The organism is Alphaproteobacteria bacterium, from assembly GCA_015231795.1.
Classification (GTDB): domain Bacteria; phylum Pseudomonadota; class Alphaproteobacteria; order Rhodospirillales; family WMHbin7; genus WMHbin7.
On record JADGAX010000001.1, the window covers coordinates 230,686 to 342,750 of the forward strand.

114 protein-coding genes and 3 tRNA genes (2 of these 117 cut by a window edge) are annotated in these 112,065 nt (G+C 59.8%); 45 read left to right on the plus strand and 72 right to left on the minus strand.

All coding sequences use genetic code 11. The annotated features are described in order from the left end of the window. The 6 genes from HQL44_01015 to HQL44_01040 all read left to right on the plus strand — a co-directional run. Positions 1–169, plus strand: partial view of an ABC transporter ATP-binding protein gene (locus tag HQL44_01015; GenBank protein ID MBF0267148.1) — the final stretch only. Its footprint begins 893 nt before the window's first position; only the last 169 of its 1,062 coding nucleotides appear in the window; its start codon lies off the left edge, out of view; it ends in the stop codon at positions 167–169. 104 nt (positions 170–273) lie between these two features. Next, a complete protein-coding gene (locus tag HQL44_01020; protein MBF0267149.1) occupies positions 274–1,302 on the plus strand; it encodes a Fe(3+) ABC transporter substrate-binding protein in 1,029 nt (342 codons plus the stop codon). Positions 1,303–1,342: 40 nt separating this feature from the next. Next, complete coding sequence (gene mazG, locus HQL44_01025; protein ID MBF0267150.1) at positions 1,343–2,110, plus strand: nucleoside triphosphate pyrophosphohydrolase; 768 nt, start codon at positions 1,343–1,345, stop codon at positions 2,108–2,110. 5 nt (positions 2,111–2,115) lie between these two features. Beyond that, positions 2,116–3,303: an MFS transporter gene (locus HQL44_01030; protein ID MBF0267151.1), complete on the plus strand. Its 1,188-nt coding sequence runs from the start codon at positions 2,116–2,118 to the stop codon at positions 3,301–3,303. Positions 3,304–3,329: 26 nt separating this feature from the next. After that, complete coding sequence (locus HQL44_01035) at positions 3,330–3,935, plus strand: hypothetical protein (GenBank protein ID MBF0267152.1); 606 nt, start codon at positions 3,330–3,332, stop codon at positions 3,933–3,935. A gap of 11 nt (positions 3,936–3,946) precedes the next feature. Beyond that, on the plus strand, positions 3,947–4,711 hold the full coding sequence (locus HQL44_01040) for an SDR family oxidoreductase (GenBank protein ID MBF0267153.1): 765 nt from the start codon (positions 3,947–3,949) through the stop codon (positions 4,709–4,711). Here HQL44_01040 and HQL44_01045 read toward each other — a convergent pair whose 3' ends face one another. The 14 genes from HQL44_01045 to ccsA all read right to left on the minus strand — a co-directional run bounded on the left by HQL44_01045 (position 4,712) and on the right by ccsA (position 19,303). Then, positions 4,712–5,122, minus strand: coding sequence for a cupin domain-containing protein (locus HQL44_01045; protein MBF0267154.1), 411 nt, complete (start codon positions 5,120–5,122; stop codon positions 4,712–4,714). It lies immediately after the preceding gene. Further along, positions 5,119–5,913 (minus strand): inositol monophosphatase, encoded by a 795-nt coding sequence (locus HQL44_01050; protein MBF0267155.1) that lies wholly within the window; start codon positions 5,911–5,913, stop codon positions 5,119–5,121. The genes HQL44_01045 and HQL44_01050 overlap by 4 nt, the downstream gene beginning before the upstream one ends. Continuing rightward, positions 5,906–7,153: a GTPase HflX gene (hflX, locus tag HQL44_01055; protein MBF0267156.1), complete on the minus strand. Its 1,248-nt coding sequence runs from the start codon at positions 7,151–7,153 to the stop codon at positions 5,906–5,908. The genes HQL44_01050 and hflX overlap by 8 nt, the downstream gene beginning before the upstream one ends. Before the next feature lie 79 nt (positions 7,154–7,232). After that, positions 7,233–7,487, minus strand: a complete 255-nt coding sequence (gene hfq / locus HQL44_01060; protein MBF0267157.1) for an RNA chaperone Hfq — start codon at positions 7,485–7,487, stop codon at positions 7,233–7,235. Positions 7,488–7,613: 126 nt separating this feature from the next. After that, positions 7,614–8,270: an HAD family hydrolase gene (locus tag HQL44_01065; protein MBF0267158.1), complete on the minus strand. Its 657-nt coding sequence runs from the start codon at positions 8,268–8,270 to the stop codon at positions 7,614–7,616. After that, entirely contained in the window at positions 8,267–8,815 is a 549-nt protein-coding gene (locus tag HQL44_01070) for an alpha/beta hydrolase (GenBank protein ID MBF0267159.1), read from the minus strand. The genes HQL44_01065 and HQL44_01070 overlap by 4 nt, the downstream gene beginning before the upstream one ends. A gap of 3 nt (positions 8,816–8,818) precedes the next feature. After that, complete coding sequence (locus tag HQL44_01075; GenBank protein ID MBF0267160.1) at positions 8,819–9,676, minus strand: D-amino-acid transaminase; 858 nt, start codon at positions 9,674–9,676, stop codon at positions 8,819–8,821. 1 nt (position 9,677) lies between these two features. Further along, on the minus strand, positions 9,678–11,054 hold the full coding sequence (trkA, locus tag HQL44_01080) for a Trk system potassium transporter TrkA (GenBank protein MBF0267161.1): 1,377 nt from the start codon (positions 11,052–11,054) through the stop codon (positions 9,678–9,680). 19 nt (positions 11,055–11,073) lie between these two features. Beyond that, positions 11,074–12,459 carry a sigma-54-dependent Fis family transcriptional regulator gene (locus HQL44_01085; GenBank protein MBF0267162.1) on the minus strand — a complete coding sequence of 462 codons (1,386 nt, stop codon included), beginning with the start codon at positions 12,457–12,459 and terminating at the stop codon, positions 11,074–11,076. Next, on the minus strand, positions 12,449–14,689 hold the full coding sequence (locus HQL44_01090) for a PAS domain-containing sensor histidine kinase (GenBank protein MBF0267163.1): 2,241 nt from the start codon (positions 14,687–14,689) through the stop codon (positions 12,449–12,451). The genes HQL44_01085 and HQL44_01090 overlap by 11 nt, the downstream gene beginning before the upstream one ends. A 160-nt stretch (positions 14,690–14,849) precedes the next feature. Continuing rightward, positions 14,850–16,295 (minus strand): nitrogen regulation protein NR(I), encoded by a 1,446-nt coding sequence (gene ntrC, locus HQL44_01095; GenBank protein MBF0267164.1) that lies wholly within the window; start codon positions 16,293–16,295, stop codon positions 14,850–14,852. Beyond that, entirely contained in the window at positions 16,295–17,419 is a 1,125-nt protein-coding gene (locus HQL44_01100) for a PAS domain-containing protein (GenBank protein ID MBF0267165.1), read from the minus strand. The genes ntrC and HQL44_01100 overlap by 1 nt, the downstream gene beginning before the upstream one ends. After that, the gene (gene dusB / locus HQL44_01105; GenBank protein ID MBF0267166.1) at positions 17,419–18,405 is read right to left on the minus strand and encodes a tRNA dihydrouridine synthase DusB; all 987 of its coding nucleotides are present in this window, start codon (positions 18,403–18,405) and stop codon (positions 17,419–17,421) included. Before dusB ends, HQL44_01100 begins: the two co-directional genes overlap by 1 nt. A gap of 85 nt (positions 18,406–18,490) precedes the next feature. Beyond that, positions 18,491–19,303 (minus strand): cytochrome c biogenesis protein CcsA, encoded by an 813-nt coding sequence (gene ccsA / locus HQL44_01110; protein MBF0267167.1) that lies wholly within the window; start codon positions 19,301–19,303, stop codon positions 18,491–18,493. Between the two features lie 71 nt (positions 19,304–19,374). On the opposite strand from ccsA, the gene HQL44_01115 reads away from it, so the two are divergent. Beyond that, positions 19,375–20,529: a bifunctional 2-C-methyl-D-erythritol 4-phosphate cytidylyltransferase/2-C-methyl-D-erythritol 2,4-cyclodiphosphate synthase gene (locus HQL44_01115; protein MBF0267168.1), complete on the plus strand. Its 1,155-nt coding sequence runs from the start codon at positions 19,375–19,377 to the stop codon at positions 20,527–20,529. A 6-nt stretch (positions 20,530–20,535) separates the two neighbouring features. Here HQL44_01115 and HQL44_01120 read toward each other — a convergent pair whose 3' ends face one another. After that, positions 20,536–20,856: a divalent-cation tolerance protein CutA gene (locus tag HQL44_01120; protein ID MBF0267169.1), complete on the minus strand. Its 321-nt coding sequence runs from the start codon at positions 20,854–20,856 to the stop codon at positions 20,536–20,538. A gap of 59 nt (positions 20,857–20,915) precedes the next feature. Here HQL44_01120 and HQL44_01125 point away from each other — a divergent pair, with 59 nt between their 5' ends. Continuing rightward, positions 20,916–21,155, plus strand: coding sequence for a hypothetical protein (locus HQL44_01125; GenBank protein MBF0267170.1), 240 nt, complete (start codon positions 20,916–20,918; stop codon positions 21,153–21,155). A gap of 102 nt (positions 21,156–21,257) precedes the next feature. Here HQL44_01125 and HQL44_01130 read toward each other — a convergent pair whose 3' ends face one another. Both HQL44_01130 and HQL44_01135 read right to left on the minus strand, forming a co-directional pair. After that, a complete protein-coding gene (locus HQL44_01130; GenBank protein MBF0267171.1) occupies positions 21,258–22,307 on the minus strand; it encodes a hypothetical protein in 1,050 nt (349 codons plus the stop codon). Positions 22,308–22,357: 50 nt separating this feature from the next. Next, positions 22,358–23,029 (minus strand): hypothetical protein, encoded by a 672-nt coding sequence (locus HQL44_01135; GenBank protein ID MBF0267172.1) that lies wholly within the window; start codon positions 23,027–23,029, stop codon positions 22,358–22,360. A gap of 62 nt (positions 23,030–23,091) precedes the next feature. Here HQL44_01135 and HQL44_01140 point away from each other — a divergent pair, with 62 nt between their 5' ends. Next, positions 23,092–23,862 carry an acetoacetate decarboxylase family protein gene (locus HQL44_01140; protein MBF0267173.1) on the plus strand — a complete coding sequence of 257 codons (771 nt, stop codon included), beginning with the start codon at positions 23,092–23,094 and terminating at the stop codon, positions 23,860–23,862. A gap of 83 nt (positions 23,863–23,945) precedes the next feature. Further along, positions 23,946–24,521: a pentapeptide repeat-containing protein gene (locus HQL44_01145; GenBank protein MBF0267174.1), complete on the plus strand. Its 576-nt coding sequence runs from the start codon at positions 23,946–23,948 to the stop codon at positions 24,519–24,521. 30 nt (positions 24,522–24,551) lie between these two features. Here HQL44_01145 and HQL44_01150 read toward each other — a convergent pair. The 8 genes from HQL44_01150 to HQL44_01185 all read right to left on the minus strand — a co-directional run bounded on the left by HQL44_01150 (position 24,552) and on the right by HQL44_01185 (position 29,074). Next, a tRNA-Pro gene (locus HQL44_01150) sits at positions 24,552–24,628 on the minus strand. A gap of 86 nt (positions 24,629–24,714) precedes the next feature. Next, positions 24,715–25,206 (minus strand): MerR family transcriptional regulator, encoded by a 492-nt coding sequence (locus tag HQL44_01155; GenBank protein ID MBF0267175.1) that lies wholly within the window; start codon positions 25,204–25,206, stop codon positions 24,715–24,717. Positions 25,207–25,218: 12 nt separating this feature from the next. Beyond that, positions 25,219–25,530 carry an integration host factor subunit alpha gene (locus tag HQL44_01160; protein MBF0267176.1) on the minus strand — a complete coding sequence of 104 codons (312 nt, stop codon included), beginning with the start codon at positions 25,528–25,530 and terminating at the stop codon, positions 25,219–25,221. 104 nt (positions 25,531–25,634) lie between these two features. Next, a complete protein-coding gene (locus HQL44_01165) occupies positions 25,635–26,609 on the minus strand; it encodes a ketoacyl-ACP synthase III (protein MBF0267177.1) in 975 nt (324 codons plus the stop codon). Next, positions 26,609–27,655 (minus strand): phosphate acyltransferase PlsX, encoded by a 1,047-nt coding sequence (plsX, locus tag HQL44_01170; GenBank protein ID MBF0267178.1) that lies wholly within the window; start codon positions 27,653–27,655, stop codon positions 26,609–26,611. Before plsX ends, HQL44_01165 begins: the two co-directional genes overlap by 1 nt. A 24-nt stretch (positions 27,656–27,679) precedes the next feature. Next, a complete protein-coding gene (gene rpmF, locus HQL44_01175) occupies positions 27,680–27,868 on the minus strand; it encodes a 50S ribosomal protein L32 (GenBank protein MBF0267179.1) in 189 nt (62 codons plus the stop codon). Between the two features lie 112 nt (positions 27,869–27,980). Further along, on the minus strand, positions 27,981–28,547 hold the full coding sequence (locus tag HQL44_01180) for a DUF177 domain-containing protein (GenBank protein MBF0267180.1): 567 nt from the start codon (positions 28,545–28,547) through the stop codon (positions 27,981–27,983). After that, positions 28,544–29,074 (minus strand): hypothetical protein, encoded by a 531-nt coding sequence (locus tag HQL44_01185; GenBank protein MBF0267181.1) that lies wholly within the window; start codon positions 29,072–29,074, stop codon positions 28,544–28,546. The genes HQL44_01180 and HQL44_01185 overlap by 4 nt, the downstream gene beginning before the upstream one ends. Positions 29,075–29,169: 95 nt before the next feature. On the opposite strand from HQL44_01185, the gene HQL44_01190 reads away from it, so the two are divergent. Further along, on the plus strand, positions 29,170–29,631 hold the full coding sequence (locus HQL44_01190; GenBank protein ID MBF0267182.1) for an outer membrane protein assembly factor BamE: 462 nt from the start codon (positions 29,170–29,172) through the stop codon (positions 29,629–29,631). Here the strand turns inward: HQL44_01190 and HQL44_01195 are convergent. The 12 genes from HQL44_01195 to rpiB form a co-directional block, all read right to left on the minus strand. Continuing rightward, entirely contained in the window at positions 29,628–31,388 is a 1,761-nt protein-coding gene (locus tag HQL44_01195) for a tetratricopeptide repeat protein (GenBank protein ID MBF0267183.1), read from the minus strand. The two genes, HQL44_01190 and HQL44_01195, sit on opposite strands and share 4 nt — an antisense overlap. A gap of 71 nt (positions 31,389–31,459) precedes the next feature. After that, complete coding sequence (locus tag HQL44_01200) at positions 31,460–33,538, minus strand: sodium-translocating pyrophosphatase (GenBank protein MBF0267184.1); 2,079 nt, start codon at positions 33,536–33,538, stop codon at positions 31,460–31,462. Positions 33,539–33,788: 250 nt separating this feature from the next. Continuing rightward, on the minus strand, positions 33,789–34,229 hold the full coding sequence (locus HQL44_01205) for a hypothetical protein (GenBank protein ID MBF0267185.1): 441 nt from the start codon (positions 34,227–34,229) through the stop codon (positions 33,789–33,791). Positions 34,230–34,255: 26 nt separating this feature from the next. Further along, entirely contained in the window at positions 34,256–35,242 is a 987-nt protein-coding gene (gene thiL / locus HQL44_01210) for a thiamine-phosphate kinase (GenBank protein ID MBF0267186.1), read from the minus strand. After that, positions 35,226–35,711 carry a transcription antitermination factor NusB gene (gene nusB, locus HQL44_01215; protein ID MBF0267187.1) on the minus strand — a complete coding sequence of 162 codons (486 nt, stop codon included), beginning with the start codon at positions 35,709–35,711 and terminating at the stop codon, positions 35,226–35,228. The genes thiL and nusB overlap by 17 nt, the downstream gene beginning before the upstream one ends. Beyond that, positions 35,708–36,169 (minus strand): 6,7-dimethyl-8-ribityllumazine synthase, encoded by a 462-nt coding sequence (gene ribH / locus HQL44_01220; GenBank protein ID MBF0267188.1) that lies wholly within the window; start codon positions 36,167–36,169, stop codon positions 35,708–35,710. The genes nusB and ribH overlap by 4 nt, the downstream gene beginning before the upstream one ends. Before the next feature lie 12 nt (positions 36,170–36,181). Continuing rightward, on the minus strand, positions 36,182–37,297 hold the full coding sequence (gene ribB / locus HQL44_01225) for a 3,4-dihydroxy-2-butanone-4-phosphate synthase (protein ID MBF0267189.1): 1,116 nt from the start codon (positions 37,295–37,297) through the stop codon (positions 36,182–36,184). A gap of 5 nt (positions 37,298–37,302) precedes the next feature. Then, positions 37,303–37,896, minus strand: a complete 594-nt coding sequence (locus HQL44_01230; protein MBF0267190.1) for a riboflavin synthase — start codon at positions 37,894–37,896, stop codon at positions 37,303–37,305. After that, positions 37,896–38,981 carry a bifunctional diaminohydroxyphosphoribosylaminopyrimidine deaminase/5-amino-6-(5-phosphoribosylamino)uracil reductase RibD gene (gene ribD, locus HQL44_01235; protein ID MBF0267191.1) on the minus strand — a complete coding sequence of 362 codons (1,086 nt, stop codon included), beginning with the start codon at positions 38,979–38,981 and terminating at the stop codon, positions 37,896–37,898. The genes HQL44_01230 and ribD overlap by 1 nt, the downstream gene beginning before the upstream one ends. A gap of 278 nt (positions 38,982–39,259) precedes the next feature. Continuing rightward, a complete protein-coding gene (gene nrdR, locus HQL44_01240; protein ID MBF0267192.1) occupies positions 39,260–39,745 on the minus strand; it encodes a transcriptional repressor NrdR in 486 nt (161 codons plus the stop codon). Positions 39,746–39,757: 12 nt separating this feature from the next. Beyond that, complete coding sequence (locus tag HQL44_01245; GenBank protein MBF0267193.1) at positions 39,758–41,032, minus strand: serine hydroxymethyltransferase; 1,275 nt, start codon at positions 41,030–41,032, stop codon at positions 39,758–39,760. Between the two features lie 32 nt (positions 41,033–41,064). Continuing rightward, positions 41,065–41,511: a ribose 5-phosphate isomerase B gene (gene rpiB / locus HQL44_01250; protein MBF0267194.1), complete on the minus strand. Its 447-nt coding sequence runs from the start codon at positions 41,509–41,511 to the stop codon at positions 41,065–41,067. Between the two features lie 346 nt (positions 41,512–41,857). Between rpiB and HQL44_01255 the strand changes: the two genes are divergently transcribed. After that, positions 41,858–42,295 (plus strand): MucR family transcriptional regulator, encoded by a 438-nt coding sequence (locus HQL44_01255; protein MBF0267195.1) that lies wholly within the window; start codon positions 41,858–41,860, stop codon positions 42,293–42,295. Positions 42,296–42,357: 62 nt separating this feature from the next. Here the strand turns inward: HQL44_01255 and HQL44_01260 are convergent, their stop codons facing one another. Then, positions 42,358–45,603 (minus strand): methylmalonyl-CoA mutase family protein, encoded by a 3,246-nt coding sequence (locus HQL44_01260; protein MBF0267196.1) that lies wholly within the window; start codon positions 45,601–45,603, stop codon positions 42,358–42,360. Between the two features lie 251 nt (positions 45,604–45,854). On the opposite strand from HQL44_01260, the gene HQL44_01265 reads away from it, so the two are divergent. From HQL44_01265 to HQL44_01275, 3 genes are all read left to right on the plus strand, one after another. After that, a complete protein-coding gene (locus tag HQL44_01265) occupies positions 45,855–47,147 on the plus strand; it encodes a PLP-dependent transferase (GenBank protein ID MBF0267197.1) in 1,293 nt (430 codons plus the stop codon). Between the two features lie 77 nt (positions 47,148–47,224). Further along, positions 47,225–48,223 carry a porphobilinogen synthase gene (hemB, locus tag HQL44_01270; protein MBF0267198.1) on the plus strand — a complete coding sequence of 333 codons (999 nt, stop codon included), beginning with the start codon at positions 47,225–47,227 and terminating at the stop codon, positions 48,221–48,223. 5 nt (positions 48,224–48,228) lie between these two features. Beyond that, positions 48,229–48,423 (plus strand): DUF2283 domain-containing protein, encoded by a 195-nt coding sequence (locus tag HQL44_01275; GenBank protein MBF0267199.1) that lies wholly within the window; start codon positions 48,229–48,231, stop codon positions 48,421–48,423. Here the strand turns inward: HQL44_01275 and HQL44_01280 are convergent. Then, positions 48,410–49,009: a hypothetical protein gene (locus HQL44_01280; protein ID MBF0267200.1), complete on the minus strand. Its 600-nt coding sequence runs from the start codon at positions 49,007–49,009 to the stop codon at positions 48,410–48,412. The genes HQL44_01275 and HQL44_01280 overlap by 14 nt on opposite strands. A 173-nt stretch (positions 49,010–49,182) precedes the next feature. On the opposite strand from HQL44_01280, the gene HQL44_01285 reads away from it, so the two are divergent. Both HQL44_01285 and HQL44_01290 read left to right on the plus strand, forming a co-directional pair. Continuing rightward, entirely contained in the window at positions 49,183–49,422 is a 240-nt protein-coding gene (locus HQL44_01285; protein MBF0267201.1) for an Arc family DNA-binding protein, read from the plus strand. After that, positions 49,419–49,835 carry a type II toxin-antitoxin system VapC family toxin gene (locus HQL44_01290; protein ID MBF0267202.1) on the plus strand — a complete coding sequence of 139 codons (417 nt, stop codon included), beginning with the start codon at positions 49,419–49,421 and terminating at the stop codon, positions 49,833–49,835. The genes HQL44_01285 and HQL44_01290 overlap by 4 nt, the downstream gene beginning before the upstream one ends. Here the strand turns inward: HQL44_01290 and HQL44_01295 are convergent. From HQL44_01295 to HQL44_01305, 3 genes are read right to left on the minus strand one after another with little or no spacing between them, the layout of a single operon-like run. Then, positions 49,832–50,299: a peptidylprolyl isomerase gene (locus tag HQL44_01295; protein ID MBF0267203.1), complete on the minus strand. Its 468-nt coding sequence runs from the start codon at positions 50,297–50,299 to the stop codon at positions 49,832–49,834. The two genes, HQL44_01290 and HQL44_01295, sit on opposite strands and share 4 nt — an antisense overlap. 24 nt (positions 50,300–50,323) lie before the next feature. Next, on the minus strand, positions 50,324–53,773 hold the full coding sequence (gene mfd / locus HQL44_01300; GenBank protein ID MBF0267204.1) for a transcription-repair coupling factor: 3,450 nt from the start codon (positions 53,771–53,773) through the stop codon (positions 50,324–50,326). Next, entirely contained in the window at positions 53,766–54,029 is a 264-nt protein-coding gene (locus tag HQL44_01305; GenBank protein MBF0267205.1) for a succinate dehydrogenase assembly factor 2, read from the minus strand. Before HQL44_01305 ends, mfd begins: the two co-directional genes overlap by 8 nt. A 61-nt stretch (positions 54,030–54,090) precedes the next feature. Here HQL44_01305 and recG point away from each other — a divergent pair, with 61 nt between their 5' ends. Then, a complete protein-coding gene (recG, locus tag HQL44_01310; protein MBF0267206.1) occupies positions 54,091–56,184 on the plus strand; it encodes an ATP-dependent DNA helicase RecG in 2,094 nt (697 codons plus the stop codon). Continuing rightward, the gene (locus HQL44_01315; protein ID MBF0267207.1) at positions 56,181–57,845 is read left to right on the plus strand and encodes a tetratricopeptide repeat protein; all 1,665 of its coding nucleotides are present in this window, start codon (positions 56,181–56,183) and stop codon (positions 57,843–57,845) included. Before recG ends, HQL44_01315 begins: the two co-directional genes overlap by 4 nt. A 6-nt stretch (positions 57,846–57,851) precedes the next feature. On the opposite strand, the gene HQL44_01320 is transcribed toward HQL44_01315, so the two are convergent. Continuing rightward, a complete protein-coding gene (locus HQL44_01320; GenBank protein MBF0267208.1) occupies positions 57,852–58,466 on the minus strand; it encodes a DUF502 domain-containing protein in 615 nt (204 codons plus the stop codon). Between the two features lie 25 nt (positions 58,467–58,491). Further along, positions 58,492–58,863 carry a cyclic nucleotide-binding domain-containing protein gene (locus HQL44_01325; GenBank protein MBF0267209.1) on the minus strand — a complete coding sequence of 124 codons (372 nt, stop codon included), beginning with the start codon at positions 58,861–58,863 and terminating at the stop codon, positions 58,492–58,494. 111 nt (positions 58,864–58,974) lie between these two features. Between HQL44_01325 and HQL44_01330 the strand changes: the two genes are divergently transcribed. The 10 genes from HQL44_01330 to HQL44_01375 all read left to right on the plus strand — a co-directional run bounded on the left by HQL44_01330 (position 58,975) and on the right by HQL44_01375 (position 67,273). Further along, a complete protein-coding gene (locus HQL44_01330) occupies positions 58,975–59,373 on the plus strand; it encodes an NUDIX hydrolase (protein MBF0267210.1) in 399 nt (132 codons plus the stop codon). Next, entirely contained in the window at positions 59,370–60,413 is a 1,044-nt protein-coding gene (gene queA / locus HQL44_01335) for a tRNA preQ1(34) S-adenosylmethionine ribosyltransferase-isomerase QueA (protein ID MBF0267211.1), read from the plus strand. The genes HQL44_01330 and queA overlap by 4 nt, the downstream gene beginning before the upstream one ends. Next, complete coding sequence (tgt, locus tag HQL44_01340; protein MBF0267212.1) at positions 60,410–61,540, plus strand: tRNA guanosine(34) transglycosylase Tgt; 1,131 nt, start codon at positions 60,410–60,412, stop codon at positions 61,538–61,540. The genes queA and tgt overlap by 4 nt, the downstream gene beginning before the upstream one ends. Beyond that, positions 61,537–61,995 (plus strand): NADPH-dependent 7-cyano-7-deazaguanine reductase QueF, encoded by a 459-nt coding sequence (queF, locus tag HQL44_01345; GenBank protein ID MBF0267213.1) that lies wholly within the window; start codon positions 61,537–61,539, stop codon positions 61,993–61,995. Before tgt ends, queF begins: the two co-directional genes overlap by 4 nt. Then, positions 61,992–62,933: a tRNA epoxyqueuosine(34) reductase QueG gene (gene queG, locus HQL44_01350; GenBank protein MBF0267214.1), complete on the plus strand. Its 942-nt coding sequence runs from the start codon at positions 61,992–61,994 to the stop codon at positions 62,931–62,933. Before queF ends, queG begins: the two co-directional genes overlap by 4 nt. A 7-nt stretch (positions 62,934–62,940) precedes the next feature. Further along, the gene (locus HQL44_01355) at positions 62,941–63,390 is read left to right on the plus strand and encodes a cytochrome c (GenBank protein MBF0267215.1); all 450 of its coding nucleotides are present in this window, start codon (positions 62,941–62,943) and stop codon (positions 63,388–63,390) included. Between the two features lie 75 nt (positions 63,391–63,465). Then, the gene (locus HQL44_01360; protein ID MBF0267216.1) at positions 63,466–64,071 is read left to right on the plus strand and encodes an NYN domain-containing protein; all 606 of its coding nucleotides are present in this window, start codon (positions 63,466–63,468) and stop codon (positions 64,069–64,071) included. Then, a complete protein-coding gene (locus HQL44_01365) occupies positions 64,052–64,708 on the plus strand; it encodes a uracil-DNA glycosylase (GenBank protein ID MBF0267217.1) in 657 nt (218 codons plus the stop codon). Before HQL44_01360 ends, HQL44_01365 begins: the two co-directional genes overlap by 20 nt. 13 nt (positions 64,709–64,721) lie before the next feature. Beyond that, complete coding sequence (locus HQL44_01370; GenBank protein MBF0267218.1) at positions 64,722–65,696, plus strand: TIM44-like domain-containing protein; 975 nt, start codon at positions 64,722–64,724, stop codon at positions 65,694–65,696. 53 nt (positions 65,697–65,749) lie between these two features. After that, a complete protein-coding gene (locus tag HQL44_01375) occupies positions 65,750–67,273 on the plus strand; it encodes a hypothetical protein (GenBank protein ID MBF0267219.1) in 1,524 nt (507 codons plus the stop codon). Between the two features lie 12 nt (positions 67,274–67,285). On the opposite strand, the gene HQL44_01380 is transcribed toward HQL44_01375, so the two are convergent. From HQL44_01380 to HQL44_01390, 3 genes are all read right to left on the minus strand, one after another. Next, on the minus strand, positions 67,286–67,936 hold the full coding sequence (locus HQL44_01380; protein ID MBF0267220.1) for a sulfite oxidase-like oxidoreductase: 651 nt from the start codon (positions 67,934–67,936) through the stop codon (positions 67,286–67,288). Positions 67,937–68,029: 93 nt separating this feature from the next. Beyond that, entirely contained in the window at positions 68,030–68,503 is a 474-nt protein-coding gene (smpB, locus tag HQL44_01385) for an SsrA-binding protein SmpB (protein MBF0267221.1), read from the minus strand. A 9-nt stretch (positions 68,504–68,512) separates the two neighbouring features. Further along, the gene (locus HQL44_01390) at positions 68,513–69,388 is read right to left on the minus strand and encodes a 4-hydroxy-tetrahydrodipicolinate synthase (protein MBF0267222.1); all 876 of its coding nucleotides are present in this window, start codon (positions 69,386–69,388) and stop codon (positions 68,513–68,515) included. A gap of 132 nt (positions 69,389–69,520) precedes the next feature. Between HQL44_01390 and HQL44_01395 the strand changes: the two genes are divergently transcribed. Together HQL44_01395 and HQL44_01400 are read left to right on the plus strand one after the other, a co-directional pair. Further along, on the plus strand, positions 69,521–71,572 hold the full coding sequence (locus HQL44_01395; GenBank protein MBF0267223.1) for a lytic transglycosylase domain-containing protein: 2,052 nt from the start codon (positions 69,521–69,523) through the stop codon (positions 71,570–71,572). A 3-nt stretch (positions 71,573–71,575) separates the two neighbouring features. Then, positions 71,576–72,247, plus strand: a complete 672-nt coding sequence (locus HQL44_01400) for a haloacid dehalogenase type II (protein ID MBF0267224.1) — start codon at positions 71,576–71,578, stop codon at positions 72,245–72,247. A 2-nt stretch (positions 72,248–72,249) separates the two neighbouring features. On the opposite strand, the gene HQL44_01405 is transcribed toward HQL44_01400, so the two are convergent. Together HQL44_01405 and HQL44_01410 are read right to left on the minus strand one after the other, a co-directional pair. Further along, positions 72,250–72,753, minus strand: coding sequence for a polymer-forming cytoskeletal protein (locus HQL44_01405; protein MBF0267225.1), 504 nt, complete (start codon positions 72,751–72,753; stop codon positions 72,250–72,252). Further along, entirely contained in the window at positions 72,731–74,071 is a 1,341-nt protein-coding gene (locus HQL44_01410) for a peptidoglycan DD-metalloendopeptidase family protein (protein MBF0267226.1), read from the minus strand. The genes HQL44_01405 and HQL44_01410 overlap by 23 nt, the downstream gene beginning before the upstream one ends. A gap of 354 nt (positions 74,072–74,425) precedes the next feature. On the opposite strand from HQL44_01410, the gene HQL44_01415 reads away from it, so the two are divergent. Genes HQL44_01415 through HQL44_01435 form a run of 5 tightly spaced genes read left to right on the plus strand, consistent with a single transcriptional unit; the run spans position 74,426 to position 77,902 of the window. Next, on the plus strand, positions 74,426–74,899 hold the full coding sequence (locus HQL44_01415) for a phosphatidylglycerophosphatase A (GenBank protein ID MBF0267227.1): 474 nt from the start codon (positions 74,426–74,428) through the stop codon (positions 74,897–74,899). Then, entirely contained in the window at positions 74,881–75,381 is a 501-nt protein-coding gene (locus HQL44_01420; protein ID MBF0267228.1) for a CinA family protein, read from the plus strand. Before HQL44_01415 ends, HQL44_01420 begins: the two co-directional genes overlap by 19 nt. After that, on the plus strand, positions 75,378–76,163 hold the full coding sequence (locus HQL44_01425) for a glycosyltransferase family 2 protein (protein MBF0267229.1): 786 nt from the start codon (positions 75,378–75,380) through the stop codon (positions 76,161–76,163). Before HQL44_01420 ends, HQL44_01425 begins: the two co-directional genes overlap by 4 nt. Beyond that, the gene (locus HQL44_01430; protein MBF0267230.1) at positions 76,160–76,789 is read left to right on the plus strand and encodes a YkgJ family cysteine cluster protein; all 630 of its coding nucleotides are present in this window, start codon (positions 76,160–76,162) and stop codon (positions 76,787–76,789) included. Before HQL44_01425 ends, HQL44_01430 begins: the two co-directional genes overlap by 4 nt. Positions 76,790–76,801: 12 nt before the next feature. Continuing rightward, positions 76,802–77,902: an alpha/beta hydrolase gene (locus HQL44_01435; protein MBF0267231.1), complete on the plus strand. Its 1,101-nt coding sequence runs from the start codon at positions 76,802–76,804 to the stop codon at positions 77,900–77,902. A gap of 316 nt (positions 77,903–78,218) precedes the next feature. Here the strand turns inward: HQL44_01435 and HQL44_01440 are convergent, their stop codons facing one another. From HQL44_01440 to HQL44_01500, 13 genes are all read right to left on the minus strand, one after another. Then, positions 78,219–78,650, minus strand: coding sequence for a type II toxin-antitoxin system RatA family toxin (locus HQL44_01440; protein ID MBF0267232.1), 432 nt, complete (start codon positions 78,648–78,650; stop codon positions 78,219–78,221). Then, positions 78,650–79,570, minus strand: coding sequence for a lipoyl synthase (gene lipA, locus HQL44_01445; GenBank protein MBF0267233.1), 921 nt, complete (start codon positions 79,568–79,570; stop codon positions 78,650–78,652). The genes HQL44_01440 and lipA overlap by 1 nt, the downstream gene beginning before the upstream one ends. 118 nt (positions 79,571–79,688) lie before the next feature. Further along, positions 79,689–81,074 carry a dihydrolipoyl dehydrogenase gene (lpdA, locus tag HQL44_01450; GenBank protein MBF0267234.1) on the minus strand — a complete coding sequence of 462 codons (1,386 nt, stop codon included), beginning with the start codon at positions 81,072–81,074 and terminating at the stop codon, positions 79,689–79,691. After that, positions 81,071–81,919 carry a 2-oxo acid dehydrogenase subunit E2 gene (locus HQL44_01455; GenBank protein ID MBF0267235.1) on the minus strand — a complete coding sequence of 283 codons (849 nt, stop codon included), beginning with the start codon at positions 81,917–81,919 and terminating at the stop codon, positions 81,071–81,073. Before HQL44_01455 ends, lpdA begins: the two co-directional genes overlap by 4 nt. Then, positions 81,916–83,295 carry a pyruvate dehydrogenase complex E1 component subunit beta gene (locus HQL44_01460; GenBank protein MBF0267236.1) on the minus strand — a complete coding sequence of 460 codons (1,380 nt, stop codon included), beginning with the start codon at positions 83,293–83,295 and terminating at the stop codon, positions 81,916–81,918. Before HQL44_01460 ends, HQL44_01455 begins: the two co-directional genes overlap by 4 nt. Before the next feature lie 2 nt (positions 83,296–83,297). Next, positions 83,298–84,302, minus strand: coding sequence for a pyruvate dehydrogenase (acetyl-transferring) E1 component subunit alpha (gene pdhA / locus HQL44_01465; GenBank protein MBF0267237.1), 1,005 nt, complete (start codon positions 84,300–84,302; stop codon positions 83,298–83,300). Positions 84,303–84,426: 124 nt separating this feature from the next. Further along, on the minus strand, positions 84,427–85,107 hold the full coding sequence (locus HQL44_01470) for a DUF2461 domain-containing protein (protein MBF0267238.1): 681 nt from the start codon (positions 85,105–85,107) through the stop codon (positions 84,427–84,429). 7 nt (positions 85,108–85,114) lie between these two features. Continuing rightward, entirely contained in the window at positions 85,115–85,912 is a 798-nt protein-coding gene (locus HQL44_01475; protein ID MBF0267239.1) for a hypothetical protein, read from the minus strand. A gap of 36 nt (positions 85,913–85,948) precedes the next feature. After that, positions 85,949–88,600 (minus strand): valine--tRNA ligase, encoded by a 2,652-nt coding sequence (locus HQL44_01480; protein MBF0267240.1) that lies wholly within the window; start codon positions 88,598–88,600, stop codon positions 85,949–85,951. 75 nt (positions 88,601–88,675) lie between these two features. Beyond that, complete coding sequence (locus HQL44_01485) at positions 88,676–88,924, minus strand: hypothetical protein (protein ID MBF0267241.1); 249 nt, start codon at positions 88,922–88,924, stop codon at positions 88,676–88,678. Positions 88,925–88,977: 53 nt separating this feature from the next. Then, positions 88,978–89,697: a DUF2497 domain-containing protein gene (locus tag HQL44_01490; protein MBF0267242.1), complete on the minus strand. Its 720-nt coding sequence runs from the start codon at positions 89,695–89,697 to the stop codon at positions 88,978–88,980. Positions 89,698–89,872: 175 nt separating this feature from the next. Further along, on the minus strand, positions 89,873–91,270 hold the full coding sequence (locus HQL44_01495) for a TolC family outer membrane protein (GenBank protein MBF0267243.1): 1,398 nt from the start codon (positions 91,268–91,270) through the stop codon (positions 89,873–89,875). Positions 91,271–91,367: 97 nt separating this feature from the next. After that, positions 91,368–92,027, minus strand: coding sequence for a protein-L-isoaspartate O-methyltransferase (locus tag HQL44_01500; GenBank protein MBF0267244.1), 660 nt, complete (start codon positions 92,025–92,027; stop codon positions 91,368–91,370). 162 nt (positions 92,028–92,189) lie between these two features. Here HQL44_01500 and HQL44_01505 point away from each other — a divergent pair. Both HQL44_01505 and HQL44_01510 read left to right on the plus strand, forming a co-directional pair. Continuing rightward, positions 92,190–92,263: transfer RNA gene (locus HQL44_01505), tRNA-Cys, on the plus strand. A 17-nt stretch (positions 92,264–92,280) separates the two neighbouring features. Continuing rightward, a tRNA-Asn gene (locus HQL44_01510) sits at positions 92,281–92,355 on the plus strand. A 167-nt stretch (positions 92,356–92,522) separates the two neighbouring features. On the opposite strand, the gene HQL44_01515 is transcribed toward HQL44_01510, so the two are convergent. The 3 genes from HQL44_01515 to HQL44_01525 form a co-directional block, all read right to left on the minus strand. Further along, positions 92,523–93,032 carry a GNAT family N-acetyltransferase gene (locus HQL44_01515; GenBank protein MBF0267245.1) on the minus strand — a complete coding sequence of 170 codons (510 nt, stop codon included), beginning with the start codon at positions 93,030–93,032 and terminating at the stop codon, positions 92,523–92,525. A gap of 134 nt (positions 93,033–93,166) precedes the next feature. Then, positions 93,167–94,291: a radical SAM protein gene (locus HQL44_01520; GenBank protein MBF0267246.1), complete on the minus strand. Its 1,125-nt coding sequence runs from the start codon at positions 94,289–94,291 to the stop codon at positions 93,167–93,169. A 45-nt stretch (positions 94,292–94,336) separates the two neighbouring features. Beyond that, entirely contained in the window at positions 94,337–94,693 is a 357-nt protein-coding gene (locus HQL44_01525; protein ID MBF0267247.1) for a peptidoglycan-binding protein, read from the minus strand. Between the two features lie 657 nt (positions 94,694–95,350). Between HQL44_01525 and HQL44_01530 the strand changes: the two genes are divergently transcribed. Then, positions 95,351–97,537 (plus strand): radical SAM protein, encoded by a 2,187-nt coding sequence (locus HQL44_01530; GenBank protein ID MBF0267248.1) that lies wholly within the window; start codon positions 95,351–95,353, stop codon positions 97,535–97,537. Positions 97,538–97,644: 107 nt separating this feature from the next. On the opposite strand, the gene HQL44_01535 is transcribed toward HQL44_01530, so the two are convergent. Both HQL44_01535 and HQL44_01540 read right to left on the minus strand, forming a co-directional pair. Continuing rightward, complete coding sequence (locus HQL44_01535) at positions 97,645–99,027, minus strand: DUF2330 domain-containing protein (GenBank protein MBF0267249.1); 1,383 nt, start codon at positions 99,025–99,027, stop codon at positions 97,645–97,647. Further along, positions 99,021–99,851, minus strand: coding sequence for an RnfABCDGE type electron transport complex subunit D (locus tag HQL44_01540; protein ID MBF0267250.1), 831 nt, complete (start codon positions 99,849–99,851; stop codon positions 99,021–99,023). Before HQL44_01540 ends, HQL44_01535 begins: the two co-directional genes overlap by 7 nt. A 250-nt stretch (positions 99,852–100,101) precedes the next feature. Between HQL44_01540 and HQL44_01545 the strand changes: the two genes are divergently transcribed. From HQL44_01545 to HQL44_01555, 3 genes are read left to right on the plus strand one after another with little or no spacing between them, the layout of a single operon-like run. Next, positions 100,102–100,572 (plus strand): DsrE/DsrF/DrsH-like family protein, encoded by a 471-nt coding sequence (locus HQL44_01545; protein ID MBF0267251.1) that lies wholly within the window; start codon positions 100,102–100,104, stop codon positions 100,570–100,572. A 44-nt stretch (positions 100,573–100,616) separates the two neighbouring features. Then, positions 100,617–101,201, plus strand: coding sequence for a DUF3365 domain-containing protein (locus tag HQL44_01550; protein ID MBF0267252.1), 585 nt, complete (start codon positions 100,617–100,619; stop codon positions 101,199–101,201). Between the two features lie 46 nt (positions 101,202–101,247). Next, entirely contained in the window at positions 101,248–101,577 is a 330-nt protein-coding gene (locus HQL44_01555; GenBank protein MBF0267253.1) for a ribbon-helix-helix domain-containing protein, read from the plus strand. Between the two features lie 5 nt (positions 101,578–101,582). Here HQL44_01555 and HQL44_01560 read toward each other — a convergent pair whose 3' ends face one another. Genes HQL44_01560 through HQL44_01570 form a run of 3 tightly spaced genes read right to left on the minus strand, consistent with a single transcriptional unit; the run spans position 101,583 to position 104,271 of the window. Then, entirely contained in the window at positions 101,583–102,059 is a 477-nt protein-coding gene (locus HQL44_01560) for a hypothetical protein (protein ID MBF0267254.1), read from the minus strand. Continuing rightward, positions 102,056–103,078 (minus strand): glycosyltransferase family 1 protein, encoded by a 1,023-nt coding sequence (locus HQL44_01565; protein MBF0267255.1) that lies wholly within the window; start codon positions 103,076–103,078, stop codon positions 102,056–102,058. The genes HQL44_01560 and HQL44_01565 overlap by 4 nt, the downstream gene beginning before the upstream one ends. An 11-nt stretch (positions 103,079–103,089) precedes the next feature. Further along, the gene (locus HQL44_01570) at positions 103,090–104,271 is read right to left on the minus strand and encodes an alanine--glyoxylate aminotransferase family protein (GenBank protein MBF0267256.1); all 1,182 of its coding nucleotides are present in this window, start codon (positions 104,269–104,271) and stop codon (positions 103,090–103,092) included. Between the two features lie 136 nt (positions 104,272–104,407). On the opposite strand from HQL44_01570, the gene HQL44_01575 reads away from it, so the two are divergent. Together HQL44_01575 and HQL44_01580 are read left to right on the plus strand one after the other, a co-directional pair. After that, entirely contained in the window at positions 104,408–104,842 is a 435-nt protein-coding gene (locus HQL44_01575) for a response regulator (GenBank protein MBF0267257.1), read from the plus strand. A gap of 213 nt (positions 104,843–105,055) precedes the next feature. Next, on the plus strand, positions 105,056–107,755 hold the full coding sequence (locus HQL44_01580) for a bifunctional acetate--CoA ligase family protein/GNAT family N-acetyltransferase (protein ID MBF0267258.1): 2,700 nt from the start codon (positions 105,056–105,058) through the stop codon (positions 107,753–107,755). Here HQL44_01580 and HQL44_01585 read toward each other — a convergent pair whose 3' ends face one another. Both HQL44_01585 and HQL44_01590 read right to left on the minus strand, forming a co-directional pair. Continuing rightward, positions 107,756–109,267 (minus strand): Ppx/GppA family phosphatase, encoded by a 1,512-nt coding sequence (locus HQL44_01585; protein ID MBF0267259.1) that lies wholly within the window; start codon positions 109,265–109,267, stop codon positions 107,756–107,758. Continuing rightward, positions 109,264–111,435, minus strand: a complete 2,172-nt coding sequence (locus HQL44_01590; protein ID MBF0267260.1) for an RNA degradosome polyphosphate kinase — start codon at positions 111,433–111,435, stop codon at positions 109,264–109,266. Before HQL44_01590 ends, HQL44_01585 begins: the two co-directional genes overlap by 4 nt. A 112-nt stretch (positions 111,436–111,547) precedes the next feature. Between HQL44_01590 and HQL44_01595 the strand changes: the two genes are divergently transcribed. Continuing rightward, positions 111,548–112,065: the 5' portion of a histidine phosphatase family protein gene (locus HQL44_01595; GenBank protein ID MBF0267261.1), read on the plus strand. 37 nt of this gene lie beyond the right edge of the window; 518 of the gene's 555 nt are visible here — the first part of the coding sequence; its start codon is at positions 111,548–111,550; its stop codon lies beyond the right edge, outside the window.

Sequence of the window (112,065 nt, forward strand, 5' to 3'; positions counted from 1 at the left end):
GTTGCTTGGCCGTACCAGTTTGATTCATTTGAAGGTTGAACGGCCAGACTGCCAGCCCGTTCATCTTCATGCACGCCTTGCCAGCCGTGCCCTCCCCCCCGAGGGGCTTCGGGTCGCCTTGGAAATCGATAGAACCCAGGTGTTCGTTTTCCCCATTTCCGGCGATTAGCCCCCCCTGCTCCTGCTTTGTGAGATTGGCCCTTGACAGATTTTGATGATGCGAATAACTCTCAATATCAATTCCAACCCTCCCTCGACTAGGATGCTTCGCCGATGTCTCTTTCGCTTAAAAAGCCACTACTGACCTTCGCCGCCCTCGCTCTCCTGTTCGGCACTGCTCAAGCCAGCGCCGCCGAGGTCAATCTTTACTCGGCCCGCAAGGATCATCTGCTGAAGCCCGTGCTGGACGAGTTCACTAAGAAGACCGGGGTTAAGGTCAATTTGCTGTCGGCTGCCGAGGATCAGTTGCTTGAGCGCTTGAAGAGCGAGGGGGCCAACAGCCCGGCCGATCTGTTCATCACCACCGATGTTGCCCATCTACACAAGGCCAGGGTGGCGGGCGTCTTGCAGCCCACGAAATCGGCGGTGCTGGACAAGAACATCCCCGCCCAATACCGCGATCCACAAGGCTATTGGTATGGTCTGTCGGCCCGCGCCCGCGTGATCTTCTATGCCAAGGACCGGGTAAAGCAGGAAGAGCTGTCCACCTACGAGGACTTGGCCGATCCGAAATGGAAAGGACGGATTTGCGTGCGCAGTTCGTCTTCAGCCTATAACCAGTCGTTGCTGGGCGGTTTGATAGCCGTTTTGGGGCCGGACAAGGCCGAAAGCTGGGCCAAGGGCGTGGTCGCCAACATGGCGCGCAAGCCCCAGGGCGGTGATCGCGACCAAATTGCCGCCGTGGCCGCCGGTCAATGCGATCTGGCCATCGCCAACACCTATTATTTCGGCGGCATGCAGATTTCGCCCAAGGCCGACGAGCGAGAAACGGCGTCGAAGGTCGGTTTGTTCTTTCCCAACCAGAAGGATCGCGGCGTCCACATGAATGTGGCGGGCGGCGGCGTCACGGCTTCAGCCAAGAACAAGACGCAAGCCGTGCAGCTTCTTGAATTCCTGTCCGGCACCGAGGCGCAGAAAACCTTCGCCGAAGCCAACAACGAATTCCCGGTGCTGGCCTCGGCCAAGCTGGCGCCCAATGTGGCGGCCTGGGGCAGCTTCAAGGGCGAGACCCTTAACGTTGCCATGCTGGGCGAGAATTCGGCCCTGGCGGTGCGCATCTTCGACCGCGCCGGATGGCGCTGATTTAGCTTGTGCGACGGATGAGGGTGGGTATGCTGCCGCCATGAGCAGCCAGCCCCCCTCTTCCGACACGCCTCTTTCCCGCCTTTTGGCCGTCATGGCCCAATTACGCCATCCCAGCGAGGGCTGTCCCTGGGACCTTGAGCAAAGTTTCGCCACCATCGTTCCGCACACCATCGAGGAAGCCTATGAGGTGGCCGAAGCCATTGAAACGGCGGACTGGGATGCGCTGAAGGACGAATTGGGCGATCTTTTGTTTCAGGTTGTCTTCTACGCCCAGTTGGGCCGCGAACAGGGCCTGTTCGATTTCGACGCCATCGCCGACGCCATCGCGCAAAAGATGGTGCGCAGGCACCCCAATGTCTTCGCTGACGCCAAGGAAGCCGATGCCGAGGCCCAGACCAGGGCCTGGGAAGGCCATAAGGAAAAGGAAAAGCCCAGGACCAGCGCGCTGGATGGCGTGGCCGTCACCCTGCCCGCCTTGTCGCGCGCTGCCAAGCTGCAAAAGCGGGCCGCCCGCAAAGGATTCGACTGGGCCGACCCCGCTCCCGTCATCGACAAAATGCGCGAGGAACTGGCCGAGTTGGAAGCCGAGATGGACAAAGGCGGGCAAGGCCGCCGCTTCGAGGAAATGGGCGATTTGCTGTTCACCTGTGTCAATCTGGCCCGCAAACTTCAGATCGATCCCGAATCGGCCCTTCGCTCGGCCAACCGCAAATTCGAGCGGCGCTTCAAATCGGTCGAGGCCAGCGGCGCAAAAACGCCCGAAGCCATGGAAGCCGCCTGGGAAGCCGCGAAGTCGGCTGAATAGCCATCATGCCCAACGCCAACTTGCGTCCCACCCAATGGCTTGCCGTTCTGACCGTGCTGCTGGCTGGCGTCAGCATGGCCATGCATGTCGGCAAAGTGCCGCCCGCCGCCGCCCAGGTTTCCGCCGATCTCGAGATGAGTTTGGTGGCCGTGGGCTGGCTTCTGTCCTTGTTCGCCCTTCTGGGCGCCGCTACTGGGTCCTTCGTCGGACGCTTGGTTGATCGGCTGGGGCAGAAGCGTACCTTGCTGTTCGGCCTAAGCTGCACGGTTCTGGGCAGTCTGGCGGGGGCTTTCGCGCAGGCCACGCCCTTGTTGCTGGCCACCCGCGCCCTTGAAGGGATCGGCTTCGTCTCGGTGGTGGTGGCGGCCCCGGCCCTGATCTTTCGCGAATGCCAAGCCAAGGATCATCGGCTGGCCTTCGGCCTGTGGAGCACCTGGATGCCGGTGGGGGCGGCCTTCATGATGGCGCTTTCGCCGACCTTGCTGATGCTGTTCGGCTGGCGGGCCAATTGGCTGGTCGCCTCGGCCCTGACCTTGGCCGCCTTGCTTTTGTCCTTCCTGCTGATCAGCCCCGACGCCGCCTTGCAGGCGCAACGCCCCAGGGGGCGCTTGCGCGATCTGGTGAAGCTGCCGACGCCTTGGATTCTGGCGGCCTGTTTTTGCTTTTACAGCATGTCCTTCCAGACGGTGTTCGGTTTTCTGCCGTCCTATCTGGTGCAGGAACAAGCGCTCGATCCCGCCCTGGCCGCCCGCCTGACCGCCCTGGCCCTGCTGCTCAACGTGGTCGGCAATCTGTCGGCGGGTCCGCTGATCCGCCTTGGATTGGCCCGCTGGCAGGTGATCTTCATGGCGGCCCTGGCCATGGGCCTGTGCGCCTGGGGCATCTTCGCCGACGAACTGCCGCTGGCGGCGCGCTACGGCCTATGTCTGCTGTTCTCGGCCATGGGCGGCCTGATCCCAGCCGCCATCTTCATCGCCGCCCCCGCTTTCGCCCCCACGCCCGCTCATGTCGGAACCATCGGCGGCATGATCGTGCAGGGCTTAAGCATCGGCCAATTGGCAGGCCCACCCACTCTGGCCTTTCTGGTCCACCGGGTGGGATCGTGGGGGGCCGCCCCCTATTTCATCTCGACGCTGGCCCTGATCTGCCTGCTGCTGGCCCTGGCCCTCAAACGTCAGGAAAGGCTGCGCTGAACGGCAGGCTGTGCTAGTCTTCGCCCATGCGCGCTTCCATCCTTCGCTTTCTCATCCTGGCCCTTCTCGTCCCACTGCTGGGGTCTTGCTGGCTGCCCAGCCAGTTCGAGGCGATCATCCAGATCATGAAGGACGGGTCGTTCGCCGTGCAATACAAAGGCACGATGGATTACGCCCCCCTGGTCTACGACATCAAGACCAAGAATCTGCCCATCGAGGAACAGACCAAAAAGACGGCCATTCTGGAACGCGACCTGCGGCGCGACAGCGGCTTTCAGGAAGTGGCGACCATGGGCAACGGCCGCTTTCGCGTGCGCTACCGCCATGACGACAAGATCAGCGGCACCTTCATCTACACGTTCGTGCGCCGGAACGCCGCCATCATGAAGGTGCTGGTGGGCAAGGATGGCCGCGCCTCGATCTGGTTCGACACGCTAAGCCCCGAAGACGCCAAGCGCGCCACCGGCCTTGGCATGAGCATCAATGGCACGGTCAAGATGATCAGCGATCTGCCCATGCTGGAAAGCAACGCGCAAAAGACCGAGCAGCAGGGAACGGCCAAGGTCTATATCTGGCAGATCACGCGCTATGACCAATCGCCCGCCCCTAAAATGATTTTCAAGATGTTTTGACGAGGTGCGAGATGATCGATTGTTCCAGCGAAACCGTGGTCGTAACGGGGGCTTCGTCGGGTTTTGGCGAAGCGATCGCCAGGCGCTACGCCAAGCATGGCGCCAAGCTGGTTCTGGCTGCAAGGCGCATGGACCGGCTTGAAAAGCTGAAAGGCGAGTTGGGCGTGCCAACACATCTGGTCGAACTGGATGTCAGAAACCGCGACGCCGTGCTGAACGCCTTCGCCAATCTGCCAGCAGACTTCGCCAACGTGACCATCCTGATCAACAATGCCGGACTGGCCCTGGGGCTTGAACCCGCCCACAAGGTCAATCTGGACGATTGGGAAACCATGATCGACACCAATGTCAAAGGGCTGGTCACGGTCACGCGCGCGCTGTTGCCCGGCATGGTCGAACGCGACAAGGGCCATATCGTCAATATCGGTTCGGTGGCGGGCAACTATCCATATCCGGGCGGCAACGTCTATGGCGGCACCAAAGCCTTCGTGAAGCAATTCTCGCTGGCCCTGCGCTCGGATTTGTTGGGGGCCAATGTGCGCGTCACCAATATCGAACCCGGCATGGCCGACACCGAATTCTCGCTGACGCGCTTCAAGGGCAATCGGGCCGAGGCCGACAAGGTTTATCAGGGCGTCGAAGCGCTGACCGCCGACGATATTGCCGAGACCGTTTTCTGGTCCACCGCCCTGCCCGCGCATGTCAACATCAACCGCATCGAAGTGATGCCGACCCAGCAGGCCTTTGCCGGTTTCAAGGTGGAACGGCGTAGCTGACTAACGCTTGACGGACAGCGGTTGCCCGGCGGTGCTTGCGTAGAAAACCACGATTTCGGCTGGCTGTTTGCCTTCGTTCTGGCCCGAATGCCATTGTTCGACCACCTCGATGATGGCCTCGCCCGCCTTCAGCCGCAGGACCTCGCCCTTCTCGGTCTTTACCGTCAACTCGCCGCTTATCATGACGCCTGCATTGATCACCGGATGCAGGTGCATCGGCAGCGTCGCGCCGGGCGCAATGCGAATGCGCAGGATGCTGATTTCGGGCTGGCCTGACGCATAGGGCGGCAACATCGTTCCGTTCCAACTAGCGCTGGATTTGGCCAATGTTTCGACCGTGACATCGCCATCGGCACGCGCATGGCCCGCGATCAGCAAGGCGAATGCGAGAAGAATGAAACGTATTCTCATATCGTTCCCCCTGTCGATGAATCCACCAAATCCTTGACCGCCGTCCAGCTTGCCTCGTCGCTGGCGGCGATGAGCACGCCCTCCATCGGCAAGGGCACATAGACGCGACCGTCGGTCAGCATGGAAAAGCCTCCCGCTTCGGCATGGATCAGCACGCCCGGCGCATGGTCCCAGGGCATCAGGCGCGTGAACAGCACGAAATGGCTAAGGCCGGTCAGTGTGCCCAGATAATCGAAGGCGGCGCAGCTCGTGCAGCGGCGTTTCTTGACGGCCTCGGCCAAGCGGTTCAACGTGCGTTTGGAATAAATGGCGCCGGTCATCTCGTGAACGGGACATGGGGCGAGCACCGTCAATCTCTGCCCCTCCAGCCAAGCCCCCTTGCCCTTCATGGCCATGGCGGTGCGCTGTCCCAACGGATCGTGAATCCAACCCGCCAGCGTCTCGCCGCCCTTGACCAGGGCGACCATCACGCCGAAAGCGGGATTTCCATCGGTGAAATTGGCAGTGCCGTCCACCGGATCGACGATCCAAACCGGATCGTCGCCCCGCAGGCGCTCAAGCACGCTTTTGTCAGCGGCAACACCTTCTTCTCCCACCACGCAAGAACCCGGCAGCAGGGCGGTCAATTCCGCCGTCAGCCGCTTTTCGGCTTCTTCGTCGGCGATGGTCACGAAATCGCGGGCCGAGCTTTTGGTACGCACCTCGCCCGCCTTCAGATTGCGAAAACGCGGAAGAATGACGTCTTGCGCCACATCGCGGATCAGCCGGTCCACATGCGCCAGATCAATCATCAAAGGTCACACCTAGCCTTGATTTCAGGCGCGACAGATTGGCTTCGTCAAGGCGCAGTTTTAAAATGGCCTTATCATCGCCATCCTGGCGCTCCAGCACTTCGCCATGTTCGTAGACCCAGGCCATCGAGGCCCCGTCGGACAGCGGGATCGTAACCGATATTTGGTTCATCGCCATGGAAATCATCGAATCGATGCGTTCCAAAAGCAGCCCGCAGCCATCGCCGGTCAGGGCGGAAACGGCAGCCTTCATGCCAGGGCGCTCCGATGCCGCCAGCGCCCCTTCCCGCTCGCTGTCTTCCAGAAGATCGATCTTGTTGAGCGCCTCGATCATGCGTTGCTCGTAGGCGTCGCCGAGTTCCAGTTCCTTCAAGACCTTCTCGACATCAGACTTCTGGGATTCTGATTCCGGATGTGCCACATCGCGCACATGGATGATCAGATCGGCTTCACGCACTTCTTCCAGCGTGGCGCGAAAGGCGGCCACCAATTCGTGCGGCAGGTCGGAAACGAACCCCACGGTGTCGGACAAGATGACCTTGCGCCCCGAAGGCAGTTGCAGGCCGCGCATGGTGGGGTCCAGGGTGGCGAACAACAGGTCTTGCGCAAAGACGTCCGACTTGGTCAGGCGGTTGAACAGGGTCGATTTGCCGGCATTGGTGTAACCCACAAGAGCTACGATGGGATAAGGTACTCGCTTGCGCGCCTTTCTGTGCAGGTCGCGGGTGCGCTTGACCTCTTCCAATTCCTTTTTCAATCTGGCGATGCGCTCGCCGATCAGGCGCCGGTCGGTTTCGATCTGCGTTTCGCCAGGCCCGCCCAGGAAGCCGAAGCCGCCGCGCTGGCGCTCAAGATGGGTCCATGACCGCACCAAACGGCTTTTCTGATAGGAAAGGGCCGCCAATTCCACCTGAAGCGAGCCTTCCCGCGTTCTGGCCCTGGCCCCGAAAATGTCCAGGATCAGGCCGGTGCGGTCGATCACCTTACAGTCCCAGGCCTTTTCCAGATTGCGCTGCTGGATGGGCGACAAAGTTGCGTCGATGATGGCCAGGACGATCTCGTCCTCTTCGATGACGCCTTTCAGGCGCTCGACGGTTCCCTGCCCCAGCAGCGTCGATGGGCGGTATTTCGACAAGGGCACATATTCGGCGGCAACGACCTCTAGCGCGATGGCCTGGGCCAGGCCCACGGCCTCGTCCAAGCGGGCCTCGGGGTCTCGGCTGTCCGGCGTCCCCTTCATGAAGGGGTGGACGACCAGGACGCGCGTTCCCGCAGCGCCGTCGCCAGCGCCCTTGGCGGGATGATCGTTCAAAAAGAACTCACTCGCCGCCGTCTTCCTTGATGGGCGGCTCGAAGAGCGAAATGGGCGTGCCCGGCATCACGGTAGAAATGGCATGCTTGTACACAAGCTGCGTATGGCCGTCGCGGCGCAGCAAAACAGAGAAATTGTCGAACCAAGTGACAATGCCCTGCAGCTTCACGCCATTGACCAGAAAGACCGTGACGGGCGTTTTATTCTTGCGGATGTAATTGAGAAAGACGTCCTGGACGTTTTGTGATTTTTCGGAAGACATTTTCTGTTCCTTTGTTTTGGGTGGACGCTCTTGTTGTGACGAACCGGATGCCCACCGGCATCGGCCCTTAAAAACAGGATTATCACCATTTTCTTTGGAAGGAAACCCCCTACCCGGAAGGCGCGATTAACTAAGGCTTTCCAAGTAAATAAGAAGGTCTTCCGGCTTTTTGAAGGCGGCTTCGGGGGGATGGGTCGAAAATTCGCCAGCTTTGGGCGGGAAAGAGCGAAGCAGGATGGGAACGCATCCCGTCACGCGTGCGCATTCCATATCGACGGGCGCATCGCCAATGAACCAGACATTGCGCCCCGCCTCGATGCCCGATCCGTCAAGCGCCAGATGCACCGGATCGGGGGCCGGTTTGTCTCTCGCGGCATCGGTGGCGCCGACCAGACGGTGGAAATAGCCGCTCCACCCCAGATGATCGGCTTCCTCGCGCAGATAGGCGCCGGTCTTGTTGCTGACCACGCCCATCAACAAGCCGCGCCCATTCAATTCGGACAGCATCTCCTCGACGCCATCCAGGGGCTTCAGATGCAACAGGTGCACTTGCTTGAAGGCGGCGTAGAAAACCTCACTTGCCTCTTCCCAGCGATCTCCAAAAAGAATGGGGAAATGATCGCGCAGCGACAGGGCGATGCGCGTGCGCACTTCGTCCATCGACCATGGCGCTTGGCCCATGGCGTCTAGCGTGATGTTGATCGCTTCATGCAGGCAGGCCCAACTGTCGATGAGCGTGTTGTCCCAGTCGAAAATCAGAAAGCTGGGGCGCGACTGGCTCATGACCTGGGCAAGATGCTGGACAGCAAGTCGCGGCCCTGGGGCCAGTCGCCAAGGTTGGATTCCGCGTTGACGTGGCCCAGCTCGCCGACATCCAAGAATCCGCCATACCAGCAGGCCGCGAAATAGTGCGCCCTCTCAGGTGCCACATAGGGATCGTTCAGGCTGGCCAGGACCAGGGTCTTGAAAGGCAGAAGTTCCAGCGGCATGGGGGCGAAACAACGGGCCTCGCTGGGTGAATGTTCCGTTGAATCCACGTCTGCCGGGGCGACCAGCAGCGCGCCATGCACTTTGTCGGTATGTGCCGATTGTCCAGCCCAGTGGGCGACCAGGGCGCAGGCCAGACTATGGGCAATCAAGACAAGCGGGGCTTGGCTGTCGGCGACGCATTTGTCCAGGTTGGCAATCCAGGCGTCCTTGTCGGGCCGGTCCCAGTCTTCCTGCTGCACGCGTCTGGCGTTGGGCAACTGGGCTTCCCATTTCGTTTGCCAATGATCTGGACCGGAACCGCCCAGACCCGGAATGATCAGATAGCTGGTGGCGGCCATCGGCTACAGCCCCTTCTCCAACGCCTGGGCGTAAAGCTGGCGTAGGCGAAGCGTGATGGGGCCGGGTTTGCCGTCGCCCACCGGCTTGCCGTCGATCTTGGTGATCGGCAGCGCCCAGCTGGTGGTGCTGGTCAAAAAGGCTTCCTTGGCTTTCAACGCCTCGGCGGGTTTGAAAGCGCGTTCCACCAGTTTCAGCTTGGCGTCCTTGGCGAGGGCCAGAATGGCGCGGCGCGTAACGCCCGCCAGAATGGGTGTGCCCAAGGGCCGCGTGACGATTTCGCCCTTGGCGGTGACGATCCAAGCATTGGTGGACGAACCTTCGGTGACGAAACCCTTGTCGTCCAGCAACCATGCCTCATAGGCGCCTTTTTCCTTGGCGGCCTGCTTGGCCAGGATGTTGGGCAACAAAGCCACCGACTTGATGTCGCAACGCTTCCAGCGCAAATCGGGCATGGTGACGACGGATACGCCCTTGTCCAGCACCTCTTGCGAGGTGGGTTTCAATGTCTTGGCGGTCACCACCAGCGCTGGCGCTACGTCTGCTTTAGGAAAAGCGTGATCGCGTCTGGAGACGCCCCTTGTGACCTGCAAATACAGCATGCCGTTCTTCAACAAATTGATGGCGATCACGCGCCGCATGATGTGTTTGAGAGCGCGCTTCGTTACCGGCCAAGCTAGGCCAATTTCCTTGAGCGAGCGGTCCAGGCGGGCAAGATGCGCCTCCTCGTCGGCCAGACGGCCTTGATGCACGGCGATCACCTCGTAGATGCCGTCGGCGAACTGATAGCCCCGGTCCTCGACATGCACGCCAGCCACGCTTAAGGGAAGATACTGGCCGTTCACATAGGCGTAACGAGACATGTCAGAAGAACTCCAGGCGTACCGAGAACATTTTTTCGATCTTCTTCACGGCGCTGGCGGCGGCGAACAAGATGATGCGGTCCTTGGCCTGCATGACCGTTGATCCCCTGGGGCTGATCACGCTGCCTGCCCGCACCACGGCGCCGATCAACACTCCAGGCGGAAGTTTTATGTCTTTCAATGGCTTGCCGACCAAAGGCGATGTCTCCAAGGCGTCGGCCTCGATCAATTCGCCAAAACCTTCATGCAGCGAATGCACCGCATGGATGCGCCCCTTGCGCACATGCTGCAGCACGTTGGAAACCGTGATGGCCCGGGGGCTGACCACGACGTCGATCCCCAAAGGCCCCACCAGCGGGTTGTAGGAGGTCTTGTTGATCAGCGCCATGGTGCGCTTGGCCCCATAACGCTTGGCCAACAACGTTGCCAGGATGTTGGTTTCGTCGTCGTTGGTGACCGCGACCACGGTTTCGGCCATTTCGACATTGGCTTCCTTCAGCATGTCGGGGTCCAGCGCGTCGCCATGCAGCACCACGGCGCGGTTCAACTGCTTGGCGACATATTCCGCCCGCTCGCGATTGCTTTCGATCAGGCGCACCCACATGCCCGCATGCTGTTCCTCGATCTGCTGGGCCAGGAACAAGCCGATATTGCCGCCGCCCAGGATGCAGATGCGTCTGGCTTCCGTTTCCTCATGGCCGAAAGCGACCATGCCGCGTTCGACATGCTGCTTGTCGATCACGAAATAGACTTCGTCGCCGGGCAGCATCTGGTCTTCCGGCGTGGGAACGATGGCCTTGTCCTGGCGTACGATGCCCACGATGACCAGATTGAGATCGGGAAACAGCTTAGTCAGTTGGCGCAAGGGCGTGTGGACCAGCGGCGTGTTTTCGGTGCAGCGCACGCCGATCAGGCGCACTTTGTCGCCCGCCAGCGGAATGACGTCCATGGCGCCCGGCACCTGCAGGCGGCGAATGACGGCCCTGGCCACCTCGATCTCGGGCGAGATGATGACGTCGATGGGGAGATGCTCGCTGGAAAAAAGGTTCGACCACATCGGATGCAGATAGCCCTGATGGCGCACGCGGGCGATCTTGGTCGGCACGTTGAACAGCGAATGCGCCACCTGGCAGGCGATCATGTTCACCTCGTCGGCGGCGGTGACGGCGATGATCATTTCGGCGTCGCTGGCCCCGGCCTGATCCAGAACGTCGGGATGCGAGGCGTGTCCCAGAATGGCCTGCACGTCGAGCGAGTCGGAGATCTTGCGCACCAAGTCGGCCCGCTGGTCGATGACCGTGATTTCGTTGCCTTCGCTGGCCAGATAGCGGGCGATGTTGAACCCAACCTGTCCGGCGCCGCAGATGATGACTTTCATGACGATGGGTCTTTCATGCCTAGTCTTCGCTCGAGCCGATGCCCAGGGACTTCAGCTTGCGGTGCAATGCTGAACGTTCCATCCCCACGAAGGCGGAGGTGCGCGAAATATTGCCGTTGAAACGCGCTACCTGGGTGGCCAGATATTCGCGTTCGAACAGTTCGCGCGCCTCGCGAAGCGGCAGGCTCATCAGTTCGCTCGACTTGTCCCATTTGAGAACGGCGGGCGTCGCCGACGACAGATCGGGCGGCAGCATGGGGGCCGAGATCGGCTCGCGCGCATCGCCGGGACTCATGATCAACAGCCATTCCATCACATTGCGCAACTGGCGGGCGTTTCCCGGCCAGTCGTAGGTTTTAAGGACGACCTGGGCATCCTCGCCAAGCTGGCGGGCGATCACGCCCGCCGTGCGCGCGGCGCGGTCCATGAAATGCTGGGCGATTTGGGGAATGTCTTCCCGGCAATCCTTCAAGCTGGGCACTTTGACCGGCACGACGTTCAGGCGATAGAACAAGTCCTCGCGAAAACGGCCGGCGGCGATCTGTTCTTGAAGTTCGCGGTTGCTTGAGGCGATCACCCGCACATCCACCTCGACCCGGGTGCCGCCGCCCACCCTCTCGAATGTCTGGTCTTGCAGCACGCGCACGATCTTGCCCTGGGTTTCCAGGGGCATGTCGGCCACTTCGTCCAGCATCAAAGTGCCGGTATGCGCTTGTTCCAACAGGCCGATCTTGCGCCCCGACCCTTCCGACATGCCCTGTTCGGTGCCGAACAGTTCGATTTCCATGCGCTCGGGATTGAGGGCGGCGCAATTCAACACCACGAAGGGGCCTTCGGCGCGCTTCGATTTGGCGTGCAGCAATCTGGCGACCACTTCCTTGCCCGAGCCGGGAGGGCCTGAAATCAGCACGCGCGATCCGGTGGGGGCTACCTTCTCGACCGACTGGCGTAGCTGATTCATGGCGCTGGTGTTGCCCACCAGTTCCATGGCGCCGCCAGAGCGGTTCTTAAGGTCGAACAGTTCGCGCTTGAGCCTGGCCTGTTCGATGGCGCGTTCCACCACCAGCAGCATGCGGTCGGTCTGGAAGGGCTTTTCGATGAAGTCGTAAGCGCCTTCCTTGATAGCAGCCACCGCTGTTTCGATGGTACCGTGACCGCTCATCATGACGACGGGAACGTCGGGATGGTCCTGCTTGATCAGGGCCAGAATGCCAAGCCCATCCAGCTTGCTGCCCTGAAGCCAGATGTCTTGCAAGACAAGGCTGGGACGTCTGGCGGCGATGGCGGCAAGCGCCGCCTGATCCGTTCCCGCCTCCCGGCAGGAATAGCCTTCGTCTTCAAGGATACCGACGACCAGAGACCGGATATCGGCCTCGTCATCGACGATCAGAATGTCATGCGCCATGGCGTTCGTTCGTGACGGTTGCGGCGACTTCGCGGCGGGGGAAGATCAACAAGGTGCGCGCACCCGGCCCATCCCGGTCCTCCAGCCTCAATTCGCCTCCATGGTCTTCCATGATTTTCTTGACGATGGCAAGCCCTAACCCGGTTCCCTTGGCGCGGGTTGTAACATATGGCTCGGTCAGGCGATGGCGTTCTTCCTTGGGCAAGCCCTTGCCATTGTCCTCAATCCTGATGGAAAGCCCGCCGTTCGGCTCGTTCCTGGACACTTGAAGCTCGATCCAGCCGGGTTCCAGTTCATCGCCTTCGCGCCCTTCGATCGATTCGGCGGCATTCTTCAACAGATTGATCAGGGCGCGGTTGATCTGGCGGCCATCGCAGGCGAACAGGCAGCGCGTTTCCTCGCCAGGGGGCATTTTCATCTCGTACTTGATGGCCGTATGGGCTTGGCGTTGCAGGAACATGGCCTGTCCCACCACTTCCGCCAAATTCTCGTTGCGCACGACGGGTGCCGGCATGCGGGCGAAATCCGAGAATTCGTCAACCATGCGCCCGATATCGCCCACCTGACGCACGATGGTTTCGACGCAGGTCGAAAAGATTTCGGGTTCGGTCTGAATTTCCTTCAGGTACTTGCGCTTCAAGCGTTCGGCCGACAATTGGATGGGCGTCAGCGGATTCTTGATTTCATGCGCGATGCGTCTGGCAACGTCGGCCCAGGCGGCCATGCGTTGGGCCGACAGCAATTCGGTGATGTCGTCGAAGGTCACGACATAGCCCTCGATCCGATCAACCAGCCGTTCCACGGCAACCCGGACCAGCAAGGTTCGGGCATTGCCCTTGCGCTCAAGACGGATTTCGCCCTGGGTGATCCGTTCCGGCCTGCGCTGGCTTTGGGCCAGCAGATCGGCCATTTCAGGAACGACGTCAGCCAGGGGTTGGCCCAGGGCCGATTCCAATTCGCACCCCAGCAAATCGCTGGCCGGGCGGTTGGGCAAGTTGATTCTGGACTGAGAATCCAGGCCGATGACGCCAGCCGACACGCCCGACAAAATGGTCTCGGTGAAACGGCGCCGCTCATCCAGGGCTTGATTCGTTTCGATCAGTTCCTTGCGCTGGCCGTCAAGCTGACTGGTCATGCGGTTGAAGGCGCGCGCCAAGGACCCCAATTCGCGCCCGGCCAGGGTTTCGTCGACCTTGGCCTCCAGATTGCCTTCGCGCACGCGATCAGCGGCTTCGATCAGGGCGGCGATGGGGCGCACCAGCTGATTGGCCAGCGCCAATCCCACCCAGATGGCCGACAGGAACAACAACAGCGTCACCACGGCGAAAATGGCCGAGAAGCTAATTTCTATCCCAGAACGCCTGCCCTCGGCCTTTTCATATTCGGCAGCGGCCTCGTTGGTGCGCAGCATATGATTGATGACCTTGGGATCGACAAAGCGTCCGATATACAAAAAACCATCGGGAATGGCGGACAGAGAGACCATGGCGCGCACCCGATCCTCGGAATCGCCCGTCAGCATGACCACTTCGCCGCGTCTGGCCCGTTCCATCGCCACCAGGGGAATCTGGCTGAACTGCATGGAATAGGAGAATCCACCACGCGCCACCAACCGACCATTGCCTTGAAAGATCACCAGTTCGGAGAACCCTTTCTGCGTGCTTTGCGTTCGAAGAATTTGCACCAAGATATCCGGGCTGACGGCCAGTTTCGGCCCTTCGCTGTTGATCTGTTCGGCCAGGCCCACGATGTCGCTGGCCAGAAGGGCGTGGTGCTCCTTCAGGTAGGCGCTGGCCACCGCCCTCGATTCCAGGATCGCCGTCTTGACGCGGGGGTTGAACCAGCTTTCCAGGGCGATACTGAAATAGAGCACCGAAAAAACGGCCATCAGGGCGGCGGGAATCAAAGCCACCAGACCGAACAGCATGACCAGACGGAAATGCAGGCGCGATCCGGCGCCGCCTCGCCTGCCCTCGCCCCACACCTGGATCAGCCTGCGCGTGACCACGATGGCCAGGGCCATCACCAAGATCAGATCGACGGCCAGCAGAACCGCCACCGTCATCGGATCGGGGGTGATCGACGAGGCGCCGTTCAGAACCGCGATGGTGGCAGCACTCGAGGCCAGCGCCGCAATGGTCAGGGCGATCGCCAGTTTGCGTCCCAAATCGACGCGCCTTGCCCATATCAAAAGCGCGATCCAAGTCGGGTGCCGGAAGATTCTGGGCATTATGCGGCAGTCGCTCTCTCACCCTTCGAGACGGCCGCCGGGGCGGCCTCCTCAGGGTGAGATGAAATATCTGCCCTCATCCTGAGGAGCGCAGCGTCTCGAAGGATGAGGGGGGAAACAGAATTGGACATCTTTTGTCCCGTCTTGAGGAAGGCCGCGCCTACTTTAATCCACGCAGCACCTGAATGTCCAACTCGCGTATTTTCTTGCGCAAGGTGTTGCGGTTCAACCCCAGAAGCTGGGCCGCCTTGATCTGATTGCCCCTGGTGGCTTCCAAGGTGATGCCGATCAGGGGGCGTTCGACTTCCTGCAGAATCCGGTCATAGATGCCGGTCGGCGGCAGCGCGTCGCCATGGGCCGAGAAATAGTCGCGCAGATGGCGGTCAACGGTTTCCGACAGGCTTTCCCGGTTTTCGCCATGCGAGGGTTTCATGCCCTGGCTGGTGTCGGTCAGTTCCGACTCGATCACATCCAGTCCGATGACTTCCTGCGAATAGAGAGCCGCCAGCCTGCGCATCAGATTTTCAAGCTCGCGGATATTGCCCGCCCAACGATGGCGTCTTAGGCGCTCCAACGCATCCGGCGAGATGGTTTTGGGGGCCAATCCTTCATTGGCCGCCTGACCCAGAAAATGGCGGGCCAGTTCGGGGATGTCCTCGGTGCGCTCGCGAAGCGGCGGCAGGCGGATGGGCACCACGTTCAGCCGGTAGAACAAATCCTCGCGGAACAGTCCTTGGCGGATCAGTTGAGTCAGGTCGCGGTGAGTGGCCGCGATGATGCGCACATTGGCCCGGATGGGCACGCGCCCGCCGACCGATGTGTATTCGCCCTCTTGAAGCACCCGCAGCAGGCGGGTTTGCGCCTCGGGCGGCATGTCGCCGATTTCGTCCAGGAACAAGGTACCGCCCTCGGCCTGTTCGAAACGACCGACCAACCGGTTGGTGGCGCCGGTGAACGACCCCTTTTCATGGCCGAACAATTCGCTTTCGATCAGTTCGCGCGGGATGGCCGCCATATTGATGGCGACGAAGGGGCCATTCCTGCGCTTGCCATAATCGTGCAGGGCGCGGGCAACCAGCTCCTTGCCGGTGCCGGATTCACCGGTAATCATCACCGTCAGATCGGTCGTCATCAGGCGAGCCAGAACACGATAGATTTCCTGCATGGCCGCCGAGCGGCCGATCAGGGGCAGGGATTCCTCGCCGTCGGGGCTGGAATCGAAGGAGGGATCGGCCTTGGGCGCCGCCAGCGCCCGGCCCACGATATTGACCACTTCTTTCAGGTCGAAGGGCTTGGGCAGATATTCGAAGGCGCCGCGTTGCGTGGCCTTGACCGCCGTCAGCAAGGTGCTTTGCGCGCTCATGACGACGATGCGCAGATCAGGCCTGATCTTCTTGATGCGTGGAATCAGGTCCAGCCCGTTTTCGTCGGGCATCACCACGTCGGTAATCACCAGATCGCCTTCGCCGTCGGCGACCCAACGCCACAGCGTGGCGGCGTTGCCGGTGGTGCGCACCTCGTATCCTGCCCGGTTCAGGGCCTGTGTCAGAACGGTGCGGATGCTCCTGTCGTCATCGGCGATCAGAATGGTAGCGGGAAGACTCATCAGATATCGGCTCCGGACTCGTTCGAGACCATGGGGAGATAGACGCGAAAGACCGTGCGTCTGGGCTGGCTGTCGAATTCGACGATGCCGCCGTGGTCGTCAATGATCTTGGCGACCATGGCCAGCCCCAATCCACTGCCCTTGGGTTTGGTGGTGACGAAAGGATCGAACAGATGCGGCCCCAGATCCTCGGGGATACCGTTGCCGTTGTCCTGCACGGAAACGACCAGCGGCAGATGCACGCGGCTGTCGCTGCCCGGCACGGCCAAGCGCACGCCATGCTGATAAGCGGTGGACAGCGCCACCTCGCCGCCTTCGGGGGGGCAGGCTTCAGCGGCATTCTTGACCAGATTGAGAAAGACCTGGATCAGTTGGTCGCGGTTGCCCAGCACCATGGGCAGCGACGGATCATAGGCCTCTATGAAGCGCACTTTCTGCCCGAAACCGTTCTCGGCCAGCCTGCGCACATGTTCAAGCACGCGGTGGATGTTCACCGGCTCGCGCTCCAGGGGACGCTTGTCCGAGAACACTTCCATGCGGTCGACAAGTTGACAGATGCGATCCGTTTCGTCGCAGATCAGATGCGTCAGCACCCGGTCGTCCTCGCTGGCGTTCTGCTCCAGCAACTGGGCGGCGCCGCGGATGCCCGACAAGGGATTCTTCACTTCATGGGCCAGCATGGCCGACATGGCGGTGACCGAACGGGCCGCGTTGCGGTGAATCATCTGGCGGCCGATCTTCATGGCGATGGAATGTTCGTGCAAGGCGATGGCGATCGAACCCGGCTCTTCGGCGACCGGGGCGACCTGGATGGTCACCGTCCGTGGACCCGTGCGCAGCGTATCGAGATTGACGCCGTATTCCGACACCGGACAATCATCTGTACGTGCTTGATGAATAAGGGAAAATAGGGGGCTATCCTCGGGGATCAGCTCGGTCAGCGGCATGCCTTCCAGGTGCCCCAGCGAGGATTCGAACAATTGCTCGGCCGCCGCGTTCAAATGCCGGATGGCGCCCTGGCCATCGACCACCATGATGGCCATCGACAGCGCGTTCAGAACAGCCTGGGCATCCAGGGGCGTTTGCGCGGGCAAGGCGCGCTTGCGGGCCTGGTTGAATTTCATCAGGCGGCCAGCCGGTCACTGGCTTGGCGCCAGAAATCAAGCAAACGTTCCCGCACCTGCTTGGCTTCGCCAAGTCGCATCAACTGGCTGCGGAATTCCGCCGAACCGGGAAGGCCCTTCGAATACCAAGCGATATGTTTTCTGGCGATGGGAACGCCGGTACTTTCCCCATAATGGTCAAGCATGTCGTTGACATGGTCCAACAGAACGGCCAAGCGTCCGGCGGCATCGGGTTCGTCTTTTTTCTCGCCGGTCGCCAGGAAATGCGCCGCCAGACCAGGAAACCAAGGCCGACCATAGGCCCCTCGCCCAATCATCACACCATCTGCTCCCGAACGGTCAAGGATTTCGCGGGCCTTGTCCAGGCTGGTCACGTCGCCATTGGCGATTACCGGAATGGTCACGGCGCGCTTGACCTCGCCGATGCGTTCATAATCTGCCTGCCCGCCGTAAAATTGGGCGCGGGTGCGGCCATGCACCGTCACCATCGCCACGCCGCTTTCTTCGGCGATCTTGGCCAGACGGGCGGCGTTGACGCTGCCCTCATCCCAGCCCAGGCGCATCTTGACGGTAACGGGAACGTCAACCGCCCTGACCACCGCCTCCATGATGCGGCCAGCCAAAAGCTCGTCCTTCATCAGGGCCGCCCCCGCTTCGCCGCGAATAATCTTCTTGGCCGGACAGCCCATGTTGATGTCGATGATCGAAGCGCCGCGATCGGCGTTCATGCGCGCCGCATCCGCCATCACATCCGCCTCGCAGCCAACGATCTGAACGGCTTGCGGGCCTTCCTGATCCAGGGGGCTGGACATGCGCAAGGTTTTGGCGTGGGCGCGCACCATCGCCTTGCTGGCGATCATCTCGGAAACGGTTAAGCCCGCGCCAAAGCGCCTGGCCAAACGCCGGAACGGCGCATCGCTCACCCCGGCCATGGGGGCCAGGACGACAGAATTGTCCAGACGGATTGAACCAATCGTTAATGTCATATTTAGGTAAGACTCCAGGCCTGCATCAATATTATGCAGGGTGCCTGTTTGGCAAGCTCCGAATGGGCTTGAATAAGTCTAAACTTTAGGCAGGACTGGAAATGAGCACATCGGTGACGAATTTAACGCCCGGATAGGCCAGGGTCAGAAGCAAATAAGCCACCAAAACCAAGCGGGTAGCGTGTCGTCCGCGAATGCCGATGCGGTGATGGGCGGCCAGAAGCGCTGCGATCACCAAAAAAGCCAGCAGCGACAAAAGAGTCTTGTGATCCATATGGAGCCACTGGCCGCGCTCGAGCAGATTGAGCAGAAAACCGGAAATCACTCCAACCCCCAGCACGGCCTCGGCCCCCAACAGCAGAGAGAATGTCAGCCCTTCGCTTTCGGCCATGGCGGGCAAGGCCCTGGTCAAGACGGTGGGCTGCTTGCGCTTCAAGGAGCGTTCCTGCAAGAAGGCGCCCAACGCCGCCACGGCGGCCAGGGTCGCCAGCGCATAGGTGGCGACGGAAACCAGAATATGCAAAGCGATCCAGCCAGAAGGCGCGGTGCCGATCAGGGGGCGCTCGGGCGCTTGGCTCCAAATGGCGGCGATCAGACCCAGCAAGGACAGATAGGGCATCAGCAACGGCATCAGCCGCCAGGTCTGGCGCGACCAAAAGCTAAGGCCCATGAAAACACCCAGCGTAACCGTAATGCTGGCCCAGATGGCGGCGGACAGGCCGGTATGCCAGCCTTCCAGAATGTTGAAGGCAGTGGCCGAAGCCGGGCCGAAGATAGCCAGCGAGATGGCGGCCCAGAAAGCGCCGTCGCGTTTGGCTGGACGTATCCAGCCCAGCAGAAGGGCGGGCATCAGACAGGCCAGCGCGGCCAAAGAGTCGAAAGACGATAAATTCAGCATGGGCGCACTATAGCGATGCCGTGCTGGCTGGTCTATGGTATGCGCCTGGAAAATTGAGGGGATTGTCATCCATGGCTTCTTGTGTGGCCCTAATCGTGGCGGCTGGGCGCGGGCACCGTTTCGGCGCCGAATTGCCCAAGCAATATCTGGAACTGGGGGGGCGCATGGTGCTGTCCCATTCACTGGCCGCCTTTGCCACCCATCCCGAGATTACGGGCGTGCGCGCCGTCATTCACCCCGATGACAGGCTGCTTTACGACTTGGCCGCCAGGGGGTTGCGTCTGCTTGACCCCGTTCCCGGCGGCGCGGCCCGCCAAGATTCGGTGCGCCTGGGGCTGGAAAGCCTGCAAGACAATCCGCCCGATTATGTTCTGATCCATGACGGGGCCAGACCTTTCGTCGAGGCAGGCGTGATCTCCAGGGCCATCGCCGCCCTGAAGGATCATGCCGGGGCGATTCCCGCCATTCCGGTCGCCGACACATTGAAGCGCGCCGAGGCGGGCATGATCGCGGGCACCCAGGACCGGGCCAATCTGTGGCGCGCCCAAACTCCGCAAGCCTTTCGCTACAAAGACATTCTGGCCGCCCATCGGGCGATGGCTGGTCAGGAACTGACCGACGATGCCGCTGTGCTGGAAGCCCACGGCTTGGCGGTGGCGTTGACCGAAGGCTGCGTGAACAATGTCAAGATCACCACCAAGCGCGACTTGGAACTGGCGTCCAAGGCCTTCGAGCGTCCAATGATGGCCCGCACTGGCAACGGTTTCGACGTGCATCGCTTCAAGGAAGGCGGCGATCATGTCTGGCTGAACGGCGTGAAGGTGCCCCATTCCCACGGGCTTGAAGGCCATTCCGACGCCGATGTGGCCCTGCATGCGCTGACCGATGCCCTGTTGGGCGCCATCGGGGCCGGAGACATTGGCCACCATTTCCCCCCCTCGGACCCGCAATGGAAGGGGGCGGCATCGGACAAATTCCTGGCCCATGCCGCCAGTTTGGCGGCGGCCAAGGGCGGGCGGATCGTGAATGTGGACGTCACCATCATCTGCGAGCGCCCCAAGGTGGGGCCGCACCGCCCGGCCATGATCGCCCGGCTGGCCGAGATTTTAGGGATCGATCAGGGACGAGTGAGCGTGAAAGCCACCACCACGGAAGGCCTTGGCTTCACCGGCAGGCAGGAAGGCATCGCCGCAATGGCCACCGCTACCGTGGCGATGAGAGAATGATGGCGGTTAGGGGGAATTCGTCTCCTCGCCGATCCACTTCAGGAAATCCGGATTTCCGCCGTCGATAGGCAGGCTGACCACACAGGGCACGCTGTAGGAATGATTGGATTTCACCCAGGCGGTGGCGACATCGACTAGGTCCACCCTGGTCTTGGCGATCAGCGCCACTTCGCCCCCCTCCTCCATCTTGCCCTGCCACCAGTAGAAACTTTTGATTGACCCCAGAATGTTGGCGCAGGCGCACAGGCGGGCCTCGACCAGCCCTTTGCCCAGCCTTTCCGCCTCGTCCATATCGGCGGCCGTGATGTAAAGCAGGCGATAGTCCATCTTTTTGCTTGCCTCCCGAGTCGCGGCTTATATTCTAGGGGCAGGACGGGGGCAAATCCATGGGTTCATCCAAAGAACGGGCGACAGACTTTCAGATCAGCTGGCTGAAACGCGGGCTGTCGCAGCCCGGCGGCAAACTGCCTTTGTTCGATGAGGAAGGTCAGCGCTATAATGAGCGCACGATCAAATCCTGTCTTGATCGCGGCTGGGCGCAACCTTGGTTCTCGAATCCCTTGAAGCCAGACTGGCTGGTCTGCAAGCTGACCGATGAAGGCCGACGTCTGGTCGAACGCCAATAATTGCCAGATCGAAATAAACCAACAAACCTATAACTTCATCCGCAGATTCATTGTTTCGGTCTGGAAACTGTGGATATTCCGGTTGGAAAACAGATGGCGGGTCTATAACCGCTCTTGCAGTTTTCTTATTTCTTTCAAGATGATATCAGAAGCCTGGGCAATTCCAGTGGGTTGGGGACATTGAGGCGCCTTCAGCCCGGTCAGATATTCAATCTGGTCTTGTATATCCCCGGCCAGAATTGACGTTTCTGGCAGGCTGACATAGCGGGCATTCGCCTTCATCCATGCATCGAAATAAGGGGTTTCCGGCCAGTCCGGCCGGTCCTGGGCCAGGACGGCGACGCCGTTGCAGGCGGCTTCCGTGTAGGTGCCGTAACCCGGCTTGGTCACGATCAGATCGGCTGAAGCCAACAGATCGGGAAAGGCCATGCCCGATGTCTCGAAGGAGCGAAAATCCGCCCGGCGTTGATTCCAGCCTTCGGGAATCAGCCAGGTCCACCCCTCGATTACCGGCCAGTCCTCGATCGGCAAGCGGGTGGCGATGCCCCCATAGGCCACCACCCCCACCTTATGGCCGATGGGAATTTCCAGGCCCTTGCGCAGGCCAGCGGGATCTTTGACGCCGATCCTGGCCGAAGGTCCAAGTTCGACCAATTCGCTCACATCTGCCAAGGCAGTCATGGGCAGGCAGGGCGTCAGTTTGAGGAACATTGGAGCGGCGGCGTGCGAGGCCAAGATACGTTCCAGAATGCCCGGCGCTTCGGGTCGCCCGCCCAGATAGGCCTGATACAGATCGTACCAATTCAGGCTAGATAGGGCGATTGCGGGCACGGCCAAATGCTTGGCGGCGGCCAAAGTCAGATAGGGAATATTGGCGATCACCAGATCGGGGCGGATGGATTTTAGCCGTGCCGCCTCGTCTTCCTGTCGTTGACGCCATTCCAGATGTCGTAGGTTATATGCCTGTGCAGTTGCATCGCAATCGACCGACGTGGCCGAATTCATGACAAGTCCAAAATCATCAATGCCATCAAGATATTCGAAATCAAAGTCGAGTCGCGACTTGAGGAGCCGCTTAGGCAGGTTCGAGTAAAGTATCAGTTCGATGTCGGGCTGCTTAGACTTGATATCGTTCAAGATTGGCAATGTCATGGCGGCATGGCCAAAACCATGGGGCGACAAAGCAACACATAATCGAAAAGTCACGCCTGTACCCCAACCCCTTGAAATGCGTCAGCCACCACGGCGGCAGACCGATAGGCCTTGGAAACTTGGTTATACGGCCCTTTGGGTAGGAGCCTGGAGTCATTCTCGATTGCCCCAGCCGCCGTTGTCAAGCCAGCCCCGGCCTCCCCATCCTCGCCTTGCAACTTCTCTTGCCGTTGGTCGTTGCGCTGCGATTCCGCCTGAGCCTTGATGGCTTCGGCCTGCATGGCGACCGCCCGATCCTGGCTTGAAGGATCGCCAGGGGCCAGGGCTGCCCGCTTGATCTGCTCCATCTTGCGGATGGTTTCCTCGGGCGTGTCCTCGGCGGATATGTCGATGCTGACTTCGCCGCCGGTAATATAGCGCCGCCCATCCGGGCCTTGGGTCGTGGTGTAGTTGGGGGAACCGGCATAGGCACCGCCCGCCGCTTTATGAGCCTGTTCATGGGCCAGGACTTCGGCTTCGCGCTGCTTGAGCTTGGCGACAATGCGCTTCTCTTCCTCGCTCAATTGGGAGGAGTTGGCAAGATTGGATGTGGTTGATTCTGGCCTGGATTCTGGGGCGTTGGCATCAACCGCCCCCTCCACTCCCCGGCGGCTTGGCGGCCTGGAAACGGGCGAAACGCCTAAGGCGGCATAGCCACCAAGACCTGACAGCGCGCCGATCATGCTCTACACTCTACGCCTAAATCCCATTGATTCATATTGTTCCTACGTGACAGGAGTTCAATGTGCTGAACGGCTTCACCCCACCCTTCACCCCATCGGGCCATTCGGCCTTGCTGCCTGCCCCGCCCTGGCATTATGCAGGCAATGTGCTGTCCTTGGCTTTCAAGGTGGATCAACGAGCGGCGCAAAGCCTGCTGCCCAATGGGTTTGGCGCGGCCACTGGCCAGGCCTATGGCCATTTCTGTGATTGGCAGGCGACGTCGGACGGATGGGAACTTCTGGACCCGGCCTATGCCCAATATAAGGAATTCTTCGTTCTGATCGAGGCAGAGCGGGCGGGAAGCCTTGCCCTATATTGCCCCTTCATCTATGTCGATCAGGATATCTCGCTGGTGCGCGGCTTGTTGCAAGGCTGGCCCAAGAAGCTGGGCAGCGTGTGGATGACACGCTCTTACGGGCTGGATCATCCCGCCGCCGCCCCTTTGCGGGCCGGGACGAAAATGGGCGGCAGCCTGGCCGTCAAGGACCGCCGCCTAGCCGAGGCCGAGATTTCCTTAACCGGCCAGCCCGGCGAGCGACTGGGTTTTCTGTCCATCCCCACTTTCGCCCTGATCGCGGCGCCTAGCTTGCTAGGGTCCCCGACGCCCGGCTCCAAAACCTTGGCCAGGGCGGTGATTGAAGGGGCAGTTGCCGGATTATTCCATGCTGGAACGGGTTCAATGCGCTTTCTGAACAGCCCAAGAGATGAATTGTCGCTTTTAAACCCGATAAGCGAGGCTAAGGCCAGCTTCGGCAATTTCGCCATGACCATCACGGGAGCGGTTGAAGCCTGAGACTCTGCTGAAAATTTCGTATATATTGGGTGCGAATTCGAAAGTGACGGGGATTAGAAAGATCCCGCTTTGAACATCTCGGGATGACAGAGATGGTGAGCGAGGTCAGGACCAGCGGTTTCGGCTATGAAAGCGCCGTTTTTCAGGCGCGGCGTGCTGATTCGCAGCCTCGCAAGGAAGACAATTCTCAACGCCTTGCCGACAAATTCCTAAGTGACGAAAAGTCCCGATTCGCCGTTCAAACGCGCGAAAGCGATGATGCCAGCCGCAAATCGCAACCGGCCTTCGACGTCCAGACGCAAAGCAACGCCTTCCTGCGCAAAGCCCTCTCCACCCCCTATAGCCGGGGGGCCGACCTATATGGCGTCGAGGCGGCAGAACGGAATTTACAAGGGGCCAACTATGCCAGGGCGGATCTCAGAAGCGGCGATCTGGCGGGAGCCAATCTGGCCGGGGCCGATCTGCGGGGGGCAGACCTTTCCAATGCCGACCTAGCGGGCGCCGACCTGACCGGGGCCAATTTAACGGGCGCCAATTTCACCGGCGCCAATATCGCGGGGGCCAATCTGTCGGGCGCCATCGGAACAAAATACGACGCTTCGGGCCGCTTGACCGTCGATCGCTCGATCTCGCTGCCGCGGGTCGATATCTTGGCGTAAAAATGCGGGAATGTATTTTGGGGGAGGAAATGGTCGGAGCGACAGGATTTGAACCTGCGACCCCTTGACCCCCAGTCAAGTGCGCTACCAGGCTGCGCTACGCTCCGACCGAGCCTTTGACAAGGCAGGCGCGGACTATACTGAGGCGTTCGGGCAAAGAAAAGGGAAAAGAGAAGCGGCTGGCAGGTTCTTTTCAGCCAGCCTTGGCGCCGCCAACCTTGGCTCCAGCCGTCAGGATTTCCCGAAGCTCGACCAGTTCCTTCAACACCTCGCCCAGCAGGTTTTTCGACGGTTTCTCTGGCTTGGTTTCGCTAGGTTCAATTGGCGCAGGCAGGAGCGAAAGCTGCGCCGCCGCATTGGCCGGGGTCGTTTTCGATTTCGGAGCTTCAAGCGCTGGCGCAGAACCGGACGACGGAGCGGGCAACGACTTCAACCCTTCCGTGCCCGACTTGTCGCGCAGCAGCTTCTGCACGCCCTTGATCGTATAGCCTTGGGCATAGAGCAGGTCACGGATGCGCTTTAACAGCTCGACATCCTCAGGCCGGTAATAGCGCCGCCCGCCTGCCCGCTTCAACGGCTTGATCTGATTGAAGCGGCCTTCCCAAAAGCGCAGCACATGCTGGGGAATATCCAAATCCCCGGCAACCTCACTGATGGTTCTGAAGGCCGTTTCTGATTTGCCCATGGAAAAAGGGACTTACACTTTCTTGGCGGTCATGCCCTTGTTGATGCGCGACTTCAACAATTGTGATGGACGGAACACCAACACACGGCGGGGAAGGATGGGAACTTCGGTGCCGGTTTTGGGATTGCGGCCAACCCGCTGTCCCTTGGACCGTACAGAAAAGCTGCCGAAGGAAGAGATCTTTACCGTGTCGCCCTTGGCCAAGGCCAGCGACATTTCTTCCAGCACAGTCTCGAGAAGGGCCGCCGATTCATTGCGGGAAAGGCCGACTTCTTCGTAAATAGCTTCGCTTAGTTGCGCACGGGTGATGGTTTTCTCGGTCATCGATTCGGCCCCCCAGGCTCGTTAGTTACCTAACGGTAGCGCTTCAAGGAAAATCAGTCAATCCCGTCAAAGGGATGTAAGCCGGGATTCGAGCAAAAAAAGAGTTAAAATCTGACCAGGCAGGCGCCCCAGGTGAATCCGCCCCCCATGGCCTCCAGCAAAAGCAGCTGTCCACGCTTGATCCGACCGTCATGGACGGCCTCGGCCAAGGCCAGCGGAATCGATGCCGCCGAGGTGTTGGCGTGCCTGTCCACCGTCACCACCATGCGCTCCTTGGGAATGGCCAGCTTCCTGGCCGTACCTTCCAGAATGCGGATATTGGCCTGATGCGGCACCACCCAATCGATATCCGTCGAGGTGAGATTATTGGCCGCCAGAGCCTCGCCCACCACTTCGGCCATATTGACCACGGCGTGGCGGAAAACTTCGTTGCCCTTCATGCGGACGTGACCGGTGGTTTTGGTCGAAGACGGCCCGCCATCGACATAAAGCAGGTCGTAATGGCGACCGTCGGAATGAAGATGGGTCGATAGAATGCCCTGATCTTCGACCGTCCCCTGCCCCTCTGCCGACTTCAGAACCACCGCGCCGGCACCGTCGCCGAACAGAACGCAGGTGCCGCGGTCATTCCAGTCCAGAATGCGCGAGAAAGTTTCGGCGCCGATGACCAGGGCGGCCTTGGCCTGGCCCGCCTTGATGAAATTGTCGGCGGTCGCCATGGCGAAAACGAAGCCCGAGCAGACGGCCTGAAGATCAAAGGCAACGCCCCTGGTCATGCCCAAACGGGCCTGAACTTTGGCCGCCGTGGCCGGAAAAGTGTGATCAGGCGTCGCCGTACCTACGATGATCAGGTCGATGTCGTCGGCGGTCATGCCCGCATTGGCCAGCGCCGCCTTGGCTGCTTCGAAGGCCAGATCGGAGGTCGTCTCGCCCTCGGCGGCGATTTGGCGCTGACGAATGCCCGAACGTTCGACGATCCAAGCGTCGGTGGTGTCGACGCTGCGCTCAAGTTCCTGATTGGTGACGATGCGGGCAGGCAAATACGAGCCGACACCAGCGATCTGCGAGCGAATGACCATCAGAGCGACGCCACTTGGGGAGCCACGGGTTCTTCGGCCAGATGGGCCAGCTCTTCCTTGATCTTGTCGTTGAAATTCTGGCAGACCAGATCGATGGCGACGCCCACGGCGTTGGCGAAACCCAGGGCGTCGGTGCCGCCATGGCTTTTAACCGTAATGCCGTTAAGGCCAAGGAACATGGCCCCGTTATAGCGGCGTGGGTCGGCCCGGTGCTTCAGGCGTTCAAGGGCTGGGCGCGACAACAGATATCCGATCTTGGCGAGCAGGGAATGGCTGAAGGATTCCTTCAAGAAACGCGAGAACATCTTGGCCGTGCCTTCGACGGTCTTCAAGGCGACGTTGCCGGTAAAGCCATCGGTGACGATCACGTCCACGGTACCGGCCCCGATGTCGGTCCCCTCAACAAAACCATGGAAACTCAGCTGCATGTGGTGCGATTTTAAGATCGAATGTGCGGTCTTGACGGCGCTGTTGCCCTTCAGATCTTCCGATCCGACATTCAAGATGCCGACGCTGGGCCGCTCGATGCCCAACACGATGCGGCAGAACACCTCACCCATGATGGCGAATTCGACCAGATTGTTGGCGTTGCAATCGACATTGGCGCCCAGGTCCAGCATGACGGTCTCGCCGCGCTGCGAGGGAAACAGACCCGCGATGGCAGGCCGGTCGATGCCGGGAACGGTGCGCAGAACGAACTTCGACACCGCCATCAAGGCACCGGTATTGCCCGCCGACACCACGCCCTGGGCTTCGCCCTTGGCGACGGCGTCGATAGCCATCCACATGCTGGATTTGCGCCCCGTACGCAGGACCTGCGAGGGCTTGGCGTCGCCGGATACGGCGTCGGGCGCATGACGGATGGTCGAAACTTCGGCGGCATCCGGATGCTTGGCCAGCAATTCCTTCAGTCGGGTTTCGTCGCCGAACAGAAGGAAGCGCGCCTTCGGGAATCGCTGTCTTACGATCGCAACCCCTTCGATCACCATATCGGGGGCGGAATCGCCCCCCATGGCGTCGAGAGCCAGCACGACCTCGTCTGACACGCTATCCCCTCCCTATACGGGATTTCAGGCTGCGGAAGCGGAATCGCCCGCCACCTGACGGCCATCGTAATGGCCGCAAGAGGGGCACATGTGATGCGGACGCTTCATTTCGCCGCAATTGGGGCACTCGGCCACGGCCTGCGGCTTCAGGGCGTGATGGGACCGGCGCATATTGCGGCGCGATTTCGAGGTTTTCTTTTTAGGTACGGCCATGGGTCATCTCTCGAGCAAAAGGGAACGCTCCGAAGCCGTCGAGCATCCGGAGCGGAGCCAGTCTTCTTATATGAAAACCCCGCACAGGGCAAGGGCGCGTTAACCCATTGTATTACACTTTTTTGTCCAACTTGTCGCGCAGCTTCGAAAGCGCAGCGAAGGGGTTGGGTTTTCCTTCGGCGCCATCCGACCCGGCATAGGGCGTGTTTTCAAGGCTGGCTCCGGGTTTTCTGGGAAAGGGGTCGAGGGAAAGCGCCAATTCCTCGGCCACCGCCTCGCCCACATCGATAACGCCATTTTCGATGGCGTCGGGTTCATCCTCCGCCTCAAAATCAAGGTCGATCTCGCTTTCCAGGGATTCAAGCGCCGCCTGCAAGGCATCGCCCTCTCCGTAGGTTCTTGATATTCCCACGTTAATTGTGTTCTTGACCGGCTCGAGCGTGACCACGCAGGTTTGCGTGACCTCGGACTGGAGCCGCCCCTCCAGACAATAAAGGCCATTCGTGGACTGGGTCAGGCGCAACTGCGCCTTTAGCCCGTCCAGTCCCACAAGACCGAAGCGCAGGCGCAACTTTTCGCACTCGTCGGGTCTTGCCTCGATGGACAGGTCAAGCCCGTGGGCCTGAATGTCGCCGATGGACACAAGGCGCGAAAATTCAGGAAGTTGTTCGGTAGTCATGGCGAAACCTGCGTTTGGGCGAAAGGTGGGGGCGGAAATTGGGCCTGGGCGGTTTCGGGGCGCGTCCAGGCAAGAAGCACATAATCGGCCAGAAGGGCCAAATGCCCCGGGTCGGCCTTGGCGGCGGCAAACAAATTACGATCCAAGGCGGCGATCAGGGCGGCGGCGTCATTGGCCTCTAAAGCCTGGCGATAGGCCTGGCTGCGCCCGAAAAATCCCTGGGCCAGTTTCTTGACCCGGGCGCCGATTCGAATGTCGCTCGCCCCCAATTCGCGCAGATTGACCTCCATATCGTCGAACATCAAGTCGAACAGTTCCTGCGCCTCTTCGGGATGGGTCCGGCTTAACGCCTCCATGACCAAAAAGGCGTGCAGAGTCAGGAGATCGAAGCGTCCCTCGGGCGAATCCGGCACCATGAATTGCGCGTAAAAGCCGGGTTCCCGCGCCCTGGCTACGATGCGTCCATAGCGCTCCACCGTTGCAGGTTGGGGGGTGTTTCCGCCAAAGAGCTTCTTTATCAAAGACATAGCTTTACCGTTTGCGGGGAAGATTGACAGGCAGGGTCCCAAGACCTAGCTTCTTCGGCAACGCACTATCGGCTTTCAAGGCTTTGCTCGTCAACATGCGCTCTGTATCCGCCCTTCTTCTCGTCGCCAGTCTGACTTGGGTCGCCGCCTGCCAACCCATCGTGGACGTGCGCGGCAACCTGCCCAACGAAGAGCAATTGTCCCTGATCAAGCCCGGCGACATCGGCAAGGATGATGTGCTGGCCATGCTGGGCACGCCGTCATCGGTGGCCGCTTTTGACGACGAGACCTGGTATTACATCAGCTCTAAAACCGAGCAGACGGCCTTCTTCAAGCCCAAGGAAATCGAGCGCAAGGTGGTCGCCATCAGCTTCGAGAAAAGTGGCTTGGTCAAGAATGTGCGTCAACTGGGCATGCAAGACGGCAAGATCGTGCAACAGGTCGAGCGCGTCACGCCCACGGCGGGCAATGAGATGACCTTCCTTGAACAATTGTTCGGCAATGTCGGGCGCTTCTCGCAGCCAAGCAGCGGCGGCGGCACGCCTGGGAAATTCTAGCTTTTCGCAACCGCCTGTTCGATAAAGGACTCCAGCGCCTTAACGGGTGCCTGATCGTCGAACAGACGTCCCTGCCCGGCCTTGATGCGCTCGCGCACAGCCGCGTTCCAAGCCGCGTCGGTTCCCAGCTTCACGGCGATCGCGACATAGGCTTTAAGATCGGAAGCGATGCATTCGTCCAGTCCCAACAATTTCAGCATGGCGCAACTGTGGCGGCCCCGCATCAGATGGCTGGGCATGGTGACGATGGGCAGGTTTCGCGACAGGGCTTCCAGCGAGGTGTTGCCGCCCGACCAGCCGACGCTGTCTAGAAAGACGTCGCACGCCCCATTCAACTGCACATAGTCCGTCCAGGCCATCCAAGGAAGGAAGACAAGGTGGTCGGCTGGGTTCAGCCCCTCCGCCTTGAAGGCGGCCTCGATACGAGCCTTGAATTTGCGGTTGTCGAGATGGCGCGTCTTGTGAAGGATGAAGGCGAAACGGGCGCCCGCGGCCTGCTTGGCGATGGCGGTGAACAAACGGTCGTATTGCGGCAGATATTTTTGCAGCGCCTGGCAGCATAAATAGATCGGCCCCGTTGCGGGCAGACCGAAATCGGCGCGCGTTTTCGTTTGTTCAAGTTGCGGCGGGCGGTAGGCGATGGACAGATTGGGCAGGCGGATCAGCTTTTCACAATAATGGGCATCGGAAGCGTCCGGTTCCATCAAGTCGCTGGTCAGGAAATAATCCATGCTGGGCAGGCCGGATGTGACCGGATGGCCCCAGGAAACGGCCTGCGTCGGGGCAAGTTTCAGGGCGGCCAGGGCAAAGCTGCGGCCATCCATACCCAGATCGGGATAGATCAGCACATCCAGCCCGTCGGCACGGATCTGGCGGGCGGCCTCTTCGACCGGTCCTTTCAGATCGCGAAAGACGTCGCACAATCCGGCCAGCGCCCTGGTTGAGCCGTCGGGAACGCCGTTGGTCAGATAACCGTGAATGATGAACCGGCTGCGATCCAGGTGGCGTATCCAGCCGTTGAACAGCAAGGCGATGGTGTGGCTGGTGAAATAGGACGAGGCGAATCCGACGCGGATGCGCTTGTCGTCGCTCGATACCCGGTCGCGCGATTTTGGGGGATCGGCCAGATCGGGAAGCCAGGCAGACATCACGCGGTGGACAAGACGGCCATAAAGTTCCTGCAAGGGCCTGTCGTCCTCGCCTTGATAGGCCAATTCGAAATTGGTGCGCAGCAAAATGCCCGCGACATGTTTGGCGGCCTCTTCGGGCGATTGCGGATGAAGGACGGCCTCAAGCGCCGAAACGCCGGAGAAAACGCGACGCCGCCACAGCATGATTTCGGCAGTTGACATATAAACGCGCGGCAAAAGCCTGCTGACCAACCAACGGGCACCCACATGCGATGGGTCGGCCAGAAGCGCCGTCAACAGGCTGTCGCGCGCCGAATCGATGTCGCCCAAGCCGAGAAAGGCCAAGCCAAGATTGAATTGCGCCTGCGCGTCCTGCGGATGGCGAACCGATTCGCCCGCCAGGGACTGAACGAAATCGATGGCCAGCCGCTCGTTCTCGGGGGCGATTTTGTAAGCGCGGTTCAACAACGAGGCCGCAATCTCGAATTGCTGGCCCGAGAGCGCCATCTTTCCCAGTCCATGCAGCGATGACGCATCCTGGGGATTGGCCGCCAGCGAGGCTTTGAACGCCTCCTCGGCCCCCTTCATATCGCCAACGCTCAGCTTGGCCCAGCCATCGGCACTCATGACCCATTCCTCAAATGAAAAGCCCCGGAACCTTGCGGCTCCGGGGCTTTCCGGTCAAGCGGTTATCAAGATTAGGCAGCAACCATGGCCAGCAACAGAATGGCCACGATGTTGATGATCTTGATCATCGGGTTGACGGCCGGACCGGCGGTGTCCTTGTACGGATCGCCAACCGTGTCGCCCGTGACGGCGGCCTTGTGGGCATCACTGCCCTTGCCGCCGAAATGGCCGTCTTCGATGTACTTCTTGGCGTTGTCCCAAGCGCCGCCGCCCGAGGTCATCGAGATGGCGACGAACAGGCCGGTGACAATGGTGCCCATCAGCATGGCGCCCAGCGTCACGAAGGCATGCGCCTGACCCGCCACCAGAAGGATGACGAAGTAGACCACGATGGGCGCGAAGACCGGCAGCATCGAGGGCACGATCATTTCGCGGATCGCGGCCTTGGTCAGCATGTCGACGGCCTTGCCGTAATCAGGCTTGCCCGTCCCTTCCATGATGCCAGGGATTTCCTTGAACTGACGACGCACTTCGATCACCACCGAACCGGCGGCGCGACCGACGGCCATCATGCCCATCGAACCGAACAGGTAGGGCAGCATGCCGCCGATGAACAGGCCGATGACCACATAGGGGTCGGACAGTTCGAAGTTGAGCTGAAGCTGCGGGAAGTAATGCTTCAGATCTTCCGTGTAGGCGGCGAACAGCACCAGGGCGGCCAGACCGGCGGAACCGATGGCGTAACCCTTGGTGACGGCCTTGGTGGTGTTGCCCACGGCGTCCAGGGCGTCAGTGATCTTGCGGATGTCCTTGGGCATGTCGCTCATTTCAGCGATGCCGCCCGCGTTGTCCGTCACCGGGCCATAGGCGTCCAGGGCCACGACCATGCCTGCCAGGGCCAGCATGGTGGTTGCCGAGATGGCGATGCCGAACAGACCGGCCATCGTGTAGGCGACGATGATGCCGCCCGAGATGACCAGAACCGGAAGCGCCGTCGATTCCATCGACACGGCCAGACCCTGAATGACGTTGGTGCCATGGCCGGTAACCGAGGAATTGGCGATGCTGGTCACGGGGCGATAGCCCGTGCCGGTGTAATATTCGGTGATCCAAACGATCAGACCGGTAACGACCAGACCGATCAGCGCGCAGATATACAGGTCGCGACCCGTATAGGACATGCCGCCGATCGGCGTCGAAAAGCCAGCCGTCATGTAGATCGACACGCCGACCAGAGCCGCCGAAATGACGCCAGTGGCGATCAGGCCCTTGTACAGAGCCTTCATGATGTTGTTGTCAGCGGACAGCTTGACGAAGAACGTGCCCACCACCGAAGCGGGGATGCACACGCCTGCGATCACCAGCGGCAGCATCATCATCGACGTCATGACGTCGCCGGTGAAGAAGATGGTCGCCAGCAGCATGGTGGCCACGATGGTCACGGCATAGGTTTCGAACAAGTCGGCAGCCATGCCGGCGCAGTCGCCCACGTTGTCGCCCACGTTGTCGGCGATCACGGCGGGGTTGCGGGGGTCGTCCTCGGGAATGCCTGCTTCGACCTTGCCCACCAGATCGGCGCCGACGTCAGCGCCCTTGGTGAAGATGCCGCCGCCCAAACGGGCGAAGATGGAAATCAAGGAAGCGCCGAAGGACAGAGCGACCAGGGCTTCCATGATGGCGCGGGTTTCGCCCGGCATCCAAGCCGAGAGAACGCCGTAATAGCCGGCAACGCCCAGAATGCCGAGACCGACCACCAACAGACCGGTGATGGCGCCCGACTTGAAGGCGATGTCCAGGGCGTATTGCATGCCGCCCGTGCGGGCGGCGTCGGCGGTGCGCACATTGGCGCGGACCGAGACGTTCATGCCGACATAACCGGCGGCGCCCGAAAGCAGCGAACCGATCACGAAGCCGAGTGCAACGTGAACGCCAAGACGCCAAGCGATCAGAACCGCGATGACCACGCCGACGATGGCGATGGTGCGGTACTGGCGGTTGAGGTAGGCGCTAGCACCTTCCTGAATGGCGGCAGCGATTTGCTGCATGCGTTCATTACCGGCGGAAGCCGCCAGAATCGATTTGGTGGCGTAAGCGCCATAGGCCAGCGCAAGCAGGCCGCAGACGATTACCAAGATAAAGGCTGTCGACATGGTTTTTTGTTCCCAGAGCGAGATGTGTCGGACGAACTGAAGAAAACCCCTGTGGTCTTTGGCGTCCAGCCAGGGCGAAACCTAGCTGGGTGCCGAAGAGGTGGCGAATTTGCCAGATTGCCTCCCCCCACGCAACACGACTCTTGCAAAATTGGTAGGGAAATACCCACCCTGCAGGGTGGTTACGCTACGGAACCCCGTGAATCATAAGTATATTATAAAATCATGATCTACGAATATGTTGTGCAAATCAGCGTTCAAATATCTCGACGACCAGCACATCCGTCACGACTCCGGGTCCCATCACCTTGGCGATGTCGGACAACATACGCGGTTTCAACTGAGACAGATCGGTGGTGGGGCGGTTCTTCAGATGCACCGGCAGCACGATTTGCAGATTGGTGATCAGCGTGTCGCGGATGCGCGGCATCATGTGCGAAACCTTCGAACGGTACTCGTCCTTCGATTCCAGGCGCAAGGTCATGAAGACCTGTCTTGGTTTCTGATCCGGGATGAAGACGGGGATCGAAATCGATTCCATGTCGATGAAGGCCATTTTCACCACCGGCGCCGCGACCGGTTCAACGGTTTTAGGCTTGGCGAAGGGGCCGATGCCGAAAACGACCATGGCGCCGACGGCGCCGCCGCCCAGCAAAATCAGAATCACGACCAGAATGACCAGCTTTTTCATATCCCCACCCTATCGAACAAAAGAAATCAGAAGTGACGCCACCCTGCTAAGGGGATGGCGATGGGCGCTCCCGAAGCGTCCAACGCTTGAACGCCCGCACCTTCCGCCATGTGACCGATCACGGTCAAGCCCAAGCGAAGGCGCGCCGCGATTTCTTGCAACTGCGCCACGTTGGAAGCGGGTGCCGTGATCAGCAATTCGTAATCGTCGCCACCGGCAAGAATGCGCTCGCGACGCTTCGGATCGTCCTTCAGCGCCGTTCTGGCGGGCGACGACAAGGGAATGTCTTGCTCGCGCACGATTCCCGCCAGCCCCGAAGCCTTGCAGATATGCGCCAAATCGGCCAACAGACCGTCGGAAATGTCCATGCCAGCATGCGCCTTGCGGCTGGCCGCCAAGGCTTGTCCCAGTTCCAACCGGGGGCGCGGCAACAGATAGCGGTCGGCCAGCCATTTGCGTTCGTCCTCGAACAGATTGGCCAGCTTACCGTCCAGCGCGTCAAGCCCCAGGGCGCCGTCGCCGATGGTGCCGGAAACCAGAATCGCATCGCCCGCCCGAGCCGCCGAACGTTTGAGGGCGCGTCCCTCCTCCACTTCGCCCAGCGCGGTTACCGCCAAGGTAAAGGGGCCAGGCGTGGAGACCGTATCGCCGCCGATGATGGGAACCGAGAATTCGGCCTTGTCTTGCGCCAGTCCCTTGGCGAAACGGGCGAGCCAGGCTTCGTCAACGCCCTTGGGAAAACAGGCGGCCACCAACAGGCCAAGCGGCTTGGCGCCCATTGCCGCCAGATCGCTTAGATTCACACGCAATGCCTTGCGGGCCACTAGATCGGGCGGGTCATCGGTCCTGAAATGCACGCCCGCCACCAGAGCGTCGGTGGTGACGACCAAGCGGCAACCGGGCGAAATCGGCACCAGAGCAGCGTCGTCCTTCAGATTCAAAGCACCGGGAAAGCCCTCGGCCAAGGGGGCGAACAAACGTTCGATCAGATCGAATTCACCCAATATTGCCATCGTGCAGCGTTTTGGCCAGACGGTCGAGGACGGCATTGACCAGCCCCACTTCGGGACCGTCATAAAAGCTGCGGGCGATGTCGGTATATTCGCTGATCACCGCCTTGGGCGGCAGATCCTTTTTGCCCATCCACAATTCGGCCACGCCAGCTTGCAAGATGGCGCGCAGCAAGGGTTCGATGCGTTCAAGCTCCCAGCCCGAAGACAGGCTTTTGGCGATCATCGCATCGATGTCGGCGCTTTTCATCGATGCCTCGCGCACCACGGCGACCAGATGTTCACGGTCGGGAGCGGCGATGTCGGCGTCGGCGTCGGATTCGTCCAGACGCAATGGACCGGCCAAGTGCTGCGCCAGCACCTCGTCGACGCTTTGGTCGGCCACTTGAATTTGATAAAGCGCCTGCACGGCCATCAGCCTGGCCACGGCGCGCCGTTTGGGCAGCGGCGCTTTGGATGGGGATGAACTCATTTCGGAATCAGGCGAAGTTCGCGCTTGATTTCGATCATGCGCAGGCAGGCCCTGGCCGCCTGGCCGCCGAAATTACGCCCATCCACCCGGGCGCGCTCCCAGGCCTGTTCCTCGGTCTTGCAGGTCAACACGCCGTTGCCCAGCGCCAATGTGTATTGGATGGTCAGATCGTGCAGCGTGCGCATGGTCGAGCTGCTGATATGTTCGTAATGATCCGTCTCGCCCTGTATGGCGCAGCCCAGCGCCACATAGCCGGAATAGCGCTCGTCGGTGGCGCGCAGTTCCATGGCGCGCACCGCATAGCGGATGGCGGCGGGAATTTCGTAAATGCCGGGAACGATGACGCGCTTGTATCCGGCGCCCACGGCGGCCAATTCTTGCACCGCGCCATGGATCAGATGGTCGCTGATGTCATTGTAGAAGCGGGCTTCGACGATCAGAATGCTCATGCCGGCCATGATGCAATGCTCCTAAACGACAGGGATCGGACGCTGTTCGACCAGATTGAGGCAGTAACCTTCGGCTAGGCCGACGATGGTGCGCTTGGTGTTCGACAACAAGATCATGTCCTGGATGCCAAGATCGAGAAGAATCTGGGCGCCCACGCCATAATCGCGCAACTCGACGGCGGGCGCCACCCCTTCCCTGGCCCTGACGCGATCAGACAGGCTGGTCGGCATGGGTTCGCGGATCAAGACGACGACGCCGCGCCCTTCCTTGGCGATCATCTCCATGGCGGCATGCAACTCGCCGCCGCGCCCCAAAGATTTGTCGCCCAGCACGTCGTCCAGCACCTTAAGGGCGTGCACGCGCACCATGACAGGTCCGGCAGATTTTATGTCGCCCTTGACCAGGGCGATATGTTCGGCATAGGCCACGGTGTTGACGTAAACATGCATCATCCATTCGCCGCCATGGATGGAATCCAACGTCGAGGTGATTTCCTTCTTCACGATCTTGTCATAGCGCCTGCGATAGGCGATGAGGTCGGCGATGGTCGCCATCTTGAGGCCATGCAACTGCGCGAATTTCACCAGATCCGGCATGCGGGCCATGGTGCCGTCTTCGTTCATGATCTCGCAGATCACGCCCGACGGGTTCAAGCCAGCCAGACGCGAGATGTCAACCGTCGCTTCCGTATGTCCGGCGCGGACCAGCACGCCGCCGTCCCTGGCGATCAGGGGGAAAACATGGCCGGGCGTTACGATGTCGTATTTGCTGGCCTTGGGATCGATGGCGACCTGAATGGTGCGCGCCCGATCGGCCGCCGAAATGCCGGTGGTCACGCCTTCCCTGGCCTCGATGCTGACCGTGAAGGCCGTTTGATGGCGCGTGCCGTTGTCACGGCTCATCAAGGGGATTTCAAGCGCCTCGATGCGTTCGCGGGTCATGGTCAGGCAAATCAGTCCGCGCCCGTATTTGGCCATGAAGTTGACGTTGTCGGGATTGGCGAACTGAGCGGGAATGTACAGATCCCCCTCGTTCTCGCGGTCCTCGTCATCGACCAGAACGACCATGCGGCCCTGGCGGGCCTCTTCGATGATCTCTTCGATCGGCGACAGATAATCGGCGTGGGACACAGCTATAAACCTCAATCTTTCTCAAGAAGCCGGGCAACATAGCGCGCCAGCATGTCGATTTCCAGATTAACCCGATCCCCCACTTTGTATTTGCCGAAAGTCGTCACTTGGCATGTATGGGGGATGATGTTGACTCCGAACAGGGCGCCGTTCACTTCATTGACGGTCAGGGACACGCCGTCGATGGCCACCGACCCTTTGGGGGCCATGAACTTCTTAATGCTTTCAGGGACTTCAAAGGTAAAGCGCAGCGATTCGCCCTCAGGCTCGATCGACACCACGCTGCCCACGCCATCGACATGGCCGGAAACGATATGGCCGCCCAGTTCGTCACCCACCTTAAGGGCGCGCTCCAGATTGACCGGGCTGCCCACGTCCCAGCCACCCAGGGTTGTTTTGTCCAGCGTTTCCAACGAGGCGAAGACGGAGAACCAGCCGGGGCCGGTTTCAACCAGGGTCAGGCACACGCCGTTGTGGGCGATCGACGATCCCAGGGGGATTTCATCGGCCTTGTAGGAGGTGGATATCTCGAAGCGCGCTTCGCCGCCGGGACGTTTCTCGATGGCCTTGACGCTGCCAAGATCGGTGATGATGCCTGTAAACATTACGTTTCCCTTACCCTTTCTAAAACCTGTTCCATGTCATTGCCCAAAGCGCGCGCGCCCAGGCGCGCAAAGCGCGGCATCTGGGCCAGCGCATCCACCCCAAAGGCGGAAGCCGCCGGAACGCCGTCGCCGCCCATGATGCCGAGGGCGTGAAACCAGACCAGCCGGTCGATCAGATCGGCCCTGAGGAGGGCGGCGGACAGATGCGCCCCTCCCTCGGCCAGCACGCGCGTCAGCCCTGCATCGGCCAGTTTGCGAAGACCTTCCCCAAGATCGGGATATCCGCCCTCGCCCGGCGAAACCTCGATCAAGCGAACCCCCGCTTTCTCGAACACATGACGCCGCTCGCGCGGGCCGTTTTCCAAGGTCAGCAGCCAAGTGGGGATGTCTTTCGCACTCTGCACCAGCTTGGACGTTAAGGGCAGGCGCAAGCGGCTGTCGGCCACGATGCGCACCGGACTTGCCAGATCCAGGCCCGGCAAGCGGCAGTTCAAATCGGGATTGTCGGCCAGCGCCGTGCCGACACCAACTAGAATGGCGTCGTGGCTGGCCCTGAGCATGTGGCCCGCCGATCTGGCCCGCTCGCCGGTGATCCATTTGCTTTCGCCCCGATGGGTGGCGATGCGCCCGTCCAGCGTGGTGGCCAGTTTCAAAGTGACCAGGGGGCGGTTGTTCAGCACCCGGCTGAAGAAACCGGCGTTCAGGTCTTTGGCTTCATCTTCCAAGACGCCGATCTCGACATCAATTCCCGCCGAACGCAGCATCTCGATGCCGCGCCCGGAAACCCGGTCGTCGGGGTCTTCCGCCGCCACCACGGCCCTGGATATGCCCGCCCGAATCAAGGCCTCGGCGCAAGGCGGCGTTTTGCCGTGATGGGCGCAAGGTTCCAAGGTGACATAGGCGGTAGCTCCCCTCGCCCCCTCGCCTGCCCTGGACAGCGCTTCCGTTTCGGCATGGGGTCGCCCGCCGGGCTGAGTCCAGCCCCGGCCCACGACCGCCCCGTCCTTCACCAGAATGCAACCCACCGCCGGATTGGGCCAAACGCGGCCCAACCCGCGCCGGGCCAAGCCCAGCGCCGCGGCCATATGGGCCAGATCAGTGACCGTCCGGGAGGTTGTCATGAGATTTCACGGGCGTGGGTTGAGGCGATCCAGCAGGAGAAGGGCGCGACATGATGCGGGGACATCATGAGCGGCCTTCGACGAACTGGGCGTCCAACCCAAGCCCGCCTTCGGTCGCCATGGCCATCCCGACTGGTTCGTTGCGAGGCCTCACCGATGAACCACATCGCCTTCGGCCTCGCGCCTGCCATTCGGGGCTGGCGATGGCGATGAAATACCATGAGAACCTCCCGGATGGTCACTCAGTCCTTGAGATGGTCACCCGACACCAGATGTCCAAGCCCGCCCAGGCTTCCGATGAATTCCTCGAAATCCTTGGCCTCGCGGAAGTTCTTATAGACAGAGGCGAAGCGGACATACGCCACCGGATCGAGACTGGCCAAGGCTTCCATCACCAGTTCGCCAACCGTGGATGACGGGATTTCGCTTTCGCCCGAGCTTTCCAGACGGCGCTGGATGGAATTGACCACCCGTTCCACCCGCTCGGGATCGACGGGCCGCTTGCGCACCGCGATCTCGATCGAACGGGCCAGCTTGTCGCGGTCGAAGGGCACCTTCTGGCCATTCTTCTTGACCACCGTCAGTTCGCGCAACTGCACGCGCTCGAAGGTGGTGAAGCGCGAGCCGCAGGACGGACAATAGCGCCGACGGCGAATGGCCGAATTATCGTCAGTCGGGCGCGAGTCCTTGACCTGTGTGTCTTCGTAACCGCAGAACGGACAACGCATGGTGCTTCCCCCTTAATAGATTGGATATTTGCGGCACAGATCGGCCACTTTGGCGCGCACGGTCTTTTCCGCCGCTGAATTGTCGTTGGGATTCTGGCTAAGGCCGTCCAGCACGTCGCCGATCAGGTCGCCCAGATATTCGAAATCGGCCTTACCCAGCCCCCTTGTGGTGGCGGCGGGCGAGCCTAAGCGAATGCCCGAAGTGATGGTGGGCTTTTCGGGATCGAACGGAATGCCGTTCTTGTTGCAGGTCAGGCCTGCATGTTCCAGGCTGGCTTCGGCGGCCTTGCCGGTCAGCTTCTTGGGACGCAGATCGACCAGCATCAGATGGGTGTCGGTGCCGCCGGAAACGATGTCCAGGCCGCGCTTCATCAGCCGGTCGGCCAAGGCGGCGGCATTTTCCTTCACCTGCTTGGCGTACAACTTGAACTCGGGACGCAGCGCCTCGCCGAAGGCCACCGCCTTGGCGGCGATGACATGCATGAGCGGGCCGCCCTGGATGCCGGGGAAAATGGCCGAGTTGATCTTCTTGCCGATGTCCTCGTCGTTGGACAGGATCATGCCGCCCCGGGGGCCGCGCAGCGTTTTGTGGGTAGTGGTGGTGACGATATGGGCGTGCGGCAATGGGCTGGGATGAACGCCGCCCGCCACCAGACCGGCGAAATGGGCCATATCGACCATCAGATAAGCGCCCACACCGTCGGCGATGGCGCGCATGCGGGCGAAATCGATGATGCGCGGATAGGCCGAACCGCCCGCGATGATCAGCTTGGGCTTGTGTTCCCTGGCCAGCTTCTCGACCTCGTCGAAATCGATCTGGCTGTCTTGCAGGCGAACGCCGTATTGAACGGCCTTGAACCACTTGCCCGACTGGTTGACCGACGCACCGTGGGTCAGATGTCCGCCCGCCGCCAAGCTCATGCCCATGATGACGTCGCCGGGCTGGACCAGTGCCTGGAACACGCCCTGATTGGCTTGCGAGCCGGAATTGGGCTGAACATTGACGTATTTGCAATCGAACAGTTGCTTGGCCCGCTCGATGGCCAGCGATTCCGCGATATCGACGAATTCGCAACCGCCGTAATAGCGCTTGGCGGGATAGCCCTCGGCGTATTTATTGGTCATGACCGAGCCTTGCGCTTCCAACACCGCCTTGGAAACGATGTTCTCGGAAGCGATCAATTCGATCTGGTCTTGCTGGCGGGACAGTTCCAGGCCGATGGCCTTGGCGATCTCGGGATCGGATTCAGCAAGCGATTTGGTGAAGAAGCCATGCATGACGGTCATTGATGAGCGGTCCTTAGGTCAGATGTCAGCGATCAGGTGCGGGCAAGTCCCATTTTATCGACGCGCCGCTGGTGGCGACCGCCTTCAAATTGGGTATCCAGAAAGGCTTTCAGGCAGTCGCGGGCCACTTCCGGCCCCATGGTGCGCCCGCCCAGAACCAGAACATTGGCGTCGTTGTGGCTGCGGGCCAGCCTAGCCGTGGTGACGTCGGTGACCAGGGCGGCGCGGATGAAAGGATAGCGGTTGGCGGCAATCGAAATGCCGATCCCCGTCCCGCACATCAAAACGCCGCGCTTGGCGTTGCCGGAACGGATGGCCTCGGCCATGGCCTCGGCGAAATCGGGATAATCGACCGAATCCGGCCCGTCGGTCCCCAGATCCAGCACGCCATGGTCCAGCTTCAGAAGCTCCTCCTTCAGAAGAGCCTTCAGTTCAACTCCCCCATGGTCCGAGGCAAGGGCAATGACGTCACGCGGCATGGGTAAACCAAGCATCCTGCTAGAGTTCGGGGAACCAGAGCGACTTTCCTACCATATCTCGGGCTAACTTGCCAACCAGCCGACTGATGACGAATGCATGTCGCCGATGCCGAGTCGGGGCAAGTCATAACGACCATAGCGTCATCAGTATTGGAGGCTATTCGCGTTAAAAACCTTGGTACCCAAACGTAGAACCAGCGGGGTTGATAACAACTCAGCGAAATACTACTGCATTATCTCCGTCGCCTGAAATACTCATTACTCATAACAAGTCTGGTTTAAATTGACAGTCGATAAGAAGTATGCCTGAATACGTCATCGTGACGAACATTCAAGGCTTAGTTCCATGAACGAGAAAGTTGAACAGAAAATAAGCAGGCAAGAACTTCTCCGCTTGGCCGGAGAGGTCGTCTCGGCTTACGTGGGCAAGAACCCACTGCCTGCCGCACAGATTTCAGAAGTCATCGAAATGGTCTACGCCACTTTCAGCAATCTGGGCGATGGTACCGTGGAAGTGAAGGCCGAAGCCCAGAAGCCGGCTGTCAATCCCAAACGGTCGATCTTCCCTGACTACATTGTCTGCCTTGAAGACGGCAAGAAGCTCAAGATGCTCAAGCGCCATTTGCGCACCACTTACGGCCTGAACCCCGACGAGTACCGGGCCAAATGGGGACTGGGTGCCGACTATCCCATGGTCGCCCCCAATTACGCCACCCAACGCTCTGATTTCGCCAAGAAGATCGGCCTTGGCCGCAAGCCCGGCTCGCGCAAGACCCGTAAATAAATTACTGAATTTAAATTACGAAACATGGATTCAAGGCCGGGTTATAATACCCGGCCTTTTCTTTACATATTGCGTCGATACTGGCCGCCGACTTCAAACAGCGCCGAAGAAATCTGGCCCAGCGAGCAGACGCGCACCGCTTCCACAAGCTCGGCAAACAGGTTGCGGTTCTCGATGGCCGCCTTTTGCAAATTGGCCAAAGCCTGCTTGGACGCCTTGGCATGGCGCTTGTGGAATGCAGACAGCCGTTTGATTTGATTGGTCTTCTCATCGTCGCTGGACCGCGACAGAACGACGGGACGCGCGGCTTCCGGCGCCGGGTTCAAGAAGGTGTTCACCCCGATGATCGGATACGAGCCGTCATGTTTCTTATGCTCGTAGTACAGGCTTTCGTCTTGGATCTTGCCGCGTTGATAGCCGGTTTCCATGGCGCCCAGCACGCCGCCGCGCTCGGCGATGCGCTCGAATTCGCTTAAGACCGCCTCTTCGACCAGATCGGTCAGTTCGTCGATGATGAAGGCTCCCTGGTTGGGGTTCTCGTTCTTGGCCAGTCCCCATTCGCGGTTGATGATCATCTGAATGGCCATGGCGCGGCGCACCGATTCCACGGTCGGCGTGGTATAGGCCTCGTCATGGGCGTTGGTGTGCAGGCTGTTGCAATTGTCGTAGATGGCGATCAGGGCCTGCAACGTAGTGCGGATGTCGTTGAAATCCATTTCCTGGGCGTGCAGCGAACGGCCCGAAGTTTGGATATGGTATTTCAGCTTCTGCGACCGTTCCCCGGCGCCGTATTTGAAGCGCATGGCCACCGACCAGATGCGCCTGGCCACGCGCCCGATGACCGAATATTCAGGGTCCATGCCGTTCGAGAAGAAGAAGGACAGGTTGGGCGCGAAATCGTCGATCTTCATGCCGCGCGCGAGATAGGCTTCGACATAGGTGAATCCGTTGGCCAGCGTGAAAGCCAGTTGGCTGATCGGATTGGCCCCGGCTTCGGCGATGTGATAGCCCGAGATCGACACCGAATAGAAATTGCGCACCCTGTGCTGGACGAAATATTCCTGAATGTCGGCCATCAGCTTCAGCGCGAATTCGGTCGAGAAGATGCAGGTGTTCTGCCCCTGGTCTTCCTTCAGAATGTCGGCTTGTACGGTGCCGCGCACATTTTCCAGCACCCAGGCGCGAATTTTTTCCGCCTCGCCCTCGGTGGGGTCGCGGCCATTTTCGGCCTTGAACCTGTCAAGATTCTGCTCGATCGCGGTATTGAAGAACATGGCCAGGATCATCGGCGCCGGGCCGTTGATGGTCATGGAAACGCTGGTCATCGGGTTGGTCAGGTCGAAGCCCGAATACAGCACTTTCATATCGTCAAGCGTGGCGATGGAAACGCCGGAATTGCCCACCTTGCCATAGATGTCGGGCCGCGTGCCGGGGTCGTTGCCGTAAAGGGTGACGGAATCGAAAGCGGTCGACAGGCGCTTGGCGTCGGAATCCTTGCTTAGGAACTTGAAGCGTTCGTTGGTGCGAAAGGCGTCGCCCTCGCCCGCGAACATGCGCGTCGGGTCCTCGTTCTCGCGCTTGAAGGCAAAGACGCCCGCCGTATAGGGGAAGGTGCCGGGCACATTCTCTTTCAACAGCCATTCCAGCAGCGTTCCATGATCCTGCCAGCCGGGCAGCACGACTTTGGGAATTTTGGTGCCCGACAGCGTGGTGCTGGTCAATTGGGTGCAGATGGTCTTATCCCTGATCTTCACCACATATTCGTCGCCAGAATAGCTTTTCTTCACCTTGGGCCAGATGTCGAGCAGCTTCTTGGCCCTGGGATCGAACAGAATTTCGCGCTTGGCGATCTCGGCGTCGATTTCCTTCGATCCCTTTCCAAGCATGCGCTTGGTCTCGTTCAACTGCTGAAGCTCGCGGGCCAATTGCGATTGTTCGCCGACCGTCTTGTGATAGCCGCGCACGGTCTCGGCAATCTCGGCCAGATAGCGCGTGCGCGCGGGCGGTACGATGGCGGCCCCTGTTTCGGAATAGCGCTTGCCGCCCGTCTTGAAACGGGTTTTCGGCAGTTTGGCCCCCTTGCCTTCAAGCTGGGCGCGCAGTTCAAGATACAGGGCCGTCACGCCCAGATCGTTGAAGCGAGAAGCGATGGTGCCGAACACCGGCATCGTTTCGGCATCCTGGCCGAAGGCTTGGCGGTTGCGCTGGATTTGCTTTCTAACGTCGCGCAGCGCGTCTTCGGCGCCCTTGCGGTCGAACTTGTTGATGGCGACCAGATCGGCGAAATCGAGCATCTCGATTTTTTCAAGCTGGCTGGCAGCGCCGAATTCCGGCGTCATCACGTAAAGCGACAGGTCGGCCAGATCGGCGATGGCGGAATTGCCTTGGCCGATGCCGGGCGTTTCCACGATCACCAGATCGTAACCGGCGGCCTTGCAGGCCTGCACGGCGTCGGCGACGAAGGCGGGCACTTCCGAGCCTGCGTCACGCGTCGCGATCGAGCGCATGAAAACATTGGGGCCGCTGATGGCGTTCATGCGGATACGATCGCCCAGAAGCGCTCCGCCCGATTTGCGCTTGGTGGGATCGACCGCCAGAATGGCGATCTTGTAGGCGTCGCTATCGAGAAGAAACCGGCGGATGACCTCGTCGGTCAGCGACGATTTGCCAGCCCCGCCGGTGCCGGTGATGCCCAGCACGGGAACGACGCCCCTTTTCTTGGCCGCATCGGCCAGCGACTTTTTCGTCTTGGCGTCGACCTGACCATTTTCAAGCGCCGTGATCAGGCGGGCCAGTTGGGCCGTGTCGGACAAGGACTTGACGGCAGGAACGCCGCCCGCAGCCGGATTGAAATCGGCCTTTTTCAGCATGTCGTTGATCATGCCTTGCAGACCCAGATGATGGCCGTCTTCCGGGCTGTAGATGCAGGCCACGCCGTAAGCGTGCAGTTCCTTGATCTCATCGGCGACGATCACGCCGCCGCCGCCGCCGAACACCTTGATTCCTGGCCGCCCGCGTTCCTTCAGAAGATCGATCATGTATTTGAAATATTCGACATGGCCGCCCTGGTACGAACTGATGGCGATGCCCTGGACGTCTTCTTGGATGGCGGCGCTGATCACTTCATCGACGGAGCGGTTGTGACCCAGATGGATCACCTCGGCGCCCGAGGACTGCAAGATGCGCCGCATGATGTTGATGGATGCATCATGCCCGTCAAACAGCGACGCCGCCGTCACGAAGCGCAGCTTGTTCTTGGTCTTGATCGGCTTTGGCGCTTGGGGCTTCAGGCTTCCATCATCGGGCATGACGTTCACTCCGGTTCGGATGTCTTGGCATCCTTCATTCATGCATTCTTCGCTTGCCAGCGGGTTTTGGCAATTGCCCGCTTCGTCTCTTTGAATATTACCTTTACGTAAACGTCATAACAACATGGATTTCGTATTAAACATATAATTTTTGTTGTACGTGTGTTTTGCACACAGGAATGAGGATATATTCTTGACACGCTCATCGAAGCTGTGTTTGATGACTTTTTTTCATGCGAGGGTCAATTTAGATGTCCGTTTCGAGCAAGAATCCTGAAACCATCGTGCTGCACGCCGGTTGGCGAGCTGATCCCACCACCCAATCGGTGGCGGTGCCCATCCATCAGACCACCAGCTATCAATTCCACCACACCGAACATGCGGCCAATCTGTTCGCGCTGAAGGAATTGGGCAACATCTATACCCGCCTGATGAACCCCACCACCGATGTGCTGGAGCAACGCCTGACGGCGCTTGAAGGCGGCGCGGCAGGCTTGGCCGTGGCATCGGGCCAGTCGGCCACCACCTTCGCCATTCTGAACCTGTGCTCGGCTGGCGACAATTTCGTCACTTCGACCGATCTGTATGGCGGCACCTGGAATCTCTTTGCCAACACCTTCAAGCAGTTGGGCATCGAGGCGCGCTTCGTCGATCCGGCCGACCCTGAAAGTTTCCGCAAGGCCACCGACGCCAAGACCCGCCTGTATTTTGCGGAAACGCTGCCCAACCCGAAACTGAATGTCTTTCCGATCAAGGAAGTGGCGGATATCGGCCGCTCGCTGGGCGTGCCCCTGATCGTCGACAATACGGCGGCCCCTATCATCTGCCGCCCCTTCGACCATGGCGCGGCGGTGGTGATCTATTCGACCACCAAATATATCGGCGGCCATGGTACCAGTATCGGCGGCATCATCATCGATGGCGGCAATTTCGACTGGGAAAAGAACCCCGAACGCTTCCCCACCCTGAACACGCCCGACCCCAGCTATCACGGTGCCGTGTGGACGCAGGCGGTCAAGCCATTAGGCCCGATCGCCTATGTGCTGCGCATTCGCGTGACCTTGCTGCGCGACATAGGCGCGGCGCTGTCGCCTTTCAACGCCTTCCAGCTCATCCAGGGGCTGGAAACCCTGCCCTTGCGCATCCGCGCCCATTGCGACAATGCGATCAAGGTTGCCGACTATCTGGCCAAACATCCCAAGGTGACCAAGGTCATCCATCCCAGCCAGCAGTCGGGCGAGGCCAAGCGTCGCGCCGATGCGTATCTTAAGCGCGGCCTGGGCGGGCTGGTCGGCTTCGAGCTTTCGGGCGGCGCCGATGCGGGCCGCAAATTCATCGACGCGCTGGGGCTGTTCTATCACGTCGCCAATATCGGGGACGCGCGGTCGCTGGCCATCCATCCGGCCAGCACCACGCATTCCCAGTTAGGGGCCGAGGATCAGTTGGCGTCGGGCGTGTCGCCCGGTTACATCCGCCTGTCGGTGGGGCTGGAACATATCGACGACATCCTGGCCGACCTCGACCAGGCTTTAAGCAAGGTCTGATCCGGCAAAATATCTGGTGATTAGGAACCGGCGAAGGGGTAACCTTTCGCCGGTTTCGTCATTTTGAGAGCGCGTCCATGACCAGTTTTCCAGGAAGCTTTCCCTCTACCCGCCTGCGCAGGCTGCGCAAGCATCCCTGGTCGCGCCAGTTGGTGGCCGAGAACGCGCTGTCGCCCGCCGACCTGATCTGGCCGGTTTTCGTAATCGAGGGCAAGGACAAGCGCGAAGCCATTTCCTCGATGCCGGGCGTAGAGCGGCTCTCGATCGATTGCTTGGTGAAGGCTGCGGGCGAAGCCAAGAAGCTGGGCATTCCCGCCATCGCCATCTTTCCCAAGATCGACGCCAAGCTGAAAACGCCCGACGGCAAGGAAGCCTGGAACGGCGACAATCTGGTTTGCCGCGCCGTGGCGGCCGTCAAGAAAAAACATCCCGATCTGGGCGTGGTCTGCGACGTGGCGCTTGACCCCTTCAACAGCGACGGCCATGACGGCATCTGGCAGGGCGGCGACGTGTTGAACGACGCCACGGTCGAACTTTTGTGCCGCCAAGCCTTGGTGCAGGCCGAAGCCGGCTGCGACGTGATCGCCCCATCCGACATGATGGACGGTCGCATCAAAGCCATCCGTTCGGCCCTGGACGCCTCGGGTTTCGAGAATGTGCTGATTTTAAGCTATGCCGCCAAATACGCTTCGGCCTTCTATGGGCCGTTCCGCGACGCGGTGGGATCGAAGAACGCGTTGAAGGGCGACAAGAAAACCTATCAGATGGACCCCGCCAATTCGAACGAGGCGCTGCGCGAAGTGGCGCTGGATTTGGCCGAGGGTGCCGACATGGTGATGGTGAAGCCGGGCCTGCCCTATCTGGACATCATCCGGCGCATCAAGGATGAATTCCAGGTGCCCACCATGGCCTATCAGGTCAGCGGCGAATACGCCATGCTGAAGGCAGCCGAGAAGAACGGCTGGCTGGACGGCGAGCGCGCCATGGCCGAAACCCTGCTCTGCTTCAAGCGGGCCGGCGCCGACGCCATCCTCACCTACGCCGCCGTTGACGTGGCGCGGAAGTTGGGGAAGTAGAGGCGTTGAACATCACCTACGATCCCGATACCGACACCATGACTTTGGACTTTTCGAACAAGCCCGTCGCCGAAAGCGATGAGAGCAAGCCGAACGTCATCATAGACTACGATTCCGAAGGGCATATTGTGTCGATGGAAATCCTCGACGCCTCGCTCCAGATGGCCGATGTCCGGCACGTGGATTTCAAGGTGGCATAGAGGTGTTTTTTTCAGCTTCCTTCGCAGGGAACAATTCATCCATAGGATCAGGGAATTCTTTGTTTATCCAGTAACTCGTAGCAAACCATGTCGCATATATCGTCCCCACAAATAAAGTAAAAAGATAATTCTTATTTGATTTAAGTTCAATAAATTCTAGTTTATAGACCTTACTAAAAAAGTAATCTGATGAAGTTATGTAGAATAAAGTTATAACAAGAGCACAGAATGCAAAGCATATTATAATAAGCTTTGCTCTATACAAAAAAACATTTGCCCAACTCATCTTTCTTGAGTCAACAACATCACCCTGCTCCGGCTTTGATATACTTCTTAAAACATGACCGATATCTCCGCGATTGGAAACATACCCCATGGCAAGTAAGAAAAACAAATAAAGAGAAAAATATAGCAGAATGGCAAATTGATCAGAATACGATAAATTGTGAGGCGATTGCATCATAAAATCTTTTGCAATATACCCAACTGCAAATCCTATTGCAGCGCCAAAAACTGATAACTGTATCTTCTTAATAGAATCACGCTCTTCAATATTTACCCATAATGCTTCCGCTTTGGTTTTCATTATATCCATCAATTTATATCCATCAATCGCATCTGTTTAATCGTAATGGAAGGCACGTTAAGTATGATAATACCAAAACGTTTGCGGAGTAGGAATGAAGAATCCTCATTACATAGAAGAAAAATATTGATACACTTGCCATCAATGATATCACTCCTACCAAGGAGCAGACGATGGCCAAGGCATTGAATGTCCGCAATCTGGATGACGGCGTGTACGAGAAACTGCGCAGCCGCGCGGCACGACATGGCCGCTCGACCGAAGCGGAAATCCGCCAGATTCTGACAGACACCATCGCCAACGAACCCAGCCAAGATTTCTGGGCGCTGGCCGAAAAACTGCGCAGGGCGACCAAAGGCCGACGCCACACACCATCGGAAACTCTTCAACGTGAAGGGCGCGACGAACGGTGATTCCCAAAGAGGCGGTCATCGACGCGTCGGTCGCCGTCAAATGGGTGATCGACGAGGAAGGCAGCGGCCAAGCGCTGATGCTGCGCCAAAGTAAGCTTTATGCGCCTGACATTTGGTGTTCCGAATGCGCCAATGTGCTTTGGAAATCATTAAGGCGTCAGGAATTGACGCTGGAGGAAGCCGAAGCCGCCGCCGCTTTGCTAAGCGCTGCCGAAATCGAGATCATTCCTACGCGCCCCTTGATGGAACGCGCTGTCAAGTTGGCGGCTGACTTGGCCCATCCGGTATATGATTGCGTCTATCTATTGACGGCAATCGACTTGAATATCCCGCTTGTAACAGCCGACGAGAGCTTGCAGGCCAAGGCGGCCTGCATCGCGCCCATCATCGCACTGAAGGAACTTTCGTCCTAAACTTCCGCCACGCTGCTGTCGAGTTCCTGGTCGGTGGCTTGGCGGATCGCCACCACCTTGCACGAGAAAACCAGCGAGCGTCCGGCCAGGGGATGGTTGCCGTCCACCGTCACATGGTCCTCGCCGATTTCGGTGATCAGGAACGGATCGACGCTGCCGTCTTCGTTCTGACGCTCAAGCATGATTCCTTCCTCGATTTCCTTAGGGAAGAATTCACGCGGCTCGACCATCACCAGCTCTTCGTCATGCTCGCCGAAGGCTTCCAGCGGCTCCAGCGTCACCTTCACCTCGTCGCCTTCCGATTTGCCTTCCAGCGCCGCTTGCAGCTTGGGAAACAGGCCCTGCTCGACATTCTTGCCGCCATGCACGTACACCATCGGCTCGGCGCCTTCGTCGATCATCCGACCGTCCGCGTCGCGAACCTTGTATTCGAGCGTCACGACAGTTTTGGCGGCAATTTTCATGAATGGTCCTTTCGGTTGATTTGGCTATGCAGAGCATGAAAGACGCGCCAATTCCAGCGCAATCTTCTCGGCCCCCTTGATTCTGGCGTCGGGTTCTTCCCAGGCCCTGATCACCACCAGCTTGTGATCGGGCCGCAACTTGATGGTGCCCACTTGGCGCGAAATCAGCTCGACCAATCCCGCCGGATTGGGGAACTGGTTGTTTCTAAAGACGATCACCGCGCCCTTGGGACCGGCTTCCAGCTTCTCGATATTGGCGCTGCGGCAGGCGATTTTAATGGCGACGATATTGAGCAGATTCTCGACCTCGTCTGGCAGCTTGCCGAAACGGTCGGCCAGTTCAAGCGCCAATTCGTCGATTTCGCTCCTTTCCTTCACATCGGCGATGCGCCGGTAAAGCGACAGGCGCAGCGACAAATCGGCGACGTAGCTTTCCGGGATCAGCACGGCTTGGCCAACGCCTATCTGCGGCGACCATTGTTCTTCGGCCACCTCGTCGCCCTTGGCCGCCGCCACGGCTTCTTCCAATAGATGCTGGTATAGCTCGATGCCCACTTCCTTGATGTGGCCCGACTGTTCCTCGCCCAACAGGTTGCCCGCCCCTCGAATGTCCAGATCGTGGCTGGCCAGGGTAAAGCCAGCCCCCAACGTGTCGAGAGCCTGCATCACCTCAAGCCGCTTGGTGGCCGATTTGGTGACCAAGCGCCCGGGCGGCAGCGTCAGGTAAGCATAGCCGCGCTGCTTCGAGCGCCCGACGCGCCCTCGCAACTGGTAAAGCTGCGCCAGGCCGAACATGTCGGCACGGTGGATGATCAGCGTATTGACCCTGGGCATATCAAGACCGGATTCCACGATGTTGGTGGCCAGCAAAATATCCTGCTCGCCATCGCCAAAACGGGTCATTACGTCTTCGATCGCGGAAGGCGCTAGTTGTCCATGCGCCACCGCCAGCTTCAATTCCGGCACCAGCGTTTTCAACTGATCGACCAGACGGTCGATGTCGGCCACGCGCGGACAGACATAGAAACTTTGGCCGCCCCGGAAATGTTCGCGCAGCAGGGCTTCGCGGATCAGGACGGAATCGAAGGGCTGCACGAAGGTGCGCACGGCCAGCCGATCCACCGGCGGCGTGGCGATGACGCTCATTTCGCGCACGCCGGTCAACGCCAATTGCAGCGTGCGCGGGATTGGCGTGGCGGTCAGGGTCAGCACATGCACGTCGGCCCGCAACTGCTTTAATCGTTCCTTGTGGGCGACGCCGAAATGCTGCTCCTCGTCCACGATCAACAGGCCCAGATCCTTGAAGGTGATCGATTTCGCCAGCAACGCATGGGTGCCCACGATGATCTCCACCCTGCCCTCGGCCAAGTCCTTCTTGTTCTGCGTAGCTTGCTTGGCGGGCACTAGGCGCGACAATTGCTCCACCCTGATCGGCAGGCCCTTGAAACGTTCGGTGAAGGTTCTGTAATGCTGACGGGCCAGCAGCGTGGTCGGCACCACCACCGCCACCTGGCGGCCCGAGAGCGCCGCCACGAAAGCGGCGCGCAGGGCCACTTCGGTCTTGCCGAAACCGACATCGCCGCAGATCAGCCGGTCCATGGGGCGGCCCTTGGCGAAATCCTCGATCACGTCGGCCACGGCGGCCAGCTGATCCTCGGTTTCGGCATAGGGAAAGCGCGAGCAGAATTCGTCATACAGACCCTCGGGCGGCGAGATGACAGCACCCTTCCTGACCATGCGGGCCGCCGCGATGGCGATCAATTGTTCGGCCATGTCGCGGATACGCTTTTTCAGCTTGGCCTTGCGGGCCTGCCAAGCCGAACCGCCCAGCTTGTCCAGCGCCACCGTTCCCTCGTCGGCACCGTAACGGGTCAGAACCTCGATATTCTCGACCGGCACATACAGCTTGTCGCCGCCGTCATAGACCAGCCGCAGGCAATCATGGGGGGCACCCCCCACCGTCAGCGCCTCCAGCCCCTCATAGCGCCCGATGCCGTGTTCGACATGCACCACCAGATCGCCTTCCGAAAGCGCCGACGCCTCGGTCAGGAAATGTTCGGCCCGGCGCTTCTTGCGGGCCGGACGGCTCAACCGCTCGCCCAACAGATCGGGTTCGGCCACCACGGTCAGGTCTTGGGTGGAAAAACCTTTCTCCAGGCCCCACAGAACCAGGGCCAATACGCCGGGCGGCGCCTTGACCGCCTCGGCCCAACTGGCCGCCCCCACCACGCCCGCCACCTTGTGCTCGGCCAGCATGTGGGACAGGCGCTCGCGCGCGCCTTCGCCCTGCACGGCCAGAATGGTTCTGCGCCCGGCCTTCTTTTCTTCACCCAGGAAGGACGCGAAGGCGGCGAACAGATCGGCGCCGGGGGTTACCCGCACCTCGGCGAAATCATGGCCTAAGCGTCCCCCCGCATCGGCCTGGCCGTCAGAGGGCGCAAAGGGCGTGAAGGCGACAGACCCCCTGGCCGTCAGATAGCGTTCCCATTCCTCATGTCCCAAGAACAGGCGCTCGGGCGGCACGGGGTTGTAGATGCCGCCTTCCGAGGCGCTGCGTTCGATACGCGCCTGAAAATATTCGTTGATCAGAGTATGGCGGGCTTCGATGGACTGGCTGGCCTGATAATCCAGCGTCACCGACGCCTGGGGCAAATAGGCGAACAGCGTATCAAGGCCGTCATGGAACAGGGGCAGCCAATGTTCCAGACCCGGATGACGCCGCCCCGCCGACACGGATTCGTACAAGGGATCGGCGCCCGAGACAGCGCCGAACAACTCGCGGTAGCCAGTGCGAAAACGCGAGATGCTGTCGGCATCGAGCGGCGCTTCGCTCATGGGGCTAAGGGCGAATCCCGAAACCTCGCCGCTGGTGCGCTGGCTTAGGGGGTCGAAGGCGCGGATGCGCTCAATCTCGTCGCCGAACAGGTCGATGCGCAAGGGTTCCGGATTGCCCGGCGGGTACAGATCGACGATGCCGCCCCGGATGGCGTATTCGCCCGGCTCCATCACCGTTTCGGTCCTGGAATAGCCATTGGTAGCCAGAAAGGCCTGGAATAGCGCCATATCAAGCGCTTCGCCCTTGCTGGCGGCAAAAGAAGCCCCCTTCAGGCGCGACAGGGGCATCACCCGTTGCAAGGCGGCCGCCACCGGAACCAGGACGATACGCCCCGGCTTGTGGGGAACGGCGGCCAATTTCGACAGCGTATCAAGGCGTCTGGACACGATATCGGCATGCGGGCTGGCCCGGTCGTAGGGAACGGTGTCCCAGGCGGGCAGAACCAGAATTTCAGCTTGGGGGGCCACCAGGGCAAGAGCTTCCTCAAGGGAAGCCAATCTGGCGTCGTCGCGCGCCACATGCAGGATCTCGGCTCCCTTGGACAGGGCATCGGCCAGCAATAGGGCTTCCAGCCCTTCGGGGCAGCCTCCCAGATCGACCCGCTGGGACGCGCCGAGATATTTCCTTAAATTAATCACGTTTTACAAAGCCTTGGACGAAAGCCTGAATCTTTTGCATAAGAGGGGTTTGCCGATGCTCCGGCACATCGCGCTGGGCCGTGATCCAGCCGAACAGGTCGATATCAAGTTCCGCAAGCAGGCTTTCGAACTCGTCCATCTCGGCCTCGCCCATGTCAGGCAGATGGGCTGCGGCAAAGCTGCCGATCAGCAGATCGTTCTCATTCATGCCTCGATGGCGGGACTGGAACAGAAGGCGCTTTTTACGATGATCCATGGCGGGCATCGGTATAGTCTGATGCCAATCCGACCGCCACAGCAATTTGCGTATCCCTTCTATGCGTCCTTCGATTCTGAACCCCCTATTCGCCGACCTGTCCCGCCTGCCGGGACTGGGGCCGCGCCTGTCCAAGCTGGCGGCTAGGCTGCTGGAGGGCGACAAGGTGGTCGATTTGCTGTGGCATTTGCCTAGCGGCTTGATCGACCGACGTTTTCAGCCAAAGTTGAAAGACGCGCCGGATGGACAAATCGCCACCCTGACTTTGCGCGTGCAATCCCATCAGCCGCCGCCGCCCGGCAAGCACGGGCATCAGCGCCCTTACCGGGTGATCTGCGCCGACGACACCGGGCGCATCACCCTGGTCTTCTTTCACGCTCATGCCGACCATCTGCTAAAGGCCCTGCCGCTGGACGAAATCCGCGTGGTTTCCGGCAAGGTCGAACATTATGGGGCAGAACTGCAAATGCCCCATCCCGACCATATCGGCACGCTGGAAGACCTTGAAAAGCTGGCTGCCGTGGAACCGGTCTATCCTCTGACGGCGGGATTGCCGCCCAAAACCCTGCGCAAGGCTGTGTTGGCCGCCCTGGACCGCCTGCCCCCCATGGCGGAATGGCAAGACAGCGCCTGGAAGACCAAGAATGGCTGGCCCGGCTTCGATCAGGCTTTGAAATCGGCCCATGCCCCCCAGCACGAGACCGACCTGTTCGCCCTAACGCCCAATCGTATGCGTCTGGCCTATGACGAATTGCTGGCCAATCAACTGGCCCTGGCCCTGGTGCGCCGGTCGATGAAGAAACTGGCCGGTCGTTCCATCGCCGGAGACGGTCATTTGCGCCGCAAGGTGAAAGACGCCCTGCCCTTCGAACTGACCAGCGCGCAAGTACGTTCGGTTTCGGAAATCCTGGCCGACATGATGGAGCCATCGCGCATGCTGCGCCTGCTGCAGGGCGATGTCGGCAGCGGCAAGACGGTGGTGGCCCTGTTCGCCATGCTGAATGCCGTGGAAGCGGGTTCCCAGGCGGCGATGATGGCGCCTACGGAAATCCTGGCCCGCCAGCATTTCGCCACCTTGCAGCCGCTGGCCGCCGCTGCAGGCCTGCCCATCGCGCTCTTGACCGGCAGGGACAAGGGCAAAGCCAGGCAAGCCATTCTGGATGGCTTGGCCTCGGGCGAAATGCCGCTGATCGTCGGCACCCATGCCCTGATCGAGGAAGATGTGGCCTTCAAGGATCTGGCGCTGGCCGTCATCGACGAGCAGCACCGTTTCGGCGTTCATCAGCGCCTGGGACTAAGCGGCAAAAGCAAGGCCTGCGACGTGCTGGTGATGACCGCCACGCCGATTCCGCGCACGTTGACGCTGACCGCTTATGGCGACATGGACGTCTCGCGCCTGGATGAAAAGCCGCCGGGACGCAAACCGGTGGATACCAGGGCAATGCCGCTGTCCAGGGCATCGGAAGTGACGGCGGCCATCACAAGGGCATTGTCGCAAGGGGCCAAGGTCTATTGGGTCTGCCCCTTGGTGGAAGAATCTGAAAAGATCGACTTGAAGGCCGCCGAGGAACGTTTTACCGATCTGGAAGAACATTTCCCCGGCCATGTCGGGCTGGTGCATGGGCGCATGAAGGGGCCGGAAAAAGATCGCGTGATGCAACAATTCGCCGAAGGGCCGGTGAACATCCTGGTCGCCACCACGGTGATCGAGGTGGGCGTCAATGTGCCCGAGGCCACGGTGATGGTGATCGAACATGCCGAACGTTTCGGCCTGGCCCAGTTGCACCAGTTGCGCGGACGCGTCGGTCGCGGCGAACGAGCCAGCGTTTGTTTGCTGTTGTACGGGGCGCTGACCGAGACCGCCAAGGCGCGCCTTAAAATCATGCGCGAAACCGAGGACGGTTTCGTGATCGCCGAGGAAGACTTGCGCCTGCGGGGGGCTGGCGAATTGCTGGGAACGCGCCAAAGCGGCCTGCCGGAATTCAAACTGGCCGATCTGGCCCATCACGCCGATCTGCTGGCCGCGGCAAAGGACGACGCCAAGCTGATTTTGGAGCGCGATCCCGAATTGGAATCCGAGCGAGGGCAAGCGCTTCGCACCCTTCTTTACCTCTTCGCCCGCGACGCCCAAGTAGCGACCTTGAGGAGCGGATGAGCGGACACAGCCTTTCCCTGGAAGACGCCTGCAAGAAGGGGATCGACTTCCAGATGGAAGGCAGATTCGATCTGGCCGAGGACTTATTCCTGCGCGTGCTGGCGGTCGATCCCGACAATCCGCATGCCCTTTACCTGTATGGCAATCTGACCTTGCAAACCGGGCGCTGGGAGATCGCCGCCCAATATCTTGGCCGGGCGGTGGAACGCTGGCCGGGATTGACGGTCGCGCATGCCGGACTTGGCAAAACCCTGCGCAAGCTGGGCCGCCTGCCCGAAGCCTGCCAGGCCTATTCGCAAGCCCATCGCAACGATCCCGGCGATCGGGAAAGCCTGGAACAGCTTGTCGAGATCAAGCGGCTGATCTGCGACTGGGAGGGGCTGGAATCCATCGACGCCGCCTTTCTGGACGCGATTGCCCAGGGCCATGCCGCAGACCCTTTCAAGGCTTTGCTGGTGGCCGACAATCCCGCCGCCCAATTGGCCAGCGCCAGAAACGCGGCCAATGCCATCAGGCAGTTGGCTGGCAATCCGCCGCCCCGCAAGCGACGCCCCATCGCCCAACACGGGCCGATCAGGATCGGTTATCTGTGCGCCGATTTTCACGACCATCCGCTGGCGGTTCAATATGCCCAGGTGCCCAGCCGCCACGACCGTGCCAGAATTCATTGCACGGCCTATGTCCAGAACCCTTTGAAGCCGGGCAGCGCCGGGCAGCGGATGATCGACGGCTGCGATTGCTGGCGCCATGCTCTGCCGCTCGCCAGCCAGGAATTGGCCGACCAGATTGACGAAGACGGCATCGATCTGCTCATCGATCTTTCAGGCTTCACCACCCATCGGCACAAGGATGTGCTGCTGAAGGTGGCAGCACCAGTCACGGTGAATTACTTCGGCTGGCCCGGTTCGATGGGCGATCTGTGCGACGCCATCATCGCCGATCCCGTCATCATGCCGCCCGGCTCCGAGCGCCATTACCATGAACGGGTATTCCGGTTGGCCACCACCTATCAGCCCAATGATCCCGAGCGCGTCATCGCGCCCGCGCCCAGACGCGCCGAGGAAGGCATCCCAGAAGACGCCTTCGTATTTTCCAGCTTCGTCCAACCCACCAAGATCACGCCTGCCATCTTCGACGCCTGGATGACCATTTTGAAGGGCGTGGATCATGCCGTCTTATGGCTTTGGGGCTTCAATCCCCTGATGTCGGAAAATCTGCAAGAGCGGGCGCGGCATCAGGGCGTCCAACCCGACCGCCTGATTTTTGCGGGGGGCAAGCCGCGCCCAGAACATACCGCCCGCTATGGCTTGGTCGATCTGGCGCTCGACACGCCGGTTTATGGCGGCCATTCGACAACCACCGACGCCCTCTGGGCGGGTTGTCCGGTCTTGGGGCTGGCGGGCCGCGGATTCCCAGCCCGTGTTTCGGCCAGTCTTCTGCTTGCGGCAAGACTTAAGGATTTGGTCTGCACGAACTTGGCCGACTATACGGCCAAGGCGATCCATCTGGCGCGCCAGCCAGACGAGCTTCGCGCCATCCGCCAGCGGTTGAGCAAAGACCGCAAGTCCCTGCCCCTGTTCGACATCGAGCATTTCACCAAGGAGCTGGATGACACGTTGTTAGAAATCGCCGAATCCGCAAGACGGGGCGATTTCGCCTGAGGGCGATTACTTCCCCGGCAATACGATGCCGGTGGAGACGATGTATTTCAGGCCGTCATCGACCGTCATCGGCAAGGTGATCACCTCAGAGCGGGGCAGAAACAGCAAGAATCCAGACGTGGGATTGGGCGTGGTCGGCACGAAGACGGACAGGATCTCCCCCTTGCCCAGCGCCTCGCCCACCTGAGAGGCGGCCTGGCCTGTCACAAAGGCAATGGTGTGCAATCCGGCCCTGGGATATTCGATCAGAACCACTTCGCGGAACGCCTGCGATTTTTTGGCAAGCACGGTTTCCAATATTTGCTTGAGCGCGCTGTAAACGCCGCGCACCACCGGCATGCGGGCCAGCAAGGCGTCAAACAGACGGGTCACGAAGCGCCCGACGAAACCGGCGGTGAACATGCCGATCAGGGTCAGGCCGACCAGTGCCGCCACCACGCCGATGCCGGGAACGCCCACCGGCAAGAATTGCTCGGGCCAATAGGCGGCGGGCAGCAGGGCCTTCACTTCACGGTCGATGGTGCTGATGAACAGCCATGCCAGATAAACAGTGATCGAGACCGGCGCCGTGATCAGGATGCCCGCAAAGAAGTAGGCGCGCAGCCGGGCCGCCAGGCTCATATGCCAGGGCTGCACCTTCTCGGGGTTACTTGTCACGCTTCATTTTCTCCGTGGTCAAGGCGCGGATATTGCGCACGAAAATGGTCAGCAAGGCGCGCAGGAAAGGATCGGCGTGCTTCAACTTGTCTTCGAAGGCCTGCCTAGGAATGATCGACACCGACGTTTCGGCCGCCGCCCTGGCCGAGGCCATGCGGGGCTGGTTGTCGATCAGCGCCATTTCTCCGAAGATGCCGCCCTGGACGATGGTGCCCAACACGCGCTCCTCGCCCTCTTCGTTGCGCTTGATGATTTCAACGATGCCTTTCTCGACAAGAAATGCCCGATTGCCCTCTTCGCCCTCGCCGAATATCTTCTGGCCGGGGTAAAAAACTTTCCGTTCGACGAATTTGCTTGTCATGCCGCCAACAATCCTGTCCGTTTAAGTATATTAATATCGAATCTTTCCAGAGAAAGCGAAGAAAACATGACCCGTCAATATCCTGATTATCCGCGGCCCGGGGTCGGCGCCGTGATTTGGAAGGAAGGACGGGTTCTGTTGATCCGCCGGGCCGCCGAACCTCGCAAGGGGGGGTGGAGCCTGCCGGGCGGCTTGCAGCATCTGGGGGAAACCCTGTCCCAGGCGGTTCTGCGCGAAATTCAAGAGGAAACCGGGCTGGCCGTCCATCTGGGCGAGATCGTGGCGGTGGTGGACATCATCGAGCATGACGCCGAGGGCAAGGTTGAATATCACTACACCGTGGCCGATTACGAAGCCGATTGGGTGATGGGCGAAGCAACCCCGGGCGACGACGCCGACGATGCCGTCTGGGCCGATCCCATGAATCTGGCCAAGTACGACCTGCCCTTTCTTCAACAGGAAGTCATCGCCAAGGCCCTGGCTAGGCGGCGCAACAGCATCGTTCTATGAAAACAGCCGATTTCGATTTCGACCTACCCCAGGACCGCATCGCTCAACATCCCGTCTCGCCAAGGGATGCCGCCAAGCTGCTTGTGGTTGGGCGGGAACTCCAAGACCGACATGTGCGCGATCTTCCGCAATTCCTGCGGTCAGGTGATCTGGTGGTCGTCAATGACACCAAGGTCCTGCCTGCCCGTCTGTTGGGGCGGCGCGGCGAGGCCAAAATCGACGTCACCCTGATCAAGCGCCTGAGCGATCTGGACTGGCGGGCCTTTGCCAAGCCAGCCAAAAAGCTGAAACCCGAAGATACGGTCGATTTCGGCCCCGACCTTAGGGCCGTCGTCACCGACAAGGGCGAAGGCGGCGAGGTGGGATTGCGCTTTCACGGCCCGGCCAGCAGTTTCGCGGCGCGCCTGCACCGGATTGGGCGCATGCCCCTGCCCCCCTATATCAAGCGTCTGGACAGCGATCCCGGGTTTGAAGACCAAACCTCCTACCAAACGTTGTTTGCCAGCAAGGAAGGCGCTGTTGCCGCCCCCACGGCCGGGCTTCACTTTACGCCCGACCTAAAAACTGCCTTGCAGGGCATGGGGATTAACTTCTCTATGGTTACGCTGCATGTCGGCGCAGGCACCTTCCTGCCGGTCAAGGCAGACGACCCCAAGGATCATAAGATGCATTCGGAATGGGGCGAGGTGAGCGAGGCGACCGCCCAAGCGATTGAAACAACAAGGCAGAAAGGCGGACGCGTGGTCGCCATCGGCACAACGGCCCTGCGTATCTTGGAATCAGCGGCTGATCCCGAGGGGCGCGTTTTGCCCTTTCAGGGCGAAACGGACATCTTCATCCTGCCGGGTTATCGCTTTAAAGCCGTCGATGTGCTGATGACCAATTTCCATCTGCCCCGCTCGACCCTGTTCATGCTGGTCTCGGCCTTTGCCGGCCTTGATCGCATAAAAGCCGCCTACGCCCACGCCATCGCCAGCGACTATCGCTTCTTTAGCTATGGCGACGCTTGCCTGCTATTTTCTGAAAGCTGCTACGCATGAGCACGAAATTCGAACTGCTGGGCACGGATGGACAGGCCCGCATCGGGCGCGTCACCACGGCGCATGGCGATTTTTCAACGCCCGCCTTCATGCCGGTGGGCACGGCGGCCACGGTCAAAGCGATGACGCCCGACGCCTTGAAAAGCACCGGCGCCGAGATCGTTCTGTCCAACACCTACCACCTGATGTTGCGCCCCACGGCCGAGCGGATCGCCCGCTTCGGCGGCCTGCACAGATTCATGGGTTGGGAAGGTCCGATCCTGACCGATTCCGGCGGATTCCAGGTGATGAGCTTGGCCAGGCTTCGCAAGATCACCGAACAAGGTGTAACCTTCAAATCGCATCTCGACGGCAGCAAGCACGAGCTTAGCCCCGAACGGTCGATCGAAATCCAGCATCTGCTGGATACCGACATCACCATGTGCTTTGACGAATGCACGCCCTTCCCCGCCAGCTTCGAGACCGCCAAAAGCTCGATGGAACTGTCGATGCGCTGGGCCTTGCGCTCGCGCCAGGCTTTCAAGGCGCGCGACGGCTATGGACTGTTCGGCATCGTGCAAGGATCGGTCTATCCGGAACTGCGCCAAGAATCGGCCAACGCCCTGACGAAGATCGGATTCGAAGGCTATGCCGTGGGCGGGCTGGCGGTCGGTGAAGGGCAGGAAACCATGTTCGCCACCCTGGAAACCACGCTCCCGCATCTGCCAACCGACAAACCTCGCTACCTGATGGGCGTCGGCAAGCCAGCCGACATCGTGGGCGCGGTGGCGCGCGGCATCGACATGTTCGATTGCGTCATCCCCACAAGATCGGGGCGCACCGCGCAGGCTTTTACCCGTTTCGGCCAAGTGAATATGCGCAACGCCAGACATGCCGACGATCCAAGGCCGCTGGACGAAGCCTGCCAATGCCCGGCTTGTCGCCAATTCTCGCGCGGCTATGTGCATCACCTGATCAAATCGGAAGAAATCCTGGGGCTTATGCTTCTCACATGGCATAATTTAAACTACTATCAGGACTTGATGAGGGGGCTGCGCGAGGCCATTTCAGAGGGAAGGCTTTCGCAGTTCGTCATAGATTTTCAAGCCGGGCAGGCAGCCGGCGACATCGGGATCACCAGCGCATGAGCAAGCCTTCCGGCCTTTCGCAATTGGGCCAACAGACGCCTATTCCCGCCTCGCCCGATCAGGCGGTTCTTGAGCGCGTGGCCAACCCGCACCCCGATCATCCTTATGCCGTGCGCTTCACGGCGCCTGAATTCACCTCGCTGTGCCCGATCACCGGCCAGCCCGATTTCGCGCATCTGATGCTTGATTACGTGCCCGGCGATTGGTTGGTCGAAAGCAAGTCGCTGAAGCTGTATCTGGCTTCGTTTCGCAATCACGGCGCTTTTCACGAAGATTGCACGGTCGCCATCGCCAAGAAACTGCTGGCGCTCCTGTCGCCGCTCTGGCTGCGTCTGGGGGGGTATTGGTATCCCAGGGGCGGCATGCCCATCGACGTTTTCTTTCAGGCGGGCGAGCTACCACCAAGCGTTTGGGTGCCGCCTCAGGACATTCCCAATTACCGAGGCCGGGGATGAGCGCCGAAGCCGCCCAGGCCATCGAGGCCGAGGCGAAACGCCTGGGGTTCGATGCCGTGGGTTTCGCCCTTCCCGATCCCGGCAGCCAAGCCAAAGAAAATCTTCAGTCCTATCTGGCCGAAGGACGCCATGGCGGCATGGGCTGGATGGAAGACCGCCTGGAATGGCGGATGAATCCTTTGATGATGATGCCCAACGCCAAAAGCATCGTCATGCTGGGCATGTCCTATGCGCCTGCCCACAAGGTTCAGGAAGACGCGTCCCTGCCCGCCCGCGTCTCGGTTTACGCCCGTGGGCGCGACTATCACGACGTCATGAAAAAGCGCCTGAAAGCCCTGGCCCGCTGGATGGCCGAGGGCTGGAAGGCCGACGTCAAGGTCTTTACCGATACCGCCCCCTTGATGGAAAAGCCGTTGGCCGCCCTGGCAGGCCTGGGCTGGCAGGGCAAACACACCAATCTGGTGTCGCGCCGCTTCGGGTCGTGGCTGTTCCTAGGCTCCGTCCTGACCGATCTTGAACTGCCGCCCAGCAAGCCTGAACGCGACCGTTGCGGCAATTGCCAGCGCTGCGTCATTGCCTGCCCGACAGGCGCCATCACGCCCTATCGCATGGACGCCAGACGCTGCATTTCCTATCTGACCATCGAAAGCAAGGAACCGGTGCCCGCCGATCTGGCGAAACTGATGGGAAACAAGGTGTTCGGCTGCGACGACTGTCTGTCCGTCTGCCCTTGGAACAAGCTGGTGCCGCTGACCAGCCACCTTGAATTCGCGCCGCGCTTCGACCCGCCCCAGGACATCTCGGAATGGCTTGGGATGGACGATGAGGCGTTTCGCAAGCATTTCGCGCAAACGCCGGTGCGCCGGGCGGGACATCGCCGCTTCATGGACAATCTGGCCATCGCCCAAACCAATGCCGAGGCGCAAGATGGACGGTAGATTCGTCATGCTCGTCGTCATGCTTCTGGTGCTGGTTTACGTCGGCTGGAGGGGGGCGACCAATCCAGACGCCATGATCTCGACGGTTTCCGCCGACCTGAAGCAAGGCGAAGAAATGTTCGGGAAGCACTGCGCCTCATGCCATTTCTCGAAGGAAGGCATCCCCCTGAAGGCACCCGTGCTTGGATTCTACGGACAGGAACATCTGCTGACGGACCGTCAATTGGTCGAGACGGCCAGAAGCGGCGGACATGGCAAGGAGCAAGAGGCCAAGGACGCGGCGCTGGGCGAAGATCAGCGCAAGCAGATTAAGGCCATGCGTGAAACCATGCGTCAGACAACGGCCAAGCTATCGGGCGCCGAGGTTCGCAACATCATTGCTTTTCTTAAAAAAAGCTGGTCTTCCGACGCCCAGTTGGAACATTGGGTCATTACCCACCAGCCGCCGGATCAATAATCTTGCTTGTATTCATCGCCCAGCAGGCATAAATCAGTTCCATTAGATCTGCCATTTCCAACAAGGATTTTTCATATGACCTTTTACACGCAAGAGCGTTTGGCATTGTTTATTGATGGATCAAACCTTTATTCAGCGGCGCGTTCGCTGGGTTTCGACATCGACTATCGCAAACTACTGAACATGTTCGCCTCAAAGGGGCGACTGATCCGCGCTTTCTATTACACGGCGCTGATGGAAGATCAGGAATATTCGCCCATCCGCCCCCTGGTCGATTGGCTGGATTACAACGGCTATACCCTGGTCACCAAACCGACCAAAGAATATACCGACGCCCAGGGCAGGCGGAAGATCAAGGGCAACATGGACATCGAGTTGGCCATCGACATGATGGAGATGGTGCCCTATCTCGACCATGTGGTGCTGTTTTCGGGCGACGGCGATTTCCGCCGTCTGGTCGAAGCCGTGCAGCGCAAGGGCGTTCGCGTCACCGTGGTCAGCACCATCCGGTCCTCGCCGCCCATGGTGGCCGACGAATTGCGCCGCCAAGCCGACGTCTTCATCGAATTGCAAGACCTGACCGGCCAGATCGCCAGGGCGCCATCGCCCGGTCGCGAGCGCGTTTCACATGCCACGCCCAGCGCCCCTTATGGCGACGAGGATGACGATCTCGAGCCGTAAGGCTTCCACATTGTCGCTTGATCCACCCCGCGATTGCGCCTTGTGTCCAAGGCTAGCCGCTTTTTTGGCTGGCAACCGGGCGGCGCATCCCGACTGGCACAATGCCCCCGTTCCCGCCTTCGGGCCGCTGGACGCAAGTTTGCTGATCGTGGGGCTAGCGCCAGGCCTAAAGGGCGCCAATCGCACGGGCAGGCCATTTACCGGCGATTACGCGGGCGATCTTCTTTATGCCACTCTCCTGAAACTGGGTCTGGCCAAAGGGACATATCAGCAAAGACCCGATGACGGGCTGCAACTGCTGGGATGCCGCATCACCAACGCCGTGCGCTGCGTGCCGCCCGAGAACAAGCCCACCCCCGCCGAGGCCAAGGCTTGCGGCTCCTTCCTGGTCAAGGAGATCGCCGCCCTGCCAAACATGAAATCGATCCTGGTTCTGGGCCGCATTTCTCATGAAGCCAGCCTGCGCGCCCTGGGGCAAAAGCCCAGCGCCTATGCCTTTGGGCATGCAAAAATTCATGTTTTGCCTACTGGAATTCGCCTCATCGATAGCTACCATTGCTCCAGGTACAACACGCAGACAAACCGGCTGACGCCAGTCATGTTCGAGGAAGCCGTCAGGGCGGCCGCGCTTAATTGATCAAGGGGTTCCAATGAGTTACGGTAAGTTTCTGGCTTCGCTTCTGGCAATCGGCATTCTGCTGGCTCCATCCTTCGCCGAAGCAAGGGCGGGCAAAGGTTTCAGCGGCGGCAGTCGCGGCCAACGCAGCTATTCAGCCCCGCCTCCCACCCAATCGGCCCCGGCGGCCAAACCGGTCGAACGCAGCGCTGCCCCCGAACAGGCGCGCCCGCAGCAAGCAACCCCAACGCCCTCGCCGTCAGCTTCGCCGATGGGGGCCACCAGTCCCGGACGTTCATTCTTCGGCGGCCTGATGGGCGGCATGCTTGGGGCAGGCATTCTGGGGCTTTTGCTCGGCAACGGCTTCGCGGGCGGTATGGGCTTTGGCGGCATGCTGGGCGGATTGCTGCAAATGGCCTTGCTGGGCGGGCTGGCCTATCTGGCCTTTTCGTTCTTCAAACGGCGCGGCTTCGGCTTGTCGGGGCAACCCGCAATGGCTGGCGCAAGCGGCATGGGCCAACGCGCGCCCGACGAAGCCCCTCCGCAAATCGTTTTGCCACGGGACAACGCAAGCCAGCTTTCAGCGATTGCACCGACAGGAATGCCGCTGACGTTGCAGGCCCAGGATTTCGATGCCTTCGAACAAATGCTGCATGGCGTGCAATCGGCTTGGTCGCGTCGCGATCTCGAGGCCCTTCACGAACTGACCACCGACGAGATGCAGGGATATTTCAAGGAATTGCTTGAAGAATTGGCCAGTGCAGGCCTTGAAAACCACATCGACAGCGTGAAACTTGAGAAAGGCGACCTGTCTGAAAGCTGGAGCGAGGGCGCTCTCGATTTCGCCACCGTCTCGCTGCGTTTCTCGGCCCTGGACTATACATTCGACAAGGCCTCGGGGAAAATCGTCGAAGGCAGCGACAGGCAACGCATGGAAGCCACCGAATATTGGACCTTCAGGCGCGAAAATTCAGGCGACTGGAAACTGTCGGCGATTCAGCAAGTGTAAGAAAAACAGGGGCAAAGACGGGGTTGGAATCAGGGGAAGAATCTTTAAAGCCGTTGCATCGCCGCCCTTTTGCGCAAAGCATCAACGACGAACAGCCCTGCCGTTCGGAATGCCATAAGCTGCTGGCGCTGGTCGATGCGATCACAGCGGCAAGGCCTGCTTTCGCCCCCGCCTTTGCCGATTGGCACCAGCAGGCGAACGGTCTGCTTGATTCCCCGGATTTGGAGACGCTGGCAGGAGAAGTGCTGCTTGAAGAAATGGCATTGGCGCTGCGGCGCATCTGGCTGGGCCTGGCCCATTCCTTCGCCGACCGGCCCATGAAATCGCCGCCGCATCTCGAAGATGTGGCGCTTCCTTTCAGCAAGGACCTGACCAACTACGTTTATGAGCGGGTGTTGACGCCCAGTCGGCTGGAGGAACGTTGCCAGAAGCGCTACCCGCCGGTCGCGGGTTGGGAATCCAGATTTTGCCTGTTTTCCAGCGCCATGGGCGCGCTTACGAATCTGTTGCAGGTCCTGCCCCGCTTCCTGTCGGCCAAGGGCGAGACGCCGCGCTGGGATTCCTTTATCGGCTATTACGAAACGGAACGGCTGCTGCGCCTGCACGATAAACGGGGAGTGTATTGCCGCCGCTATCGCAAGCATGACGGTTTGCTTGAACGCGTCGCCAGCGGCAAGACGGATATCTTGCTGGTCGAACCTTCGATGTACGACTGGGACCAGACGGTGCTGGACCCGGGACTTCTGGTGCAAGCGATCCTTGAGCGCCCATCAGACCGCCCCCTGGCGCTGATTCTGGACACGTCCTTGCTTGGCCCCGCCTTTCGGATGGAGGACTTGCTCAAGGCGCTGGCGCGGTCATGCCCGCTTCTGGCGATCGAATTGCGCTCGGGCCTGAAACTTGACCAGGAGGGGTTGGAATTGTCGAATGTCGGCATCGCCCGGCTGTTTACCCGCGAAGGAGCGGCAAACGGCATTTTCGCAACGGAACGATGGCTGCGCCACATGAACAGCGCACGGAAAATCTTCGGACATGCCTTGTCGCTCGACGAGATGGCCATCTTGGACTTGCCCTGGTTCAGCGATCCGCAACGGCTGGACAATTATGCGTCGCAGGTTTTTTCAAACAATGTGCGGCTGGCCGCAGCCCTGTCGAAAACCAACGGGCTGTTCGCCCGCATCGCCCATCCCAGCCTGACCGAGCGGGCGGAATGGCAATGGGCGCAATCGCCTTTCGTCATCGCCCATTTTCACGACAACGAGGACCGGCAGGACAACCGGAATTTGCTTGAATCAGTCATCTACAACGAAGCCAAGCGACGCGGTCTGACCGTACATTTGGGGTCCAGTTTCGGCTTTCGTCATCACCGTTTCGAGATCGTCCTTCCCGAAGGGTACGAGAGGCCGGATGGCAGCAGCCGGGGCTTTCTGAAGGTCGCCATGGGGCACCGCCAGGGACCATCTTGCGATGGGTTTATCCAGTTGTTGTGCGAAATCGCGACGCATGACGATTTCCAGGCCCTGCGCCAAAGCTATCCTGACCTTGGGCCGCTAAAGCCAACCAAACACAGCGTTTAGAGTGCTTGGCGACTAATCAGAGCTGTAGCGCTCTTCTTTCCAGGGATCGGCGTCGTTGTGATAGCCGCGCACTTCCCAATAACCGGGCTGGTCTTTGTCAAGGAAGGCGATGGAGCGCACCCATTTGGCGCTTTTCCAGAAATAGAGTTTTGGAATGATCGGACGCACCGGCCCGCCGTGATCGCGGTCGATGGCCTTGCCGTTCCAGCTATGGGCCAGCAGCACGTCATCATCGTCGAAACGCGACAAGGGCACATTGGTCGTATAGCTGTCATAAGAGCGGAATAGCAGGAACTTCGCCTCGGCCTTCGGTTTGACCACGTCCAGCAGCCGCTTGGCCGACACGCCGCCCCACACGCCGTCATACATGCTCCAACTAGTCACGCAATGAATGTCGGCCTTGATCTCGACCTGCGGCTGGGCCTGGAAATCATCCCAGGTCCAGGTCAGCGGATTCTCGATCAGGCCCGTGAAATTAAGCGTCCAGTCTTTCAGCGGCACATGCGGCTTCATGCCAAGATCAAGCACCGGCCAGCCGTCGGTTTTGTGCTGACCGGGCGGCAAGCGCGCCTTCTTGTTGGCCGTCTCGCCCGACTGATGCTTGCCTTCGCGTGCCCAACGCTCCTTGACTGCGATCAGTTTTTCATCCAGCTCGTTAGTCATCTTTGTTGTCCCTCAAACGCCGGGCGGGACTTTGTTGTCCCTCAAACGCCGGGCGGGACTTTGTTGTCCCTCAAACGCCAAGCGATTTGCGCCTTAATTCTTGTCGCGCATCAGGCGGCCCTTCTCGCGGTTCCAGTCGCGTTCCTTCTCGCTCTCGCGCTTGTCGTGCAGCTTCTTGCCCTTGGCCACGCCCAGGGAAACCTTGGCAATGCCACGCGGATTGAAGAACAGGGCCAACGGCACCAGCGTCATGCCTTCTCTGGTCACGGCCCCCATCAGCTTCTTCATTTCCTTCTTGTGCAACAGCAGCTTGCGCGGGCGTCTTGGCTCGTGCCCGAACGGTGAACGGTTCTGATATTCCGGGATATAGGCATTGAAGAGATAAAGTTCACCCCCCATCGGCCCGGCATAGGCTTCGTTGATGTTGCCCTTGCCCAGACGCAGCGATTTCACCTCGGTGCCAGCCAGGATGATGCCCGCCTCGAGCTTCTCCAAGATCGCGTAATTATAGCGCGCCTGCCGGTTCTGGGCTGACGGCGGCGGGCTTGGCTTGGCTGGCTTTGCCATGATGGGGGATCAGATCAGCCCGGCATGCGCCATGGCCGACGTCACCTTCTCCTTGGCGCTGTCCGTGATGGGAGCCAGGGGCAGGCGCACATCCGCCCTGCCCTTGCCCAGCAGCGACACGGCGTATTTGATCGGCGTGGGATTGGTCTCGACGAACAGGGCCTCATGCAACGGCATCAACTTCTCGTTGATGCTCATGGCCGTGGCGACGTCGCCCTTGGCGAAGGCGGCATGCATGCGAGACAGCAATCCAGGCGCCACATTGGCGGTGACCGAGATGCATCCAGCGCCCCCCTGGGCCAGGAACGGCAATTGGGTGCCATCCTCGCCCGACAGCAAGCAGAACCCCGCCTTGCAGGCGCGCTTGGTCTTCAGCACGCGGCCAAGATCGTTGGTGGCGTCCTTGACGCCCACGATGTTCGGCAATTGCGACAAGCGGGCCATGGTCTCGACCGTCATGTCGATCACGCAACGACCGGGAATATTGTAGATGATGATCGGAATCTCGACCGCGTCGTTGATCGCCTTGTAATGCAGGTACAGGCCTTCCTGGGTCGGCTTGTTGTAATAGGGCGTCACCACCAGGGCCGCACTTGCTCCCGCCTTCTTGGCGTGACGGGTCAGTTCGATGGCCTCGGCCGTCGAGTTCGAACCCGTTCCGGCGATCACCGGCACCTTGCCTGCGGCGGCCTCGACAGCCAGTTCGACCACTCGGTGATGCTCGTCATTGGAAAGTGTGGGCGATTCGCCCGTGGTGCCGCAAGGAACGATGCCCCCCACCCCTTCGGAGATGGCCCAGGCCGCCAGCGCCTGAAAGGCTTTTTCGTCCACACGCCCGTCGGGCGTGAAGGGCGTAACCAGGGCGGGGATGGGACCTTTGAACATGGGATCGTTCCTTAAGCGCAAATTAACGAGGGCCTGAGAACATACCCGCACCAGCCCAAGCGGGCAAGCGGGTGAAGTGCTTGTTGCGACTTGCCCCAGGCTCTATCATGGGGCGCTGAAATCGAGCTTGTGATGAAGATGCGTCTCCTTGCCCCCTTGTGCGTTTTATTGGCCTTGGCTGTGCCGGGCATGGCCTTGGCCAGCAAGCCAAAGACCAAGACGTCCGCTCCGCCCGCCCGCGCCGCGCAGCAGCCAAAGCCCACCAAGCAGCTTGCCCTGCCGCCGGTTGCCGCCAAACAGGCCCAAACCAACCCAGCACTTGAAGCCCTGAAGCTGGCCGACGACGGGAAATGGCCGCAGGCCCGCCAGTTGGCGGATGCGTCGGGCAACCGGCTGGCTATGAAGCTGGTGCGCTGGCTGGATGCGGCAAGACCCAATTCCGGCGCCACTTTCCTTGAGATCACCCAATTGCTGGGCGAAAACCCAGGCTGGCCGCAACCGGCCCTGATGCAGCGCCGGGCCGAGGAAGCGATCACACTGGCCACGCCCAACGATCAGATCTTGCCTTGGTTCGACGCCAACAAACCCGTCACCGCCGATGGCGGCATGGCCTATGGGGCGGCCCTGATGGCGGCCGGGCGCGCCGATGAAGCCCAGAAAGTGCTGCGCGCCACCTGGATCGAGGAGAATTTCGGCATTCTTCAGGAGCGCGCCTTCCTGGCGAAATACCGCGAATTGCTGACCCAGGATGACCATCTTGCCCGCATGAAGCGCCTGTTGTGGGAAGAGCAGACGCAGGCCGCCGAACGTCTGATGCTGTTCATGGACAGCGACGGGCGTCATCTGGCCCATGCACGCCTGATGCTGATGAAGGGCAAGGGAACGCCGGTCCAGGCGCTGGAAAGCGTGCCCGAGAAATTGCGCGCCGATCCGGGATTGTTGTTCGACTGCGTGCGCTGGTACCGGCGCAAGGATATGAACGAAGACGCCTTCCGCCTGATCCGCCAAGCGCCGGACGATTTGGAGCGGCCCGACATCTGGTGGACGGAAAGGGCCGTTCTAGCCAGGCGGGCCTTGCAAATGGGTTTCATCTCGGATGCCTATGCGATCGCCAGCAAGCATAAGATCAGCGGCGGCATCGATTATGCCGAGGCCGAATGGCTGGCGGGATGGGTCGCCCTGCGTTTCTTGTCGGAAAAGGAATCCGCCCTGGCGCATTTCTCCAACATGGCCAATCACGCGCAATCCTCGATGGGCAAATCGCGCGCCGCCTATTGGATGGGCCGAGCCGCCAGCGCCCTGGACAAGAAGGACGAGGCAAAAGCGGCCTACCGGCAAGCAGCCTTGTTCGTCACCACCTATTACGGCCAGTTGGCCAGCGAGCAGCTGGGCCCCGAGCAAGGCTGGATCTTGCCCGCCGACCCGCAGCCGACCGAAGAAGAAAAGACGCGCTTTCTCGAAAGCGAACTGACCCAGGCCATCGACCTGATGGCCGAGGCGCAAACCACCAATCTGGCACGCCCCTTCCTGCAACGGCTTTTGGAAAATGCCGGAACGCCGGGCCTGAAGGCGCTGGCCGTCGCCAAGGCGGAGCGGCTGGGGCGGATCGAGATCACCGTCAGTCTGGCCAGACGGGCCGATCGCACAGGCGTTACCCTGACCGGCCCCGGCTGGCCGGTGCCGCCCTACGAATTGCCTGAAGGTGGGCCAGAAAAGGCGCTGGTGCTGGCGCTGATCCGCCAGGAAAGCGGCTTTCACGCCGAAGCGGTCAGTTCGGTCGGCGCCAAGGGGTTGATGCAATTGATGCCCGCCACGGCAAAGGGCGTGGCGCGCGGCCTGAACATCTCGCTGGGACCCAACTCGCTGACCAAGGATCCATCGCTCAATATCCGGCTGGGAACCAGTTATCTGCAAGGCCTGCTCGAAGATTTCAAAGGCTCGTACATCATGGCCTTGGCGGGGTACAACGCCGGGCCGCACCGCGTGACCAAATGGGTGCGCGACTATGGAGACCCCAGAGAAGCCGACGTCGATGCCATCGATTGGGTGGAAATGATCCCCTTTTCGGAAACCAGGGGCTATGTGCAACGCGTGATGGAAAGCGTACAAATCTATCGCCGACGCCTGGGGACCGAAACCTCTACCGTGGCCTTGCTGCTCGATTTGAAGCGCCGCCAGGACTGACGGATGCAAAAACCGAAAATCGTCGTCTTCGACGCCTATGGCACCTTGTTCGACGTGGCTGCCGCCGTCAGGCGCCTGTCTTCCCAACTGGGTGGCCAGGACAAAGCATTGGCGGGACTGTGGCGCCAAAAGCAGTTGGAATATACTTGGCTGCGCAGCCTGCGCGGCGATTTCGTCGATTTTGAACAGGTGACCGGCGAGGCTCTGGATTGGTCCCTTTCCTCCCTGGGCCTGGACATGTCGGCGTTGCATGCGCCTTTGATGGCTCTTTACCGCCAGCTTGACGCCTATCCCGACGCCAAACAGACTCTGGAGAGGCTTAAATCCGCAGGGCTGCGAACCGCCATTCTGTCGAACGGATCGCAATCGATGCTGGATGCCGCCATCGCCAGCGCCCGAATTGGACCCGTTCTGGATGATGTGCTGTCGGTGGACCGGCTGCGGATCTACAAACCGCATCCCTCGGTCTACGCCATGGTCGAAGCGCAATGTCAGGCCAAGCCCGGCGAGACGGTTTTCGTATCCGGCAATTTCTGGGATGCCTCGGCGGGGGCCACCTTCGGCTTTCACGCCGTCTGGATCAACCGCACAAACGCCCTGCCCGAGCCGCTGCCTGGACAGCCCAAGGCGGTCATCGCCCAACTGGCGGACCTGATCACCCTGTTAAAGCTATAGACTTAGGCCGAAGCCGCCTTCAGATCGGACGAGAAGGTCAGCGTGGGAATGCTGGCCGCCACGTCGTTGACCGCGGGAACGGCAGCCAAGTCCTGCGACTTGTCCATACGGCCACAATGGCCTTCCAGGAAAGCGCCCGGTTCGATGGCCAGACTTTCATGCGCGATGTCGCCCACCACGCGGGCGGTAGCCGCCAGGAACACCGAGCGGGCACGAATCTGGCCGGTCAACGTGCCATGGACGCGCACCATGTCGGCGATGATTTCCCCGGTCACGGCGCCCGACTGGCCGATCACCAGCACTTGGCAGCGGATATCGCCCTCGATGACGCCATCGACGTGAATCTCGCCCTTGCTGGTCAGATCGCCGACCATGCGCAAATCGTTGCTGATGATCGACGGCGGAACGGGCTTGGCGGCCTCGCCGGGTTTCGCTGGCGATGAGGATACGGGCTGCACCGAAGCCTGCCCGTTGTTCGCCGACTTACTGCTGCTCTTTGAGAACATAGCGCCCCGCCTTTATAAAACGCATTGGATCACGCGGCCTGTCGTCGATCCTGACTTCGTAGTGCAGGTGAGGACCGGTCGATCTGCCGCTGTTGCCCAGAAGGCCGATTGTCGTGTCCGGCCCCACTTTCTGACCAACCTTTACCACAATCTTATCAAGATGGGCATAGCGCGTTTCGACGCCCAGCCCGTGATCGATGCTGACCAGACGCCCATAACGTCCGCTCCATCCTGCAAAAGTCACCCGGCCCAGGGCGGACGACCTGACGGGCGTGCGCATCGGCGCGCCCAAATCGATGCCTTCGTGAATGCCAGTCTGTTCGTTGATGGGGTCGTTGCGGGCGCCAAATTGGCTGTTGAGCGAGAACTCGCTCATCGGCGGAACCATCGGCAACACCTTCAACAAGGCGTTCAGGCTGTCCCACCGATCAATGCGGTGGTTGAGCGCCGCCAGATCGGCCCGGATGTCGGGATTGCCAAAATCATCCTTGGGGAGCGGAATGAAGGGACCGCCCATGCCGGTTTCCTCGCGGTGCGAAGCCACCAGACGGTTGACGTCCAGGCCGGTCATCGAAATGGCCTTCTCAAGCTGGCCCGAATTGCCAAGCGCCACTTCGCCAAAGCGGCGCAGCAGCCTGACATGCGAGCCGCGCACATCGTCGAGCGCCAACTCCAACCGCCTGGATTTGGCCGCGAATTCCTGATGTTGGGCCTTTTCGTGATCGCGAACCGCCACCAATTCCTTAACGCCCTTGCCCAGCACGGTCAGCCGGTCGGACAAGGATGCCGTCGCATCCAGCTTGGCAACGCCCACATTGCCCAACGCCTGCGACAAGTCTGTCTGCAAGGCGCGCATCTGACCGGCCAATTCTTCCCTGACCTTGGCGCCGTCGATCAGATTTGCTTCAGCCTTGTCCAGCGCATTGCGAGCATCGGCCAATTGGCGGGACAAAAGAACATTGTCGTCGGCTAGGCGCTTGGCCTTGGCTTCACGGTGGCCAAGGTCGCCGCTGAGGCCCGCGACCTGACGCTTTAGGTCGTCGATCTCGGCGCGAAGCGCGATGCGATCAACCTCAAGCACTGAAATCTCATGCGTTTTCACGGCCATCATCGCCCCGAAGCCCAACGAGAACGCCGTGGACAGGGTTAGCCAGACAGCAAAAACGATAAGACTTAGGGAGGCGGCAATCTGGTGATTTCTGGTCAGCGTCAGGCAACGGACATCGCCACCGGCGCGCAGAATGAACTGACGCTCCGGAAACCAGCGTTCAAGACGCCGGTATAAGGCAGACTTACCGTAACGCTCGGGATCGAACATGAGTCCGACGAGCTCCCCTTTCGCCGTTTCCTATACCGACTTGCCACCCACAATCTTGCATGAAGATCGAGCGTGGAAGCCTTGCTCCGCCATGGTAAACGCTTCTCGTCAGCCCTGGCAAAACAGTCACTTGGTAAGGTGCAACGAACCACTTTCCGGCCCGAAGCACGAAACCCTAGCCAAATTGGGGCGATGTGGCAAGCGCTGAGCGGTCAAACATACGACTAAAAACGACATTTATTGGTTAATTCATTATATTACAACACACTGCTAGCATATCTTTGATATTCTTCTTAACTAGACGCGTGATATGACCTGATAGTAAGGTTGCAGACATTCACGAAGGGATAAGTCATGGCCCCGCTTTGGGCTTTTGCTCTGGCCACTTGGTTTGGCGTCGGAAAATTGAAGCCCGCGCCGGGTAGTTGGGGTTCGCTTGCCGCCTTGCCCTTGGCCTGGGGATTATCGAGTCTGGGCGGAGCCGCCGCCATCGCCATGGCGGCCTTGGCTGTCTTCCTTCTGGGCATTTTGGCATCCGAGATCTATCGCAAGGCCATAGAGCGCGAGGACCCGTCCGAAGTGGTGATCGACGAGGTCGCCGGTCAGATGCTGGCCCTGGCCTTGGTTCCGCCCGACCTGCTGGCCTATGCTTTGGGCTTTCTCTTTTTCAGGGGCTTTGACATTCTGAAGCCCGGCCCCATCGGCTGGGCTGACCGCAAAATCAAGGGCGGGTTGGGCATCATGCTGGACGATCTGATGGCGGGCGTCGCAGCGGGGCTTCTTCTATACCTTTTGGGCAGGGGAACGGGATGGTGGATGACGATCTGATCCGGGCCGCGCACCGCTTGCTCGATGCCTGCAAGGAGGCGGGAAACGCCATGATCGGCACCGCCGAATCATGTACCGGCGGCTTAGTTTCGGCGGCCTTGACCGAGATACCTGGCTCGTCCCAGTGGTTCGAGCGCGGCTTCGTTACCTATTCCAACGCCGCAAAAACCGACCTGTTGGGCGTTCCCGCCACGCTGATCGCCAGCCATGGGGCGGTCAGCCAAGAGGTGGCGATGGCGATGGCTGATGGGATTCTGACCCATGCCCCTGTTTTTGCTGGCGTTGCCGTGACCGGCATCGCCGGACCCGACGGCGGAACGCAAGACAAACCGGTGGGATTGGTGCATTTCGCCGCCGCCCGTAAAGGTCATGAAACAATCCATGGGTGGCACGTCTTCCCAGGCAATCGGGCGGCAATCCGCAAAGCCGCCGCCCTGACCGCCTTCGACCTTCTAACCCGCATCCTCCAGGAGAAGGTATGAGCAACAGCCTGCTGGTGGTCATTCCCTGCTTCAATGGCGAAGCCACGCTGGAACGCGCCGTGGCGTCGGCCCTGGCCCAGCAGGTCAGCCCGATGACAGTGGCGGTGGTTGATGATGCCTCAAGCGACGGATCCTTCGCCCTGGCCCAGCAATTGGCGGCCCGCCATCCCCAGGTGAAGGCGCTTGCCATGCCCCACAATGGCGGGCCGGGGGCCGCCCGCAATCTGGGGGCCAGAAGTTTTCCCGGCACCTACCTTGCCTTTCTCGATTGCGACGATGAATATCTGCCGGGCGCCCTGCCCGCCGCCATCCATCTGATGGAGCGCGACGCCAAATGGGATGCGGTGAAGTTCGGTTTCGTGACCGAGCCACCCATCGACCTTGCCCAGGCCCATTACGACATCACCTTCAACTCCATCCCCTCCAACATGGTGCTCAGGCGCCATGTCTTCGACATTCTGGGCGGCTTTCCCGAGGATGCGCTGTTTCGCACCAAACTGGCTGGCGAGGACGTCGCCTTCTACGAGGCCACCCAGCGATTGTTCAATCTGGCCAGAGCGCCTGAAAAGCTGTTGCGCTATTACTGCCCGCCCGGCTCGCATCTGTTCAAGATGATCGAGGAATGCCCGGTCGGCCACGACGGCCAAGCACAGTTCCCGCAATCCGCCGAAAGAGCCGAACTGGGCCGCGCCATCGGTCGCTACATCATGACGGCCAAGGACCGCTTGCGCCTAGCCGCCCGCCTCTGGTCGCAATCGGGCTGTCCTGGGGTGTCGCCATGAGTCTGGAAGACGAGATCGAGCAGGCGGTTGCCAACGCCGCCGTCGAGGCGATGGCTGGCGGCAACGAGGCCGAGCGTTTGAGCGACCTGTTCATGCTTTTGGAAGAGACGGCCCAGGGATTGCTGGACCGCCATCGCCAGATGGCCGCGCCCCCACCCCCCTTCCATTGCAAGGAAGGCTGCACCCATTGCTGCCACACCAAACATATCTTGCTGACCCCGCCCGAAGCCTTGCTTCTACTGGGCATGATCGAAATGTGCGGCTTTCGCTTTGCCGTGACCTTGGCGGCCAGGTCGGCTCGTCCTGGCTGTCCGCTGTTGGACCATGCCGGAAACTGCCGCTTCTACGCGCACCGCCCCTTGATGTGCCGCGCCTTCCATTCGCTTGATGTTGAGGCCTGCAAAAAAGGCGTGGGCGAGGACGGTTTGGATGTGCCGATCTGGCCGCCGCATTTCGAGATTTACACCCATATCCAGGCCGGTCTGGCTCGCGGCATGATGGAAAAGGGGCTGAGCCTGCCCAAACTGGATCTGCGCAAGGTGCTGGGCATGGAAGCATCCTCACGGCTTCTTTGGGAACAATGGCTTAGGGGCGAGAATCCTTTCGAAGCGGCGATGATGGATTGAGGACGAACCGACGTGAAATTATTGGCATCATCGCTTTTCATGCTGGCCTTGCTGGCAACCCCCAGCCTCGCCGCCGATTTGATCGAGGAAAAGGTTGACCTGCCCGTCGCCTTCTCGGGCGAGACGCTGACCCTGGAAGCCCTGATCATAAGGCCCGACGATGATCGGCCCCATCCTTTGGCGATCATCAATCATGGGTCGCCGCGCAATGTTGACGCCCGCGCCGAAATGAGTCCGCGTTCCTACCGCGCCCAGGCGCGTGAATTCGCCCGCCGCGGTTGGGTGACGGTGGCTTTCATGCGCCGCGGCTATGGCGAATCCGATGGCGATTATATGGAAGGTTACGGCAAATGCTCGTCGCCGGATTATGAAACGGCCGGGCGCAATTCAGCCGACGATCTGCGCGCCGTGATCAAGGCGATGCGAAAGAAAGATTATGTCGATGGATCGAAGGTGATCAGCATCGGCCAATCCGCCGGCGGTTTCGCCACCGTGGCCCTGACCGCCGATCCCCCGCCCGGCCTGATCGCCGCCATCAATTTCGCGGGCGGTCGCGGCTCGACAAAACCGGATGAAGTTTGCGGCCCCAGCCAGTTGTTGAAGGCCTTTGCCGCCTACGGCAGATCGTCTCGCATTCCCATGCTTTGGGTTTACGCCGAGAATGATCACTTCTTCGGCCCCACCCTGGCCCAGAGCTTCCACCGGGCCTTCGTCGATGCCGGGGGCCAAGCCCAATTCGTGGCCGCCCCAAGTTTCGCCGCTGACGGCCACTTCTTGTTTTCCGAAAAGGGAGCGCCGACCTGGACGCGCTATGTGGACGATTTTCTAGGTCAACAAGCCCAGCTTGGCCCCCGCCAAGCGCCGCCACCAGCCAGGGCCGAGCGCAAGGTCTCGTTTCCCAAGGGACTGGGGGAAAAGGGCAAGGAAGCCTTCTTGAAATATCTTGAGGCCAACGATCACAAGGCCTTCGTCATGTCGTCTGATGGTCATTATGGTTGGAGAACAGGGCGCAAGGACATCGAGACCGCCATCGAGGAAGCCACTGACTATTGCCGCGAAAACACTCGGAAACGCTGCTATACCGTGATGATCGACAATGACCCGGTCGAGTGAACCCGGATGGAATTCCCCTTGATTTTGATCAATTAAAAACTTGCAACCCTCTTATTCATGTAAGGTTCAGGTAAGGTTTGGCATAATTGAGCCTTCGACAACTTGAGGGGGCCGTCATGCCGTTACCGATCGTTATGTTCTTCCATGCCCTTCCCGGAATTGCCGCAGCATCACTGGCGGTTGCCGCCTTGTGGATCGTCTCCAAACTTGGCATGCGGGCTTACGCAAGTCTGGCCCACAAGTAGAGAAGAAATGGAAGGAAGGTTGCCCACGCCGTCTATGCCAAGAAGCGGCAATGACGTGATGGGCGCCCTTCCTATCTTCCATACATCTGCCTAGCCCTGCGCTCGAAACTGAGCACCATGCGGCCGACAGCTTCGTTGAAGACGGCGCCCATCAGCCCTTGCAGCAGGCGCGACTTGAATTCGAAATCGATATAGAAATCGATGCGCACGCCCTTTGCAACCGGCTCGAAAATCCAGTGATTGTTCAGATGCTTGAAGGGGCCTTCGGTATAGGTGATGTCCAGGCGGTGGGGCCGGTTCATGGTCACTTGCGAGCGGTAGCGCTCGCGCACCATTTTGAAGCCCGCCCAGACGTCGGCGACCAGGGTCTTGCCGTCGTTCGAAAGCACCTTGGCGTCGATCACCCAGGGCAGGAATTCAGGATAGCGTTCGACGTCCAGCACCAAGTCATACATCTGCTCGCAGCTATAAGGCAGCGTGCGCTTTTCGGCATGGGTCGGCATCAGCTCTGCTCGCGCGCAGGGTTGGCGTGGCGGCTGCGCGCCAATTTCAATTCCTCGAAATCCCGATCCGCATGGTGCGACGAGCGGGTCAGCGGCGTTGAGGCCACCATCAAGAATCCCTTGGCGCGGGCCATCTTGGCGTAATCCTCGAACTCGGCGGGTTCAACAAAGCGCATGACCGGCGTATGTTTGGCCGTGGGCTGCAGATACTGGCCGATGGTGATGAAATCGACCTTGGCAGCGCGCAGATCGTCCATCACCTGCAGCACTTCGCCCTTTTCCTCGCCAAGCCCGACCATGATGCCTGATTTGGTGAACAGGTCAGGTTTCAACTTCTTGGCATCGTCTAGCAAGCGCAGCGAGTTGAAATAGCGCGCCCCCGGGCGGATGGATTGGTACAGGCGGGGCACGGTTTCCAGATTGTGGTTGAAGACATCGGGACCGGCATTCACCACAACCTCCAAAGCGCCCGGCTTGTTCAGGAAATCGGGCGTCAGAACTTCGATCGTGGTGCCGGGCGAAGCCTCACGCACGGCCTTGATGGCGGCCACGAACTGCGAAGCCCCGCCATCGGCAAGATCGTCGCGGTCGACCGAGGTAATCACCATATGTTTCAAGCCCATGGCGACGGCCATATGGGCCAGATGGGCCGGTTCCTCGGCATCGACCGGATTGGGCCTGCCGGTCTTCACGTTGCAAAAGGCGCAGGCCCTGGTGCAAGTGTCGCCCAGGATCATCACCGTGGCGTGCTTGCGGCTCCAGCACTCGCCCAGATTGGGGCAGGCAGCCTCCTCGCAGACAGTATGCAGATGAAGCCCGCGCATCAATTTACGGGTTTCAGCCACTTCCGCCGAGGTCGGAGCTTTGACGCGTATCCAGTCGGGCTTGCGCAGCGGCTTGGGAGGAGTAATTTCGTTCATTACGTCGTTTCCATTAACGTCATGCGCGATCCGCGCATCCACGTTTATCCTTTTGACAAGGCGTGGATGGCCGGGTCAAGCCCGGCCATGACAAATATCTAAGACCAAAGTTCTAATATTAGAAATGAATGGCCCGGCCCCAGGCGTCAAGTACTGCTTCATGCATCATTTCGGAAACCGTGGGATGCGGGAAGACCGTTTGCATCAGCTCGGCCTCGGTGGTTTCCAGGGTGCGGGCGATGCAATAGCCCTGGATCATCTCGGTCACTTCCGGCCCGATCATATGCGCCCCCAGCAATTCGCCAGATTTGGCGTCGAAGATGGTTTTGACCAGCCCTTCGGTCTCGCCGAGCGCAATCGCCTTGCCATTGCCCATGGCCGGGAAACGGCCCACCTTCACCTCGTGCCCTGCCTCGCGGGCCATTTTCTCGGTCAGACCGACGCTGGCGACCTGGGGATGGGCATAGGTGCAGCCGGGAATGCTGCGCGGATGCAAGGCATGCGGGTTCAACCCCTTGATGGCTTCGACGCAGATCACGCCTTCATGGCTGGCCTTGTGCGCCAGCCAGGGCGGCGCGGTCACATCGCCGATGGCGTAAATGCCCGGCACATTCGTGCGCATCATGGCGTCGGTATTGATGCGCCCCTTCTCAAGTTTCACGCCGCTTTCTTCCAGCCCGAGATTTTCGATATTGGGAGAAACGCCCACCGCCACCAGCACGCGCTGGGCCACGATCTCGCTTGTCTTGCCTCCCGCCTCGACCGATACCGTGACCTGATCCTTGTCCTTTTTCAGTCCCTTGACCGAAGCCGAGGTCAGAATCTTCATGTCTTGCTGCTCGAACGCCTTGCGGGCCAGGGCGGAAATCTCTTCATCTTCCACCGGCAGCACGCGGTCCATCATTTCGATGACCGTCACCTGACAGCCCAGCGCCTGATAGAAGCTGGCGAATTCGATGCCGATGGCCCCCGATCCCACAACGATCAAGGATTTCGGGAAGCCTTTGGGCGTCATCGCTTCCTTATAGGTCCAGACCAGATCGCCGTCGGGTTCCAGGCCGGGAATCACCCGCGCCCTGGCCCCGGTGGCGATGATAATATGCGGAGCTGTCAAGGTCGGGCCGTTATCGACCGCCACCTTGCCCTTTCCTGCCAATTTCCCGTGGCCCTCGACCACCGTCACCTTGTTCTTCTTCAGCAAATGCTTGACGCCTGCCTGCAACTGCGCCGCCACGGCGCGCGAACGCGCCACCACTTTGGCCAGATCGAAGGCTGGATTGGGGGACGCCAGACCAAAGCTGTCAGCATGCTGCATCAAGCGAAAAACTTCCGCCGAACGCAGCAAGGCCTTGGTGGGAATGCAGCCCCAGTTAAGGCAAATGCCGCCCAGATGGGCCTTCTCGACCACGCACGCCTTCATGCCCAACTGTGCGGCGCGAATGGCCGCCACATAGCCGCCCGGTCCTGCGCCGATCACGATGAGATCAAACGACGTGTCGCTCATAGCAGCAGCCCCAGCGGGTCTTCGATCAATTTCTTGAAGGCCGCCAGAAATTCGGCGCCGACCACCCCGTCCACGGCGCGATGATCGACCGACAGCGTGACTGTGCAAAGGGTGGCGATGCCAAGCTGATCGCCCTTGACCACCGGGCGCTTCTCGCCCGCCCCCACGGCCAGAATGCAGGCCTGCGGCGGATTGATGATGGCCGAGAAACTTTTGATGCCGTACATGCCAAGATTCGAGATGGTGAAGCCGCCGCCCTGATAATCTTCCGGCATCAATTTACCGGCCCGCGCCTTCTCGGCCAGGGCTTTCATCTCGGCGGAAATCTGGGCCACGGTTTTCGTATCCGCCTTGCGGATGATCGGCGTGACCAATCCGCCGGGAGCCGCCACCGCCACAGCAATATCGACATCCGCATAACGCAACGTGGCGTCTTCCGTCCAACTGGCGTTGGCTGCGGGAATTTGGCGCAAGGCCTTGGCCGACGCCTTGATGACGAAATCATTGACCGACAGTTTGAAGCCTTCGGCCCGCTGGTTCAATTTCTCGCGCAAATCCAAAAGCTGATCAATGTCGAGATCGACCGACAGATAGAAATGCGGAATGGTCTGTTTCGATTCCGTCAGGCGCTTGGCGATGGTCTTGCGCAGCGTCGTGTTGGGTATCGCCTCGGCCTGACCGGAAATTGGTGCGGAAGGAACAGGTTTCGCCTTGGCCGATTCCACATCCGCCTTCACGATGCGCCCGTGCGGGCCGGAACCCGCCAGTGAGGCGAGATCAAGCCCCTTCTCGGCGGCCAAGCGCCGCGCCAAGGGACTGGCGAAGATACGAGGCAGGGCGTTCATTTGCTCCCCCGATAGCAGACGGCCTTGGCGGCGGCGACGATTTTCGCCACATCTGGAAGGGCTAGCTTTTCCAGATTGGCGGCATAGGGCATGGGCACATCCTCGCCGGTCACGCGGGTAATCGGCGCATCCAACCAGTCGAAGGCCTGGTCCATCACTTGGGCTGCGATTTCGGCACCGATTCCGGCATAGGGCCAGCCTTCCTCCAACGTCACCAAGCGATTGGTTTTCTTGACGCTTTCAATGATGGCAGGCGTATCAAGGGGTCGCAGGCTGCGCAGATTGATCACCTCGGCCTCGATGCCTTCCTTGGCCAGCAATTCGGCGGCCTCCAGCGCCAAGCCCACCATGCGCGAAAAAGCGGTGATGGTGACGCTGGCTCCCGCCCGCTCGATCTTGGCCAAGCCGATGGGCACCGTGAAATCGGGATCGTCCGGCACGTCGAAACTTTGGCCGTACATCATCTCGTTTTCCAAGACGATCACCGGATTGGGATCGCGGATGGCGGCTTTCAGCAGGCCCTTGGCATCCTCGCCCGACCAGGGAGCGACCACCTTCAATCCTGGACAATGGGCGTACCACGAGGCGTAACATTGCGAATGCTGGGCCGCCACGCGCGACGCCGCTCCGTTGGGGCCGCGAAAGACAATCGAGGATCTTTGCTGGCCGCCCGACATGTACAGCGTTTTGGCCGCCGAATTCACAATCTGGTCGATCGCCTGCATCGAGAAATTGAAGGTCATGAATTCGACGATGGGCTTAAGCCCGCCGAAAGCAGCGCCCACGCCAAGACCAGCGAATCCCATTTCGGTGATCGGCGTGTCGATGACGCGCTTGGGGCCGAACTCGTCCAACAAACCCTGGCTGACTTTGTAAGCGCCCTGATACTGGCCGACCTCCTCGCCCATCAAAAACACGTTGGGATCGTTGCGCATTTCTTCGGCCATGGCGTCACGCAAGGCTTCGCGCACCGTCTGGCGTTTGGTGGGGCCGTTGTAGCTTTTTTGCAAGATCGGTTGCGCGACCGGCGCTTGGGGGGCTGGCGCGGCAACGGATGCGGCTGGGGCTGGGGCTGGCGTTTGCGCCTGAGCCTGCGAGGGCGACGTCACCTTATCCAAGGCGCTTTTGTCCTCGCCCTCGGTCAGGATCAGGCCGATAGGCGTATTGACCTTCACGCCTTCGGCGCCGCCCGGCACCAAGATGCGGCCCAATATGCCGTCGTCGGCGGCTTCCATTTCCATGGTCGCCTTGTCGGTTTCAATCTCGGCCAGCACGTCGCCCGATTTGACGGCGTCGCCCTCGGCCTTCAGCCAGCGAGACAGCTTGCCTTCGGTCATGGTGGGCGACAGCGCCGGCATCAGAATCTGAATGGGCATGATCAGGCCTCCACCAGAATATCGGTATACAACTCGGCCAGATCCGGCTCGGGGCTGGATTGCGAGAAATCAGCGGCCTGGGTGCAGATGTCCTTCACCTCGCGGTCGATTTCCTTCAAGGAGTCTTCAGTCGCCAGCTTGCCGTCCAACAGCTTCTTGGCCAGCGTGTCGATGGGATCATGCTCGGCCCTGACCTTGCTGACCTCCTCCTTGGTGCGATATTTGGCCGGATCGCTCATCGAATGGCCGCGATAGCGGTAGGTTTTCATCTCAAGCACCACCGGCCCCTTGCCTTCGCGGGCATGGGCCAGCCATTTGCGCCCGACCTTCTCAACCTCCAGCACATCCATGCCATCGACAGCGACGCCGGGAATGCCATAGGCGTCGCCCCTTCGGTGCAATTCGGTGCTGGCCGAGGCGCGCTCAACCGAAGTGCCCATGCCGTATTTGTTGTTCTCGACGACATAGATCACCGGCAGCTTCCATAAAGCCGCCATGTTGAAACTTTCATAGACTTGGCCCTGATTGACAGCACCGTCGCCCAGGAAGCACAAACAGACGCCGCCATCCTCGCGGTATTTGTGGCCGAAGGCCAGGCCGGTGCCCAAAGGCACCTGGGCCGCCACGATGCCGTGGCCGCCGAAAAAACCGGTTTCGCGGCTGAACATATGCATGCTGCCGCCCTTGCCCTTGGAATAGCCGGTACTGCGCCCAGTCAGTTCGGCCATCACGCCCTTGGCGTCCATGCCGGTGGCCAGCATATGGCCGTGATCGCGATAGCTGGTGATGACGGAATCGCCAGGGCGCGCCGCCGCCATCAAACCCACGATCACCGCTTCCTGGCCGATATAAAGGTGACAGAAACCGCCGATCAGACCCATGCCGTACAACTGCCCCGCCTTTTCCTCGAAACGGCGGATGAGCAGCATGTCGCGATAGAGTTTCAGCAGATTGTCGGCTGGAGCTTTAGGCGCCGCTTTGGCTACCTGTTTTTTGGCAATGGCCATGATGCCTCCCCTGTGCGGTCTGGCTATATCCATCGGACATAAGCATGGCACAAGCTCGTGACAAGGGGCATAGGTAATTTCGTATTACAAAACAATAGAATATATGAATTTAACCTGAAAGCGGTTAATATGTTGATTGAGCTAGAAACCGATAGAGCGGCGCCGCCGCCTGAAAGCCTTTCTTCAGTTTCGAGACCAGAGCCTTGCTGTAAAAGGCATCGTCGGCTTCCAGTTCCAAGATGAAATAGACGGTCTTGCGCTGGAACCATTCCTGCGCCAGGGCGGGCAAACCTTCGGGAATTTTCGGGCGGGCATATGCGTCGCCCTGGATCAGGAACCCGGCCTTGGTCATCGCCTTGATAGCGGTCTGGAACTCGACGGGTTTGGCCTGGATGCGCGCCCGCACCGCCTTCATGACCGCTGGCGTCGCCTGATAGAAGCCCATGCCGTAGCGGCAGCCATCGGGACCGATGCCCATGTAGAAGGTGGGACGCGTCTGCCAATCTTCACGGCGATGGCGGAATGCGATCCATTGCCGCACGCGATAGGGCGATTTGTCACGCGAGAAACGGACATCTTTGTGGATGCGCGACACCGCAACCCCCTTGGGATCGACATCAAAGCCGGGATCGATCTTCAGCATGTCGGGCGCCAACGCATCGACCAATTGGCGCAGAGGTGTGCGCACATGGTCGATATAATCTTGCTTATGCGCCTCGAACCAAGCCTTGTCGTTGTTGGCCGCCAGCTTCTTCAGAAACGGCAGCGTCTTTTTGGTGAAACCCTGAAAGATTTCTTCCGGCATAAGATTATTACCTGACCGGCTTGTTAACCCGAACAGCAGCGGAAAGCACTTGAGCAGCATCCCCAACCGGCGAGGAACCCGCAAAGGCGAAGCCTGATTTGTAAAGTTTATACAGCGCCTCGCCCTCGGCTTTGACCGCCGAAACATAGGCAACCCGCTTCGAATCGCCCAGAATCCGGTCATGATGCCAATCGTTCATTTGCCATGTCTGCTTGGCAGGATAGAACCCTTCGGTCTCGGGATTCTGATAATATATTGCACGAAGAAACGAGTCATCTTTGACAATATGAAATGCGTTCACCAGCGCCGTGGCTGGCCGGTTTATTTTGTCCGTGAAATCATAGAATGCCGCCGTCGTCTTCGATGTCGTTGAAGACCGGGTGAGCGTGTAATGGTTCACAGACCAGCACAAAGCATCATTGATCGAATAATTCTGGTCCGAAAGGTTATGATGAACGTCCTTACGGTCGCAGATTTCCTTGTTGCGGTTCCATCCGACAACCAACGAATTTCCCGTATTCGATTCGAGCAGGATGGCGCGATTCAGACGGCCATCGACCGTTTGAACCAGCCAAGCCAAATGAAGCTTCGAATGAATCGCAGCGCTGCCCGTCGACTCTGACTCGTCGAAAACCGCGACCGTGAAATTGCCGGGAGGGAGGGCCACATGGGCATTGCCGATGCGGACAGAGCCGGAAACCTGTTTGCCGATGCTGTATTCAGAATCGACGACCGGAATGGATTGGGCACCGGCCTCTGCCGCCAATCCGAAGAAAAACAGCATCCCCAATACGAATCGCAACATCCCACGCCACCCTACGCGAAAAAGTTGCTATTCTTATCACATCTCCTTCAACCGCTCCAGCGCTTCCGACAGTTTGCCTTTGGCGACGGCCAGTTCCGCCATGCGCTCGCGGGCTTCGGCGACCACGTCGGGATCGGCCTTTTCGACGAAGGCGGGATTGCTTAGTTTCTTTTCCGTCTTGCCTATATCGTCGGCCAGCTTGGCGATTTCCTTGGTCAAACGTGCCGTTTCCTTGGCGACATCGATATGACCGGCCAGGGGCAGAATGGCCGTGGCTTCATCGACCACCACCTGCACGCTTCCCTTGGGCGCTTCGGCGTCATCGGCCACCGCGCTATCCAAACGCGCCAGCGTCAGAATCAGCGGGCGATGGGTTTCCAGACGCTGCTTGGTGGCGTCTGACGCCCCCTTTAGCAACAGCGACAGTTTGGCCGCAGGCGGCACGTTCATTTCGGAACGCACCGAACGGATGCTTGAGATCAGGCGCACCACCCAATCCATTTCGGCTTCGGCCTCAGGTGCTGCCAGCGCAGTTTCATGGCTTGGCCAGCGGGCGCCGATCAAGCGCCCTGCCCTGTTCTCGCCCAGCTTTTCCCACAGTTCCTCGGTCACGAAGGGCATGAAGGGATGCAGCAGGTGCAAAATCTGATCCAGCACCCAGGCGGTGGTGGCCCGCGTCTCGGCCTTGGCCGCTTCATCCGTGCCGTTGAAGACCGGCTTGGCGAATTCCAAGTACCAATCGCAGAAAGAATTCCAGACGAAGGCATAGGCGGCGTTGGCGGCATCGTTGAAGCGATAGGCGTCAAGCGCTTGCGCCACCTTGTCGCCCGCCTCGGCGGTTTTTGCCAAGATCCATTTATTCAACGTCAACTCGACGCGCCAGGGATCGAAACCCGCCACCGGCTTGCATTCGTTCATTTCGGTGAAGCGCGCCGCGTTCCATAATTTGGTGGCGAAGTTGCGATAACCCTCGACCCGGCTTTCGGCCAGCTTGATGTCGCGCCCCTGCGCCGCCAGGGCGCACAAGGTAAAGCGCAGCGCGTCGCAGCCGAACTTCTCGATCAAGTCCAAGGGATCGATGATGTTGCCCTTCGACTTGCTCATCTTCTGGCCCTTTTCGTCGCGGACCAGGGCATGGATGTAGATGGTGTGGAACGGTACGTCGCCCATGAAATGCAGGCCCATCATCATCATTCTCGCTACCCAGAAGAAGATGATGTCAAAGCCGGTCACCAGCACGTCGGTGGGATAATAGCGCTTCAGTTCCGGCGTTTCGGTGGGCCAGCCCAGCGTGGAAAAAGGCCACAGGGCCGACGAGAACCAGGTATCCAGCACGTCATTGTCGCGGGTCAGGGTGACCGCCATGCCGTAATGTTTGGCCGCCGTTTCCTGTGCCGCCTCTTCCGTCAGTTCGACAAAGACCTTACCGTCGGGACCGTACCAAGCGGGCACCTGATGGCCCCACCAGATTTGGCGTGAAATGCACCAGGGTTGGATGTTGCGCATCCAGTCGAAATAGGTGTTCTCCCAGTTCTTGGGCACGAATTTTGTTTTGCCGCTTTCCACGGCCTCGATGGCGGGCTTGGCCAAAGTGGCGGCATCGACGAACCATTGATCGGTCAGCCAAGGCTCGATCACCACGCCGGAACGATCGCCATAGGGCACCATCAGCGTATGCGGTTCGATCTTGTCGAGCAGCTCCAATTCCTCGAATTTTGCCACGATGCGCTTACGCGCTTCGAAACGGTCGAGGCCCCGATATTCTTCCGGCGCGTTCTCGTTGAGATGCGCGTTGAGATCGAAAATGTTGATCATGGGAAGATTGTGACGCTTGCCAACTTCAAAGTCGTTGAAGTCGTGGGCGGGGGTGATCTTCACCGCGCCGGTTCCCTTCTCGGGGTCGGAATATTCGTCGGCGACGATGGGTATCTTGCGCCCGACGATGGGCAGAATGACGTTTTTGCCGACGATATCCTTATAGCGGTCATCATCCGGATGCACGGCCACCGCCGTATCGCCCAACATGGTTTCGGGGCGCGTGGTGGCGACCACGATGTAACGGCCTTCCATCCCTTCGATGGGATAGCGGAAATGCCACATGCTGCCCCTGATCTCGCGGCTTTCCACTTCCAGGTCGGAAATAGCGGTGTGCAGCTTGGGGTCCCAATTGACTAGGCGCTTGTCGCGATAGATCAGGTTCTTCTTGTAGAGATCGACGAAAACCTTGCGCACGGCGGCGCTTAGCCCCTCGTCCATTGTGAAACGTTCCTTGGCCCAATCGGGCGAAGCACCCAGGCGGCGCAACTGGCGGGTAATCGTGCCGCCCGATTCCGCCTTCCATTCCCAGACCCGTTTGATGAAGTCGGTTCTTCCCAGATCGTGGCGGTTCTTGCCCTCGCCTTCCAACTGGCGCTCGACCACCATTTGGGTGGCGATGCCCGCATGGTCGGTGCCCGGCTGCCACAGCGCGTCCATGCCCTTCATGCGGTGATAACGGATCAACACGTCTTGCAGCGTGAAGGTCAGCGCATGGCCCATATGCAGGCTGCCCGTCACGTTGGGCGGCGGCATCATGATGGTGTAGGGCTTGGCGTTCGAACTTGTGTTGGCGGCAAAGGCGCCCGTCCCTTCCCACTGGCCGTAATGGCGGGGTTCGACGTCCTTGGGCGAATAGGTTTTATCCAGCACGGCTTGGGCTTCCTGAAATGTCACGGCGAAAGGGGGCCGAGAATCGCAGAGGAAGGCAGGAAGATCAAGAGAAGGCTAAAGAAGCTTGACCAAAGCAGCCACGATGGCAACCGAGGCCGCCAGCATCGCACCAAGTTTGACTGTCAGACGAAGCTCGGTTTCACGAATCAAGGCTTCCAACCGCGCCACATCTTCACGGGTCGCCACGGAATCGCGTAAAGCGTCATCCAAAGCGTGCGCGTGCGCCCGAGCCTGAGGTTCGGGGATGCCCGACGCCTTCAAGGTTTCAAGATAGGCCAGCTTATCGAAAGTAACGCTGCTCATGCCTTTAAATATCAGGCATTAGGGACCGTACGTCAATCCGGATATCAGTTTAGCTAATACTTCGACGTCCGGTCGACCATGCGCTCGATTTCCTGCTTGACCATGCGTTCGATCAGGTAAGGCAGGTTGGCGTCCAGCCAGTCTTTCAGAATGGGACGCAATAGCTCGCGCACCATCTCTTCCAGGGTAATTCCGCCGCCGACGCCGACGCCGATGCCGCGTTCGCGAGCCACGGCGCGGGCCAGTTCGGCCAGCAGATTGGTGGAAGTTTGAGCGACATGGGGCGACACCAGCGCTTCCTCGACCACGGGCGGTGGCGGCGGCGGGGGTGGCGGCTCGTAATAGGGTTCAGGTTCCGGCTCGGGCGGCAGTGGGAAATCGATCATTTCCTCTTGCATGGCGGGAAGCTCGAACTCGGGTTCGGGTTCGGGTTCAGGTTCCGGCAGCGGCTCGGGTTCCGGCTCGGGCAGTGGTTCGGGTTCCGGTTCCGGCAGTGGCTCGGGCACGGGTTCGCTCAGTTCCAGAATGTCTTCTTCTTCTTCCGCTGCTTCCTCGACCAATTCCTCGCCCAGATCGAGCACTTCTTCTTCCGGCTCGGGTTCGGGGTCAAGGGCGGGAAGATCGCCATCTGAAATCAGCATCGAATCGAGCGGCAAAGGCTCGTCTTCAGGCTCGGGTTCCGGCGCAGGCGCTGCAGGAGCGGCCTGCTGGGCGGCTTGTTCCGCCTCGTCCTCGGACAAAATCCGACGGATCGAGGCCAGAATATCCTCCATCGACGGTTCTTGCTGGGCCTTGTCTTCGCTCATGGTCCCTTCGTCCGCTTGTCCGTCAACGGGAAGCCGTACCCATTGGTGCGGGGAAAGATTACGTCAATTGGACACGGCTTGCCAGACCGATCGACCAATATCCAGTTTCTCTTATCCCCCTCGGCCATATCCCCATTATCCCCTAGGGTGAAACCTTCGGTTCGTCAACATGCGTGCCGAACCATTTATTGTGAACCTTGTCGTAGTGAAGCGTCGGATCGTAGATATCCGCCTTCAGGCCCAATTCTGCCGCGGTCAGCTTGCCGACCGCCGATTTCAACTGATAGGCGGCCAGCGTTTGATCGCGCTGCGCCTTGACCAGATTGACCCTGGCGTCCAGCAATTCCTGCTCGGCGTCCAACACGTCGAGCACGGTCCTAGACCCCACTTCCGCCTCGCGTTTGACGCCTTCCAGGGCGATCTCGCTGGCCTTGATCTGGTCGGCATAGGATTTGACCTGCGCCCTGGCCGTCTCAAGCCCTTCCCAGGCCTTGGTCGCGGTCTCGATGGCGGTGCGCACCGTCTGATCGATTTCCAGACGACGCTGGCCGGCCACTTCCTTGGCTTCGCGCACCCGGGCGTAGGTGGCCGTTCCGCCCTCGTAGATCGGCACGCTGAGCGAGGCCAGAACCTCTACCGTTTCCGAGCGTGAGCGGATGGAGGTGCTGCGCCAGTTGCGGCCGGCATCTGCGTCAAGCGACAAGGTGGGCAGCAATTCGCCCGCCACCAGCGATACATTCTTCTGCGCGGCCTTCTCGGCATACTGGGCCGAAACCACGTCGGGATGGGCCGATTTGGCCTGAACCACGGCATCATCGAGGCTGGCGGGCAGGCCATTGGGCTGGGCTGGCCCGGTCAATTCACGCGGCGCATCGCCGATGACCGACATATAGGCGGCGCGCGACGCGCGAAGGTCGCCCTCGGCCTTGACGCGCAGAGCCTCGGCGCGAGACAGGCGGGCTTCGGCCTGCGACACGTCGGTTCGGGTCAGCTCGCCCACCTGGAAGCGGTCGCGCGTGGCCTCCATCTGCTTTTTCAAAACCTGCTCATTGTTGCGGTTCAGCTCCAGCACGGCCAGATCGCGCAGATTGTCGAGATAGGCGGTGGCGGCCGACAAAAGCAAAGTCTGTTCCGCGGCCAGCAACTGCGCCCGTTCGCTCAGCACGTTGTTCTCGGCCTTCCTGGTGGCGGCGACCGTGCGCCCGCCCCTGAAAACCGGCTGCGAGATCGTCACTTTGCCCGAACGGGGATTGCGCACCTGATCGGGCGGCGTGGCGCCGTTCGATTCCTGGCGCATGCGACCGTAATCACCCTTCAGGGTCACCGTAGGACGCCAATTGCCCAAGGCCTGGGTTACGGTTTCGTCGGTGGCGCGCAGCTTGGCGCGCTTGGCCTGCAAGGTGGGATTGGTGGCATAGGCCTGAGCCAACGCCTCCTCGAAACTTTGAGCATTGGCGGGCACAACGAAGAATCCCGCCGCAAAGGCCAGGGCCAACAGGGCTGGGCTAGATTTCAACGCCGGGAAAAAGCGACCGCTCATTACTCTGACCTTCTACAGGCTAGCCACAAAGGATAGTAGGAGCGCCTTGAATAGCAAGACGTAAACTACAACCCTTGGAAAGATACCCTAGAAAAGGTTAAGCGAAAATGAAGCCTGCTTTCGCCTCGAACCCCGGCAAGGGGGTGGCGCTGGCATCAAAAATGGCCCGATTGCCTAGCGCGCCATGGCTCTTCAGATAGACCACACCCCGGCCCAAATGCCCCGATTTTACCGATAGAAGCGTGCACAAACGCCCCCCCTCGGCCAGTTGGGACATCAGCGACTCGGGCACTTCGTCCACCAGTCCCTCGATCAGGATCACGTCGTATGGAGCCTGTTTGGGATAGCCCACGGCCATATCGCCCTGCAGCACGGCAACATTCAAAATACCCAGGTCGGACAGCACCCGGTTGGCCGTTTCGGTCAAAAAGGGGTCCGAATCGAGCGCCACCACGGTGGAAGCCAGATGCCCCAGGACCGCCGAACCATAGCCGGCCCCCGACCCAACATGCAAAACGACGTCGCTCGGCTTGATGGCTGCCAGATGAATCAGCCTAGCCAAGGTCAGGGGGGCGGAAAGAACGCGCCCCGGCGCCACCTCGATCTCGCCGCCCATATAGGCCAGCCCATGATCGCTTTTGGGTAGGAACGCCTCGCGCGGGACCCGGCCCATGGCATCGATCAGCCGAAGGTCGTCGATGCCCGTGGGGCGAATCTGGCTATCGACCATGTTGCGGCGAGCGACGGCTTGATCCATGTAACAACCCTTGTCTGGTATGAAAATCGGCAGGCTCATGCGGTTATAGTGGAGGAAAAGGGCCTTCGCAACCCCGGGCTTGATTTCTGGATTTCTTGCGTTTATAAAGCCCGCTCTCACGGGGGGACCCCCCTTGTGATTTTGCGAGGTGTCCGTTGGGTCGGCGCGGTGGCGGAGTGGTTACGCAGCGGTCTGCAAAACCGCGTACGCCGGTTCAATTCCGGCCCGTGCCTCCAAACGAAGTAAAGGCTATTCCGGCGTAGCTCAGTGGTAGAGCAGACGGCTGTTAACCGTCGGGTCGTAGGTTCGAGTCCTACCGCCGGAGCCAATATTTCCAAAGAGTTAGATAATCTCACCGGCAGTTATTGATCTGTCGACAATCCCTGGGCAACATTCGGGGCAACAACCGACGAATCTCGTCAAGCAGCTTTCGACGTCCCCGAGAAGCGCGAACTTACCCCCCAACATGCTGCACAATTCCGCAAGCGACAGCGACTAGAGAATGCTCGCAAGAACTTCAGCCTTATCCATCTCGATTTTTGCCCCACATTTTTCCCAAATAGACGACTCCACGATTGCAATATCGGGAATATCACCGCTGACCGACTTAATGCCGAGGTTTCTTGCCGTTTCAATCAACTTGGCAAAAGCATAGGCGGCATACCCCACCCCCTCATGTCGGCTCGAAAAAAAGCAACCTGTGCGCGCCGTCTTCGCCTCGATGTCGATATGGCTGAGCGACATGTTCCCGATTGCTATTTCTCCATCCAGAAGAACGGCAAAGTTCAGAGCATGTTTCGCTTTGCACCATTCGCTCGTGTAAGAGAGAAAATGTTCAGGCGTTTCGTCACTCCTCGAAGACGTTCCACGGATCGATTCCGGCAGGCCGGTATCTGCATTCAGAAGATCGGACAATTGGCTGGCGTAACGCAGCGCCAGTTCCTCAGAGCCTTCAGACTCTGGCGCAAGCCGAAATAAGGAAATTCGAGAGTGGTCATTGTTCATTTCATCGTTCCTCATCAAGAAGAATGAGAACATAACTCAAGCGCACACTCTTAACAAGATTACCTATATATAGCTAATAGCCATTGGTGGCACTGCCGAAAAGATGCTGGCGATTGGCTGAGGAACTTGCTGCATCACAACAATCCGGCATCGCGCCAACACACATGAGCAGGTATTCTCCCTGCTTTCTTATGTAGGGCGTAAACGGGACCACAGGTCATGCACATTTCCTGTGCCGAGCATGTTTCGCACTCGGGTTTTGCGCTTCTGGTTCCAGGATGAAAGGCAAGCCGCTTTATATCTGAGATGTTTTCAGAAAGCAGATCAACAGCGATATTGGGCAGCAGCTTGCACGGTCCTGCCTGACCGCTGGCGTGGATATGCAAGGAGTTGACTCCGCCGTTGCAACCTGATTTGGGCATGAAATAGACCGGCAAACGACCGATATCTGCCTCTTGTTTTAGAGGCCGTCTGCCACCTTGAACTGTCGGCACAAGCCTGGAATAGGTGTGATGCTCGACGCCCAAGTCGAGCATCATATTTTCCATAGCTGCCGTTTCATGGGCATTTGGCTTTGCAGCAATGATCGTTGCCCGCAGCCGTATCCCAGAAATCGCCGCTTTTTTCACGCCGCGCATGACTTCATAATAATTACTGGGAGCAGCGCCGGTCATTGCCGCAAAGGAAGTCGGTGAAGCGCCATAGAGGCTGAAGGTAATTCGCCAAGGAGGAAGGTCTTGGAACAAACCAATCCAGCGAGACAACAAGGCCCCATTCGTTTGCACAGTCACCATAAGACCGCGCTTCCAGGCTTCTCGATATGTTGATTCGAATAGTGGATCGGCAAGGGCCTCGCCGCCTGTAAGCTGAACCCAGATGCAACCGGCCTCAGCAATTTTGTCCAGTATTCTTAGCCGGGATTCCATGGGCAATCCGTTGTGCAGCTTTTCGCCCAGATAGCAGTGCACGCATCGGAAGTTACACTTTTCGGTTAACTCCCAGGTGACGCGTCGGTAATCGAATTCCGATCGCGTACGCAGGCAAATCATTTCATGCCACGGAGTTGGTACGACTTCCAATTGGTCAAATGCCTTCTTAAGCCACGAAGGAGGAAGAGGCGTCTTGACGCGAACAGCCTGCCGCAAGCGCGGTTCCACACCCAAGGGAAACGTAACCGCTTTCAGATTGCGCCGATTGTAAAGCATAAGCCCGTCTGTTCTCGGCATGACGACAAGATCGGTTGCTGATTGCAGCTTCATCTTCGCATCTCTTTTTTGGCCACGTTTCCCCAGTCAAACCTTGAATCAGTAACTTTTCCAGGGTTGGTCGTCCCATTCCGTACAAGAGCAACCCGCTGTTCTTTCAAAGGACAGTAGATTTCTGGGAACTGGGGCTGAAATGGAATCACGGCTCATTTGCCGATTGATCGCCGTTTCCGTGGGGCCGCCCGGCTTCATCACGCCATCCACCCTAAGGCGGTTGTCGCGCTGGAAACGGCGGATGCCGTCAAACAGATTGTTGTCGACCCAGGCACCTAGTTCATTGCCAATCGGCGGCTGATAATAGCCGAGTTGGTTCAGGGCGCGTTTCGCCAGAACAATGTCGCCTTTATCGACGCTCGTGTACTCGTCCATCGGACGTTTGAGTTTCAACCAAGACATGAACGTTTTCCTTTCGCTTATTCAGGTTAGCCAATGGGCGGAGCCATGCCAGCTCCACCACCAATACGGGCTTATCATTTGGTGCGTCAGACGGTCAAGAGTGATTTATGTATTATTACCTTTTTTAGCATGGTGTATATGCCCGTGGTCCTGTGCTAAAATATTTACGCCGATAACACTTATTAACACCTATTATGCGGCATTATGTCCTATATGCGCTCACTTATGGCATATCGACGGCTTCTATCGTTGCCGCCGCCTTGGTTGGATTGTGTAGAGCCTGAAAATGGCGTTTGCTGCCACAGGAACCCAAAGAATGCATCCAGGACCTGTTAACCGTCGGGTCGTAGGTTCGAGTCCTACCGCCGGAGCCAATTTTCCAAAGAGTTAGCTGATATTCCGAACCGCCCTTGGGCGGTCGTTTTCGTTCGGGGCTGCTTTAGAGGCAGCATCCGGCAATATTTGGCACTCGCCCGCCGACTTGCGGCGTTGAAATCCTTGCGATGAAAAAGCGCTGCGTCATGGAGGAACTCCTGGCCGTGACCTTTCCTTGAATCTTGGCTTGCCAACAACCCTTAAACGAGTCACATACATAAACATTATCATAAGTAGAGGATTCGTAGAACGACAAGCGGAACGAGGGGGGAAGCAAAGACCATGACGCAGATAGAGTTTTCCAAATTCAAGCAAAACCTTCTTTGCATCGCTCCGCCCCCCTTTTCACCGACCGCACCACCGGCCGGAGCTGCCTATCTCCTTGGCTACTTGAAATCCAAGGGGTGTCACGATTTCGACTTTCTGGATTTACGCTTAGGCGTACCAGACTGCTATTCGCCCACTTACAGTTATACGGGGGCATATGCTGAAGCTTATGTGCACGATATTCCGGACCTGCCATTAGTACTCCAACTGATTAACGCCTTCGAGCGAGGTGAAAGTTTGGCGCCTCAGAAGAGCGGTTTGCTGGAACGCTTTTGTATCGAGCGGGGCATCTCTCTGCGCTATCTTCTGACCTATCTGAGTGGGCTTGATAAATTTTTCACCCGTGCCTTCGAACAATTGCCTGACATCAAATTCATTGGCTTTACGGTGTGGACCACGAATTACCTGGCCACACTTCTCGCGGCGGCCCATTTGAAGCGGCGACGCAAACCACCCTTCATCCTTGCTGGCGGCCCGCAAGTCACATTAAGCACTGCAAGCATGGAACTGGGCTTGCGCAGCAAGCTCTTCGACATGGTCGCAACCGGTGAAGGAGAGGAAACCTTATTGGAGGTATACTCGGCATTTGCGCGCGACGGACATGTCGCACCTGGCATACCGGGAACCATAGCAACCACGCCATCAGGGGAACTTTTGCGAACGCCTCGTCCTCTCTTGCGCCTTGGAGACCTGCCGACGCCGAGCTTCGCGGAAATGCACATAGACGCCTACCAGACGGACAACGACACACGCAGCATGCCATTGCAGTTTTCTCGCGGCTGCACAGACCAATGCAAGTTTTGCAACGAGTGGAAATTCTGGGAGAGGTATCGCACGGATTCCGCCGAGCACCTGGTCGGGCAAATCGAACAACTGAAACGCGACTATGGAGCAAATCACATCATTTTCATGGACTCGCTGTTGAACGGCGTTCCGAAGCGGCTGATAGAATTTTGTGAATTGCTGAAAAAGCGATCCGTGAAAATCGAATGGAGTTCATTCATGCGCGCCAACATGGATGCCAAGACGGCGAAACTGCTTAAGCAAGCTGGATGCAATAGCGTTTTCGTCGGTGTCGAGTCTTTTTCCGACGAGACGCTGGAGCTGATGCGCAAACGGCGAACCAGTGCCCACAATCTGCAGGCACTCGAGGCTTTTCTTGAGGCGGGAATTTGCGTTACCGCAGGTTTCGTCCCTGGATTTCCAGGCGACACACGATCCAGCTTCGTTGACAGTGCCTTGATCTTGCGGGATCTCAAAGAGAAATACCCCACCCTTTTCGACGTGCAGAATGAGGCTTTCGTCGTTCAGCCAGGCTCTCCCATATTCAGCAGGCTCGACGACATGGGTTTGTCCGGCAAATACTGGGCCGAGGACTATCTGGATATTGCACCAGCTTACCGGGACATCACCCGCAACATCTTTTGCAGCGTGGAAGGCAACAATCAGGGGCTGGAGCGCGTCGGACGCCTCTCAACCTTGAGAACCCTCATTGACACGGAACAGGCCAGCGCGGGATTCGCTTTTGTTCGCGCCGAGGCAGAGACCATTTTGACCACCTGCTTTTCGTACACACATATTCTTGGCGGTTGGTCGATTGCCCGTCGGAAGTCTCAGTTTGGCCACATCTACAGCCTGATTGTGACACCGGACGAACAGGAGGAACTGGACAATCTTGGCTCGCGCCCAGACTGGGAACAAGCCCCCTGCGCCTCGAGACTACTGGCACGACTGGAGCGCTTGCACCTCGTCCCACCTTCACGCAACGGATTGCCTTTGGTTAAAGGCATTTATCGGCGCAAAACAGGAAGCAATTGTAAATACGCGGCATCGCCCTTTTTTGTCGCGCGCGCCATGGATTGGCGCCACAGAAACAAAGTGCTTATCGCGCACTCTCTCGCAGAACGGGTCCTGCAAAAGTCTGGAAAGATTGCGAGCCTGCTGCGATTCGTGTCAAAGCAGCCGCGCAGCGACGATCAATTGGTGCGTTATGCCCTGCGTCAAAACGTTTCCGGACAGACAAAAGTTCGTCCGCTGATTGAACAGCTCAAGGAAGAAGGCGTGATCGTGATCTGTGATGACGCTGAAGATCAATCCCTGAAGAGAGGCAGGGCTGCATCGCATCCGGCGGGCTCGGCTTAAGCCGCCTTCGGGCGGTTTTGGCGTTCGGGGCAACTTTCTGGGGCGTTGTCGCCACAGATGAGTTGCCCCGCCACCTTACCAAGCGGTTGTCTTCAAGCAGCTCCCACCTATTCGGTACCGAACAGACGGCGGAAAAAGGGGCCAACGCCCCCGGCCCGCTGCGAGGTGAAGGGCTGGCCGCCTTCCTCCATCTTGGATTTGATCTCTTCGGTCTTCCAGCCGGTCAGGTCGGCCAGGGTCTCGGCCTCGCGCCAATAGCGGTTGGTCAGGCCGTCGAAATAGTCGTCGCCAGCCTTGCAATTGGCCTCGCCGCGCCAGGGATGACGCAGCACGTAACGGCCCTGGAAATTCTGACGGTTGGGCGTCGCCTGCAGCATCAGGTCCTCGGGAAAATTCTTGGCGTCGTAACGCACATGCAGGCGCGTGACGTAAACGGTTTCGCCGCCGGAACGCATGCCGGTAAAGGGCGTGTCCTCGGCCCCGTCGATCCAGCGCGCTCCCAATTCGACCAGCTTCTTCTTGCTAAGGGGATCGGCGGCGCAAGGATCGCACCAGCCCATGTCCCAGGCATATTCCAAGAACACGGCCCGCATGTCGTTCTTTTGCACCTCGCGCTCGAACATCGCCTTATAGAAAGCGCCGAAGTCCTTCTTCACATAAAGCGGAACGCTCATGCCCGTGGGCAAGGCTGCGGTGCGGTAATTGGTGACTTCCACGCGCCCCTTGGGGCTAAGGACAAAGGCGATCAGATCCTGCGCGCCGGTGGCGTTCAACGTGCCCAAGCGAATTGGGATCATGAACTTTTCCGACTTGTAGCGCACCTGAAGCGGGCGCAGGAAGCCCTGCCCCATCAATTGCATGCGATCCAGATTCACCTTGGCTATGAAGAAGCGCATTTTCTGCTTGATGTAGCTGCCCAGCACGGCGTCAGCACCCTCTGGCATGCGATAGCCGTTGTCGGTCAGCCAATTGACTAGGCCGTCGCTTTCCTGGGCCGACAGGATCGAAACATCGTATTCACCGACATCGTAGGTGGCTTCGACGGTGACGCCCCGGTGGCGTTCCGCCATCATGACCGCCCTTGCGCCGGGCGCAACGGCGCCCGTCGGCGCCGAGGTCTTCATATCCATACGCTGAAGGCAGGGGTTGTCATCGTGATATTCGACCAGCCTGGGTGCCGAATAAGCGTCAAGATGTTCGATGCTGGCCATCTCGACCACGCCGATCTGCTTGCGCTCGATGAAGGTCGGCACCGGCGTCACGACGGCAAATTCCTTGGGATCGCCCTCGTAATCGCTGGCCATGGTGATGGCGATGTCGTGCTCCGTCGGCCCCAGGGCCTGATGCGCGATCACCACCTTGGACGACTTGTTGAACAGCTTGGCGTCGGCCTTGGCGACATAAAAGCCGCAAAAGGCTTGTGCCTGGCCCGCCGCAAGAAACGAGAATGCCGCCAGCAGAAAGGCTAGCTTAAATCGGGTCGTCAGCATGGCTGCAGGTCTCCTTTGGGTTTGGATGGCGTCCATTCGAAGCGTGACGCGGGCAACAGGCGGTCGAGAAGCGGAATGAAGGCCGAGGCCAGAATCAGGGCGGCGTACAAGGACGGGCGAAGATGAAATTTGAAAGCCAGGATATGGGCGATCACGGCAACCGAGGCCGCGAAGAGAAATCTTGCCAGACGCGCATCGGGCACCGTGCGCGGGTCTGAAATCATCAGGAAGGCGAACAGCAGCAGCGATCCGTTCTGCAACTGATTGATCGGAATGTCGATCGGATCGCCCAGCCACCAAGCGCGGCCCAGCAACAGCCCGGTATGGAAGACAAGATAGAACAGCGCGATGTCGGTGCGCTTCGAGGCATGCAACACCAGCATGGCCAGGAAGGTCAGCAAGGCGGCGAACCACAGGCTGGTTCCCCATTGGCCGGGCGACACCCAGGCGTGATCGGTGGCGAAGATCAGCACGGCGATGCCCAGGGCCGAGGGATTGAAGATATGCTTGTCATTCACCCGGATCAGGAATTTAGACGCCACGGCGATGCCGGCCGCCAGGGCATGCACCCAAAGCGCGTCGCCGCGCAGCAGCAGGGCCAAGGACAGCGAGGCGATCAGCGCCGAACGCCATTCCACTGTTTTCAGGCCGACCAGACGCGAACAAACGGCCTGGGTGGCAATCGCCGTTACCGCGCCAACCAGCGCCGCCAGCGGATCGGCGCCGAAATCGACCCCCAGCAGATTCACGGCCAGAAGAACGCACAGAATGGCGATCTGAAGATTCCTGGCATCGCCGACCACCCTGGCCATTTGCATGAGCATGCGGATTCCCCTTGAACGTATCTGGCGGCCAGTCCCCCTGCCGCCCAACTACCATCCGGAGGAAATCGGGCCAAAATATGACCATCATCCCCATGACCACCCGAAAGCCAAAAAACGAACTTTCACGGCAAGTTGTCGTCGGTCGTATCCATGTACTACCTGCTGGCTGGGGATTCGTCTAGCTTCGGCCATGAACATAAGCATTGGCTAATGGAGATATGACGTGACCGAGACGGCCCAGCCCAAGAAAATGACCATGATCGTGACCAAGGGGACCCTGGATTGGGCCTATCCGCCCTTCATCCTGGCCACCACGGCGGCCAGCCTGGGCCATCAGGTCAGCCTGTTCTTCACCTTCTACGGCATCACGCTTTTGAAGAAGGACGTCTCGAACCTGCAAATTTCGACGCTGGGCAATCCGGCCATGCAAATGCCGATGATGGGCATGCATATGACCATGCCCAATCTGATGAGCGCCCTGCCCGGCGTCGACGCCCTATGCAGCTCGATGATGAAAAGCCTGATCAAGAAGAAGGGCGTGGCCAGCATCGGCGAGTTGCGTGAAGCGGCCCAGGAGTTGGACATCCGCTTTATCGCCTGTCAAATGACGCTGGATCTGTTCGAATTCACCAAGGACGACCTGATCGACGGCGTCGAATATGCTGGCGCCGCCAGCTATATCGACATCGCGGCCGGAAGCGACATCAACCTGTTCATCTAAAAAAAAGACAGGCCAATCAAAATGAAACAAGGGAGGACACCAACATGTTCAAGAAAGGAATTCTCGTCGTCTGCACGCTGACACTGACCAGTCTGGCGCTGACCGGGCTGGCATTGCCAGCCCTGGCTCAGGATATGGACAGCCTGAAATCCGAGGCCGCCAAGACCACGGCGGGTTTCGGTGAAGCGCTGAAAGAAGAGTTGGTCAACGCCATGAGCGCCCAAGGCCCCGTGGCGGCCATCGGAGTCTGCAACGAAAAAGCGCCCGCCATCGCCAAAGCCAAGTCGCAAGATGGCTGGCAGGTGGGGCGCACCAGCCTTAAATTGCGCAACCAGAAGAACGCCCCGGATGCCTGGGAACAAGCGACGTTGGCCGAGTTCGAGGCCCGCAAGGCCAAGGGTGAGGCGCCCGACAAGCTGGCCAAGGCCGAGATCGTAACCGTGAACGGCCAGAAGAGCTTCCGTTTCATGAAGGCGATTCCCACAGCCCCCATGTGCCTGAATTGTCATGGAAAGGAACTGAAGCCCGAGGTCAGCGCCAAACTGGACGCGCTTTACCCCAACGACCACGCCCGCGGCTTTGCCGATGGCGATTTGCGCGGCGCCTTCACCCTATCCAAAAAACTGTGACGCGTATCGTTTGCGCCTGCAAGCGCGGAGAGGCATGATGACCTCCATGAGTTCATCGAAAACCTCTCCGCTGCTTGCTCCCAAGAACGTGACGCCGGAAAGTCCGCTCAGCCGCCTGTTCGCCTATTGCAATCCCGATCAGGTGCGCGAATTTTCACCAGAACGGCGCAGCTTGCGCATCGGCGGCCATTCCACCACCATACGCCTTGAACGGGCCTATTGGACGGTGCTGGAGGAAATGGCCCGCGAGGAAGACCTTCCCCTGCCCGCCCTGATCACGAAAATCGCCGATCACTGTCTGACCACCAATGACAAGAACCTGGCGTCTTGCCTGCGCGTGGTCTGTCTGAAATACATAAATATTTCAGCCGGTTAAACCAATCACCACTTCGGCACCTCGCGCTTTGGCTCTTGGTTGCGGCAGCGCTGGAAGACTTCGGAAAATCCGTCATAGACATGGCGGCGCACCATGGTGTCGCCCGCGATGGTGATGTCGTATTCTGGTTCGGTATGGGAGACCGTGTCTTCGCTGGTTTCGTTCAGTTTGAAGAAAACGCGGCTGGCCCCCAGATCGTATTTGTACAAGCCGCGCACAAGGCCGTAATTGTCGCGCCCTCCGGAGACGCCGCCCTTTTTCCAGCGGAATCCGCCATCCATGAAATCGAGCGTGCGCGCCGACTTGCTGGTGCAATCGCCCTTCTCGCCCCACATGCCGTCCAGATTCTTGGGCACGTCGCGGGTAAAGCCGCCAACCGGATCTGGTTCATAGCGATAGGCCAATTGCTTGGCGGACACCGCCAGGAAAACGCCCAACGCGACCAGGACAACGGCAAGGATGGCGGGGCGCTTGTCGGTCATGCGCACCGCCTGGCGGGAACCTGCTGAATAGGGGCCAGGAAGTCCAAGAACTGCTCGGCCACCCGGTCCCAGGAAAAGGTCAGGGCATGGGCGCGGCATCGTTGCGGGTCTATGGACAGGGCCTGTTTGGCTGCAAGGGCTAGGTCCCAATCCAGAATTCCGACCCCGGAATCGCCCAGCACATCGACCGGGCCGGTCACCGGAAAGGCCGCCACCGGCACGCCAGAAGCCAGGGCCTCCAGCATCACCAGCCCGAACGTATCGGTCAGGCTAGGGAATACGAACACGTCAGCCGATGCAAAATACATAGACAATTCAGCGTCTCCGTGCGCGATCCTAAAGTGCGCTTGCGGATAAATGCGCATCAAGCCTTTCCTGGCTGGCCCCGACCCCACCACCAGTTTCGACCCCGGCAGATCGAGTTCCAGAAAGGCTGGCAGATTTTTCTCCACCGTCACCCGCCCGACATACATGTGGATCGGGCGCGGCAAATCCAAGAAGTCCTTGGGCTGTGGGTGGAAGACCTGGGTATCCACCCCATGCGTCCATTCCCTTAAATGGACGAAGCCGCGCTGGGCCAGTTCGCGGTAAACCGAAGGCGACGGGCACAGCACGCCCGAGGAGGGCTGATGGAATTTCCTGACCGGCGCATAAAGCCAAGACAGCGGCAGGCCGGTGCGGGCCTGGATATATTCAGGGAATTTGGAATGATAGGCCGTGGTGAAGGGCCAGCCCCGCTTCAAGGCGAAGGCCCGCGCCGCCCAGCCCAAGGGGCCTTCGGTGAGCAGGTGCAGGGCTTCGGGGGCAAAATCGTCCAACTGTTTGCCAATGGCCCCGCCCGCGCCCAAGGCCAGACGAATTTCCGGATAGGTCGGGCATGGCAGGGTCGTAAACTGCCCAGGCTCGATCAGCAGAATCTCGTGTCCCAGGCGCTTTAGGCACTCGATCAGAGTGGACAGGACGCGCACCACGCCATTTTCCTGCGGGAACCAAGCGTCGGTCACGAAGGCGATGCGCATCTATCGCTTCCTTACAAAGCCGCCATGGCTGCAGGAACGGCAACGCCTGCGCGAATGGGGGCCTGCAGGGCCGTCAGTTCCGCCTCCAAGGCGCCCAGACACAATAGAACATTGTTGGCGGTGCAAGAGGCGCCCATCAGGCCGATCCGCCAAATCTTGCCCGCCAGCGGCCCCAACCCCGCCCCCAGTTCGATGCCGAAACGCTCGAGCATTCTCGCGCGCACCTTGGCTTCGTCGACGCCATCGGGAACCAGAACGGCGTTCAACTGCGGCAGGCGGCAGTTTTCGGCGGCCAGGAAGGACAGGCCCATGGCCTCAAGCCCGGCCCGCAACGCCAGATGCAAGCGCTTATGACGCGCCCACGAGGCTTCCAACCCTTCCTCAGCCAACATCAATAGCGCCTCGTGCAAACCGTAAAGCGCGTTAATGGGTGCCGTATGGTGATAAGCGCGCTTCGCCCCCGCCCCCCAATAGCCCATGACAAGGCTGAGATCCATGAACCAGCTTTGAACCTTGCGATTGCGGCTGCGGATGCGCTCGACGGCGTCGGGTCCGAACGTGACCGGGGATAGGCCCGGCATGCAAGACAGGCATTTCTGCGAGCCGGAATAAACCGCGTCGGCCCGCCATTCATCGACCTTGACCGGAATGCCGCCCAGCGAGGTGACGGCGTCAACGATGGAAAGCGCGTCATATTGTCTGGCCAGGGCGCACAGGGTCTTGGCGTCGCTTTCCACCCCGGTCGAGGTTTCGGCATGAACGAAGGCCAGCACACGCGCCTCGGGATGCGCCTTTAGGGCCTGCTCGACCTTGTCGGGATCGACCGGCTTGCCCCATTCCTCTTCGACCAGCACGCAGCCGGCCCCCGAGCGCTCGACATTCTCCTTCATTCTTTGGCCGAACACGCCGTTGACGGCCACGATGGCCGTATCGCCGGGTTCCAGCAGATTGACGAAACAAGTCTCCATGCCCGCCGAACCCGGGCCGGACACCGCCAGAGTCAGTTCGTTCTTCGTCATGAAGGCTTGTTGCAGCAGCCCCTTCACCTCGTCCATCAAGGTGATGAAGCTGGGATCGAGATGCCCAACCGTGGGGCGCGCCAAGGCCGACAAAACGCGCGGATGCACGTCGGACGGCCCCGGCCCCATCAGCACACGCCTGGGAGGATCAAAGGATTTCATGGAGCAGTTCATCGATAATCGTTCCTCTGCCAAACTATCGGGGTTAGGATAACCCGGCTTGGCCGTTTCGCAAACGCTTCCCACTTGATGGCCAAGCATAACACGGTCAAAATCATGCAAAATTCATAAAGTCGCGGGCTAAATATCCATGGTTTCCCTTCGAGCAGAAAAAATACCAGAATTCGCCAAATTGCGCGTGCTGATCGTTGACGACAACGATTACATCTTGAACCTGATCAAGATGGTGGTGACCGATCTAGGGGTCGCCGACAGCTTCTTCGCCAAGGACGCCATTGAGGCGATGAAAGTGCTGGAAGGGTCGGCGGCGGTGAATTTCGTCATCTGCGATTGGAACATGCCGGGCATCACCGGCCTTGAATTCCTGCGCAAGCTGCGCGCCGACGGCAACAAGATCCCCTTCGTCATGCTGACCGCCAGGGCCGATGAGGGATCAGTGGTGCAGGCCAAGGAGATTGGCGTCGACGCCTATCTGGTCAAGCCCTTCTCGCCCATCCAACTGGAAAAGAAGCTGCGCGTTCTGGTCGCCGACATGCCTGAACTGCAGCCGCCCGCCAAAAAATAGGCGTCCGCCCCAAGCCGCAATCTTTGAAATAGACTTTTGAATCAACTGGCTCGCCAAAGTTTCATCTTTCGGACATGTCTTTCTTGTTGCGCTGCACAAGAATCAGCTTATCCTAGTGATTAACAAGCAAGCGGCTCAATAAGCGCCGCATCGCCCATGTAAAGCACGACAAAATTTGCCGCGATTATTGGTGATCTCCTGGGAGTCTCCCGCATGAGCGTGCGCAATCTGGAATTTCTGTTCAAGCCCCGTTCGGTCGCCGTTTTCGGCGCCACCAACCGCGAAAAGGCGGTGGGCAATCTGGTCATGCGCAACCTGCTGCAGGGCGGATTCAATGGCCCCATCATGCCGGTCAATCCCAATCACAAGGCGGTCTGCGGCGTTTTGGCCTATCCCGACGTCGCCTCCCTGCCCATGACGCCCGATCTGGCCGTCATCTGCACGCCGCCCGCCACCGTGGTGGAATTGTTCGAGAAACTGGGGGCCAGGGGCACCAAGGCCGCCATCGTCCTCACAGCAGGCCTCGCCGCCAACAAGCTCGACAGTGACCATCGCTCGATCCAGCAAGCCATGCTGGACACCGCCAAGAAATATGAAATGCGTATCCTGGGTCCCAATTGCCTGGGCCTGTTGGTGCCCAGCATCGGCCTGAACGCCAGTTTCGCCCACAAGCCCGCTTTGGAAGGACGGATCGCCTTCGTCTCGCAATCGGGCGCGTTGTGTACGGCGGTCCTGGATTGGGCGCGGCCCAAGGGCATCGGCTTCTCGCACTTCATTTCGCTGGGCGACTGCGCCGACATGGATTTCGGCGACGTGCTGGATTATCTGGGGTCCGACCCCAACACGCGGGCCATTCTGCTGTACATCGAATCGATCCATCAGCGACGCAACTTCATGTCGGCGGCCCGTTCGGCTGCTCGCAACAAGCCGGTGCTGGCCATCAAATCGGGCCGTGTCGCCGAAGGCGCCAAGGCCGCCGCGTCGCATACCGGCGCGCTGGCGGGGGCGGATTCGGTCTATGACGCCGCCATCCGCCGGGCGGGCATGCTGCGCGTGTACACGATCGAGGAATTGTTCGCGGCCGTGGAAACGCTGGCTCGCTCGAAGCCAACCAAGGGCGACCATCTGGCGGTTCTGACCAATGGCGGCGGCATCGGCGTGATGGCGGTCGACGACTTGATCGAAGGCGGCGGCCATCTGGCCGAGTTGAAGCCCGAAACCATCGCCAAGCTGGATGCCGTCCTGCCCGCCACTTGGTCGCGCAGCAATCCGGTCGACATCATCGGCGACGCACCGGGCGAGCGATATGTCAAGGCGCTCGAACTTTTGTTCGCCGCCGGCGAAGTGGACGCCGTTTTGTGCATGCATGCGCCCACGGCGGTTTCTTCGGCCACCGAAGTCGCCCAATCGGTGATCAAGCTGGCCAAGGAAAAGAAAATCACCTCACTGATGACCTGCTGGGTCGGCGGTGAAGCGGTGGCCGAAGCCAGACACCTGTTCAATGAATCGGGCGTGCCCACCTACAACACCCCGGCTCAGGCGGTCGGCGCCTTCCTGCATGTTCAGCGCTATCGCCAGAACCAAGAAATGTTGATGCAGACGCCGCCCTCGGCGCCCACTGAATTCACCCCCGCCACGGCAACCGCCCGCCTCGTCATCGAAAACGCCATCGCCAGCGGCCACAACATGATGAGCGAACCGGAAGCCAAAGCTGTGCTGGCAGCTTACGGCGTTCCCACCGTGGAAACCCATATCGCAAGAACCCCCGCCGACGCCAGCCGCATCGTGCGCGACATGGGCGGCGGGCGTTGCGCGCTTAAGATTCTTTCGCCCGACATCAGCCACAAATCCGACGTCGGTGGCGTGATGCTGGACTTGGACGGCCCCTTCGAAACCGAGAAAGCCGCGCACGCCATGCTGGAACGCGTGCAGAAATTCCATCCCAACGCCCATGTGACGGGCTTTACCGTGCAGCAGATGGCGACTAGGCCGGGTGCGCACGAACTGATCGTCGGCATGACCACCGACCCCATCTTCGGACCCGTCTTGATGTTCGGCGAAGGCGGAACGGCGGTCGAAGTCATCGGCGACAGCACCGTCGGCCTGCCCCCCTTAAACATGTCGCTGGCCCGTGAGATGATTTCGCGCACCCGCGTCTACAAACTTCTGAAGGGTTATCGCGACCGTCCGCCCGCCGATCTGGACGCCATCTGCCTGACGCTGATGCAGGTTGCGCAGTTGGTGATCGACATTCCGGAAATCCTTGAAGTGGACATCAACCCCCTGTTCGCCGACTCCAAGGGTGTGCTGGCGCTTGACGCGCGCATCAAGGTGGCGACCACCACGACAAGAGGCACCGACCGTTTGGCCATCCGCCCCTATCCCAAGGAGTTGGAGGAATGCGTCAAGCTGGGCGAGCACAAGATCACGCTGCGCCCCATTCGCCCCGAGGATGAACCCAACCACCACGTCTTCATTTCGAAGCTGACGCCGGAAGACATTCGCTTCCGCTTCTTCGGTCTGGTCCACGAACTGCCGCACAGCGAAATGGCTAGGTTGACGCAGATCGACTACGACCGTGAAATGGCTTTCGTAGCCACCATGCAAGACGATCATGGGCAACAAGAAACCGTTGGCGTGGTGCGCACCGTCACCGATCCCGACAACGAGCGAACGGAATACGCCATCGTCGTGCGTTCGGACCTGAAGGGCCAGGGATTGGGGCGCGAATTGATGGAAAAGATGATCCGCTATTGCAAGACAAGGGGCACCAAATGGATGGTGGGCCAGGTGCTGGCCGACAACCGCCCCATGCTGAAATTGGCAGAGCTGCTTGGGTTCGAGCGCGTGAGATATGTCGAGGGCGACGTGATCGAGCTGAAACTGGATTTGTCGAAATTCGCGGGCAAATAGTCAGTAGAAGCGGATCGCCGATGATTTAAGGCCAAGGGCGCGGGCCAAACGGTCCAGCGCCTTTTCGGCGGCCTCGCCCGCATAAAGCGGCTCGCCCTCGGGCACGATCATCGACAATTCGCCCAAAGCCGGAGCCAAACGCACGCGCGGCAGCAAGCCGGGCGTGCCGCCGGTCAGCACATGGGCCAAGCGCAGGGTTTGGCCCAGTATCTCCGCCCGTTTCGCGTCATCGTCGGAAATCATCGCGCGGGCCTGTTGCGCATAGGGCGCGTCTTGCGCCCCGGCATGGCGCGAATAAAGGGCCAAGGCCAGAAAGGCGCGTTCTTGATGTTCAAGCCCCATGAAGGGCATGCGGAAGGTGCGCAGAAAGGCCTGCTCGGCCCGGTAATCGGGATGCTCGTTCCAGAAGGCGTCGGACAACAAGGCGCTGGCCATGCGAAGCCGCTGCTGATCCAACGGTTCCTGCGCGAACAGAGGCGACGACCAGACCATGATCTCGTCGGCATGTTCTGCGAAACGGCCCAGACGGCGGGCCAGATCGCGACAGGCGGCGATCAGGGGATCCTCCGTTTTCAGGCTTTCCGGCAGATGCTTGTAGAACTGGCCTTCGCGAAGGCCATAGACCGAGAAGACCAGACGTTCCGGCTTGCACAACAGCATCAAATGGGTCAGCAGCAAAGCGGCTTGCGGCAGGGTCGCAACGCGCTTCTTGGAGATGGCCCCGAATTTTTCCAGCGAACGGCGGCTTTGGCGCGAGATCAGGTCGATCAGTTCCAGAGCTTCGCGCCGCTGGATGGTGAAATTATCGAGCACCTGAAGCGGATAGCCGGTCTGGGCGATGCAGATGCGCGCCAGGGCGCGCCAGGCTCCGCCGACGGCGTAAAGCGGCTTGCCTTGCATCGATGATAGCCAGCCATTGGGATTCAGGTGCTTTTCAATGTAGGCCAGCGCCTTTTCGCGGTCGTCGCCCGAACGTTCGGCGATGCGCAACACGCCCAGCGGCAGCGATGCGAAAGAGCCGAAACCGCCGTGATCCACCTCGACCAGATCCAGGCTGCCGCCCCCCAGATCGGCCACCAAGCCGGTCATGCCGGGCTTGCCGCACATGACGCCCAGGGCCGCCAGCTTGGCTTCCTCCTCGCCGGGCAGAACGGTGATCTTGGCGCCGGTTTCCCGTTCGATCGAGGCCACAAAATCGCGCCCATCCTCGGCGTCGCGCACGGCGGCGGTGGCCAGAACGTCGAGACGCCCCACCCCCATCGCCTTGGCCAGCGAAACGAAACGGCCCAGAGCCGCGCGGGCCATGGGCACGCCCTCGGGATTGAGGCGTCCCCTGGCGTCCAGCCCTTGGCCAAGCGCGCACAGCACCTTCTCATTGAACATCGGCGTCGGCGTGCGGATCAGCCCGTCATAGACGCAAAGCCGGATCGAGTTCGACCCGATATCGATAATCGCCACCGGCAAGCGGCGGCTGGTCGCATTCCTGGCTTTCTGAACGCTGACCGCGCTCATCCACCCTCTCCCAGCATCAGTTTAGGCGCCGGCTTGCCGCGCGAGGTGGCGCTGCCACGGCCCGACAGGCTGGGATTGGTCATGAAATAGGTATGGGCCGAGAACTTTTCGCCCTTGTGATCGAGACGCGTGTAGTTGCCGTTGGAATCGAGCGTCCAGCTTTGCGCCACATCCTTCAAATTCGCCACCATGATCTGGTCGAGAATCTGGCGATGGACGGTGGTGTTCTCGATCGGAACCAGCGTTTCGACGCGCCAATCCATATTGCGTTGCATCCAATCGGCCGAGGAAATGAAGATCTTGGCCTGGCGCGACGGCATCTTGACGCCGTTGCCGAAAGCGATGACGCGCGAATGTTCCAGATAGCGTCCGACGATGCTTTTAACCCGAATGTTCTCGGACAGGCCCGGAACGCCGGGTCGCAGACAGCAAATGCCGCGCACGATCAAATCGATCTGCACACCTGCTTGACTGGCCCGATACAAGGCGTCGATCAGTTTCTTATCGACCAGCGAGTTCATCTTGACCCAGATGGTGGCCGGACGCCCCGCCTTGGCATGTTCGATCTCGTCCTCGATCAGGGCCAAAATCTTGCTGCGAATGCCCAAGGGGGCGATGGCCAATTTTTCCATGCCATCCGGCACCGCATAGCCGGTCATGTAGTTGAACGCCTTGGCGGCGTCGCGCGACAAGGCTTCGTCGCAGGTGAAAAAAGACAGATCGGTATAGATCTTGGCCGTGATCGGATGGTAGTTGCCGGTGCCGAAATGCACATAGCTGCGCAGCCCGCCCTGCTCGCGGCGGACCACTTGCGAAATCTTGGCGTGCGTCTTCAGCTCCATGAACCCGAACACCACCTGCGCGCCCGCAGCCTCAAGATCGCGCGCCCAGCGGATATTGGCCTCTTCGTCGAAGCGCGCCTTCAGTTCGACCATGGCGGTAACCGACTTGCCCGCCTCGGCAGCCTCGACCAGCGCCTTTACGATGGGCGAATCCTTGCTGGTGCGATAAAGCGTCTGCTTGATCGCCACTACCTGCGGATCCATGGCCGCCTGCCTTAGGAACTGCACCACCACGTCGAAACTTTCGAAGGGATGGTGAACCACGATGTCCTTCTTGCTGATGGCGGCGAAACAATCGCCGCCGAAATCGCGCACGCGTTCCGGAAAGCGGGCGTTATAGGGCTTGAACAGCAAGTCTGGCCGCTCGTCGGTGATGATCTGGCGCACGTCGACGATGCCCAGCAAACCGTCAAGGACGAAAATGTCGTCGTCGGCGGCTTCCATTTCATCGAACACGATCTTGCGCAAATCCTCGGGCAGGCCGGAATTGATGGTGAGCCGGATGCAATGGCCCCTGCGTCTGCGCTTCAATGCGGTTTCGAACACGCGCACCAAATCTTCGGCTTCGTCGTCGATGTCGATTTCACTGTCGCGAATGACGCGGAACAATCCCTTGGCCAGAACCTTGAAGCCGGGGAAAAGATGATCGAGGAACAGACTGACCACCTCTTCCAGAAAGATGAAGCGAATTTCCTCGCCGGGCAGACGGATCACGCGTTCGACCTGATGGGGCAACGGCACCAGGGCGCGCAGCGTCTCGCCCTCGCCGCCCTTGGACAGGTGCAAGATCATAGCGAAACCCAGATTGGGCAGGAAGGGAAACGGGTGCGCCGGATCAATGGCCAGCGGCGTCAGCACCGGAAAAATCTGGTTGATGAAATAGGTTTCCAGCCAACGCTTGTCGGATTTGCTGAGGTCGGTTTCGCCGACGACATGCACGCCTTGGCCGTGCAGTTCCACCTTCAAGGTTTTCCAGCAATCAAGCTGACGGGCCAGAAGCTCGCTGGCCATCCGGTTGATGTCCGCCAACTGCTGGGCGGGCGTATGGCCTTCCTGCGACGGCGTGGTCACGCCCGCCTTGACCTGGCCCTTCAAGCCCGCCACGCGCACCATGTAAAATTCGTCCAAGTTCGAAGCCGAGATCGACAGAAAACGCAGCCTTTCCAGCAACGGATGGCTGGGATTTCCGGCCTCTTCCAGAACGCGGGTATTGAAGGCCAGCCAGGAAAGCTCGCGGTTGATAAAGCGGTCCTTCGATTTCAAATCCATCTGATTGTCGCCAGAATTCGCAGGATCGGCTTTATGCTTTTCGGAGTCTTTGGACATGATGCCTCTCTGGGGCAAGAAGAAGAGTCGCGATATTCGACTAAGTGGCCTATATTAGGCGGAAATCCGGGGTAGATGCCACGGGTCTTTTGATTGTAACGGAGGCCATGCCATGCCCGCCCGCGCCAAACAGGCTCCCAAGGCCCGCTATCTTTTCCTGCTGAGACATGCCAAGGCCGTTCCTTATGGACGCGACGACGGCGATTTCGGTCGCGAACTCAGCGAACGGGGCGAATCGGACGCCCTGAAGATGGCGGCCTTGTTTGAAAGCCAAGGATTCAAGCCCGAGCGCTGCCTGTGCTCGCCCGCCCTGCGGACCAAGCAAACGTTCAAGGCTCTGGCAGAGCTGGTTCCCGGCTTGAAGGCCAGCTATCCCAAGGATCTGTACCTGATTTCGCATCAGGAATTGCTGGCGCGCATTCAAAAGATGAAGGACGATCCCGTTTCCGTTCTGGTGGTGGGACATAACCCCGGCATCGAGCGCTTGTCCCTGCTCTTGGCGAAACCAATGGCGGGCGGCGACGATGAGGGACTGGCCCGCATGAAGGACAAGTTCCCCACCGGCGCGCTGTCGGTGCTTCGGTTCCTGGGTGACGATTGGAAGGATTTGGCGGAAGGCACCTGCAGGCT

Excerpts from the sequence above, each read along its gene's own strand:
- HQL44_01590 (MBF0267260.1), bottom strand. The coding sequence starts at position 111,435 with ATGTCCAAAGACTCCGAAAAGCATAAAGCCGATCCTGCGAATTCTGGC.
- HQL44_01415 (MBF0267227.1), top strand. The coding sequence starts at position 74,426 with ATGGCCCCGCTTTGGGCTTTTGCTCTGGCCACTTGGTTTGGCGTCGGA.
- HQL44_01380 (MBF0267220.1), bottom strand. The coding sequence starts at position 67,936 with ATGACTAACGAGCTGGATGAAAAACTGATCGCAGTCAAGGAGCGTTGG.
- queA (MBF0267211.1), top strand. The coding sequence starts at position 59,370 with ATGAAAACAGCCGATTTCGATTTCGACCTACCCCAGGACCGCATCGCT.
- HQL44_01125 (MBF0267170.1), top strand. The coding sequence starts at position 20,916 with ATGGGTTCATCCAAAGAACGGGCGACAGACTTTCAGATCAGCTGGCTG.
- HQL44_01130 (MBF0267171.1), bottom strand. The coding sequence starts at position 22,307 with ATGACATTGCCAATCTTGAACGATATCAAGTCTAAGCAGCCCGACATC.
- HQL44_01135 (MBF0267172.1), bottom strand. The coding sequence starts at position 23,029 with ATGATCGGCGCGCTGTCAGGTCTTGGTGGCTATGCCGCCTTAGGCGTT.
- HQL44_01165 (MBF0267177.1), bottom strand. The coding sequence starts at position 26,609 with ATGGTCATTCGCTCGCAGATCGCTGGTGTCGGCTCGTATTTGCCTGCC.
- HQL44_01525 (MBF0267247.1), bottom strand. The coding sequence starts at position 94,693 with ATGTCTTGGTTGAAACTCAAACGTCCGATGGACGAGTACACGAGCGTC.
- HQL44_01085 (MBF0267162.1), bottom strand. The coding sequence starts at position 12,459 with ATGGCGCATGACATTCTGATCGTCGATGACGAGGCCGATATCCGGTCT.
- trkA (MBF0267161.1), bottom strand. The coding sequence starts at position 11,054 with ATGAAAGTCATCATCTGCGGCGCCGGACAGGTTGGGTTCAACATCGCC.
- HQL44_01410 (MBF0267226.1), bottom strand. The coding sequence starts at position 74,071 with ATGTTCGATCCCGAGCGTTACGGTAAGTCTGCCTTATACCGGCGTCTT.
- HQL44_01180 (MBF0267180.1), bottom strand. The coding sequence starts at position 28,547 with ATGACTACCGAACAACTTCCTGAATTTTCGCGCCTTGTGTCCATCGGC.
- thiL (MBF0267186.1), bottom strand. The coding sequence starts at position 35,242 with ATGGCAATATTGGGTGAATTCGATCTGATCGAACGTTTGTTCGCCCCC.
- HQL44_01045 (MBF0267154.1), bottom strand. The coding sequence starts at position 5,122 with ATGAGAATACGTTTCATTCTTCTCGCATTCGCCTTGCTGATCGCGGGC.
- lipA (MBF0267233.1), bottom strand. The coding sequence starts at position 79,570 with ATGAACGAAATTACTCCTCCCAAGCCGCTGCGCAAGCCCGACTGGATA.
- ntrC (MBF0267164.1), bottom strand. The coding sequence starts at position 16,295 with ATGAGTCTTCCCGCTACCATTCTGATCGCCGATGACGACAGGAGCATC.
- HQL44_01070 (MBF0267159.1), bottom strand. The coding sequence starts at position 8,815 with ATGGCCGCCACCAGCTATCTGATCATTCCGGGTCTGGGCGGTTCCGGT.
- HQL44_01035 (MBF0267152.1), top strand. The coding sequence starts at position 3,330 with ATGCGCGCTTCCATCCTTCGCTTTCTCATCCTGGCCCTTCTCGTCCCA.
- HQL44_01195 (MBF0267183.1), bottom strand. The coding sequence starts at position 31,388 with ATGAGTGCCGATGGCTGGGCCAAGCTGAGCGTTGGCGATATGAAGGGG.
- nusB (MBF0267187.1), bottom strand. The coding sequence starts at position 35,711 with ATGAGTTCATCCCCATCCAAAGCGCCGCTGCCCAAACGGCGCGCCGTG.
- HQL44_01230 (MBF0267190.1), bottom strand. The coding sequence starts at position 37,896 with ATGTTTACAGGCATCATCACCGATCTTGGCAGCGTCAAGGCCATCGAG.
- HQL44_01425 (MBF0267229.1), top strand. The coding sequence starts at position 75,378 with ATGAGCAACAGCCTGCTGGTGGTCATTCCCTGCTTCAATGGCGAAGCC.
- HQL44_01255 (MBF0267195.1), top strand. The coding sequence starts at position 41,858 with ATGAACGAGAAAGTTGAACAGAAAATAAGCAGGCAAGAACTTCTCCGC.
- HQL44_01365 (MBF0267217.1), top strand. The coding sequence starts at position 64,052 with ATGACGATCTCGAGCCGTAAGGCTTCCACATTGTCGCTTGATCCACCC.
- HQL44_01460 (MBF0267236.1), bottom strand. The coding sequence starts at position 83,295 with ATGCCCATTCAGATTCTGATGCCGGCGCTGTCGCCCACCATGACCGAA.
- lpdA (MBF0267234.1), bottom strand. The coding sequence starts at position 81,074 with ATGAGCGACACGTCGTTTGATCTCATCGTGATCGGCGCAGGACCGGGC.
- HQL44_01115 (MBF0267168.1), top strand. The coding sequence starts at position 19,375 with ATGGCTTCTTGTGTGGCCCTAATCGTGGCGGCTGGGCGCGGGCACCGT.
- queF (MBF0267213.1), top strand. The coding sequence starts at position 61,537 with ATGAGCAAGCCTTCCGGCCTTTCGCAATTGGGCCAACAGACGCCTATT.
- HQL44_01200 (MBF0267184.1), bottom strand. The coding sequence starts at position 33,538 with ATGTCGACAGCCTTTATCTTGGTAATCGTCTGCGGCCTGCTTGCGCTG.
- HQL44_01390 (MBF0267222.1), bottom strand. The coding sequence starts at position 69,388 with ATGTTCAAAGGTCCCATCCCCGCCCTGGTTACGCCCTTCACGCCCGAC.
- HQL44_01470 (MBF0267238.1), bottom strand. The coding sequence starts at position 85,107 with ATGCCGGAAGAAATCTTTCAGGGTTTCACCAAAAAGACGCTGCCGTTT.
- HQL44_01420 (MBF0267228.1), top strand. The coding sequence starts at position 74,881 with ATGGTGGATGACGATCTGATCCGGGCCGCGCACCGCTTGCTCGATGCC.
- HQL44_01400 (MBF0267224.1), top strand. The coding sequence starts at position 71,576 with ATGCAAAAACCGAAAATCGTCGTCTTCGACGCCTATGGCACCTTGTTC.
- HQL44_01120 (MBF0267169.1), bottom strand. The coding sequence starts at position 20,856 with ATGGACTATCGCCTGCTTTACATCACGGCCGCCGATATGGACGAGGCG.
- recG (MBF0267206.1), top strand. The coding sequence starts at position 54,091 with ATGCGTCCTTCGATTCTGAACCCCCTATTCGCCGACCTGTCCCGCCTG.
- hemB (MBF0267198.1), top strand. The coding sequence starts at position 47,225 with ATGACCAGTTTTCCAGGAAGCTTTCCCTCTACCCGCCTGCGCAGGCTG.
- hfq (MBF0267157.1), bottom strand. The coding sequence starts at position 7,487 with ATGTCTTCCGAAAAATCACAAAACGTCCAGGACGTCTTTCTCAATTAC.
- ribD (MBF0267191.1), bottom strand. The coding sequence starts at position 38,981 with ATGGCCGCGGCGCTGGGCTTGGCCCGGCGCGGGTTGGGCCGCGTTTGG.
- HQL44_01405 (MBF0267225.1), bottom strand. The coding sequence starts at position 72,753 with ATGTTCTCAAAGAGCAGCAGTAAGTCGGCGAACAACGGGCAGGCTTCG.
- dusB (MBF0267166.1), bottom strand. The coding sequence starts at position 18,405 with ATGACATTAACGATTGGTTCAATCCGTCTGGACAATTCTGTCGTCCTG.
- nrdR (MBF0267192.1), bottom strand. The coding sequence starts at position 39,745 with ATGCGTTGTCCGTTCTGCGGTTACGAAGACACACAGGTCAAGGACTCG.
- HQL44_01360 (MBF0267216.1), top strand. The coding sequence starts at position 63,466 with ATGACCTTTTACACGCAAGAGCGTTTGGCATTGTTTATTGATGGATCA.
- HQL44_01540 (MBF0267250.1), bottom strand. The coding sequence starts at position 99,851 with ATGCTCATGCAAATGGCCAGGGTGGTCGGCGATGCCAGGAATCTTCAG.
- HQL44_01075 (MBF0267160.1), bottom strand. The coding sequence starts at position 9,676 with ATGTCTCGTTACGCCTATGTGAACGGCCAGTATCTTCCCTTAAGCGTG.
- HQL44_01490 (MBF0267242.1), bottom strand. The coding sequence starts at position 89,697 with ATGGAGGATATTCTGGCCTCGATCCGTCGGATTTTGTCCGAGGACGAG.
- tgt (MBF0267212.1), top strand. The coding sequence starts at position 60,410 with ATGAGCACGAAATTCGAACTGCTGGGCACGGATGGACAGGCCCGCATC.
- HQL44_01485 (MBF0267241.1), bottom strand. The coding sequence starts at position 88,924 with ATGAGCAGCGTTACTTTCGATAAGCTGGCCTATCTTGAAACCTTGAAG.
- mazG (MBF0267150.1), top strand. The coding sequence starts at position 1,343 with ATGAGCAGCCAGCCCCCCTCTTCCGACACGCCTCTTTCCCGCCTTTTG.
- HQL44_01065 (MBF0267158.1), bottom strand. The coding sequence starts at position 8,270 with ATGAGCCAGTCGCGCCCCAGCTTTCTGATTTTCGACTGGGACAACACG.
- HQL44_01530 (MBF0267248.1), top strand. The coding sequence starts at position 95,351 with ATGACGCAGATAGAGTTTTCCAAATTCAAGCAAAACCTTCTTTGCATC.
- HQL44_01555 (MBF0267253.1), top strand. The coding sequence starts at position 101,248 with ATGAGTTCATCGAAAACCTCTCCGCTGCTTGCTCCCAAGAACGTGACG.
- HQL44_01500 (MBF0267244.1), bottom strand. The coding sequence starts at position 92,027 with ATGGATCAAGCCGTCGCTCGCCGCAACATGGTCGATAGCCAGATTCGC.
- HQL44_01280 (MBF0267200.1), bottom strand. The coding sequence starts at position 49,009 with ATGAAAACCAAAGCGGAAGCATTATGGGTAAATATTGAAGAGCGTGAT.
- HQL44_01430 (MBF0267230.1), top strand. The coding sequence starts at position 76,160 with ATGAGTCTGGAAGACGAGATCGAGCAGGCGGTTGCCAACGCCGCCGTC.
- HQL44_01285 (MBF0267201.1), top strand. The coding sequence starts at position 49,183 with ATGGCCAAGGCATTGAATGTCCGCAATCTGGATGACGGCGTGTACGAG.
- HQL44_01030 (MBF0267151.1), top strand. The coding sequence starts at position 2,116 with ATGCCCAACGCCAACTTGCGTCCCACCCAATGGCTTGCCGTTCTGACC.
- HQL44_01370 (MBF0267218.1), top strand. The coding sequence starts at position 64,722 with ATGAGTTACGGTAAGTTTCTGGCTTCGCTTCTGGCAATCGGCATTCTG.
- HQL44_01455 (MBF0267235.1), bottom strand. The coding sequence starts at position 81,919 with ATGAACGCCCTGCCTCGTATCTTCGCCAGTCCCTTGGCGCGGCGCTTG.
- HQL44_01325 (MBF0267209.1), bottom strand. The coding sequence starts at position 58,863 with ATGACAAGCAAATTCGTCGAACGGAAAGTTTTTTACCCCGGCCAGAAG.
- HQL44_01145 (MBF0267174.1), top strand. The coding sequence starts at position 23,946 with ATGACAGAGATGGTGAGCGAGGTCAGGACCAGCGGTTTCGGCTATGAA.
- pdhA (MBF0267237.1), bottom strand. The coding sequence starts at position 84,302 with ATGGCCATTGCCAAAAAACAGGTAGCCAAAGCGGCGCCTAAAGCTCCA.
- HQL44_01395 (MBF0267223.1), top strand. The coding sequence starts at position 69,521 with ATGAAGATGCGTCTCCTTGCCCCCTTGTGCGTTTTATTGGCCTTGGCT.
- HQL44_01515 (MBF0267245.1), bottom strand. The coding sequence starts at position 93,032 with ATGAACAATGACCACTCTCGAATTTCCTTATTTCGGCTTGCGCCAGAG.
- ribH (MBF0267188.1), bottom strand. The coding sequence starts at position 36,169 with ATGGCCGGCATGAGCATTCTGATCGTCGAAGCCCGCTTCTACAATGAC.
- HQL44_01090 (MBF0267163.1), bottom strand. The coding sequence starts at position 14,689 with ATGCCCAGAATCTTCCGGCACCCGACTTGGATCGCGCTTTTGATATGG.
- hflX (MBF0267156.1), bottom strand. The coding sequence starts at position 7,153 with ATGAAGGGGACGCCGGACAGCCGAGACCCCGAGGCCCGCTTGGACGAG.
- HQL44_01565 (MBF0267255.1), bottom strand. The coding sequence starts at position 103,078 with ATGCGCATCGCCTTCGTGACCGACGCTTGGTTCCCGCAGGAAAATGGC.
- ccsA (MBF0267167.1), bottom strand. The coding sequence starts at position 19,303 with ATGCTGAATTTATCGTCTTTCGACTCTTTGGCCGCGCTGGCCTGTCTG.
- HQL44_01355 (MBF0267215.1), top strand. The coding sequence starts at position 62,941 with ATGCTCGTCGTCATGCTTCTGGTGCTGGTTTACGTCGGCTGGAGGGGG.
- HQL44_01440 (MBF0267232.1), bottom strand. The coding sequence starts at position 78,650 with ATGCCGACCCATGCCGAAAAGCGCACGCTGCCTTATAGCTGCGAGCAG.
- HQL44_01320 (MBF0267208.1), bottom strand. The coding sequence starts at position 58,466 with ATGAGCCTGGCGGCCCGGCTGCGCGCCTACTTCTTTGCGGGCATCCTG.
- HQL44_01315 (MBF0267207.1), top strand. The coding sequence starts at position 56,181 with ATGAGCGGACACAGCCTTTCCCTGGAAGACGCCTGCAAGAAGGGGATC.
- rpiB (MBF0267194.1), bottom strand. The coding sequence starts at position 41,511 with ATGCCGCGTGACGTCATTGCCCTTGCCTCGGACCATGGGGGAGTTGAA.
- HQL44_01545 (MBF0267251.1), top strand. The coding sequence starts at position 100,102 with ATGACCATGATCGTGACCAAGGGGACCCTGGATTGGGCCTATCCGCCC.
- HQL44_01570 (MBF0267256.1), bottom strand. The coding sequence starts at position 104,271 with ATGAACTGCTCCATGAAATCCTTTGATCCTCCCAGGCGTGTGCTGATG.
- HQL44_01020 (MBF0267149.1), top strand. The coding sequence starts at position 274 with ATGTCTCTTTCGCTTAAAAAGCCACTACTGACCTTCGCCGCCCTCGCT.
- HQL44_01040 (MBF0267153.1), top strand. The coding sequence starts at position 3,947 with ATGATCGATTGTTCCAGCGAAACCGTGGTCGTAACGGGGGCTTCGTCG.
- HQL44_01155 (MBF0267175.1), bottom strand. The coding sequence starts at position 25,206 with ATGGGCAAATCAGAAACGGCCTTCAGAACCATCAGTGAGGTTGCCGGG.
- HQL44_01260 (MBF0267196.1), bottom strand. The coding sequence starts at position 45,603 with ATGCCCGATGATGGAAGCCTGAAGCCCCAAGCGCCAAAGCCGATCAAG.
- HQL44_01305 (MBF0267205.1), bottom strand. The coding sequence starts at position 54,029 with ATGGATCATCGTAAAAAGCGCCTTCTGTTCCAGTCCCGCCATCGAGGC.
- HQL44_01100 (MBF0267165.1), bottom strand. The coding sequence starts at position 17,419 with ATGAAATTCAACCAGGCCCGCAAGCGCGCCTTGCCCGCGCAAACGCCC.
- HQL44_01190 (MBF0267182.1), top strand. The coding sequence starts at position 29,170 with ATGCGCTCTGTATCCGCCCTTCTTCTCGTCGCCAGTCTGACTTGGGTC.
- rpmF (MBF0267179.1), bottom strand. The coding sequence starts at position 27,868 with ATGGCCGTACCTAAAAAGAAAACCTCGAAATCGCGCCGCAATATGCGC.
- HQL44_01550 (MBF0267252.1), top strand. The coding sequence starts at position 100,617 with ATGTTCAAGAAAGGAATTCTCGTCGTCTGCACGCTGACACTGACCAGT.
- HQL44_01535 (MBF0267249.1), bottom strand. The coding sequence starts at position 99,027 with ATGCTGACGACCCGATTTAAGCTAGCCTTTCTGCTGGCGGCATTCTCG.
- HQL44_01560 (MBF0267254.1), bottom strand. The coding sequence starts at position 102,059 with ATGACCGACAAGCGCCCCGCCATCCTTGCCGTTGTCCTGGTCGCGTTG.
- HQL44_01050 (MBF0267155.1), bottom strand. The coding sequence starts at position 5,913 with ATGATTGATCTGGCGCATGTGGACCGGCTGATCCGCGATGTGGCGCAA.
- HQL44_01585 (MBF0267259.1), bottom strand. The coding sequence starts at position 109,267 with ATGAGCGCGGTCAGCGTTCAGAAAGCCAGGAATGCGACCAGCCGCCGC.
- HQL44_01580 (MBF0267258.1), top strand. The coding sequence starts at position 105,056 with ATGAGCGTGCGCAATCTGGAATTTCTGTTCAAGCCCCGTTCGGTCGCC.
- HQL44_01160 (MBF0267176.1), bottom strand. The coding sequence starts at position 25,530 with ATGACCGAGAAAACCATCACCCGTGCGCAACTAAGCGAAGCTATTTAC.
- HQL44_01265 (MBF0267197.1), top strand. The coding sequence starts at position 45,855 with ATGTCCGTTTCGAGCAAGAATCCTGAAACCATCGTGCTGCACGCCGGT.
- HQL44_01205 (MBF0267185.1), bottom strand. The coding sequence starts at position 34,229 with ATGAAAAAGCTGGTCATTCTGGTCGTGATTCTGATTTTGCTGGGCGGC.
- HQL44_01245 (MBF0267193.1), bottom strand. The coding sequence starts at position 41,032 with ATGACCGTCATGCATGGCTTCTTCACCAAATCGCTTGCTGAATCCGAT.
- smpB (MBF0267221.1), bottom strand. The coding sequence starts at position 68,503 with ATGGCAAAGCCAGCCAAGCCAAGCCCGCCGCCGTCAGCCCAGAACCGG.
- HQL44_01185 (MBF0267181.1), bottom strand. The coding sequence starts at position 29,074 with ATGTCTTTGATAAAGAAGCTCTTTGGCGGAAACACCCCCCAACCTGCA.
- HQL44_01575 (MBF0267257.1), top strand. The coding sequence starts at position 104,408 with ATGGTTTCCCTTCGAGCAGAAAAAATACCAGAATTCGCCAAATTGCGC.
- HQL44_01520 (MBF0267246.1), bottom strand. The coding sequence starts at position 94,291 with ATGAAGCTGCAATCAGCAACCGATCTTGTCGTCATGCCGAGAACAGAC.
- queG (MBF0267214.1), top strand. The coding sequence starts at position 61,992 with ATGAGCGCCGAAGCCGCCCAGGCCATCGAGGCCGAGGCGAAACGCCTG.
- HQL44_01475 (MBF0267239.1), bottom strand. The coding sequence starts at position 85,912 with ATGTTGCGATTCGTATTGGGGATGCTGTTTTTCTTCGGATTGGCGGCA.
- HQL44_01295 (MBF0267203.1), bottom strand. The coding sequence starts at position 50,299 with ATGAAAATTGCCGCCAAAACTGTCGTGACGCTCGAATACAAGGTTCGC.
- HQL44_01495 (MBF0267243.1), bottom strand. The coding sequence starts at position 91,270 with ATGAGCGGTCGCTTTTTCCCGGCGTTGAAATCTAGCCCAGCCCTGTTG.